104 protein-coding genes and 1 riboswitch (2 of these 105 only partly in view) are annotated in these 114678 nt (G+C 67.9%); of the genes, 46 read left to right on the forward strand and 58 right to left on the reverse strand.

Annotated features, from left to right (window positions below; translation table 11 throughout):
* Positions 1-1018, forward strand: the 3' portion of a protein-coding gene (locus WJ12_RS13415; protein WP_059560472.1) for a DEAD/DEAH box helicase. Its footprint begins 434 nt before the window's first position; 1018 of the gene's 1452 nt are visible here — the last part of the coding sequence; its start codon lies off the left edge, out of view; its stop codon occupies positions 1016-1018.
* Here the strand turns inward: WJ12_RS13415 and WJ12_RS13420 are convergent.
* The 3 genes from WJ12_RS13420 to WJ12_RS13430 form a co-directional block, all read right to left on the reverse strand.
* Entirely contained in the window at positions 1012-1518 is a 507-nt protein-coding gene (locus tag WJ12_RS13420) for a hypothetical protein (RefSeq protein ID WP_059560475.1), read from the reverse strand. The two genes, WJ12_RS13415 and WJ12_RS13420, sit on opposite strands and share 7 nt — an antisense overlap.
* 70 nt (positions 1519-1588) lie before the next feature.
* Entirely contained in the window at positions 1589-2416 is an 828-nt protein-coding gene (locus tag WJ12_RS13425; protein ID WP_034189104.1) for a ferritin-like domain-containing protein, read from the reverse strand.
* A gap of 314 nt (positions 2417-2730) precedes the next feature.
* The gene (locus tag WJ12_RS13430) at positions 2731-4371 is read right to left on the reverse strand and encodes a gamma-glutamyltransferase family protein (RefSeq protein ID WP_059560478.1); all 1641 of its coding nucleotides are present in this window, start codon (positions 4369-4371) and stop codon (positions 2731-2733) included.
* Positions 4372-4584: 213 nt separating this feature from the next.
* Between WJ12_RS13430 and WJ12_RS13435 the strand changes: the two genes are divergently transcribed.
* Both WJ12_RS13435 and WJ12_RS13440 read left to right on the forward strand, forming a co-directional pair.
* The gene (locus WJ12_RS13435) at positions 4585-5364 is read left to right on the forward strand and encodes a DeoR/GlpR family DNA-binding transcription regulator (protein WP_006493999.1); all 780 of its coding nucleotides are present in this window, start codon (positions 4585-4587) and stop codon (positions 5362-5364) included.
* Positions 5365-5666: 302 nt separating this feature from the next.
* A complete protein-coding gene (locus tag WJ12_RS13440) occupies positions 5667-5864 on the forward strand; it encodes a hypothetical protein (RefSeq protein WP_006477892.1) in 198 nt (65 codons plus the stop codon).
* A gap of 91 nt (positions 5865-5955) precedes the next feature.
* Here WJ12_RS13440 and WJ12_RS13445 read toward each other — a convergent pair whose 3' ends face one another.
* Positions 5956-6312 carry a hypothetical protein gene (locus tag WJ12_RS13445; protein ID WP_082744750.1) on the reverse strand — a complete coding sequence of 119 codons (357 nt, stop codon included), beginning with the start codon at positions 6310-6312 and terminating at the stop codon, positions 5956-5958.
* 175 nt (positions 6313-6487) lie between these two features.
* Here WJ12_RS13445 and glpD point away from each other — a divergent pair, with 175 nt between their 5' ends.
* The 3 genes from glpD (at position 6488) to WJ12_RS13460 (ending at position 10416) form a co-directional block, all read left to right on the forward strand.
* Positions 6488-8011: a glycerol-3-phosphate dehydrogenase gene (gene glpD / locus WJ12_RS13450; RefSeq protein ID WP_034189036.1), complete on the forward strand. Its 1524-nt coding sequence runs from the start codon at positions 6488-6490 to the stop codon at positions 8009-8011.
* A gap of 105 nt (positions 8012-8116) precedes the next feature.
* Positions 8117-9619, forward strand: coding sequence for a glycerol kinase GlpK (glpK, locus tag WJ12_RS13455; protein ID WP_059560484.1), 1503 nt, complete (start codon positions 8117-8119; stop codon positions 9617-9619).
* 80 nt (positions 9620-9699) lie between these two features.
* Positions 9700-10416: an MIP/aquaporin family protein gene (locus tag WJ12_RS13460; protein ID WP_027785355.1), complete on the forward strand. Its 717-nt coding sequence runs from the start codon at positions 9700-9702 to the stop codon at positions 10414-10416.
* A gap of 74 nt (positions 10417-10490) precedes the next feature.
* Here WJ12_RS13460 and WJ12_RS13465 read toward each other — a convergent pair whose 3' ends face one another.
* Positions 10491-10700, reverse strand: coding sequence for a hypothetical protein (locus WJ12_RS13465; protein WP_156444815.1), 210 nt, complete (start codon positions 10698-10700; stop codon positions 10491-10493).
* Positions 10701-10883: 183 nt separating this feature from the next.
* Here WJ12_RS13465 and WJ12_RS13470 point away from each other — a divergent pair, with 183 nt between their 5' ends.
* On the forward strand, positions 10884-11570 hold the full coding sequence (locus WJ12_RS13470) for an HAD family hydrolase (RefSeq protein WP_034189103.1): 687 nt from the start codon (positions 10884-10886) through the stop codon (positions 11568-11570).
* Positions 11571-11640: 70 nt separating this feature from the next.
* Here the strand turns inward: WJ12_RS13470 and ribB are convergent, their stop codons facing one another.
* From ribB to WJ12_RS13485, 3 genes are all read right to left on the reverse strand, one after another.
* Positions 11641-12351, reverse strand: a complete 711-nt coding sequence (gene ribB, locus WJ12_RS13475) for a 3,4-dihydroxy-2-butanone-4-phosphate synthase (protein WP_034189033.1) — start codon at positions 12349-12351, stop codon at positions 11641-11643.
* Positions 12352-12469: 118 nt separating this feature from the next.
* Positions 12470-12618, reverse strand: a riboswitch (FMN riboswitch).
* Between the two features lie 186 nt (positions 12619-12804).
* A complete protein-coding gene (locus tag WJ12_RS13480; protein WP_049031911.1) occupies positions 12805-13488 on the reverse strand; it encodes a helix-turn-helix domain-containing protein in 684 nt (227 codons plus the stop codon).
* A 215-nt stretch (positions 13489-13703) separates the two neighbouring features.
* Positions 13704-14879: an MFS transporter gene (locus WJ12_RS13485; RefSeq protein ID WP_059560535.1), complete on the reverse strand. Its 1176-nt coding sequence runs from the start codon at positions 14877-14879 to the stop codon at positions 13704-13706.
* Between the two features lie 146 nt (positions 14880-15025).
* On the opposite strand from WJ12_RS13485, the gene WJ12_RS13490 reads away from it, so the two are divergent.
* From WJ12_RS13490 to lnt, 8 genes are all read left to right on the forward strand, one after another.
* Positions 15026-15958, forward strand: coding sequence for a LysR family transcriptional regulator (locus WJ12_RS13490; RefSeq protein WP_034189031.1), 933 nt, complete (start codon positions 15026-15028; stop codon positions 15956-15958).
* A 213-nt stretch (positions 15959-16171) separates the two neighbouring features.
* Positions 16172-17545: a tRNA (N6-isopentenyl adenosine(37)-C2)-methylthiotransferase MiaB gene (miaB, locus tag WJ12_RS13495; RefSeq protein WP_034189030.1), complete on the forward strand. Its 1374-nt coding sequence runs from the start codon at positions 16172-16174 to the stop codon at positions 17543-17545.
* A gap of 29 nt (positions 17546-17574) precedes the next feature.
* Positions 17575-18621, forward strand: coding sequence for a PhoH family protein (locus WJ12_RS13500; protein ID WP_034189029.1), 1047 nt, complete (start codon positions 17575-17577; stop codon positions 18619-18621).
* Between the two features lie 134 nt (positions 18622-18755).
* Positions 18756-19532 (forward strand): rRNA maturation RNase YbeY, encoded by a 777-nt coding sequence (gene ybeY / locus WJ12_RS13505; protein ID WP_034189028.1) that lies wholly within the window; start codon positions 18756-18758, stop codon positions 19530-19532.
* Positions 19533-19544: 12 nt separating this feature from the next.
* Positions 19545-20177 (forward strand): gamma-glutamylcyclotransferase, encoded by a 633-nt coding sequence (locus WJ12_RS13510; RefSeq protein WP_034189027.1) that lies wholly within the window; start codon positions 19545-19547, stop codon positions 20175-20177.
* 43 nt (positions 20178-20220) lie between these two features.
* Positions 20221-20370, forward strand: coding sequence for a hypothetical protein (locus WJ12_RS36410; RefSeq protein WP_167361875.1), 150 nt, complete (start codon positions 20221-20223; stop codon positions 20368-20370).
* Positions 20371-20704: 334 nt separating this feature from the next.
* A complete protein-coding gene (locus WJ12_RS13515; RefSeq protein ID WP_034189026.1) occupies positions 20705-21592 on the forward strand; it encodes an HlyC/CorC family transporter in 888 nt (295 codons plus the stop codon).
* 52 nt (positions 21593-21644) lie between these two features.
* On the forward strand, positions 21645-23345 hold the full coding sequence (lnt, locus tag WJ12_RS13520; RefSeq protein WP_059560490.1) for an apolipoprotein N-acyltransferase: 1701 nt from the start codon (positions 21645-21647) through the stop codon (positions 23343-23345).
* Between the two features lie 34 nt (positions 23346-23379).
* On the opposite strand, the gene WJ12_RS13525 is transcribed toward lnt, so the two are convergent.
* Positions 23380-25035 carry a tetratricopeptide repeat protein gene (locus tag WJ12_RS13525; RefSeq protein ID WP_059560493.1) on the reverse strand — a complete coding sequence of 552 codons (1656 nt, stop codon included), beginning with the start codon at positions 25033-25035 and terminating at the stop codon, positions 23380-23382.
* A 321-nt stretch (positions 25036-25356) separates the two neighbouring features.
* Between WJ12_RS13525 and glyQ the strand changes: the two genes are divergently transcribed.
* Genes glyQ through WJ12_RS13550 form a run of 5 tightly spaced genes read left to right on the forward strand, consistent with a single transcriptional unit; the run spans position 25357 to position 30799 of the window.
* Positions 25357-26361 carry a glycine--tRNA ligase subunit alpha gene (gene glyQ, locus WJ12_RS13530; RefSeq protein WP_006477868.1) on the forward strand — a complete coding sequence of 335 codons (1005 nt, stop codon included), beginning with the start codon at positions 25357-25359 and terminating at the stop codon, positions 26359-26361.
* 22 nt (positions 26362-26383) lie between these two features.
* Entirely contained in the window at positions 26384-28483 is a 2100-nt protein-coding gene (gene glyS / locus WJ12_RS13535) for a glycine--tRNA ligase subunit beta (protein WP_034189023.1), read from the forward strand.
* A 10-nt stretch (positions 28484-28493) separates the two neighbouring features.
* The gene (gene gmhB, locus WJ12_RS13540; protein ID WP_034189022.1) at positions 28494-29057 is read left to right on the forward strand and encodes a D-glycero-beta-D-manno-heptose 1,7-bisphosphate 7-phosphatase; all 564 of its coding nucleotides are present in this window, start codon (positions 28494-28496) and stop codon (positions 29055-29057) included.
* A 43-nt stretch (positions 29058-29100) separates the two neighbouring features.
* Positions 29101-29865 (forward strand): lysophospholipid acyltransferase family protein, encoded by a 765-nt coding sequence (locus tag WJ12_RS13545; RefSeq protein ID WP_034189021.1) that lies wholly within the window; start codon positions 29101-29103, stop codon positions 29863-29865.
* Positions 29866-29911: 46 nt separating this feature from the next.
* On the forward strand, positions 29912-30799 hold the full coding sequence (locus tag WJ12_RS13550) for a M48 family metallopeptidase (RefSeq protein WP_059560496.1): 888 nt from the start codon (positions 29912-29914) through the stop codon (positions 30797-30799).
* Positions 30800-30907: 108 nt separating this feature from the next.
* On the opposite strand, the gene gloA is transcribed toward WJ12_RS13550, so the two are convergent.
* Complete coding sequence (gloA, locus tag WJ12_RS13555) at positions 30908-31291, reverse strand: lactoylglutathione lyase (RefSeq protein WP_034189019.1); 384 nt, start codon at positions 31289-31291, stop codon at positions 30908-30910.
* A gap of 348 nt (positions 31292-31639) precedes the next feature.
* Between gloA and WJ12_RS13560 the strand changes: the two genes are divergently transcribed.
* Positions 31640-32575, forward strand: a complete 936-nt coding sequence (locus WJ12_RS13560) for a DMT family transporter (protein ID WP_059560499.1) — start codon at positions 31640-31642, stop codon at positions 32573-32575.
* Between the two features lie 89 nt (positions 32576-32664).
* On the opposite strand, the gene rsmA is transcribed toward WJ12_RS13560, so the two are convergent.
* Genes rsmA through WJ12_RS13580 form a run of 4 tightly spaced genes read right to left on the reverse strand, consistent with a single transcriptional unit; the run spans position 32665 to position 38308 of the window.
* A complete protein-coding gene (gene rsmA / locus WJ12_RS13565; protein ID WP_034189018.1) occupies positions 32665-33492 on the reverse strand; it encodes a 16S rRNA (adenine(1518)-N(6)/adenine(1519)-N(6))-dimethyltransferase RsmA in 828 nt (275 codons plus the stop codon).
* A gap of 44 nt (positions 33493-33536) precedes the next feature.
* Entirely contained in the window at positions 33537-34526 is a 990-nt protein-coding gene (gene pdxA, locus WJ12_RS13570; RefSeq protein WP_034189017.1) for a 4-hydroxythreonine-4-phosphate dehydrogenase PdxA, read from the reverse strand.
* A gap of 11 nt (positions 34527-34537) precedes the next feature.
* A complete protein-coding gene (locus WJ12_RS13575; RefSeq protein ID WP_034189016.1) occupies positions 34538-35896 on the reverse strand; it encodes a peptidylprolyl isomerase in 1359 nt (452 codons plus the stop codon).
* Between the two features lie 51 nt (positions 35897-35947).
* Positions 35948-38308, reverse strand: coding sequence for an LPS-assembly protein LptD (locus tag WJ12_RS13580; RefSeq protein WP_034189015.1), 2361 nt, complete (start codon positions 38306-38308; stop codon positions 35948-35950).
* A gap of 223 nt (positions 38309-38531) precedes the next feature.
* Between WJ12_RS13580 and WJ12_RS13585 the strand changes: the two genes are divergently transcribed.
* The gene (locus WJ12_RS13585; protein WP_059560502.1) at positions 38532-39581 is read left to right on the forward strand and encodes an aminoglycoside phosphotransferase family protein; all 1050 of its coding nucleotides are present in this window, start codon (positions 38532-38534) and stop codon (positions 39579-39581) included.
* Between the two features lie 22 nt (positions 39582-39603).
* Positions 39604-40323 (forward strand): N-acetylmuramate alpha-1-phosphate uridylyltransferase MurU, encoded by a 720-nt coding sequence (murU, locus tag WJ12_RS13590; protein WP_034189013.1) that lies wholly within the window; start codon positions 39604-39606, stop codon positions 40321-40323.
* Between the two features lie 52 nt (positions 40324-40375).
* On the opposite strand, the gene WJ12_RS13595 is transcribed toward murU, so the two are convergent.
* Complete coding sequence (locus tag WJ12_RS13595) at positions 40376-42247, reverse strand: ABCB family ABC transporter ATP-binding protein/permease (protein WP_059560505.1); 1872 nt, start codon at positions 42245-42247, stop codon at positions 40376-40378.
* A 173-nt stretch (positions 42248-42420) separates the two neighbouring features.
* Between WJ12_RS13595 and WJ12_RS13600 the strand changes: the two genes are divergently transcribed.
* Complete coding sequence (locus WJ12_RS13600) at positions 42421-42816, forward strand: acyl-CoA thioesterase (protein ID WP_034189011.1); 396 nt, start codon at positions 42421-42423, stop codon at positions 42814-42816.
* A 36-nt stretch (positions 42817-42852) separates the two neighbouring features.
* Here the strand turns inward: WJ12_RS13600 and WJ12_RS13605 are convergent, their stop codons facing one another.
* The gene (locus WJ12_RS13605) at positions 42853-43335 is read right to left on the reverse strand and encodes a nitrate reductase associated protein (RefSeq protein WP_034189010.1); all 483 of its coding nucleotides are present in this window, start codon (positions 43333-43335) and stop codon (positions 42853-42855) included.
* A gap of 114 nt (positions 43336-43449) precedes the next feature.
* On the opposite strand from WJ12_RS13605, the gene fdhD reads away from it, so the two are divergent.
* Positions 43450-44304: a formate dehydrogenase accessory sulfurtransferase FdhD gene (gene fdhD, locus WJ12_RS13610; protein WP_059560508.1), complete on the forward strand. Its 855-nt coding sequence runs from the start codon at positions 43450-43452 to the stop codon at positions 44302-44304.
* Between the two features lie 51 nt (positions 44305-44355).
* On the opposite strand, the gene WJ12_RS13615 is transcribed toward fdhD, so the two are convergent.
* The 18 genes from WJ12_RS13615 to WJ12_RS13700 form a co-directional block, all read right to left on the reverse strand.
* On the reverse strand, positions 44356-45123 hold the full coding sequence (locus WJ12_RS13615; RefSeq protein ID WP_059560510.1) for an enoyl-CoA hydratase: 768 nt from the start codon (positions 45121-45123) through the stop codon (positions 44356-44358).
* 91 nt (positions 45124-45214) lie between these two features.
* On the reverse strand, positions 45215-46414 hold the full coding sequence (locus WJ12_RS13620) for an acetyl-CoA C-acyltransferase (RefSeq protein WP_034189008.1): 1200 nt from the start codon (positions 46412-46414) through the stop codon (positions 45215-45217).
* A 22-nt stretch (positions 46415-46436) separates the two neighbouring features.
* Positions 46437-48872, reverse strand: coding sequence for a 3-hydroxyacyl-CoA dehydrogenase/enoyl-CoA hydratase family protein (locus WJ12_RS13625; protein ID WP_059560513.1), 2436 nt, complete (start codon positions 48870-48872; stop codon positions 46437-46439).
* Between the two features lie 113 nt (positions 48873-48985).
* On the reverse strand, positions 48986-50773 hold the full coding sequence (locus tag WJ12_RS13630; RefSeq protein WP_034189006.1) for an acyl-CoA dehydrogenase C-terminal domain-containing protein: 1788 nt from the start codon (positions 50771-50773) through the stop codon (positions 48986-48988).
* Positions 50774-50831: 58 nt separating this feature from the next.
* Positions 50832-51431: a TetR/AcrR family transcriptional regulator gene (locus tag WJ12_RS13635; protein WP_006751498.1), complete on the reverse strand. Its 600-nt coding sequence runs from the start codon at positions 51429-51431 to the stop codon at positions 50832-50834.
* Between the two features lie 200 nt (positions 51432-51631).
* On the reverse strand, positions 51632-52906 hold the full coding sequence (clsB, locus tag WJ12_RS13640) for a cardiolipin synthase ClsB (protein WP_034189005.1): 1275 nt from the start codon (positions 52904-52906) through the stop codon (positions 51632-51634).
* On the reverse strand, positions 52903-53397 hold the full coding sequence (nudB, locus tag WJ12_RS13645; protein ID WP_059560515.1) for a dihydroneopterin triphosphate diphosphatase: 495 nt from the start codon (positions 53395-53397) through the stop codon (positions 52903-52905). Before nudB ends, clsB begins: the two co-directional genes overlap by 4 nt.
* 159 nt (positions 53398-53556) lie before the next feature.
* Positions 53557-55359 carry an aspartate--tRNA ligase gene (gene aspS / locus WJ12_RS13650; RefSeq protein ID WP_034189003.1) on the reverse strand — a complete coding sequence of 601 codons (1803 nt, stop codon included), beginning with the start codon at positions 55357-55359 and terminating at the stop codon, positions 53557-53559.
* Positions 55360-55426: 67 nt separating this feature from the next.
* Positions 55427-56077, reverse strand: a complete 651-nt coding sequence (locus tag WJ12_RS13655) for a DUF502 domain-containing protein (protein WP_034189002.1) — start codon at positions 56075-56077, stop codon at positions 55427-55429.
* A 61-nt stretch (positions 56078-56138) separates the two neighbouring features.
* Positions 56139-56486 carry an FmdB family zinc ribbon protein gene (locus WJ12_RS13660; protein ID WP_034189001.1) on the reverse strand — a complete coding sequence of 116 codons (348 nt, stop codon included), beginning with the start codon at positions 56484-56486 and terminating at the stop codon, positions 56139-56141.
* Positions 56487-56581: 95 nt separating this feature from the next.
* Positions 56582-57208 (reverse strand): class I SAM-dependent methyltransferase, encoded by a 627-nt coding sequence (locus WJ12_RS13665; RefSeq protein ID WP_059560518.1) that lies wholly within the window; start codon positions 57206-57208, stop codon positions 56582-56584.
* Positions 57209-57225: 17 nt separating this feature from the next.
* Positions 57226-58803 (reverse strand): ubiquinone biosynthesis regulatory protein kinase UbiB, encoded by a 1578-nt coding sequence (gene ubiB, locus WJ12_RS13670; protein ID WP_034188999.1) that lies wholly within the window; start codon positions 58801-58803, stop codon positions 57226-57228.
* Positions 58804-58815: 12 nt separating this feature from the next.
* Positions 58816-59442, reverse strand: a complete 627-nt coding sequence (locus tag WJ12_RS13675; RefSeq protein WP_059560521.1) for a ubiquinone biosynthesis accessory factor UbiJ — start codon at positions 59440-59442, stop codon at positions 58816-58818.
* A gap of 164 nt (positions 59443-59606) precedes the next feature.
* The gene (locus WJ12_RS13680) at positions 59607-60638 is read right to left on the reverse strand and encodes a Tim44 domain-containing protein (protein ID WP_059560523.1); all 1032 of its coding nucleotides are present in this window, start codon (positions 60636-60638) and stop codon (positions 59607-59609) included.
* Between the two features lie 41 nt (positions 60639-60679).
* Positions 60680-61411, reverse strand: coding sequence for a bifunctional demethylmenaquinone methyltransferase/2-methoxy-6-polyprenyl-1,4-benzoquinol methylase UbiE (gene ubiE / locus WJ12_RS13685; protein WP_059560525.1), 732 nt, complete (start codon positions 61409-61411; stop codon positions 60680-60682).
* 52 nt (positions 61412-61463) lie between these two features.
* Positions 61464-61877: a gamma-butyrobetaine hydroxylase family protein gene (locus tag WJ12_RS13690; RefSeq protein WP_034188995.1), complete on the reverse strand. Its 414-nt coding sequence runs from the start codon at positions 61875-61877 to the stop codon at positions 61464-61466.
* The gene (locus WJ12_RS13695; protein ID WP_049030829.1) at positions 61874-62317 is read right to left on the reverse strand and encodes an HIT family protein; all 444 of its coding nucleotides are present in this window, start codon (positions 62315-62317) and stop codon (positions 61874-61876) included. Before WJ12_RS13695 ends, WJ12_RS13690 begins: the two co-directional genes overlap by 4 nt.
* Positions 62318-62402: 85 nt before the next feature.
* The gene (locus WJ12_RS13700) at positions 62403-66428 is read right to left on the reverse strand and encodes a DUF3683 domain-containing protein (RefSeq protein ID WP_049030827.1); all 4026 of its coding nucleotides are present in this window, start codon (positions 66426-66428) and stop codon (positions 62403-62405) included.
* A gap of 574 nt (positions 66429-67002) precedes the next feature.
* Between WJ12_RS13700 and ilvA the strand changes: the two genes are divergently transcribed.
* On the forward strand, positions 67003-68526 hold the full coding sequence (gene ilvA, locus WJ12_RS13705) for a threonine ammonia-lyase, biosynthetic (RefSeq protein ID WP_069245700.1): 1524 nt from the start codon (positions 67003-67005) through the stop codon (positions 68524-68526).
* 12 nt (positions 68527-68538) lie between these two features.
* The gene (gene queF, locus WJ12_RS13710; RefSeq protein ID WP_034189576.1) at positions 68539-69363 is read left to right on the forward strand and encodes an NADPH-dependent 7-cyano-7-deazaguanine reductase QueF; all 825 of its coding nucleotides are present in this window, start codon (positions 68539-68541) and stop codon (positions 69361-69363) included.
* Positions 69364-69450: 87 nt separating this feature from the next.
* On the opposite strand, the gene WJ12_RS13715 is transcribed toward queF, so the two are convergent.
* From WJ12_RS13715 to WJ12_RS13725, 3 genes are all read right to left on the reverse strand, one after another.
* On the reverse strand, positions 69451-69837 hold the full coding sequence (locus tag WJ12_RS13715) for a RidA family protein (protein ID WP_006751946.1): 387 nt from the start codon (positions 69835-69837) through the stop codon (positions 69451-69453).
* Positions 69838-69915: 78 nt separating this feature from the next.
* A complete protein-coding gene (locus WJ12_RS13720; protein ID WP_059557116.1) occupies positions 69916-71397 on the reverse strand; it encodes an N-acyl-D-amino-acid deacylase family protein in 1482 nt (493 codons plus the stop codon).
* Between the two features lie 2 nt (positions 71398-71399).
* Positions 71400-72338, reverse strand: a complete 939-nt coding sequence (locus WJ12_RS13725) for a MurR/RpiR family transcriptional regulator (RefSeq protein ID WP_034189578.1) — start codon at positions 72336-72338, stop codon at positions 71400-71402.
* A 119-nt stretch (positions 72339-72457) separates the two neighbouring features.
* On the opposite strand from WJ12_RS13725, the gene WJ12_RS13730 reads away from it, so the two are divergent.
* On the forward strand, positions 72458-73738 hold the full coding sequence (locus WJ12_RS13730) for an amino acid deaminase (RefSeq protein ID WP_059557115.1): 1281 nt from the start codon (positions 72458-72460) through the stop codon (positions 73736-73738).
* Between the two features lie 154 nt (positions 73739-73892).
* Positions 73893-74474, forward strand: coding sequence for a DJ-1/PfpI family protein (locus WJ12_RS13735; protein ID WP_034189580.1), 582 nt, complete (start codon positions 73893-73895; stop codon positions 74472-74474).
* Between the two features lie 68 nt (positions 74475-74542).
* Here WJ12_RS13735 and WJ12_RS13740 read toward each other — a convergent pair whose 3' ends face one another.
* Together WJ12_RS13740 and WJ12_RS13745 are read right to left on the reverse strand one after the other, a co-directional pair.
* A complete protein-coding gene (locus WJ12_RS13740) occupies positions 74543-74989 on the reverse strand; it encodes a MarR family winged helix-turn-helix transcriptional regulator (RefSeq protein WP_059557114.1) in 447 nt (148 codons plus the stop codon).
* A 50-nt stretch (positions 74990-75039) separates the two neighbouring features.
* Complete coding sequence (locus WJ12_RS13745) at positions 75040-76635, reverse strand: MDR family MFS transporter (protein ID WP_059557113.1); 1596 nt, start codon at positions 76633-76635, stop codon at positions 75040-75042.
* 107 nt (positions 76636-76742) lie between these two features.
* Here WJ12_RS13745 and WJ12_RS13750 point away from each other — a divergent pair, with 107 nt between their 5' ends.
* Entirely contained in the window at positions 76743-77585 is an 843-nt protein-coding gene (locus tag WJ12_RS13750; protein WP_034189583.1) for an EcsC family protein, read from the forward strand.
* Here the strand turns inward: WJ12_RS13750 and WJ12_RS13755 are convergent.
* From WJ12_RS13755 to WJ12_RS13775, 5 genes are all read right to left on the reverse strand, one after another.
* A complete protein-coding gene (locus WJ12_RS13755) occupies positions 77555-78517 on the reverse strand; it encodes an alpha/beta hydrolase (RefSeq protein WP_034189584.1) in 963 nt (320 codons plus the stop codon). The two genes, WJ12_RS13750 and WJ12_RS13755, sit on opposite strands and share 31 nt — an antisense overlap.
* Before the next feature lie 89 nt (positions 78518-78606).
* Positions 78607-79041, reverse strand: a complete 435-nt coding sequence (locus WJ12_RS13760; RefSeq protein WP_034189585.1) for a CHRD domain-containing protein — start codon at positions 79039-79041, stop codon at positions 78607-78609.
* Between the two features lie 317 nt (positions 79042-79358).
* Positions 79359-80132 (reverse strand): class II aldolase/adducin family protein, encoded by a 774-nt coding sequence (locus WJ12_RS13765; protein ID WP_059557112.1) that lies wholly within the window; start codon positions 80130-80132, stop codon positions 79359-79361.
* 162 nt (positions 80133-80294) lie between these two features.
* On the reverse strand, positions 80295-81920 hold the full coding sequence (locus WJ12_RS13770) for a phospholipase D family protein (protein ID WP_059557111.1): 1626 nt from the start codon (positions 81918-81920) through the stop codon (positions 80295-80297).
* 214 nt (positions 81921-82134) lie between these two features.
* A complete protein-coding gene (locus WJ12_RS13775; RefSeq protein ID WP_059557110.1) occupies positions 82135-82851 on the reverse strand; it encodes a FadR/GntR family transcriptional regulator in 717 nt (238 codons plus the stop codon).
* 128 nt (positions 82852-82979) lie between these two features.
* Here WJ12_RS13775 and WJ12_RS13780 point away from each other — a divergent pair, with 128 nt between their 5' ends.
* The 4 genes from WJ12_RS13780 to WJ12_RS13795 are packed head-to-tail and all read left to right on the forward strand — an operon-like array spanning position 82980 to position 87701.
* Positions 82980-83780: a (Fe-S)-binding protein gene (locus WJ12_RS13780; RefSeq protein ID WP_059557109.1), complete on the forward strand. Its 801-nt coding sequence runs from the start codon at positions 82980-82982 to the stop codon at positions 83778-83780.
* Positions 83777-84502 carry a LutC/YkgG family protein gene (locus WJ12_RS13785; RefSeq protein ID WP_059557108.1) on the forward strand — a complete coding sequence of 242 codons (726 nt, stop codon included), beginning with the start codon at positions 83777-83779 and terminating at the stop codon, positions 84500-84502. The genes WJ12_RS13780 and WJ12_RS13785 overlap by 4 nt, the downstream gene beginning before the upstream one ends.
* A complete protein-coding gene (locus WJ12_RS13790) occupies positions 84499-85944 on the forward strand; it encodes a LutB/LldF family L-lactate oxidation iron-sulfur protein (protein WP_059557107.1) in 1446 nt (481 codons plus the stop codon). The genes WJ12_RS13785 and WJ12_RS13790 overlap by 4 nt, the downstream gene beginning before the upstream one ends.
* A 50-nt stretch (positions 85945-85994) precedes the next feature.
* On the forward strand, positions 85995-87701 hold the full coding sequence (locus tag WJ12_RS13795; RefSeq protein ID WP_059557106.1) for a lactate permease LctP family transporter: 1707 nt from the start codon (positions 85995-85997) through the stop codon (positions 87699-87701).
* 116 nt (positions 87702-87817) lie between these two features.
* Here the strand turns inward: WJ12_RS13795 and loiP are convergent, their stop codons facing one another.
* From loiP to WJ12_RS13820, 5 genes are all read right to left on the reverse strand, one after another.
* Positions 87818-88579: a metalloprotease LoiP gene (gene loiP, locus WJ12_RS13800; RefSeq protein ID WP_034189592.1), complete on the reverse strand. Its 762-nt coding sequence runs from the start codon at positions 88577-88579 to the stop codon at positions 87818-87820.
* A gap of 201 nt (positions 88580-88780) precedes the next feature.
* Positions 88781-89563 (reverse strand): glycosyltransferase family 2 protein, encoded by a 783-nt coding sequence (locus WJ12_RS13805; RefSeq protein WP_034189593.1) that lies wholly within the window; start codon positions 89561-89563, stop codon positions 88781-88783.
* Positions 89564-89691: 128 nt separating this feature from the next.
* Entirely contained in the window at positions 89692-90903 is a 1212-nt protein-coding gene (locus tag WJ12_RS13810; protein ID WP_059557105.1) for a chorismate transformation FkbO/Hyg5 family protein, read from the reverse strand.
* A gap of 86 nt (positions 90904-90989) precedes the next feature.
* The gene (gene fabG / locus WJ12_RS13815; RefSeq protein ID WP_034189595.1) at positions 90990-91706 is read right to left on the reverse strand and encodes a 3-oxoacyl-ACP reductase FabG; all 717 of its coding nucleotides are present in this window, start codon (positions 91704-91706) and stop codon (positions 90990-90992) included.
* Positions 91707-91801: 95 nt separating this feature from the next.
* Positions 91802-92086 (reverse strand): phosphopantetheine-binding protein, encoded by a 285-nt coding sequence (locus WJ12_RS13820; protein WP_080287884.1) that lies wholly within the window; start codon positions 92084-92086, stop codon positions 91802-91804.
* A 547-nt stretch (positions 92087-92633) separates the two neighbouring features.
* Here WJ12_RS13820 and WJ12_RS13825 point away from each other — a divergent pair.
* The 10 genes from WJ12_RS13825 to WJ12_RS13870 all read left to right on the forward strand — a co-directional run bounded on the left by WJ12_RS13825 (position 92634) and on the right by WJ12_RS13870 (position 102961).
* Entirely contained in the window at positions 92634-93287 is a 654-nt protein-coding gene (locus WJ12_RS13825; RefSeq protein ID WP_059557119.1) for a COG4648 family protein, read from the forward strand.
* A gap of 53 nt (positions 93288-93340) precedes the next feature.
* Complete coding sequence (locus WJ12_RS13830; RefSeq protein ID WP_059557104.1) at positions 93341-95080, forward strand: acyl-CoA synthetase family protein; 1740 nt, start codon at positions 93341-93343, stop codon at positions 95078-95080.
* Positions 95077-96054: an LpxL/LpxP family acyltransferase gene (locus tag WJ12_RS13835; protein WP_059557103.1), complete on the forward strand. Its 978-nt coding sequence runs from the start codon at positions 95077-95079 to the stop codon at positions 96052-96054. The genes WJ12_RS13830 and WJ12_RS13835 overlap by 4 nt, the downstream gene beginning before the upstream one ends.
* Complete coding sequence (locus WJ12_RS13840; RefSeq protein WP_034189598.1) at positions 96051-96686, forward strand: LolA-related protein; 636 nt, start codon at positions 96051-96053, stop codon at positions 96684-96686. Before WJ12_RS13835 ends, WJ12_RS13840 begins: the two co-directional genes overlap by 4 nt.
* Positions 96686-99151, forward strand: a complete 2466-nt coding sequence (locus WJ12_RS13845) for an MMPL family transporter (protein WP_059557102.1) — start codon at positions 96686-96688, stop codon at positions 99149-99151. The genes WJ12_RS13840 and WJ12_RS13845 overlap by 1 nt, the downstream gene beginning before the upstream one ends.
* On the forward strand, positions 99148-100032 hold the full coding sequence (locus tag WJ12_RS13850) for a polysaccharide deacetylase family protein (RefSeq protein WP_059557101.1): 885 nt from the start codon (positions 99148-99150) through the stop codon (positions 100030-100032). The genes WJ12_RS13845 and WJ12_RS13850 overlap by 4 nt, the downstream gene beginning before the upstream one ends.
* 63 nt (positions 100033-100095) lie before the next feature.
* The gene (locus WJ12_RS13855) at positions 100096-101307 is read left to right on the forward strand and encodes a beta-ketoacyl-[acyl-carrier-protein] synthase family protein (protein ID WP_059557118.1); all 1212 of its coding nucleotides are present in this window, start codon (positions 100096-100098) and stop codon (positions 101305-101307) included.
* An 8-nt stretch (positions 101308-101315) separates the two neighbouring features.
* Positions 101316-102131, forward strand: a complete 816-nt coding sequence (locus WJ12_RS13860; RefSeq protein WP_059557100.1) for a beta-ketoacyl synthase chain length factor — start codon at positions 101316-101318, stop codon at positions 102129-102131.
* A complete protein-coding gene (locus tag WJ12_RS13865; RefSeq protein ID WP_059557099.1) occupies positions 102131-102634 on the forward strand; it encodes a hotdog family protein in 504 nt (167 codons plus the stop codon). Before WJ12_RS13860 ends, WJ12_RS13865 begins: the two co-directional genes overlap by 1 nt.
* A gap of 27 nt (positions 102635-102661) precedes the next feature.
* Positions 102662-102961: a hypothetical protein gene (locus WJ12_RS13870; protein WP_059557098.1), complete on the forward strand. Its 300-nt coding sequence runs from the start codon at positions 102662-102664 to the stop codon at positions 102959-102961.
* A gap of 85 nt (positions 102962-103046) precedes the next feature.
* Here the strand turns inward: WJ12_RS13870 and WJ12_RS13875 are convergent, their stop codons facing one another.
* The 8 genes from WJ12_RS13875 to WJ12_RS35895 form a co-directional block, all read right to left on the reverse strand.
* A complete protein-coding gene (locus WJ12_RS13875) occupies positions 103047-103253 on the reverse strand; it encodes a hypothetical protein (protein WP_059557097.1) in 207 nt (68 codons plus the stop codon).
* Positions 103254-103362: 109 nt separating this feature from the next.
* Positions 103363-104106, reverse strand: a complete 744-nt coding sequence (phbB, locus tag WJ12_RS13880; protein ID WP_034189605.1) for an acetoacetyl-CoA reductase — start codon at positions 104104-104106, stop codon at positions 103363-103365.
* 216 nt (positions 104107-104322) lie between these two features.
* Complete coding sequence (locus WJ12_RS13885) at positions 104323-105504, reverse strand: acetyl-CoA C-acetyltransferase (RefSeq protein ID WP_069245701.1); 1182 nt, start codon at positions 105502-105504, stop codon at positions 104323-104325.
* Between the two features lie 270 nt (positions 105505-105774).
* Positions 105775-106356: a TIGR01841 family phasin gene (gene phaP / locus WJ12_RS13890; RefSeq protein WP_059558711.1), complete on the reverse strand. Its 582-nt coding sequence runs from the start codon at positions 106354-106356 to the stop codon at positions 105775-105777.
* Between the two features lie 499 nt (positions 106357-106855).
* Positions 106856-107620, reverse strand: coding sequence for a ParA family protein (locus WJ12_RS13895; protein ID WP_034189290.1), 765 nt, complete (start codon positions 107618-107620; stop codon positions 106856-106858).
* Between the two features lie 101 nt (positions 107621-107721).
* Positions 107722-108345 (reverse strand): DNA-3-methyladenine glycosylase, encoded by a 624-nt coding sequence (locus tag WJ12_RS13900; RefSeq protein ID WP_059558714.1) that lies wholly within the window; start codon positions 108343-108345, stop codon positions 107722-107724.
* Positions 108332-108862 (reverse strand): G/U mismatch-specific DNA glycosylase, encoded by a 531-nt coding sequence (mug, locus tag WJ12_RS13905; protein ID WP_059558716.1) that lies wholly within the window; start codon positions 108860-108862, stop codon positions 108332-108334. The genes WJ12_RS13900 and mug overlap by 14 nt, the downstream gene beginning before the upstream one ends.
* A gap of 526 nt (positions 108863-109388) precedes the next feature.
* Positions 109389-110171 carry a hypothetical protein gene (locus tag WJ12_RS35895; protein ID WP_156810495.1) on the reverse strand — a complete coding sequence of 261 codons (783 nt, stop codon included), beginning with the start codon at positions 110169-110171 and terminating at the stop codon, positions 109389-109391.
* A gap of 633 nt (positions 110172-110804) precedes the next feature.
* Between WJ12_RS35895 and WJ12_RS13910 the strand changes: the two genes are divergently transcribed.
* Complete coding sequence (locus tag WJ12_RS13910) at positions 110805-111959, forward strand: S8 family serine peptidase (protein WP_167361876.1); 1155 nt, start codon at positions 110805-110807, stop codon at positions 111957-111959.
* Positions 111959-113698: a hypothetical protein gene (locus WJ12_RS13915; protein ID WP_069245702.1), complete on the forward strand. Its 1740-nt coding sequence runs from the start codon at positions 111959-111961 to the stop codon at positions 113696-113698. The genes WJ12_RS13910 and WJ12_RS13915 overlap by 1 nt, the downstream gene beginning before the upstream one ends.
* 278 nt (positions 113699-113976) lie before the next feature.
* On the opposite strand, the gene WJ12_RS13920 is transcribed toward WJ12_RS13915, so the two are convergent.
* Positions 113977-114678, reverse strand: the 3' portion of a protein-coding gene (locus tag WJ12_RS13920; protein WP_069245703.1) for an RNA-directed DNA polymerase. It continues 3150 nt past the right edge of the window; the window shows 702 of its 3852 coding nt (coding positions 3151-3852); the start codon falls outside the window, past its right edge — the gene reads right to left on this strand; its stop codon occupies positions 113977-113979.

Here is a 114678-nt window from a genome sequence, read left to right on the forward strand (position 1 = left end):
CATCGACCTGTCGGATCTCGACATCCTCGTGCTCGACGAAGCCGACCGGATGCTCGACATGGGCTTCATCCACGACATCAAGCGCGTGCTCGCGAAGCTGCCGCCGGAGCGCCAGAACCTGCTGTTCTCCGCTACCTTCTCCGACGAAATCAAGGCGCTCGCGGACAACCTGCTCGATTCGCCCGCGCTGATCGAGGTCGCACGCCGCAACACGACGGCCGAAAGCGTCGCGCAGAAGATCCACCCGGTCGACCGCGATCGCAAGCGCGAGCTGCTCACGCACCTGATCCGCGAACACAACTGGTTCCAGGTACTCGTGTTCACGCGCACCAAGCACGGCGCGAACCGGCTCGCCGAGCAGTTGACGAAGGACGGCATCAGCGCGATGGCGATCCACGGCAACAAGAGCCAGTCGGCCCGCACGCGCGCGCTGGCCGAGTTCAAGAACAGCACGCTGCAGGTGCTCGTCGCGACCGATATCGCCGCGCGCGGGATCGACATCGACCAGTTGCCGCACGTCGTCAACTTCGACCTGCCGAACGTGCCCGAGGATTACGTGCACCGGATCGGCCGCACGGGCCGCGCGGGCGCGACCGGCGAAGCCGTGTCGCTCGTGTGCGTCGACGAGAAGCAGTTGCTGCGCGACATCGAGCGGCTGATCAAGCGCGAGATTCCGCAGGAAGTGATCGCGGGCTTCGAACCCGATCCGAACGCGAAGCCGGAGCCGATCCAGCAGCGTCGCGGGCAACAGCCGCGCGCTGGTGGTAATGGCGGCGGCGGTGGCGGCGGCAATCGCCAGCCGCGGGCGGGCGGCTCAGGCCAGCCGGCCGCGAAACGCGACGGCAACGCGCAACCGAAAGCCTCGCAGCAGAAGGCCGCGAAGCCGCGCACGCAAGGCGCCGCCGGCGGTACCGGCGGACGTCCGGCGGGCGGCGGCAACAGCGCCCGCCCGGCGAACGGCAACGCCGCGCACCCGAACCGCAATCGTTCGTCGCGCAGCGGCCAGCGCGGTCACTGAAGCCGCGCGGCTGCGCGCCGCAGGTGCTCGACCTGGCGTTGCCAGCGTGCGAGCACCGCGGCGCGCTCCCCTTCCAGCGTGAACGTGACACCCGTCGCGAGTCGCGCATAGCCGACCCGCTGCGCATCGCCCCGCGCGATCGTCGCGGCGAATCCGGCGAGGCCGCCGAAGTCTCCTTCGAGCGGCGTCATCTTCAATTGCGCCTGAAAGAACGCTCCGTCCGCGACGAGCGTCAACGCGGCCGTGCGCCGCTGCGCGATCGCGCGCGCGGCCCGCGACTGCGGCCAAAGCGCGATCAGCAGCGTACGCGCATCGTGCGCATAGATCTCGCCGACGCCGAGCAGCGTCGTGCGCAACTGGCCGTCGTCGGTCGCGACGATCAGCGACGCGGCGAGGTCGGCATGACGCTCGAGCGCGGTGCCGTCGAACAGCGCCACGATGGCGGACGGCCACGCATCGAACGTCCATTGTTCGAGTGCGTGGCGATGGGTATCGGTCATGATGGCGTGGCCCTGGAGCGGATCGGACGAGGAGGCGCCAGCGTACGCGCGACGGGCCGTACCGCGTCGATCAACGCAGGAAAACGTGCCGCGTGATCTTCGTGAGCGGATAGTGGACGCCCGGCTGGATCTTCGCGGGCAGGTCGAGCGGCTTGAGCAGCATCTTCACGCACATGTCGGCCGACAGGTTGCGACGCACGAGCGAATTGATGCGCGCGGCACGCTCGCGGTTGTACTGATTGTCGCCGACGCGATCGGGATAGCGGATCGCGAACACGTGGCGCAGCGCGATCTCGGAATCCTCGTTCTTGATTTCCATCACGCGGCGCGCCAGCGCGCCGAGCACGGCGAGCCGGCCGTTGCCCTCGACCTGGTTGTACTTCTTGAAGAACTTGAAAAAGTGCTTGTAGTGACGCACTTCGTCGGTGCGGATGTTGTCGGTGATTTCCTTCAGCACCGGCTCGTCCGAGCACTCGTTGATCGCGCGATACAGCGTGGCGGTACCCGTCTCGACGACGCAGCGCGCGACCATCTCGAGCGCGCGGGTCTTCTCGAACGCCTCGACCGAGCAGGTCTTCGAATACTCGGCGAAGAAATTCGCGAACGCGGTATCCCAGTCGAACTCGGGCCACACGTGCGCGATGTACGCCTTCAGCGCGCGGCCGTGCTGCAATTCTTCGTGCTCCCATGCATTGTTGAGCCATGCGGAGACTTCCGGATCGTCATTGAAGAAGGTGCTCAGATTGCTCGTGTAGAGATCCGAGCCGCTTTCGATGAACGACGACGCGCACAGCAGCAGCAGCAGATCCTCGTTCGCGGCGGCACGCTGACGATCGATCCGGTTCAGGTCGATGTCCTCGATACGCCACGGCATGACATGCGTCGTTTTCGTGTCCATGGTGGTGCGCTCCCAGTCGTCGCGCGGGGGCCGGCCCATGCCTTCGGCACAGGCGCCCGCCTTCCCGCAGGCGGCGTTTTACGTCGTTTATAGTGAATTGGTCCGGCCGAACCATGCTGGCATCTTAGCCGGACTTTGCGGTTCGTGCTCCAGAGCACTGACCATACCCGACAGGCGCAGTTCCGCGACGTCCGTTGCCGTTCGTTAGATGAGTCCTTCAAACCGCTTGCGCCCGGTCGACGGTACGGGGCCGCGCCAAACGAAACGGGCGGCCGTTCGGCCGCCCGTCGAGCACGCAAAACGGCGGCGATCCGTCAGAAACCGGCCGCCAGGCCGTCGCGCCGGCTGTCGCTCGCCGCCACGTAGCCGCGCTCGCGATCGTCGCGGTCGAGACGCCAGATGAACTGCCCCGAACCGAAATCCATGTAAGGATCGTCGATCGACTGGATCGTATGGCCGCGTGCGGCCAGGGCGTCGACGGTCGCGCGGTTCATCGTCGATTCGACGTCGAGCGTGAAGTCGCGGTTGACCTTCCAGCGCGGCGCATCGCACGCGGCCTGCGGCTGCTGCCCGTAGCCGAGCATCCGCACGACGGTCTGCAGATGGCCTTGCGGCTGCATGTCGCCGCCCATCACGCCGAAGCTCATCACGGCCTCGGTGCGGCCGTCGACTTCCTCCGTGACGAACGCCGGGATGATCGTGTGGAACGGCCGCTTGCCGCCCGCGACGACGTTCGGCGACGCCGGATCCATCGAGAAGCCGTGCCCGCGGTTCTGCAGCGCGATGCCGGTGCCCGGCACGACGAGCCCCGAACCGAAGCCCATGTAGTTCGACTGGATAAAGCTCACCATCATCCCGCGCTCGTCGGCGGCCGACAGGTAGATCGTGCCGCCCGAATGCGGCCGGCCGGCGCCGAAGTGCGTCGCGCGCGCGGGATCGATCAGCTTCGCGCGTTCGGCGAGATACGCCTCGTCGAGCATCTGCTCGGGCGTGACGTCCATCGCGCGCGGATCGGCGACGTAACGATAGACGTCCGCGAACGCGAGCTTCATCGCCTCGATCTGCAGATGCTGCGAGTCGACCGAATCGAGCGGCCATTCGGTCACGCCCGCCTGCTCGGCGATCCCGAGCGCGATCAGCGCGGCGATGCCCTGCCCGTTCGGCGGGATCTCGTGAATCGTGTGGCGGCCGAAGCGCTTGCCGATCGGCTCGACCCATTCCGGCCGGTACGCACGCAGGTCGGCTTCGGTCATCGCGCCGCCGCCTTCGCGCGCGAACGCGGCGATGCGCTCGGCGAGCGCGCCTTCGTAGAACGCCCGGGCGCCGTCCTTCGCCAGCGTGCGCAGCGTCTGCGCATGACCGGGCAGGCACACGCGTTCGCCGACGTGCGGCGCGCGGCCGTGCGGCATGAAAGTGTCCGCGAAGCCCGGCAGGCCCTGCAGTTCGGGCACGGCAGCGGCCCACTTGTGCGCGACGATCGGCGGCACCGCATAACCGCGCTCCGCGATCTCGATCGCCGGTTCGAGCAGGTCCGCGAACGGCAGCGAGCCGAATTTCGCGTGCAGCGCTTCCCAGCCCGCGATCACGCCCGGCACGGTCACGGTATCCCAGCCGCGCGTCGGCTTGTTCGCGAAGCCGTGCGCGTTCTCGCCGTGGCGCTTGCGGAAGTAGTCGACGTTCCATGCGGCCGGCGCGACGCCCGACGCATTCAGCCCGGACAGCCGCTCGCCGTCCCACACGAGCGCGAACGCGTCGCCGCCGAGGCCGCACGACACCGGTTCGACGACGGTGATCGCGGCCGCGGCGGCCAGCGCCGCGTCGACCGCATTGCCGCCCTTCCACAGCATCCGCAGGCCGGCCTGCGCGGCCAGCGGGTGCGACGTCGACACGACGTTGCGCGCGAATACCGGAATGCGGGTCGTCGGATACGGGTTGTGCCAGTTGAAGCCAGTCATCGATGCCACCTCGTCGAAAGCTGAGTGAACGCGCGCCCGCGTGCGCAGGCAATCCGCCATTGCAGCGCGATCAGCGCGATCGCACAAATTCATTTGTCACATGAATCCATGCTATTTCCGCATGAATTACGCGCCGCGACGCCCGCCGCGCCGGCCGAATGCCGTTGCCGCCCTTACAATACCCGCTCCGTCTCACGACACGACCATCGAGCCATGACCCGAGATCCCCGCCTCACCCTCAACGCGCGCCAGCAGGAATTGCTCGAATGGGTGCAGCGCGACGGCTTCGTGACCGTCGACGATCTCGCCGCGCACTTCGCCGTGACGCCGCAGACGATCCGCCGCGATGTGAACTGGCTCGCCGACCTGAACCTGCTGCGCCGCTACCACGGCGGCGCGAGCCTGCCGACCAGTTCGGAGAACGTGTCATACACCGCGCGCCAGCGGATGTTCCACGACGAGAAGCGGCGCATCGCGGCGCTCGCGGCGTCGCACATTCCCGACCAGGCGTCGTTGTTCATCAACCTCGGCACGACGACCGAGGAAGTCGCCCGCGCGCTGAATCGCCATCACGGGCTGCACGTGATCACGAACAACCTGAACGTCGCGTCGATGATGAGCGGCTATCCCGACTGCGAGGTACTGATCACGGGCGGCATCGTGCGGCCGTGGGACAAGGGCATCGTCGGCGAGCTCGCGATCGACTTCATCAGGCAGTTCAAGGTCGACTACGCGATCATCGGCACGTCGGCGATCGAGGCCGACGGCACGCTGCGCGACTTCGACACGCGCGAGGTGCGCGTGGCCGAGGCGATCATGCAGCATGCGCGCACGGTCTACCTCGTGACCGATCATTCGAAGGTCGGCCGCCCGGCGCTCGTGCGCCAGGGCCACCTGAGCCAGGTGCACGCGCTCTTCACCGACAAGCCGCTGCCGCCCGAGATGGCCGACACCGTGGCCGCGGCCGGCACCCAGGTGTACGTCGCGGAATGACGATCGCGATGCTGCACCGCACCTGAAACTTCAAGTGAAATCAAGAAGTTGGCGCCGCGCGCGAACCGCTTGCGGCCCCCGTTCCTGTCAAACGGAAAATTAACGGGGCACGATTTGTCGTTGCCCGCGCGCTCGACTAGACTCCAGTTCCCCGGCCCGTTCGCCTGATCCGCCTGTGCCAGGGCGGTGCGAACTGCAGGGCCGGCGAATGCAGCTTTTCCCCCCAAGCCATACCCCGCGGGGTATCGCGCGCCGGCGTTTGCGCCGGCTGCGCGGGCAGTCCGATTGCCATGGAGAGAACGATGCTGAGTCCGCATGAATTCGCCACGCTATTGCTTGTGAAGGACGCGCCTGATCAGCGCGATATGGATCGGGATGAACTGGACATCCTGCTCGAACAGCAGCTCGTTCGCCTGGAAGGGCTCGGCTCGGGACGCAAATACTGCGTGACCGAGACCGGCGACGCCGCGCTGCGATCCATCAAGTACCGCTATTCGTGACATTCCGCTGTTCCTGACCTGACCCGTCCGCGCGGCCGACTCCGGCCGCGCGGTCGTTTCCGCTTGCCCCGCCCGTTCGCCGCGGCCGGCTTCAACCGCCGCGCAGCGTCGGATCGACCGCCGCCCGCCAGCTGATGGCCTGCGCGCGCGCCCCGTTGAAATATGCGATCCAGCCGGCGCGCGCCGCCGCGTCAGGCGCCACATAGTGGGTCGAAAGTTCGTTTACGAACGCACAATAGTTCGCCTCGGTCAGCCCGCGATACCGCTTCGCCACATACGCGTCGTACAGCGTCGAGTAGACCGGCTGCGCGTCCGCGCCCCAGTCGCGCGCCGGACCGCCGCACGACGTCTGCAAGTCGACGAACGACGGCGCCCGCCAGTTGCCGGCGAGCGGCGGCGTGCCGGCGCTGCAGCCCGCCAGAAGGACGGCGCCCACGCCGGTCCACATCCCAATACGCATGATTCACCTCGCGAAACGGTCGATTCCGCCAGTATCGTCCGGGATCGCGCCACGCGCTACTGGCCCCGCTTTTTCGAACTTTACTTTTTCGATTTCGTTCGTTAAATTTCGAATTCGAACATTTTTGTGTTCGCTCTATTTCAACAGACGATAAGGACAGCAGGTGATCCAACCGAATCGCTACGATCTGCTCGTCGTCGGCGGCGGCATCAACGGCGCGGGCATCGCGCGCGATGCGGCCGGCCGCGGCCTGTCGGTCCTGCTCTGCGAGCAGGACGACCTCGCGTCGCACACGTCGTCGTCCAGCACGAAGCTGATTCACGGCGGCCTGCGTTACCTCGAATACAACGAGTTCGGGCTGGTGCGCAAGGCGCTGCAGGAGCGCGAAACGCTGCTGCGCGCGGCGCCGCACATCATGTGGCCGCTGCGCTTCGTGATGCCGCACATGCCGAACCTGCGCCCGGCCTGGCTGATCCGCATCGGCCTGTTCCTCTACGATCACCTCGCGAAACGCGAACTGCTGCCCGGCTCGCGCGGCATCGACATGCGCCGCCACGCGGCCGGCGCGCCGCTGATCGACTCGATCAAGCGCGGTTTCGTCTATTCCGACGGCTGGGTCGACGATGCGCGCCTCGTCGTGCTGAACGCGATGGATGCGAAGGAGCGCGGCGCCGAGATCCTGACGCGCACCCGGCTCGTCTCCGCCGAACGCCGCGGCGACGAATGGGAAGCGCGGCTGCAGCACGCCGACGGCTCGATCCAGGTCGTGCATGCGCGCGCGATCGCGAACGCGGCCGGCCCGTGGGTCGGCGAAGTGCTGCACGGCGCGCTCGGCCGCGGCGCGCATCACAGCGTGCGGCTCGTGAAGGGCAGCCACATCATCACGCGCCGCCTGTTCGATCACGATCACGCATACATCTTCCAGAACCCGGACAAGCGGATCATCTTCGCGATTCCGTACGAGCACGACTTCACGCTGATCGGCACGACCGACGTCGAGTACACGAACGATCCCGCGAAGGTCGCGATCGATCGCGACGAGACGCAGTACCTGTGCGATTCGATCAACCGCTACTTCAAGCGCAAGATCTCGCCGGCCGACGTGCACTGGACCTACTCGGGCGTGCGCCCGCTACTCGAGGACGAGAACGCGGCGAACGCGTCGGCCGTCACGCGCGACTATCGCCTCGAGCTGGACGACGGCGCGGGCGCCCCGCTGCTGTCGGTGTTCGGCGGCAAGATCACGACGTTCCGCAAGCTCGCGGAAGAAGCCGGCGACATGCTGTGCCGCGCGCTCGGCCGCGACGCGAAAACCTGGACCGCCGGCGTCGCGCTGCCGGGCGGCGACATCGCGGACGCGAAGTTCGACGTATTCGCCGACGCGTTCGCAAAACGCCATCCGTGGCTGCCCGCCGCGCTCGCCCGCCGCTATGCGCGTGCGTACGGCACGCGCGCCGAGCGCGTGATCGACGGCGCGAAGTCGCTCGCCGACCTCGGCGCCGAAATCGCCCCGGGCATCCACGAAGCCGAACTGCGCTACCTGCGCGACGCCGAATGGGCGACCTGCGCGCAGGACGTGCTGTGGCGCCGCTCGAAGCTCGGCCTGCACGTGACGCCGGGCACGCTCGACGCGGTGACGGCCGCGGTCGACGCATGGTTCGCCGCCGCGCACGCGCCGCACGCGTGATCCGGATGCTGTTGCAGTTGCCGTACCGACGTTGATTCACCGACGCGCCGCCCCACATGCGGCGCGCATCACAACTACGCCAATCCACGGATGGAGATGAGAGACATGCAGGACCAGTACATCCTCGCGCTTGACCAGGGCACCACGAGTTCCCGCGCGATGCTGTTCGATCGCCAGGGCAATATCGTTTCGATCGCCCAGAAGGAATTCGAACAGATCTACCCGCAACCCGGCTGGGTCGAGCACGACCCGCAGGAAATCTGGTCGACGCAAGCCGGCGTCGCCGCGGAAGCCGTCACGCGCACGGGCCTGAACGGCACGTCGATCGCCGCGATCGGCATCACCAACCAGCGCGAGACGACCATCGTCTGGGATCGCGAGACGGGCCAGCCCGTCTACAACGCGATCGTCTGGCAGGACCGCCGCACGGCCGACTTCTGCGACTCGCTGAAGAAGCAGGGGCTCGAGGCGAAGGTGCGCGCGAAGACCGGCCTGCCGATCGACTCGTACTTCTCCGCGACGAAGATCCGCTGGATCCTCGACAACGTGCCGGGCGCACGCGAGAAGGCGCGCCAGGGCAAGCTCGCGTTCGGCACCGTCGACAGCTGGCTCGTGTGGAACTTCACGAAGCACGAACTGCACGTGACCGACGTGACGAACGCATCGCGCACGATGCTGTTCAACATCCACACGCGCGAGTGGGACAGCGAGCTGCTCGAGCTGCTCGACATCCCGCGCAGCATGCTGCCGGAAGTGAAGGCGTCGTCGGAAATCTACGGCCACACGAAGACCACCGTGTTCGCGTCGAAGATCCCGCTCGCGGGCATCGCCGGCGACCAGCACGCGGCGCTGTTCGGCCAGATGTGCACGACGTCGGGCATGGTGAAGAACACCTACGGCACCGGCTGCTTCCTGATGATGAACACCGGCAACAAGCCGATCGAGTCGAAGAACAACCTCGTCACGACGATCGCGTGGCAGATCGGCGACGACGTGCAGTACGCGCTCGAAGGCAGCATCTTCATCGCGGGCGCGGTCGTGCAGTGGCTGCGCGACGGCGTCGGCATCATCAAGACGGCCGCGGAAATCGAAGCGCTCGCCGCGAGCGTGCCGCATACCGACGGCGTCTACCTCGTACCCGCGTTCGCCGGTCTCGGCGCGCCGCACTGGAACGCACGGGCGCGCGGTTCGGTATTCGGCGTCACGCGCGGCACGACCTCCGCGCATCTCGCGCGCGCGGCGCTCGACGCGATCGCGTACCAGTCGCTCGACGTGCTGGCCGCGATGGAAGCCGATTCGGGCATCAGCATCGGCGAGCTGCGCGTCGACGGCGGCGCAAGCGCGAACAACCTGCTGATGCAGTTCCAGGCCGACCTGCTCGGCGTCGATGCGGTGCGCCCGCAGATCACCGAGACGACCGCGCTCGGCGCGGCCTACCTCGCGGGCCTGGCGATCGGCTACTGGAAGAACCTCCACGAAGTGCGCGACCAGTGGCAGCTCGATCGCCGCTTCTCGCCGTCGATGCCGAAGGAGCAGGTCGATCGCTGCATGTCCGGCTGGCAACGCGCGGTGCGCGCCGCGAAGGCATGGGCCGACGACGCCCAGTAATCCTCCGGTATCCCAACGAAATACAACAACACCGGCGGACCGCGCCACGCGCGAGTCCGCCGCGACATACGAGAGACAACATGTCACCTTATATTGCAGAATTCATCGGCACGGCGATCCTCGTGCTGCTCGGCAACGGCGCGGTCGCAAACGTGCTGCTTGCAAAGACCAAGGGCAAGGGCGCGGACCTGATCGTGATCGTGATGGGCTGGGCGATGGCCGTGTTCGTCGCCGTGTACGTAACCGCGTCGTTCAGCGGTGCGCACCTGAACCCGATCGTCACGATCAGCCTCGCGCTCGCGGGCAAGTTCGCGTGGTCGAAAGTCGGCGGCTACGTCCTCGCGCAGATGCTCGGCGGGATGGCCGGCGCGCTGCTCGTGTGGCTCGCGTATCGCCAGCACTTCGCGAAGGAAGCCGATGCGGACCTGAAGCTCGCGGTGTTCTGCACCGCGCCGGCGATCCGCAGCGTCACGCACAACGTACTGACCGAAGCGATCTGCACGTTCGTGCTGATCCTCGGCGTGCTGTACCTCGCGTCGCCGCAGGTCGGCCTCGGCGCACTCGACGCGCTGCCCGTCGGCCTGCTCGTGCTGGGCATCGGCATCTCGCTCGGCGGCCCGACCGGCTATGCGATGAGCCCGGCGCGCGACCTGTCGCCGCGCATCATGCACGCGCTGCTGCCGATCCCCGGCAAGCGCGACAGCGACTGGCGCTATGCGTGGGTGCCCGTCGTCGGCCCGCTGCTCGGCGGCGCCGCGGCAGCCGGCCTGTATCTGCACCTGCACGCCACGATCTGATCGCGGCCTGAACGAAGCGCGTGGCGTTCGGCGCCGCGCGCTTCGTCCTTCTCTTGCCCCGCCCCCCCTTTTCGCTAGCGGTCGCTCGCGGCCGTCACCCGCGATTTCCGCTTCACGTTCGTCTCCACGACTACGACCGGCGTCACGTCGATCACGCGCTCGACCGGCATTCTCTCCAGCCGCATTTCCCAGACGAATCCCGATGCACGCCTGAAGGCGCTTGCGGCGGCGAACCGCGCAATGCGCATCGGATGGGAGTGGATTTCCGCGTCCTCGTCGAGCACGCGCCCACCCGTCGGCACGCCCTTCGACAACGGCGGCCGCGCGCCTGACAGGCGGGCCTCCGCACCGATCGGCACGACCCGGCCGCATCGGGCAAATTTGCCGAAACGTCACGCGGCGCGCGCATGAAAGCACGTATGATGGCGAATTGATCGGCGTCGCCGATTGTCCGCTTGTTCACCATCATGCTCGATCACCTCATCTGCGACTGCGACGGCGTGCTCGTCGACAGCGAAGTCATTGCCGACCGCGTGCTGCTCGACACGCTGTCCGCCACGTTCCCGAACCTCGATTTCGAAGCCGCCGCGAAGTCGGCATTCGGCCAGCAGACGTCGCGCTTCCTCACCGGGATCGAATCCCGCTTCGGCATCGAGATGCCCGCGAACTTCATCGAGACCATCGAACACAACATCGAGGTCGCGCTCGCGCAATCGCTCGCACCGATCTCCGGCGTGCGCGATGCGCTGCTGAAGGTCACGCTGCCGGCGGCGGTGGTCTCGAACAGCCGGCTCGTGCGGGTGCGCAATTCGCTGAAGCGCGCGTCGCTCACCGAGATCTTCGGCGAGCGCGTGTTCAGCTCGGAACAGGTGGCACGACCGAAACCCTACCCCGACGTCTACCTGCACGCGGCGCAGACGCTCGGCGTCGCGCCGGCGCGCTGCATCGTCGTCGAGGACAGCGTATCGGGGTTGAATGCCGCGCGGGCGGCCGGGATGAAGACGATCGCGTTCGTCGGTGCGAGCCACATCCCCGACAATTACGCGGACGCGCTGCGCGCGATGGGCATCACACGGATCATGCGCAAGATGGACGAACTGCCCTCGCTTGTCGAGGCCGGCATGCGCGGCGAATTCGGCGACGTGCAGTCCTGAGATTCATGCAGGCCGGATCAGGTCGATCCGGCCCGCCGCGGATGCGCGAACGCACCCGCTTTCCCGTCACTCAGGCCGGCTCGCAGCAGCGCTCGCGCGCGGCCGCCAGCGCCTCGCGGAACTCGACGAGTTCCGCGATCGTCAGCATCGGCAGCCCGTGCCGTTGCGCGAAACGCTCGACGTCGTCGCCGCGCGTCATCGTGCCGTCCGGATTCATCAGCTCGCACAGCACGCCGGCCGGCTTCAGGCCCGCGAGGATCGACAGGTCGACCGTGCCTTCGGTGTGACCGCGGCGCGCGAGCACGCCGCCCGGTTGCGCACGCAACGGAAACACGTGGCCGGGGCGCACGATGTCGTGCGGCTTCGCGCCTTCCGCGATCGCCGCGCGGATCGTCGTCACGCGGTCGGCCGCCGACACACCGGTATGCACGCCTTCGCGCGCTTCGATCGACACCGTGAACGCGGTGCCGTTGCGGCTCTCGTTGGTCTGCACCATCGGCGGCAGCTCGAGCGCGCGCACCGTGTCGTCGGTCAGGCACAGGCACACGATGCCGCTGCACTCGCGGATCAGCAGCGCCATCGTCTCGGGCGTGATGCGCTCGGCGGCGACGATCAGGTCGGCTTCGTTCTCGCGGTCGTGGTCGTCCTGCAGCACGACCGCGCGGCCGGCGCGCATCGCGTCGAGCGCAGCGGCGATGCGCGGCGGCACCGGTTCGGAATCCAGCAACGGGAGATCGGCAAAGGCGTCGGCCGGTGCCGACGAACGGGACATCAAGGACATGTGAAACGCTCCTCGCAAATACGATTTGGGCGAAAAACGTTCCAGGGCATTGCAAACAGACAGAACGACAACCCGCTTCGCACGCATCGCGAAGCGGCCCTGACGGACATGACTATCTGCACATCTTCTCTCATCCGGACTATGACCGTCGGCTCTGGCATTCGACCAGATCTGCTGACCCCGCGCGGATGCGCGGGCGCTCGCGGGCTCGCCGGCTTACGCCAGCCTACCGCCGGTGGGGATTTTCGCCCCGCCCTGAAGACGCACTGATTGCCGGACGGGGGTTCCCCGTCAACGGCGGGCCAAGCATACAACAGCTGCGCACGAAGCGCAGCGCACCACACCTAAAACCTTACTGACGACTCCGTCTAACGGCATCGTCCGAACGGCCGACTCTCCGGCCGCACGCCCGCGACACAGCGCGACAGCGGCCGTTGCGTCGCGCCCGCGCGGTCAGTGGGCCGCATGCGCCGCATCGGGCACGAGCCAGCGCGGCGGCACCTCGGGGCTCACCGTCACGCGAAACGCGCGCGCTTCGCTGTCGCCGGGGTTGCGCAGGCTGTACGGCTGGTCGGCATCGAACACGATCGCGTCGCCGGTCGCCAGCAACTGACGGCGGTCATGCACGCTGACTTCGAGCGTGCCTTCGCTGACGACGAGGTTGATCGTCGTGCCGGGGGCACGGCGCGCGCCGGGCTCCGTATGCAGCGGCGCGATCCGCAGTTCGTGGAATTCGGCCGCGGCCGGCTCGCCTTCCGGATACAGCGCGCGTGCCGAGAAACGCCCGTTCGAACTGACGACGCGCGACGCGCGCTCCGCCGCCAGGTGCTCGAAGCCGTTTACCGCGTGGCGGCGCAGGAACGCGGCGACCGACACCTTCAGCGCCGCGGCGATCTTGCAAAGCACCTTGATCGACGGCACGCTGCGCGCCGACTCGATCTGCGCGAGCATCGCGCGGGATACGCCGGACAGCCGCGCGAGCGCATCGAGCGACAATTGCCGCTCGGCGCGCAAACGCGCGAGGTTCACGCCGACGACCTGCTCGAGGGCGTCGAGCGACGCGGACGCGTGCAGGTCGGCCGCGTTGCCGGACTCGAAGGAAGACACGTCGCGCACGAGCGCCAGGGATGAAGACATAGCATTGCCTCCGGGCCGCCGTGCGGCCCTGCGTAGGGGGTAAGCCGGGATCGGAATCGGGTTGCGCCAGCCATGGCGCGTATCGAGACGCTATCACCCGGCCTGGCACGGGCAAACGAAGTTATCTTCACACCGTTATCACCATTGCGGAGGAATGCGTTTCTCGCGAACCTTTTCCTGCCGCTATCGCGTCGCCGCCCGGCCCCGTGACGCGCTCACTGCGCTGCCGGCGCCGCGCCGCGTGCCGGGCCGCGCGCGTCGAGCCGCATCGCGAGCCACGTAACGACCAGCGCCGCGAACGTGACCGCGACGGCGACCCACGGCAGCGCGTCGAGCGCGAGGCCGTGCTCCAGCGCGAGGCCGCCGAGCCACGCGCCGCCGGCGTTGCCGACGTTGAACGCGCCGATGTTCAGCGTCGACGCGAGATGCGGCGCGCTCGCGGCCTTCTCGACCACGCGCGCCTGCAGCGGCGGCACCGTCGCGAACGCGGCGATCCCCCACACGAATATGGTGACGGCGGCCGCGACCGGCAGGTGGCTCGTCTTCGCGAACACGGCCATCACGGCCATCAGCGCGACGAGGATCGCGATCAGCGACGGCATCAGCGCGCGGTCGGCGAGCTTGCCGCCGAGCGTGTTGCCGATCGTCAGCCCGGCGCCGAACAGCACGAGGATCAGCGCGACCGAACGCGGCGCGTAGCCCGACACGGTTTCAAGAATCGGCGCGATGTACGTGAACACGACGAACACGCCGCCGAAGCCGAGCACCGTCATCAGCAGCGCGAGCCATACCTGCGGCTCCTTCAGCACGCGCACTTCGTGGCCGAGGCCGACCGGCCCGCTGTCGTGACGGTTCGGCACCAGCGCGGCCACGCCGCCGAGCGACAGCACGCCGAGCGCGGCGACGATCCAGAACGACGCGCGCCAGCCGAGCAGCTGGCCGACGAAGGTGCCGAACGGCACGCCGAGCACGTTCGACAGCGTGAGCCCCGTGAACATCAGCGCGATCGCGCTCGCGCGCTTGTCGGCCGGCACGAGCGACGCGGCGACCACCGCGCCGATCCCGAAGAACGAGCCGTGCGCGAACGACGTGACGACGCGCGCGACCATCAGCATCGCGTAGCCGGATGCGGTCGCGCACAGCACGTTGCCGACGATGAAGATCGCCATCAGCAGTTGCAGCGCGGCCTTGCGCGGCATGCGGCTCGTGAGCACCGCGAGCAGCGGCGCGCCGACCGCCACGCCGAGCGCGTAGCCCGTGACGAGCAGGCCGGCCGACGGCAGCGACACGGCGAGGTCGTGCGCGACTTCGGGCAGCAGGCCCATGATGATGAATTCGGTGGTGCCGATGGCGAAGGCGCTGATCGCGAGCGCCAGTAACGGGATGGGCATGACGTTCTCCGGAAGGCGGCGGCCGCGGCGCCCGATCGGTGCCGCACCGCACAAGAAGCGGGATGTGCGCGCATTGTCCCGAAGACGCCTATATTTGATAATTGGCGTGGCATTTGAACCATTTTCAAAAATTTCTGGAAAATCGCATGGACCGACTGGGCGATATCCGGCTGTTCGTCGAAGCCGCGGAGCTAGGCAGCCTGTCGGCCGCCGGGCGCAAGCTGAACCTCACGCCGGCCGCCGCGAGCGCGCGCCTCGCGAAGCTCGAGGCGAAGATCGCGACGCGGCTGTTCGAACGCTCGACGCGGCAGTTGCGGCTCACCGACGAGGGCAGGCTGTACCTGAACTGCTGCCGCCAGGCGCTGCAGGCGCTCGACGACGCGGACGCCATGCTGCAGGAAGGCCGCAACGTCGTCGGCGGCAAGGTGCGGCTGTCGTCGACGTCCGATTTCGGCCGCAACCAGCTGCTCGACTGGCTCGACGAATTCACGACGCTGCACCCCGACGTCACGTTCGCGCTGACGGCATCCGATTCGTCGTCGAACCTGTGGCAGGACGAGATCGACCTCGCGATCCGCTTCGCCGCGCCGCCGGACGGCGCGCTGATCGCCCGCCGGCTCGCCACCAACCGGCGCGTGCTGTGCGCGGCGCCGTCGTTCGTCGAGCGTCACGGCTCGCCGGCCGATCCGCACGATCTGGCCCGTTTTCCATGCAACGTGATCACGATCGCGTCCGGGCCGATGAACACCTGGCATTTCACGCGCGGCGACGAGGTGCAGATCCATACGGTGCCCGTGTCGACCGCGTTCGAGACCAACGACGGGGGCCTCACGCGCGAATGGACGCTGCGCGGCCACGGCATTGCGCTGAAGTCGCTGTGGGACATCGCCGACGACGTCCGCGCGGGCCGCCTGCGCGTGCTGCTGCCCGACTGGCGGCACCAGGACGCGCCGCTGCACGCGATCTATCACAGCAAGCGCTACATGGCGCCGCGCGTGCGCGTGCTGCTCGACTTCCTCGCCGAACGCTTCGCGCGCGAGGAAACCGCGCTCGACGACCTGCTGAACGCGTGCCGCTGACGGCCGGTACCCGGCCTTTCAGGGGTCGGAACCTGACACCCGGCGTCGCGCGGCCGCAACCCGCCGCCCGTCCGGGGCGGCGCGAAAAGCTATAATGGAAGGCTTTTCCGACGGCCTTTCCTGCTCGCCGCGCGCATCCGCGTGCCGCGCACGGCCGTCCCGATTCACCCTTGACGACGCCCCCAGGTCAACCACTGCGAACGGCGAATCCCCATGACCAAGAAAGTTTACGTAAAGACCTTCGGCTGCCAGATGAACGAGTACGACTCGGACAAGATGGTGGACGTGCTCAACGCCGCCGAAGGCCTCGAGAAGACCGATACGCCCGAAGACGCGGACATCATCCTGTTCAACACCTGCTCGGTGCGTGAAAAGGCGCAGGAGAAGGTGTTCTCCGACCTCGGCCGCGTGCGCGAGCTGAAGGAAGCGAAGCCCGGCCTGCTGATCGGCGTCGGCGGCTGCGTCGCGAGCCAGGAAGGCGCGTCGATCGTGTCGCGCGCGCCGTACGTCGACCTCGTGTTCGGCCCGCAGACCCTGCACCGCCTGCCGCAGATGATCGACGCGCGCCGCGCGAGCGGCCGCGCGCAGGTCGACATCACGTTCCCGGAAATCGAGAAGTTCGACCACCTGCCGCCCGCGCGCGTCGAGGGGCCGAGCGCGTTCGTGTCGATCATGGAAGGGTGCTCGAAGTACTGCAGCTACTGCGTGGTGCCGTACACGCGCGGCGATGAAGTGTCGCGCCCGCTCGACGACGTGCTGACCGAAGTGGCCGGCCTCGCCGACCAGGGCGTGCGCGAAGTCACGCTGCTCGGCCAGAACGTGAACGCGTACCGCGGCGCGCTGGCGGCCGGCTCGTCCGACATCGCCGATTTCGCGACGCTGATCGAATACGTCGCCGACATCCCGGGCATCGAGCGGATCCGCTACACGACGTCGCACCCGAAGGAATTCACGCAACGCCTGATCGACACCTACGCGAAGGTGCCGAAGCTCGTGAGCCACCTGCACCTGCCGGTCCAGCACGGCTCCGACCGCATCCTGATGGCGATGAAGCGCGGCTACACGGTGCTCGAATACAAGTCGGTGATCCGCAAGCTGCGCGCGATCCGCCCCGACCTGTCGCTGTCGACCGACATGATCGTCGGTTTCCCCGGCGAGACCGAGGACGATTTCGACAAGATGATGGCCCTGGTGCACGAGATGAGCTACGACACGAGCTTCTCGTTCATCTACAGCCCGCGCCCCGGCACGCCGGCCGCGAACCTGCACGACGACACGCCGCGCGACGTGAAGCTCAAACGCCTGCAACATCTGCAGGCGACCATCGAGGAGAACGTCGCACGCATCAGCCAGTCGATGGTCGGGAAGGTCGAGCGGATCCTCGTCGAGGGCCCGTCGCGCAAGGACCCGAACGAACTCGCGGGCCGCACCGAGAACAACCGGGTCGTGAATTTCCCGGCGCCGCTCGCCGCGCACCCGCGCCTGATCGGCCAGATGATCGACGTGCGGATCAACCATGCGTACCCGCATTCGCTGCGCGGCGAGCTCGTGCTCGTCAGCGGCGATGCGAGCGCGGCCACCCACTGATTGACGCTCAACAGGAGCCCGACGCTACTTTGAAGACCGTCCAAGCACTGGAATTCACTGCCCCGCGCGACGACAACGCGCGCCTCGCCAACCTCTGCGGCCCGCTCGACGAGAACCTGCGGCAGATCGAACAGGCGCTCGACGTCACGCTCGCGCGGCGCGGCCACCGGATCACGATCCGCGGGCGCGGCGCGAAGCTCGCGCTCGCCGCGCTCGAGAACTTCTACAACCGCGCGCGCGATCCGCTGTCGGTCGACGACATCCAGCTCGCGCTGGTCGAGGTGCGCCACACGACCGGCAACGGCCGCCAGGACACGCTCGACGTGCGCTTCCGCGGCGACCCCGACCATCCGTTCGACGAGCCCGTCGTGCAGCTCGACGCCAGCGAGCCGGACGAGGAACCCGCGCCGAAGCTGTACACGCGGCGCGCCGACCTGCGCGGCCGCACGCCCGCGCAGCGCGAGTACCTGAAGCAGATCCTGTCGCACGACGTGACGTTCGGCATCGGGCCGGCCGGCACCGGCAAGACCTACCTCGCGGTCGCGTGCGCGGTCGACGCGCTCGAGCGCGACCAGGTCAAGCGGATCGTGCTGACGCGCCCGGCCGTCGAGGCCGGCGAGCGGCTCGGCTTCCTGCCGGGCGATCTCGCGCAGAAGGTCGACCCGTACCTGCGCCCGCTGTACGACGCGCTGTACGACCTGCTCGGCTTCGACAAGACCGCGAAGATGTTCGAGCGCCAGATGATCGAGATCGCACCGCTCGCCTACATGCGCGGCCGCACGCTGAACCACGCGTTCATCATCCTCGACGAGGCGCAGAACACGACGCCCGAGCAGATGAAGATGTTCCTCACGCGGATCGGCTTCGGCTCGAAGGCCGTCGTGACCGGCGACACGAGCCAGGTCGACCTGCCGCGCGGCCACAAGAGCGGCCTCGTCGAGGCGCAGCAGGTGCTCGGCGGCGTGCGCGGCATCGCGCTCACGCGCTTCACGAGCGCGGACGTCGTGCGTCATCCGCTCGTCGCCCGCATCGTCGAGGCGTACGACGAGTTCCACGCACAGCATCAGGACGGCTGAGCGGCAGCCTGCCCTGCCCCCACCCTGCCGGCCCGGCCCGCCACACGGCGCGCCGGGCTTTTTTTGCCCGGTCGAATTCGGGTGGGATCGGCCGTTTGGTGTATCCTCGACGCGTCCCAATCGCCGTACGCGTCATGAAATCTTCCCGTTCCCGCAAGTCCGGTCGCGCCCAGTCCGCCGCGCCCGAATCCCCCCGTCTTTCGCTGTTCGACGCGAAGGGCAAGGCCCGCACCGTCAACGCACAGGGCCTGCGGATCGACTTCCCGGACGGCCGCAGCCTGATGTTCGACCTGTCGGGCAGCTCCGGCGACGCGGCCGTCGCGATCGTCGCGCAGCACAACGATCCGGCGATGCGCGCGAAGCTCGCGCTGCAGCCGGAGCACTACGACAGCGTAACGCTGCACGTGGGGGCCGAGCTCGCGCCGCGCGAGGACGACCACGACGACGCACCGCGCGCGCTGGAACTCGACCTGTCCGTGCAGTATGGCGACGAAATCACGAGCGACGTGCGCAAGACGCTGCCCAAGCGCAAGCTGATCGCCGAATGGATCGAGCCGGCGCTGTTCGCGAGCGCGCAGCTCACCGTGCGCTTCGTCGGCGAAGGCGAAGGGCGCACGCTGAACGCCGGCTACCGCCACAAGGACTACCCGACCAACGTGCTGACCTTCGCGTACGACGCGGCGCCCGACGGCACCGTGATCGGCGACCTCGTGCTGTGCTGCCCGGTCGTCGAGAAGGAAGCGCACGAGCAGGGCAAGCCGCTCCTGGCCCACTACGCGCACCTGCTGGTGCACGGCGCGCTGCACGCGCAGGGCTACGACCACGAGACGAGCGACGAGGACGCGGCCGAAATGGAAGCGCTCGAAGTCGACATCCTCGCGAAGCTGGGCTTCCCGAACCCGTACCAGTAAGCCTTTCGCACGATGCGCAACGCCGCGATGCTCCCGCCCGCCTACCCGCCGTCGATCGGCGACGGGCGCCTGCTGACGGAAGACGAGCTCGCGGCCTCGCTCGCGCACACGATGCGCGACTGGGACGGCCGGCAGGATCTCTGGCTGTTCGGCTATGGCTCGCTGATCTGGAACCCCGGTCTCCCGACCGTCGCCGCCGTGCGCGGCAAGGTACACGGCTACCACCGCGGGCTCTACCTGTGGTCGCGCGTGAACCGCGGCACGCCCGAACGCCCGGGCCTCGTGCTCGCGCTCGATCGCGGCGGCTCGTGCTCGGGCATCGCGTTCCGGCTGTCGGGCCCGACCGCGCAGCCGCACCTCGAGACACTGTGGAAGCGCGAGATGCCGATGGGGTCGTACCGGCCCGCGTGGCTGCCCTGCACGCTCGAGAGCGGCGAACGCGTGAACGCGCTCGCGTTCGTGATGCGCCGCGACGTACCGACCTATACGGGCAAGCTGTCCGACACCGTCGTGAAGGAAGTGTTCAGCTGCGCGGCCGGCCGCTACGGCACGACGCTCGACTACGTGAGCCGCACGGTCGACGCGCTGCGCGCGAGCGGCATTCCCGATCGCGCGCTGGAAGGGTTGCTCGCACGATGCAAGTGACGCGATCCCGCACCGCCCGCGCATTCGAACGAGGCGCCCACCGATGAAACCGTCACGCTGGTCGCGCTGCAAGGTCGCCGCGCTGCTCGTCGCCGCGAGCGTCGCCTTGTCCGGCTGCGGGATCCTGGGCTGCGGCGGCGCCGCGACCAACGGAGCGGCCGCCGGCGGCTGCTCGGCCGGCATGCGCTTCTGAGCCCCCTTTCGCTGCCGAGCCCCCTTTCGCCCCCGTCTTCGACCGCGATCGCATGCGGCGGATTGCCGCCGATGCCAACCGGCCGGCCGGTCGTTTTCCCCGTTGCGCCGCCCCGTCCTGCCCGAACCTGTTTTTTGCGCTGCTGCGCCTTCGCCCTTTTCTGGGATAGGATGGACCCGAGGACGAGGTCGCGCCCGGCGCGGCCGTCCGCGAGCGGGGCCCGCGAGCCGCCCGCCCTGGCCGTGCGGCCGGGGTGACACGGTCGCGTCGTGCCCTTGGTGTATCCTTGCCTACTCCGTGACAGCGCGCCCCGGCATGACCCGGGCGCACCACCATGAACGATTCGTATCCCAGTCGTAAGCCAACCGACAAACCGCAAGAAAAGCGCTCGCTGCTCGAGCGCCTGACCGACTTCATCTCGCCCGAGCCCGAATCCCGCGGCGAGCTGCTGGAAATCCTCCAGGACGCCCACGAACGCAACCTGATCGACGCCGACTCGCTGTCGATGATCGAAGGCGTGTTCCAGGTCTCCGATCTGTGCGCCCGCGACATCATGGTGCCGCGCGCGCAGATGGACGCGATCAACATCGCCGACAAGCCCGAGGATTTCATCCCGTTCGTCCTCGAAAAGGCGCACTCGCGCTACCCCGTGTACGAGGAGAACCGCGACAACGTCATCGGCGTGCTGCTCGCGAAGGATCTGCTGCGCTTCTATGCCGAAGAAGAGTTCGACGTGCGCGGGATGCTGCGCCCGGCCGTGTTCATTCCGGAATCGAAGCGCCTGAACGTGCTGCTGCACGACTTCCGCGTGAACCGCAACCACCTCGCGATCGTCGTCGACGAATACGGCGGCGTGGCGGGCCTGATCACGATCGAGGACGTGCTCGAACAGATCGTCGGCGACATCGAGGACGAATACGACTTCGACGAGGAAGCCGGCAACATCATCTCGGGGCCGGACGGCCGCTTCCGCGTGCGTGCGCTCACCGAGATCGAACAGTTCAACGAGGCGTTCGGCACCGATTTCCCCGACGACGAAGTCGACACGATCGGCGGCCTGATCACCCATCATTTCGGACGCGTGCCGCATCGCGGCGAGAAGCTGCAGCTCGGCAACCTCGTGTTCGAGATCCAGCGCGGCGATGCACGCCAAGTGCACGTGCTGCTGGTGCGCCGCAACCCGCTCGCCAGCCGTCGCGCCGAAACCTCGCACGAAGACTGACCGTTCCGCGCCAGCCGCGTTTCCTTCAACCGCTCGCCCACTTCCGCTTCACATGGACGATCCGATCCCGTCCCGCCCGGCTGGCGGCCTCCTCGCGCCGGCGCCCGGCCGCGCGCTGCCGCGCTGGCACTACCCGGCCGCGCTGCTCGCGGGCGCGGCCAATACGCTCAGCTTCGCACCGACGCCGCACGGCGGCTGGCTGCAACTCGTCGTATTCGTCTGGTTTTTCGCGCAACTGACGCGCACGTCGAGCTGGCGCGGCGCCGCGCTCACCGGCGGCGCATTCGGCTTCGGCAACTTCATCAGCGGCATCTGGTGGCTCTACATCAGCATGCACGTGTACGGCGAGATGGCCGCGCCGCTTGCGGGCGGCGCGCTCGTGCTGTTCGCGCTGTACCTGTCGCTGTACCCGGCGTTCTCGGCCGGGCTGTGGTCGTTCTGCGCGGGCCATGCGTGGCATCGCCGTACCCCCGATCCACGTCCGTTCTCGCCGACCTGGCACGGCGCGTTCGCGTTCGCGAGCGCGTGGGCCTTCGGCGAATGGCTGCGCGGCACGCTGTTTACCGGCTTTCCGTGGCTCGCCAGCGGCTACCCGCAGGTCGACGGCCCGTTCGCGGGCTTCGCGCCGGTGGTCGGCGTATACGGGATCGCGTGGGTACTCGCGCTGTTCGCGGCGCTGGTCGTGCAGGCGCTCGTCGCCGCGCGCCCGGCGCCCGCGCGTGACAACGGCGCCGGGAGTGCCGGCGGCAACCCGCGCGTGCGCATCGCCGCGCCGGCCGGCGTGGCGGTCGCGCTCGTCGCGGCCGGCCTCGGGCTGTCGCAGGTCACGTGGACGGTGCCCGCGAATGCGCCGCTCACCGTGCGGCTGCTGCAGGGCAACGTGAAGCAGGACATCAAGTTCGAGCAGGAAGGCATCGACGCGGCGATCAAGATGTACCAGCGGATGATCATCGAGAAGCCGGCCGACCTGATCGTCACGCCGGAGACCGCGATCGCCGTGATGATCCAGGAACTGCCCGAGCCGTTCGCCGTCGCGATCCGCAAGTTCAGCGACACGACGGGCTCGGCCGTGCTGTTCGGCGCGGTCGGCGCGTCGGTGACCGAGGACGGCCACTACGTCGACTATACGAACAGCCTGTACGGCGTGACGCCGAACTCGCGCGATATCTATCACTACGACAAGCACCATCTCGTGCCCTTCGGCGAATTCATCCCGTGGGGCTTCCGGTGGTTCGTCGACCTGATGAAGATGCCGCTCGGCGATTTCGCGCGCGGCGCGCCGGTGCAGAAGCCGTTCCTCGTGCACAACCAGCCCGTGATGGCCGACATCTGCTACGAGGACTTGTTCGGCGAGGAAATCGCCGCGACGATCCGCGACAACCCGCAGCCGCCCGGCGTGCTCGTCAACGTGACGAACCTCGCGTGGTTCGGCGACACGATCGCGCTCGACCAGCACCTGCAGATCGCGCGGATGCGCTCGCTCGAAACGGGCCGGCCGATGCTGCGCTCGACCAACACGGGGATGACCGCCGCGATCGACGCGCACGGGCGCGTGCTCGGCCAATTGAAGCCGTTCACGATCGGCTCGCTCGACGTGCGGATCGAAGGCACGAGCGGCTTCACGCCTTACGTGACGAGCGGCAACAACATCGTGCTCGCGGTGTCGTTCGTGCTGCTCGCGTTCGGCTTCACGTTCGGGCCGGGGCTGCGCCGGCGCAATGGCCGCAACAACGGCGGCGATCAACCCAAATGACGCAAGCGGCGGCCGGTGACCGCTAGCCGGCCGTTCAGGCCTGCCGGGCCGGCTGACCCGGTCGATCCGGCTGCGCGACGAGGCTGCGCAGGTCGCGACTCACCGCCTCCATCACCGGCAGCCACGCGTCGAACGCCGGCTGCCGGTACAACGTCGCGCTCGGATACCACGGGCTGTCCGTGCGTTCGAGCATCCACGGCCAGTGCGGATTCACGTCGAGCAGCACCCACGTGCGCGCCCCGAGCGCGCCCGCCAGGTGCGCGACCGACGTGCACACGGTCATCACCAGATCCAGCGCGCCGATGAATGCGGCCGTATCGTCGAAGCTCGTCAGCTCCGCCGTGAAATCCTCGATCGCGAAACCGGCCGCGCGCGCCGCCGCGACATCCGCGTGCGCGCCCGGCTGCAGCGAATAAAACGCGACGCCGTCGATCCCGCGAAACGCGTCCGCATAGCGCTCGAGCCCGACGCGCCGAAACGGGTTGCGCTGGTGGCCCGCGCTGCCCGTCCACACGAGCCCGACCTTCAGCCGGCGCTCGCCCGCAAGCCGCGCGCGCCACGCATCGCGCGCGTGCGGATCGGCCCGCAGGTAAGGCACCGACGATCCGAGCGTCTCGTTCTCCATGCCGAGCATCAGCGGCAGGCCGATCAGCGGCACCTCGTAATCGAATGCCGGCAGCGCGTCGACGCCGCCGCCCGCACCGAATACGTCCACGTGCGCGCCAAGACTGCGCTGCATCAGCGTGCCGACCTGCGGGAACGTATTCCACGCGAGCCGGCCGCCTTCGCGATGCACGCGCTCGGCGAGCGGCGCGACGTAGCGGCAGAACTGCAGCACGTCGCCGAGCCCCTGTTCGCCCCACACCAGCAGCGTTTTTCCCGCCAGCGGCTCGCCCTGCCAGCGCGGACCCGGCAGCGCCGGCCGGCGGCCGCGCAGTTCGCCCGCGCCGTCCCAGCGCGCCTCGTGGCCGCGCCAGCCGGCCGCGTAGTTGCCGCGCACGAGCTGGATGATCGCGAGGTTGAAACGGAACGACGCGTCGTCGGGCGCCAGCTCGCATGCACGCGCCGCGTAACGCTCGGCATCGTCCCAGCGTTGCGCCTCCTTCATCGCCATCGCGACGTTGTTCATCGCGAGCGCGTTGCCGGGCGCGAGGTCGTCCAGCCGCGCGGCGCACGCGAGCGCGCCGTCGAGGTCGTGCGCCGCGATCCGCGCGACGACCAGATTGATCCACGCCTGCACGTCTTGCGGATCGTGCTTCACGGCCGCGTCGAGCAGCGCGATCTCCTCCGCGCGGTCGCCACCCGACAACCGCAGCGCGATCGCGAGGTTGTTGCGCAACGACGGCCGGCCCGCATCGATCGCCAGCGCCGCGCGGTACGGCGCGACGGCATCCGCGTGGCGGTCGGCCATCTGCAGCGCGTAACCGTGATTGAAGTACGCGGTCGCGCCCGGCCGCACGCGCGCCGCGCATTCGGCGAGCGCGAGTGCATCGGCCGTGCGCTGCCGCGCGACGAGCGTCGTCGTGAGCTGCGCGAGCGCATCGGCGTCGACCGCGTGCAGATGGGCGGCAGCGGCGAGCCACAGATCGTGCGCGGCGCGCTCGCCGCGCGCCTGCGCGTCGGCGGCCTGGCCGAGCAGCGCGAGCAGCGGCGGAAGCAGCGGAATGAGGAGGTCGGTCGGGTCGTCCATGCGATCGGCGTCGGCAAGCGGTGACGCGGCACGCGTGGCGCGCGCCGCAATATGCGCATCTTAACGCCCGCGCGAAGCGGCACGGCATGCGCGTCGCGACAACCCCGCGGGCGGCCGCACGGACCGCGCCGCCCGCTCGTGCGGCCCTTCCGGAAGCGCGCCGGCGGCGGCCTCGCCCGCGTTCCGGCCGCATCCGCTCGCCGATCCGGTAAAATTACGCGTTTCAGCACACTAACAAGCCGCGCCGCCGCGCGAGCCGACCCTCCGGGCCCCGCCCGGAGCGCCGCCCGCAACGGAGCGCCAGCGCCACGAAGGCTCTTCATGCTTACGTTTCAGCAAATCATCCTGACGCTGCAGTCCTACTGGGACAAGCAGGGTTGCGCCCTGCTCCAGCCCATCGACATGGAAGTCGGCGCGGGCACGTCGCACGTCCACACGTTCCTGCGCGCGGTCGGCCCCGAGCCGTGGCGCGCCGCGTACGTGCAGCCGTCGCGCCGCCCGAAGGACGGCCGCTACGGCGAGAACCCGAACCGCCTGCAGCACTACTACCAGTACCAGGTCGTGCTCAAGCCGGCGCCGGAAAACATCCTCGACCTGTACCTCGGCTCGCTCGAAGCGCTCGGCTTCGACCTGAAGCAGAACGACGTGCGCTTCGTCGAGGACGACTGGGAAAACCCGACGCTCGGCGCGTGGGGGCTCGGCTGGGAAGTGTGGCTGAACGGGATGGAAGTCACGCAGTTCACGTATTTCCAGGAAGTCGGCGGCCTCGAATGCAAGCCGGTGCTCGGCGAGATCACGTACGGCCTCGAACGCCTCGCGATGTACCTGCAGAAGGTCGAGAACGTGTACGACCTCGTGTGGACCGAGTGGGAAGAGCAGGGCCCGAACGGCCCCGAGCTGCGCCGCCTGTCGTATGGCGACGTGTACCACCAGAACGAGGTCGAGCAGTCGACCTACAACTTCGAGCACGCGAACGTCGACCTGCTGTTCACGTTCTTCAACAGCTACGAAGCGGAAGCGAAGAAGATGATCGACGCGCAGCTCGCGCTGCCCGCGTACGAGCTCGTGCTGAAGGCCGGCCACACGTTCAACCTGCTCGACGCCCGCGGCGCGATCTCGGTCACCGAGCGCGCGGCGTACATCGGCCGCATCCGCGCACTGTCGCGTCTCGTCGCGCAGGCTTACTACGACTCGCGCGAGAAGCTCGGCTTCCCGATGCTCGGCAACCCGCCGGGCGTGCCGGGCCTCACCACCGACGCCCAGGACGCCGCGCAGCCGGCATGGGCGCCGCCGCTCAAGGTCGAACGCAAGATCGATCAGGACTGACGAGACGAGAATCATTCCAACCATGACGCACAATCATCCCGCCCCCCTGCTCGTCGAACTGCTGACCGAAGAGCTGCCGCCGAAGGCCCTCGCGCGCCTCGGCGACGCATTCGCTGAAGGTCTCGCGCAACGCCTCGCGGCGCGCGACCTCGTCGAAGGCGAACTCGTGTTCGAACGCTACGCCACGCCGCGCCGCCTCGCCGTCGTCGTGCAGAACGTGCGCGCCGTCGCGCCTGACAAGCAGGTCCGCGAAAAAGTCCTGCCGGTGTCGGTCGCACTCGACGCCGACGGCAAGCCGACGGCCCCGCTCGCGAAGAAGCTCGCGGCGCTCGGCCACCCGAACCTGTCGATCGCCGATCTCGAGCGCGCGCAGGACGGCAAGGCCGAAGCGTTCTTCATCAACTACTCTGCGGCCGGCGCGACGCTCGCCGACGGCCTGCAGGCCGCGCTCGACGAAGCGCTCGCGAAGCTGCCGATCCCGAAGTTCATGACGTACCAGCGCCCGGACGGCTCCGACGTGAAGTTCGTGCGCCCGGTCCATCGCCTGACCGTGCTGCACGACGACCGCATCGTGCCCGTTACCGCGTTCGGCGTCGATGCCGGCGACACCACGCTCGGCCACCGCTTCCTGTCCGACGGCCTCGTCGCGATCCAGCATGCGCGCGCGTACGCCGACACGCTGCGCGACAAGGGCCGCGTGATCGCGCACTTCGCCGATCGCCGCGAAACGATCCGCACGCAACTGAACGAACACGCGAACGGCGATACCGTCGTGATGCCCGAATCGCTGCTCGACGAAGTGACGTCGCTGGTCGAATGGCCGGTCGTCTACCCGTGCCGCTTCGAGGACGAATTCCTGCAGGTTCCGCAGGAATGCCTGATCCTCACGATGCAGACGAACCAGAAGTATTTCGCGCTGACCGACGTCGCCGGCAAGCTGCGCTCGCGCTTCCTGATCGTGTCGAACATCGAGACGAAGACGCCGGGCGAGATCATCGAAGGCAACGAGCGCGTCGTGCGCCCGCGCCTCGCCGACGCGAAGTTCTTCTTCGAGCAGGACAAGAAGAAGCCGCTCGCCGACCGCGTGCCGCAACTCGCGAACGTCGTGTATCACAACAAGCTCGGCTCGGCGCTCGCGCGCGTCGAGCGCCTCGAGGCGCTGGCCGGCGAGATCGCGCCCGCGATCGGCGCCGACGCCGCGCACGCGAAGCGCGCCGCGCGCCTCGCGAAGGCCGACCTGCTGACCGACATGGTCGGCGAGTTCCCCGAACTGCAGGGCACGATGGGCACGTACTACGCGCGCCACGACGGCGAAGCCGACGACGTCGCGCTCGCGTGCGCCGAGCACTACCAGCCGCGCTTCTCCGGCGACGCGCTGCCGACCACGCCCGTGTCGACGGCCGTCGCGCTGGCCGACAAGCTCGAGACGATCGTCGGCATCTGGGGCATCGGCCTCGCGCCGACCGGCGAGAAGGACCCGTTCGCGCTGCGCCGCCACGCGCTCGGCGTGCTGCGCCTGCTGCTCGAGAAGCAGCTGCCGCTCGATCTCGTGTCGCTGCTGCGCACGGCCCACGCGCGCTTCGAAGGCGTGCCGGGCGTCGCCGAATCGACCGACGCGATCCTCGCGTTCTTCATGGATCGCCTGCGCGGCCTGCTGCGCGAGCGCGGTTATTCGGCCGGCGAAATCGACGCGGTGCTGAGCCTGAACCCGACGCGCGTCGACGATCTCGTCGCGCGCCTCGACGCGGTGCGCGAATTCACGCGCCTCGCGGAAGCCGAAGCGCTCGCGGCCGCGAACAAGCGGATCTCGAACATCCTGAAGAAGTCGGAAGGCGGCGCGAACGGCACGGTGCAGCCGGCGCTGCTCGTCGAGGCCGCCGAGAAGGCGCTGCACGAACAGCTCGCGGCCGTCACGCCGCACGTGCAGTCGCAACTCGAGGCGCGCGCGTACACGGGCGCGCTGTCGGCGCTCGCCGCGCTGCGCGCGCCGGTCGACACGTTCTTCAACGACGTGATGGTCAATGCGGAAGATCCGGCACTGCGAGCCAACCGTCTCGCGCTCCTGTCCGCGCTGCACCAGCAGATGAACTGCGTCGCCGACATCTCGAAGCTCGCCGCATAAGGGCCGCACGATGCCGATCAGCCCCAACCGAAAGCTCGTCGTCCTCGACCGCGACGGCGTGATCAACGTCGATTCGGATGCGTTCATCAAGACGCCCGACGAATGGATCGCGCTGCCCGGCAGCCTCGAGGCGATCGCCCGGCTCAACCACGCGGGGTATCGCGTGGTCGTCGCGACCAACCAGTCCGGCATCGGTCGCGGGCTGTTCGACATGGCCGCGCTCAACGAAATGCACCTGAAGATGCATCGCGCGGCGGCCGCGGTCGGCGCGCGCATCGACGCGGTGTTCTTCTGCCCGCACACGGCCGAGGATCACTGCGACTGCCGCAAGCCGAAACCCGGCATGATGCAGATGGTCGCCGAGCGCTTCGAGATCGATCCCGGTCACACGCCGGTGGTCGGCGATTCGCTGCGCGACCTGCAGGCCGGCGTCGCGGTCGGCTTCCAGCCGCACCTCGTGCTGACCGGCAAGGGCAAGAAGACGCTCGCCGCGGGCAACCTGCCGCCCGGCACGAAGGTCCATGACGACCTGCGCGCGTTCGCGCTCGACTTTCTTTCACACGAACACGAGTGATGCGGCAGCCGCGCGCATCCTCCCTCACACCAGACTCACGCCGATGCGCTTCGTCCGCTCCCTGCTGCTGCTGATCTACTTCATCCTGTACACGGTGCCGTACGCCACCGCGTGCTTCATCGCGTTCCCGTTCATGCGCCCCGACGCACGCTACTGGATGGCCGCCGGCTGGTGCAAGTCGACCCTGTGGGTCGTGCGCTGGCTGAACGGCATCCGCTACCGGATCGAGGGGATGGAAAACCTGCCCGACGGCCCGGCCGTGCTGCTGTCGAAGCATCAGTCGGCGTGGGAGACGCTCGCGTTTCCGGCGCTGATGCCGAAGCCGCTCTGCTACGTGTTCAAGCGCGAGCTGCTGTACGTACCGTTCTTCGGCTGGGCGCTCGGCATGTTGCACATGGTCAACATCAACCGCAAGGAAGGCAAGAACGCGTTCGCGTCGGTGATCCGCCAGGGCAAGAAGCGCCTGTCGGAAGGCGCCTGGATGATCATGTTCCCCGAAGGCACGCGCACGCCGGTCGGCAAGCAGGGCAAGTACAAGACGGGCGGCGCACGCTTCGCGATCGAAACCGGCACGCCGGTCGTGCCGATCGCGCACAATGCAGGTCGGGTCTGGCCGCGCAACTCGTTCACGAAATTTCCGGGTATCGTCACCGTGTCGATCGGCAAGCCGATCCCCAGCGACGGGTTGACGCCCGATGCATTGAACTCGCAGGTCGAAGCATGGATCGAAGCGGAAATGCGCCGCATCGATCCCGATTCCTATCGCCAGGCGGGCAATGCCGGCACGCGCGATGCCGCGCGTGCCTGAAGCCCCCGGATTGCAGCCGTTGCGTACGACAAAAAGAAGCGAACTGATGAAACAGCGTCCGCGGCCACGGCCTGCCGTCGTGGCCCTCGATCATCGCCAGATGGATCTGCCGCTCTTCGACGGGCCGGCCGCCGCACCGTCGGCGCCCGCCGCGCCGCCGGCGCCGCCTGAAGCCGCTCCCACCGCCCCGCCCGCTCCGGGCGCGGCACCCGACCGCTCGCGCGTGCGCACGTTCGCGCTCGACAGCCGCGTGCTCGAATACCGGCTGAAGCGGTCGGCACGCCGTACGATCGGCTTCACGATCGACGGCAGCGGGCTGTCGATCACCGCGCCGCGCTGGGTCACGCTCGCCGACATCGAAGCGGCGATCTCGGAGAAGCAGCGCTGGATCTTCGCGAAGCTCGCGGAGTGGAAGACGCGCACCGAACAGCGCGCGCTGCCGCAGATCGACTGGCGCGACGGCGCGCAGCTGCCGTATCTCGGCAAGACGGTGACGATCGCGCTCGGCGCGGGCGCCGTCGCATTCGACGCCGATGCGCTGCGGCTGTCGCTGCCGCTGCCCGTGCAGGCCGACATGCAGCAGATCAAGGATCGCGTGCAGGGCTGGCTGCAGGGCGAGGCGAAACGCATCTTCGGCGAACGCCTGCCGGTCTACGCGGAAAAACTCGGCGTCACGTATTCGATGTACGCGCTGTCGTCGGCCGCGACGCGCTGGGGCAGCTGCTCGAGCGACGGCAAGATCCGCCTGAACTGGCGGCTGATCCATTTCCCGATGTCGATCATCGACTACGTCGTCGCGCACGAGCTGTCGCACCTGCGCGAGATGAACCACAGCCCGGCCTTCTGGCAGACCGTCGAATCGATCTTCCCCGAGTTCCGCGAAGCGCGGCACACGCTCAAGCACCACCCGCCCGAGCTGCTGCCGTCGCTTTGACATGACGCGCGCGGCAGCGCCGTCGATGCAAAAGGGCGATGCGGGTCACCCCGCATCGCCCTTTTTGCCGCCATGCGCATCGCACGCGGCGGCCCGTTCGTCCGGCGCTTACTTCTTCTGGATGAACTCGATCTTGTAGCCGTCCGGATCCTCGACGAACGCGATCACGGTCGTGCCGTGCTTCATCGGGCCTGCTTCGCGCGTGACCTTGCCGCCTTGCGCCTTGATCTTCTCGCACGCGGCGTACGCATCCTCGACCGCCACGGCCAGGTGGCCGAAGCCGTTGCCGAGATCGTAGGACGGCGTATCCCAGTTGTGGGTCAGCTCGATCACGGTGCCGGTGCGCTCGTCTTCATAGCCGACGAACGCAAGCGTGAACTTGCCTTCCGGATAATCCTCGCGACGCAGCAGCTTCATGCCGAGCAATTCGGTGTAGAACTTGATCGAGCGGTCGAGATCGCCAACTCGCAGCATCGTATGCAGCAAACGCATGTCTTGTACTCCTGTGGGGACTTTCCAGAACCGGAAACTCTACCAGAGTCGGGTGAAACTCGCCGGGGGCGCCTAGCCGGGGGCGCCTAGACCGGGCGGCCGATACCGCGCATCGGGGCACGCGCGCAATGGCGGAAAACGGCACGGTCCGGCTCGCCCCGTCGATCGTGCCGATCGGGTAACATCCCTCCACTTCGCACCAAAAGCGGGCATGCCACGCACCACCCGAACGCGACCACCCACCCTTCCCTGACGCCACACTGCCGTGCGAAACCGCCAATTCGAGCGCGCCCGACGCGCCGCCCGCCCGGCCTCGCTGCCGCCGTCCCGATCGAGCGAGGCGCGCCGATGACCCCACTCGCCGCCGCCCCCGTGCGCCGCGCGCTCGACCTGCGCGCCGCCGGCCTGATGTTGCTGCTGTGCGCGATCTGGGGTTTCCAGCAGGTCGCGATCAAGTACACGAACGCCGCGATCGCGCCGATGTTCCAGGCCGGGCTGCGCTCGGTGATCGCCGCCGCGCTGCTGTGGGGCTGGGCCCGCGCGCGCGGCACACCGCTGTTCCGGGCCGACGGCACGTTCGGCGCGGGCCTCGCGGCCGGTGCGCTGTTCGCCGGCGAATTCATCTGCGTGTTCTTCGGGCTCACGCTGACGAGCGCATCGCACATGGCGATCTTCCTGTACACGGCGCCGTGCTTCACCGCGCTCGGCCTGCACCTGTTCGCACCGGGCGAGCGGCTGCAGCGCACGCAATGGGCCGGCGTCGGCCTCGCGTTCGCCGGCATCGCGCTCGCGTTCGCGGACGGCTTCCTGACGCCGCGCGCGCCCGGCGCTTCGGTGCTGGCCGGGCTGGCCGGCGACGCGCTCGGGATTCTCGGCGGCGCGATGTGGGCCGCGACGACGGTCGTCGTGCGCTCGACGGCGCTCGCGCGGGCGAGCGCGAGCAAGACGCTGTTCTACCAGCTCGCGGTGTCGGCGGTCGTGCTGGTCGCGCTCGCCGCGCTGTTCGGCCAGGTGTCGCTCCCGCACGTGACGCCGATCGCGGTGGCGAGCCTCGCGTACCAGTCGGTGATCGTCGCGTTCGTCAGCTACCTGTCGTGGTTCTGGCTGCTGACGCGCTACAGTGCGTCGCGGCTGTCCGTCTTCACGTTCCTGTCGCCGCTGTTCGGCGTCGCGTTCGGCGTGCTGCTGCTCCGCGAATCGGTCGGCTGGCGCTTCATGTCCGCGGCCGCGCTCGTGCTGGCCGGCATCGCGCTCGTCAACGCGCCGCCGCGCAGGCGGGCGTAGGCGACCGGCCACATACACGCGTGCAATGAAAAGGGCTGCCCGTCGGGCAGCCCTTTCGTCACCTGCGGTCCGGCTTCGTGCGCCGCGCGTCAGCCGGCCTTGCGCACTGCCGCGAGCGCCTGCGCGACGCCGACGTATTCGGCCACGCTCACGTCCTCGGCACGACGCGCGAGATCGAAACCGAGCGCATCGAAATCGATCGTCTGGCGATAGTCGCCGAGCGTGTTGCGCAGCATCTTGCGGCGCTGCGAGAACGCGGCGGTGACGATTTCGCCGAGCAGCACGGGATCGACGTCCGGCAGTTCGTGCGGCTCGTACGGAATCATCCGGACGATCGCCGAATCGACCTTCGGCGGCGGCTGGAACGATTCCGGCGGCACGTCGAGCATCTTTTCCATCACGTAGCGGTACTGCAGCATCACCGACAGGCGCGAGAACGCCTTCGTGCCGGGCTCCGCGACCATCCGTTCGACGACTTCGTTCTGCAGCATGAAATGCTGGTCGATGACCGCATCGGCGAACGTCATCAGGTGGAACAGCAGCGGGCTGGAAATGTTGTACGGCAGGTTGCCGACGATGCGCAGCGACGGCTGGTCGCCGGGCGCCGCCAGCGAACGGAAGTCGAACGCGAGCGCGTCGCCCGCATGCAGCTCGAGCAGCGCGCCGAAGCGCTGCTGCAGGCGGCCGATCAGGTCGCGGTCGAGCTCGACCGCGTGCAGCGGCGACTCGGGCGTCGCGAGGCGCTCGATCAGCGGCTCGGTCAGCGCGCCGAGCCCGGGGCCGATCTCGACCATGCGCTGGCCGCGCGCGGGGCCGATCGTCGCCACGATCGAATCGATCACGCCGTGATCGACGAGGAAGTTCTGCCCGAAGCGCTTGCGCGCGAAATGGCCTTGATGCTGTCTGCTGTTCGACATCGACTGAGTAAGACGAAAAATACGACGAAAGAGGTGAGGCCGCGTCAGGCCGCGCGGCGATGGCGCGCCATCGTGACGGCCGTATCGAGCGCGGCGATCATGCTGCCCGGATCGGCGCGACCCGTGCCGGCCAGATCGAGCGCGGTACCGTGATCGACCGACGTACGGATGATCGGCAGCCCGAGCGTCACGTTGATGCCCTCGCCGAAGGTCGCATACTTCAGCACGGGCAGGCCCTGGTCATGGAACATCGCGAGCACGCAATCGGCATCGGCCAGATGGCGCGGCTGGAACAGCGTGTCGGCCGGATACGGGCCGCGCGCGTCGATGCGCAGCGCGTTCGCACGGGCCAGCGCCGGCGCGATCACGTCGATCTCCTCGCGGCCGAGATAACCGTTCTCGCCCGCGTGCGGGTTCAGGCCCGTCACCAGGATGCGCGGCGCGGCGAGGCCGAAGTCGCGCCGCAGGTCGCGGTCGATGATCGCGAGCGTCTCGACGAGACCGTCGATCGTCAGCGCGGCGGACACATCCTTCAGCGGCAGGTGCGTCGTCGCGAGCGCGACGCGCAGCGGCTTGTCGCCGGTGCCCGCCAGCATCATCACGACGCGCGGCGTATGCGTGCGCTCCGCCAGGTATTCGGTATGGCCGGTAAACGGCACGCCCGCATCGTTGATCGTGCTCTTCTGCAGCGGCGCGGTCACGATCGCGTCGTACCGGCCGGCCAGCGCGCCGTCGATCGCCGCGTCGAGCAGCCCGAGCACGTACCGGCCGTTCGCCGCGTCCAGCGTACCTGCCCGCGCGGGAACGGCCAGCGCGTGGTGCGCGACCGATACCGGTGCGCCGCCGGCCAGCACGGTGCGCTCGGCGCCGACGGCCGCCGCACGCGCGTCGAGCAGCGCCGCATCGCCGAGCACGGTGAAATGCGCGTCGGGCCAGCGCTGCGCGGCGTCACGCAGCGCCTGCACGGTCAGCTCCGGGCCGACCCCCGCGGGTTCGCCGGTCGTGATCGCGATCTGCAGCGCGGGCGTGGTCATCCGAAGCTCGCTCAGTTCGCCGGGGCGACGCCGCCGATCTTGTACTGAACGTACGACGAATCGCGCAGTTCGCGCAGCCAGTCGGCGTAGGCCTGCTCGGCCTTGCGCTGGCCGATCGCCTGGCGGGCGATGTCCATCTGCTGCTGCACCGACCCTTCCGCTTCGCGGCGGTTCAGCACCTGGATCAGGTGGTAACCGTACTCGGTGCGGATCGGCTGGCTGACCTGGCCGTCCTGCAGGCTGTTCATCGCCCGCTCGAATTCCGGCACGGTCTCGCCCGGGCTGATCCAGCCGAGATCGCCGCCCTGCGACGCCGAACCGTCCTGCGAGTAGGTGCGCGCGAACTTCGCGAAATCGCCGCCGGCCTCGATCTGGTTGCGGATGTCGACCAGTTGCTGGCGCGCCTGGCCTTCCGATTTGCCTTCACCGACGCGCAGCAGGATGTGGCGCACGTGCGTCTGGACGATCTTCGGCGCGGCGGCGGTCGCACCCTGGCTCTGGCGGCGGTCGACGAGACGCACGATCTCGAAGCCGTCCGGCACGCGGATCAGCGTCGGGTTGACCTGGCCCGGGCGCAGCTTCGAGGCGGCGTCGACGACGTCGGCCGGCAGCGCGCTGGGCGCCTTGAAACCGAGGTCGCCGCCCTTCTTCGCGTCGTTCGCTTCCGAGTTGTTCTTCGCGAGGCGCTCGAAGTCGGCGCCGGACTTCGCCTGCTGCAGCAGCGCCTCGGCCTTCTTCTGCGCGGCCTCGATGTCGGCCTGCGGCGCGTTGGTCGGCGCCTTGATGAAGATGTGCTGGAAGCGCAGATCCTGCTGCTGCGACGCGTTCGGCCCGCGCTGGCTCGCGATGTAGTTCGCGACTTCGGCGTCCGACACGGTGATCTTGCCGTCGACCTCGCGCTCGCGCAGCTTCGACAGCATCAGCTCGGTGCGTGCATCGCTCGTGAAGATGCTCCAGGGCACGCCTTGCGCCTCGAGACGCGCACGGTACTGCTCGAGCGTCATCCCGTTCGCCTGCGCGAGACGCTGCAGCGTGGACTGCACGGTCGCGTCGTCGATGCGGATGCCGTCGTCCTTCGCCTTCTGCACCTGGATACGCTCGAGCACCATCTGGTTCAGCACCTGCGCGCGCAGCTGGTCGGTCGGCGGCACGGGCGCGTTCTGCTGCTGCAACCGGCGGGCGATCAGGCCGGCACGCTGGTCGAGTTCGCGGCCCGTGATCACGTCGTTGTTGACGACCGCGACGACTTCGTCGGCGAGCTGCGCACCTTGCGAACCGAGCGCCTGCGCCGCGGCCGGCGCGGCGGCGAGCAGCGCGGCGGACGCGGCGAGGCTGGACACGACTGCCGCGAAACGAAGGTTTTTCTTCATTGCCACTGAAACTCCATTGAAATCGTGCTGACCGGTGCAGACAAGCCGGCGTTACTCGTAGTTGCTGAAGCGGGACATCGGCGGCGGCGGCGGCGGCAGCGGCGTGTAGCCCGGTACCCCGGCGCGGAATGCCGACACGAGGCCGTTGTCGACGGTCGACAGGCCCTTGAGCGTCAGCTGCATCATGAATCGCGTCGACGAGTTCTGCTGTCCCGACGAATTGATGCCGTTCGCCGCCCGTTGCACCCCGACCCCGAGCGCCCAGCAATCCGCGTCGTATTGTAAGCCGACCAGACCGTCGACCACGCGATCGCCGGCCAGATCATAGTTGAAGCGGCCGATCGCATACAGGCGGCGCGTGAGCGGCCATTGCGCGGACACCAGGAACTGGTTGATCGGCTGGTTGTCGAGCGTGGTGTTCGTGCGCGTGTAGCGATAGCCGACGTTGATCACGCGGCGCTCGCCCGGGCTGTAGCCGAAACCGACGCTCGACTTCACGAGCTGGTTGTTGTTCTGGTTGTACTGGAACGCCGTCTCCGACATGAAGCCCGAGCCGAGCTTCAGCGCGGCGCCGACGATCAGGTCCGAATGGCGCGCCAGCACGGCGCTCTGCCCGGGGTTCAGCGTGACGCGCTGATCGGCGAAGTAGTACTGCTGCGCGATCACGAAACGCGCGCGCTCGTCGCCGGTGCGCGGATCGATGAAGCGCGACGTCAGGCCGGCCGTGATCCGGTTCGCGTCGGCGATCCGGTCGTTGCCGACGAACGTGTTCGGCTGGTAGATCTCCGCGAGGCCGAAATCCGATTCCGCGGTGTCGAACAGCGGCGCGTTCGACTGGTTGCGATACGGCGTGTACACGTAGTACAGGCGCGGCTCGAGGGTCTGGATGAAGTCCTGGCCGAACAGGCGCACCGAACGATCGAAGATCAGGCCCGAATCGAAGGTCACGGTCGGGATCGACTCGGTGAAGCGCTTCGGGTTGTTCGGCGTGGTCGACGACAGGTAGTTCAGGTCGTACGACGCGAAGTGATACTGGACCTTCGGCACGACGAAGTAGCCGGGGCCGTACACGCCGTACGCGATATACGGGTTGAAGACGATGCGGTCGCCTTCGGTCGCGTCGGCCGTCGTGATGCGGAACCGCGAATAATCGGCTTCCGCGCCGAAGTCGAAGCCGCCGACGTTGTACTTCGTGTACTTCACGTTCAACTGCGGCTCGCGGCTGTACGGCGCGATCGACGGCGGCAGCGTCTGCCAGTGCTGGTAGCGCGCGAGCACCGACCACGGACCGTTGTTGTACGTGAGGCCCGCCTCCTGCTGGTACAACGTCTGCGTCCCGTTGATGAACTGGTTCATCGAACCCAGTTGTTCGGGATACGTGTTGTCCGAGACCTTGTTGTAGTAGACGTAGCCGCCGAAACCGCCGCCGAAGTTCTGCTGGTGCTGCCAGTAGATCGCGTAGCGGTTGCGGTGCTCGAGCCGGTCGTCCGGCAGGTAGTTGGCCGTGAAGGTGCCCGAATACGACGGCGACAGGTAGCGGAACGTCGCCTCGGTCATCACGCCGCGCCGCGAGATGATGCGCGGCGTGAGCGTCAGGTCGCGGTTCGGCGCGATGTTGAAGTAGTACGGCAGCGTCAGCTCGAAGCCGTTACTCGAGTTCACCGAGAACGTCGGCGGCAGCAGGCCGCTGCGCCGCTCGCCCGACAGCGGGAACGTCATCCACGGGCTCGCGAAGATCGGCACGCCCTGGAAGAACAGCACGCCGTTGCGCGCGGTGCCTTCGTCGGCGCCCGTGTCGAAGTCGAAGCGGCTGCCCTTGATGTACCACGCGGGGTTCGTCGAGCACTGGCACGCGGTGTAGGTGCCGTTGACGAACACCGAGCGCTCGTTGTCGACCATGTCGACGCGCTCGGCGCTGCCCGAGCCGCCCGTCATGTTGAAGTGGTACTTCGGCGCCGTCATGAAGCCCTGGTTCGCCTCGATCTTCAGGTGCGCCTCGGGGCCCGCGAACGACGTACCGCCATTGATCACCTTGACCTGGCCGTACGCATCGGCCATGTCGGTATCCTGATCGTAGTGGAGCGCGTCGGCCTTCACGACGGCGTCGCCGCGCCGCAGCTCGGCGGAGCCCTTGGCGGCGAGGTCCTGCTCGGCGGTGCCGCTCGTGTGGTCGGCGATCACGAAGGCGGCCGGCTTCGCGCCGTCCTTCAGCGGATGATCCTCGAGCTGGGGCGCGAGGCGCAGATCCCACGGCGAGTCGAGCGGCTGCGGCTGCGCGGCCGCACCCGACAGCTGCGCGTACGACACGGCCGGCACGAGGCCGGGCACGGCCAGGAGCGCGAGCGCGAGCCGCCGTTTGCGCGGCGCCCCGTCACCGGGGAAAACATTCGGGAATAGCGGTTTGGGCGGCATCTATCGTTTGGCGAATCGCCCCTTGTCAACCGCGCCTTCACGGCACATGCGCGCACGGCGGGCCGCGCCGTCGCACCGCGACTGCGGCTGAGCGCAAACCGGGGAGGCGATCGGGCGGGCGGCGCGACAGGCAGCGGGCCTGCACGGCGGAAGCTGACGCGGGGCGCGTCAAAAAAGTCGTGGGGTATTATATGGCAAGACGTTCCCCCCTCCGCCGAGTTTCATGACGCCCCCATCCGCCGCATCCCAGCCCGACGCCCGCCTCGACGCCCTGACCGCGTGGCTGCAACCGCTCGCCGAGCGCTATGCCCTCGACCTGTCGACCCTCGCGCCCGCGTCGTCGGACGCCAGTTTCCGCCGTTATTTCCGTGTCGCCTCGGCCGCGAGCCCCGGCGGCACGCTGATCGCCGTCGACGCGCCGCCGCCCGAGAAGTGCCGGGAATTCGTCCAGGTCGCGCAGCTGCTCGCCGCGGCCGGCGACCACGTACCGGACGTGCTGGCCCACGATTTCGACGCGGGCTTCATGCTCGTGACGGACCTCGGCCGCACGTCGTACATCTCGGTGCTCGACCCGGCCGACCCGGTCGCCGCGCGGCCGCTGATGCGCGACGCGCTCGACGCGCTGATCCGCTTCCAGCTCACGTCGAAACCCGACGTGCTGCCGCCGTTCGACGAAGCGTTCCTGCGCCGCGAAATGGAGCTGCTGCCCGAATGGTTCGTCGGCCGTCATCTCGGCAAGCCCGTCACCGACGCGATGCGCGGCACGCTCGACCGCACGTTCGCGCTGCTGGTCGCGAGCGCCCATGCGCAGCCGCAGGGTTTCATGCTGCGCGATTTCATGCCGCGCAACCTGATGGTCTGCGAGCCGAATCCGGGGGTGCTCGACTTCCAGGACGCCGTCTACGGGCCGCTGACGTACGACGTCGTGTCGCTGCTGCGCGACGCGTTCGTCAGCTGGGACGAGGAGTTCGAGCTCGACTGCTTCGCGTACTACTGGGAAAAGGCGAAAAAGGCCGGCCTGCCGGTCGATCCCGATTTCGGCGAGTTCTACCGCCAGCTCGAATGGATGGGGCTGCAGCGCCACATCAAGGTGCTCGGCCTGTTCGCGCGCATCAACTACCGCGACGGCAAGCCGCACTACCTGAACGACCTGCCGCGCTTCCTGACCTATGCGCGCAAGGTCGCGCTGCGCTACCGCCCGCTCGTGCCGTTCGCGAAGCTGCTCGACGAGCTCGAGGGCAACGCGCCGGCCGACGTCGGCTATACGTTCTGACCGTCCTCACGCCCAGTCGAACATGAGCACTACCCTGACCACGGCGATGATCTTCGCCGCCGGGCGCGGCGAACGGATGCGCCCGCTGACCGACACCCGCCCGAAACCGCTGCTCGAAGCCGGCGGCAAGCCGCTGATCGTGTGGCAGATCGAGGCGCTCGCACGCGCGGGCATCGAGACGATCGTGATCAACCACGCGTGGCTCGGCGAGCAGATCGAAGCCGCGCTCGGCGACGGTTCGCGCTGGGGCGTGCGGCTCGCGTATTCCGCCGAGGGCGACGCGCTGGAAACGGCCGGCGGCATCGCGCAGGCGCTGCCGCTCATCGAGCGCGACGGGCAGCCGGCCGTGTTCGCGGCGGTCAGCGGCGACGTGTACTGCGCGTTCGACTACCGGACGCTCGCGCCGCACGCCGCGCGGATGGCCACGCTCGATACGCCCGCGATGCACCTCGTGATGGTGCCGAACCCGCCGTTCCACCCGGCCGGCGATTTCGCGCTCGGCGGCGATGGCCGCCTCGCGCTCGACGGCGCCGCGCGCGTCACATTCGGCAACATCGGCCTGTACGACACGCGGATGTTCCGCGATCTCGCGCCCGGCACGCGGCGCGCGCTGACGCCGTACTACCGCGCGGCGATCGAGGCCGGACTTGCGACCGGCGAATTGTACGAAGGTATCTGGGAGAACGTCGGCACGCCCGCGCAGCTCGGCGAGCTCGACGCGCGGCTGCGCGCCGCGGGCTGACCGGACGGCGGGCCGCCCCGCACGACAGCGCGTCGTGCAGCGCCGCCCGTTGTTACACGGCCTCGGCCTCCTCGCCGCCGGCCGCCGCGCGCTGCTGCTGCAGCGCCCACATCTGCGCATACAACCCGTCCGCGCGCACCAGTTCGTCGTGCGTGCCGCGCTCGACGATCCGGCCGTGATCCATCACGAGGATCTGCTGCGCGTGCACGACCGTCGACAGCCGGTGCGCGATCACGAGCGTCGTGCGATGCCGCGCGATCTGGTCGAGTTCGTGCTGGATCGCGCGCTCCGAGCGCGAATCGAGCGCCGACGTCGCCTCGTCGAACAGCAGCACCGGCGGATCCTTCAGCAGCGTGCGCGCGATCGCGACGCGCTGCTTCTCGCCGCCCGACAGCTTCAGCCCGCGCTCGCCAACCGGCGTGTCATAGCCCTTCGGCAGGCTTTCGATGAAATCGTGGATGTGCGCGGCGCGCGCCGCCGCGACCACCTCGTCGCGCGTCGCGGTCGGCCGGCCGTACGCGATGTTGTAGTAGATCGAGTCGTTGAACAGCACGGTGTCCTGCGGCACGATCCCGATCGACGCGCGCAGCGAATCCTGCGTGACGTCGCGGATGTCCTGGCCGTCGATCCGGATCGCGCCGCCCGCCTGGCGGTCGAGATCGTAGAAACGGAACAGCAGGCGCGACAGCGTCGACTTCCCCGAACCGCTGTGGCCGACCACCGCGGTCGTCGTGCCCGCATCGATCGTGAACGTCACGTCGTGCAGGATCGGCCGCGCCGGCTCGTACGCGAAGTTCACGTGCTCGAAGCGCACCTGCGCGCCGGCCACCGCGAGCGGCCGCGCATCGGGCCGGTCGGCCACTTCCTTCGCGGCCGACAACAGCCCGAACATCCGGTCCATGTCGGTGAGGCTCTGCTTCAGCTCGCGATACACGACCCCGAGGAAATTCAGCGGAATGTACAGCTGCAGCATGAACGTGTTGATCAGCACGAGATCGCCGAGCGTCAGCTTGCCCGCGAGCACGCCCTGCGTCGCGCGCCACAGGATGAACACCAGCCCGGTGCCGATGATCGCCTGCTGGCCGAAGTTCAGCACCGACAGCGAGTTCTGCGAGCGGATCGCGGCCTTGCGGTAGCGCTTGAGGTTCTCGTCGTAGCGCTGCGCCTCCCACTCCTCGTTGCCGAAGTACTTCACCGTCTCGTAGTTGATCAGCGAATCGATCGCCCGCGAGTTCGCGCGCGAATCGAGTTCGTTCATCGTGCGGCGGAAATGCGTGCGCCAGTTGGTGACCTTCACGGTAAACACGATGTACGTGACCAGCGCCGCGAACGTCACGTACGCGTAATAGGCCTCGTACTTGACCACGAAGAAGCCGAGTACGAGCCCGACCTCGACGAGCGTCGGGAGGATGCTGTACAGCGAATACGAAATGAGTTGCTGGATGCCGCGCGTGCCGCGTTCGATGTCGCGCGACATGCCGCCCGTCTGGCGTTCGAGATGGAACCGCAGCGACAGCCCGTGCAGGTGCCGGAACACCTGCAGCGCGAGCTGGCGCACCGCGCTTTCGGTGACCTTCGAAAACAGGATCTCGCGCAGCTCGGTGAACAGCGACGTCGACAGCCGCACGAGTGCATACGCGACGACCAGCAGCCCGACGCCGCCCGCGAGCACGATGCCGGCCGACTGCTCGGCGCGCCCGAGCGCGGTGATCTGCTGCACGTAGGACAGGTGGTCGACGATGCGCTTCATCACGATCGGCACGCCGAGGTTCGCGACCTTCGCGCCGATCAGGCAGCCGAGCGCGAGCGCGACGCGCCATTTGTAGGTGGCCAGGTACGGCAGCAGCGACCGGATGGTCTGCCAGTCGTTGCGAGGCCCGGTCGAAGCCGGCGCGGGCTCGCCGGAAGCAGGAAATCGGCGCATGGGGGAGTCTCTGTGGCGAGGCACGGCACGTGGTTCGACGGCCGGCTCGCGCGCTTTCTCGTACAATTTGCGAACGTTGTATTGTCGCAGAAGCCGCTTCGCGCCGCTGCCGGCGGCCTCGCCGGCCCGCCTGCGCGCGGCGGCCCATTTATTACAGGATGAAAGCCCCCGCCATGACCGATTCGACCCTCGAACTCCCGCAGAAGCAGCCCGCGCTGCGCGTCGTCCCGCAGCCGCACGACGCGAACGTCCACGGCGACGTGTTCGGCGGATGGATCATGTCGCAGGTCGACATCGCCGGCTCGATCCCCGCGAGCCAGCGCGCGAACGGTCGCGTCGCGACGGTCGCGGTCAACTCGTTCGTGTTCAAGCAGCCGGTGTTCGTCGGCGACCTGCTGAGCTTCTACGCCACCATCATGCGCACCGGCAACACGTCGATCACGGTCGACGTCGAGGTGTACGCGCAGCGCATGCGCCTGATGGGCGAAGTCGTGAAGGTTACCGAAGCGACGCTCACGTACGTCGCGACCGGCACGGACCGCAAGCCGCGGCAACTGCCGCCGCTCTGACCGGCGCGCGCCGCGGCCGCGCGGCGCACGGCCGCGTCAGTGCGTGGCCGTCAGCCCGAACTCCCGCATCGCGGGCAGGAAATCGTGATTCAGCTTCGGCTTGCGCGACAGCTTCACCAGCACGTAGCGCTGGAACGGCGCGAGCCGCTGCCACTGCGCGAGCGCGGGCGCGGTCAGCCCGGCCAGCGCGCTCTGCTGCACGAGCGATTCCGGCACCGCGTCGACGGTGCGCCAGGCCGGCTGCTCGTCCGGCTGGAACCATGACGGTTCCAGATCCGCATGCGTGCGCAGCATTTCGAACAGCGCATGATCGAAGTTGGGCTCGATCGCGGTGTCGTCGTCGGCCGGGAAGCGCGCGAGCAGCTTGCGGTCCTCGAGCGGCAACAATTGCCACTGTTCGAGCGAAATCCGCAGACCGAAGCGGTCGAGATTGAAACGCACGATCATCGGGATGTACGTGAAGTTTTCCGACGAATCGTGTTCGAAGTTGAAGAGCAACGGAGCGTCGCTGAGTCCCATGGTCGTTACCTGACGTGGCGGATGCCGGCGCGGCCGGCCTGCCTGGGGTATTTTAGAACCTCTGCGCGCGGGCGGCGGCACGATTGTCGCCGGCCGTGCCTCGAATCAACGGGAGTGCTCGTGAATCCGACCAAGATCGATCAACCGCGCGACGCGCTGCGCGACGAACCGCGCGGCGCGATCGAACTGCCCGTGCGCCGCACGCGCGGCGGCACCGTGGAAACCGCGCACGACCACGTGGGCCAGGAATGGCCGGTCGCGCTCGTGTTCAACGGTATTTCGCACGCGGTGATGATGTGTACGCCGTGCGACCTCGAGGCGTTCGCGGTCGGCTTCGCGATCTCGGAAGGGATCGTCGCGCGCGGCAGCGACATCAAGGACATCGAGGTGATCCTGCACGCCGATGCACCGCTGCCGCATGCGGAAGTGCATCTGGAGGTCGTCCAGCAGGCATTCGCCGCGCTGAAGGACCGGCGCCGCGCGCTCGCCGGGCGCACCGGCTGCGGCGTATGCGGGATCGAAAGCATCGACCTGCTCGACCTCGCGCCGGAGCGCGTGCCCGACACCGGCTTTCTGGCACGCCTCGCGCCCGACGCGCTCGCGCGCGCGGCGCACGGGCTGCCGTCGCACCAGGCACTCACGAAACTGACCGGCGGCCTGCACGCGGCCGCGTGGTGCGATGCAACAGGCGCGATCCGGATGGCATTCGAGGATGTCGGCCGCCACAACGCGCTCGACAAGCTGATCGGCTCGCTCGTGCTGTCGCGCGCCGACGCCACCGACGGTTTCGTGTTCCTGTCGAGCCGCGCGAGCTACGAGCTGGTGCGCAAGGCCGCGCGAGTAGGCATCCCGCTGGTCGCGACGATCTCCGCGCCGTCGTCGCTCGCGATCGAGATCGCGAAGGCGGCCGGCCTGCGGCTCGTCAGCTTCTGCCGCGAAACCGGCTACGTCGACTACGGCACGGCGTGACCGCAAGCGCGGGCGCGGGCCGGCGATCCGCCGCCGGCACGGCCTGCTCCGTCAGTCGAACTGACGAAAATCCGGCTTGCGCTTCTCGAAGAATGCCGTCATCGCCTCGCGCGCTTCCGGCGCGCGCAGCATCGCGGCGAAGTGGCCCGCTTCCTCGGCCATCCGCGCCGACGTCGCCACGCCGCCCGTCTCCTTCAGCAGCGCCTTCGTCACCCGCAGCGACGACGCCGGCAGCGCCGCGAGCTTGGCCGCCTGCTTCGCCGCGAACGCGTCGAGCTCGGCCGCCGGCAGCACGCGGTTGACGATGCCGATCCGGTGCGCTTCCAGCGCGTCGAACGCCTCGCCGAGCAGCAGCTTCTCGGCGGCGACCTGATGGCCGGCCAGGCGCGGCAGCAGCACGCTCGACGCGGCTTCCGGGCACAGCCCGAGCTGCGCGAACGGCAGCGAGAACGTCGCGGTGTCGGCCGCGTAGACCAGATCGCAGTGCAGCAGCATCGTCACGCCGACGCCGATCGCGAGGCCCGGCACCGCGGCCACGATCGGCTTGCTCGCGCTGCTGATCCGCGCGAGAAACTGGAACACCGATGCGGTGTCGTCCTTCGGCGGCGACTTCAGGAAATCCTCGAGATCGTTCCCCGCGCTGAAATTGCCGTCGCTGCCGCGCAGCAGGATCACGCGGATCGCCTTGTCTTCCTGCGCGTCGGCGAGCGCATCGGCCATCGTCTGGTACATCGCCGCCGTCAGCGCGTTCTTCTTCGCCGGGCGCGCGATCGTGATCGTCATCACGCCTTCGGCGCGTTCCACTTGAATTTCGGCCACAACCGTCTCCTTGACTTTCCTCTATCGGAATGAAAAAACGGTGCGCGAGCTCGTGGCCCGCGCACCGTCGTCGCCTTTCGTCGCGTCCCGCTTACAGGCGTTCGATGATGCCCGCGGCGCCCATGCCGGTGCCGACGCACATCGTGACCATCCCGTACTTCAGGTTGCGGCGGCGCAGGCCGTGCACGACGGTCGCCGCGCGGATCGCGCCGGTCGCGCCGAGCGGGTGGCCGAGCGCGATCGCGCCGCCCATCGGGTTGACCTTCGACGGGTCGAGACCGAGATCGCGCATCACCGCCAGCGACTGCGCGGCGAATGCCTCGTTCAGCTCGATCCAGTCGAGATCGTCCTGCTTCAGGCCGGCGGCCTTCAGCGCGGCCGGAATCGCTTCCTTCGGGCCGATCCCCATGATTTCCGGCGGCACGCCGCGCACCGCGAAGCTCACGAAGCGCGCGAGCGGCGTCAGGTTGAATTCCTTCAGCACCTTCTCCGACACGACGAGCAGCGCGCCCGCGCCGTCCGACGTCTGCGAGCTGTTGCCGGCCGTGACCGAGCCCTTGTTCGCGAACACCGTGCGCAGCTTCGCGAGGCCTTCGAGCGACGTGTCCGCGCGCGGACCTTCGTCGAGCTTGATCTCGCGCGTCTTCACGTCGACTTCGCCGGTCGCGAGGTTCGGGAAACGCTCGCTGATCGTGTACGCGGCGATCTCGTCGTTGAACTCGCCGGCCTGCTGCGCGGCCAGTGCCTTGCGGTGCGACTCGACCGAGAACGCGTCCTGGTCGTCGCGGCTCACCTTCCACTGCTCGGCGACGCGCTCGGCCGTCAGGCCCATCCCGTACGCGATGCCGAAGTCTTCGCTGCGATCGAAGATGTGCGGCGACATCGACGGCTTGTTGCCCATCATCGGCACCATGCTCATCGATTCGCAGCCGCCCGCGAGCAGCGCGTCCGATTCGCCGACGCGGATGCGGTCGGCCGCCATCGCGAGCGCGGTGATGCCCGACGCGCAGAAGCGGTTGACCGTCACGCCGCCGACCGTCTGCGGCAGGCCCGCGAGCAGCGCGCCCATGCGCGCGACGTTCAGGCCCTGCTCGGCTTCGGGAATCGCGCAGCCGATGATCGCGTCCTCGATCACCTTCGTGTCGAGACCCGGCACCTGCGCGACCGCCGACCTGATCGCGTGAACCAGCAGCTCGTCGGGGCGCGTGTTCTTGAAGACACCGCGCGGAGCCTTGCCGATCGGGGTGCGGCTGGCGGCGACGATGTATGCGTCTTGCAGTTGTTTGCTCATTTCAGACTCCTTGTCTGCTCGCTCAGTTACGCACCGGCTTGCCGGTCTGCAACATGCCCATGATCCGTTCCTGCGTCTTCTGCGTGCCGAGCAGCTCGACGAACGCGCGGCGCTCCAGCGCGAGCAGCCACTGCTCGTCGACGAGGCTGCCGGCTTCGACGTCGCCGCCGCACACGGCTTCGGCGATGCGGCTCGCGATCAGGTAGTCGTGGTCGCTGATGAAGCGGCCGTCACGCATGTTGACGAGCGATGCCTTGATCGTCGCGATCGCCGAGCGGCCCGCCACCGGCACGTCCTTCGCGCGCAGCGGTGCGCGGTAGCCGGTGGCGGCCAGCGCGCGCGCTTCCTTCTTCGCGGTGTCGAGCAGTTCGAACACGTTGAAGACGATCGTGTCGGACGGCTTCACGTAGCCCATCGCGCGTGCGTCGTGCGCGGACGCCGAGACCTTCGCCATCGCCGCGTTCTCGAACGACTTCGTGACGAACTTCAGGATGTCGGTGGTCGCGTTGGCGGCCGTCGCGGCATCCGCCGCGCGCAGCGCCGCTTCCTTCAGGCCGCCGCCCGCCGGCACCAGGCCGACGCCCACTTCGACGAGACCGATGTAGCTCTCGACGTGCACGACGCGCTTCGCGCTGTGCAGCATCAGCTCGCACCCGCCGCCGAGCGCGATGCCCGATACGGCCGCGACGACCGGCACGTTCGCGTACTTCACGCGCAGCATGCCTTCCTGGAACTTCTTCACGAACGGCTCGATACCCTTCGCGCCGCCCATCATGAACGCCGGCATCGCCTCCTCGAGGTTCGCGCCGGCCGAGAACGGGCCGCCCGGCGTGCCGAGCTTCAGCGACGTCGGCTGCCAGATCACCACGCCCTTGTAGTCCTTCTCCGCGAGCTCGATCGCCTGCACGAGGCCGTCGATCACGCTCGGTCCGATCGTGTTCATCTTCGACTTGAACGACACGATCACGACGTCGTCCTCACCCGCACGGTCGTCGACCCATGCGCGCACGGCATCGGTCTCGAACAGGGTCTTGCCGTAGGTCTTCGGATCGGCGCCGGCTTCGCCGATGAGCGGCGCGCGGAACACCTGCTTGTCATAGACCGCGAGATCCGAACGCGGCACGAAGCGCTTCGCGGCGGGCGCCCACGAGCCTTCGGCCGTGTGCACGCCGCCCTTCTCGGCGACCGGGCCTTCGAGCACCCACGACGGCAGCGGCACGTTTGCCAGCGCCTTGCCGGCCGCGATGTCTTCCTGCACCCACTCGGCGACCTGCTTCCAGCCGGCGGCCTGCCAGCCTTCGAACGGGCCTTCGTTCCAGCCGAAGCCCCAGCGGATCGCGAGGTCGACGTCGCGCGCGTTGTCGGCGATCGATTCGAGATGCACGCCGATGTAGTGGAACACGTCGCGGAAGATCGACCACAGGAACTGCGCATGCGGATGATCCGTTTCGCGCAGCAGCTTCAGGCGTTCCGCCGGCGGACGCTTCAGGATGCGGCCGACGGTTTCGTCCGCCTTCGCGCCCGAGTCGACGTAGGTGCCAGTCTTCGCGTCGAGCACCTTGATCGCCTTGCCTTCCTTCTTGTAGAAGCCGCCGCCCGTCTTCTGGCCGAGCGCGCCCTGCTTCACCAGTTCGGCGAGCACGGCGGGCGTCCGGTAGACCGGGAAGAACGGATCGTCGGCGAGGTTGTCCTGCATCGTCTTGATCACGTGCGCCATCGTGTCGAGGCCGACCACGTCCGCGGTGCGGAACGTCGCCGACTTCGCGCGGCCGAGGCGGCTGCCCGTCAGGTCGTCGACTTCGTCGAAGCGCAGGCCGAACTTCGCGGCCTCGGTGATCACCGCGAGGATCGAGAAGATGCCGACGCGGTTCGCGATGAAGTTCGGCGTGTCCTTCGCGCGCACGACGCCCTTGCCGACGACGCTCGTCAGGAACGTCTCGAGCTGGTCGAGGATCTCCGGGCGCGTGTGCGCGGTCGGGATCAGTTCGACGAGGTGCATGTAGCGCGGCGGGTTGAAGAAGTGCACGCCGCAGAAGCGCGACTTCAGCTCGTCCGAGAACCCTTCGGACAGCTTCGTGATCGACAGGCCCGACGTGTTGGTCGCGAAGATCGCGTTCGGCGCGATGTGCGGCGCGACCTTCTTGTACAGGTCGTGCTTCCAGTCCATCCGCTCGGCGATCGCCTCGATCACGACGTCGCATTCGGCCAGCTTCGCGATGTCGTCCTCGTAGTTCGCCGCTTCGAGGTATTTCGCGTCGTCCTTCACGCCGAACGGCGCGGGCGACAGCTTCTTCAGGTTCTCGATCGCCTTCAGCGCGATCGCGTTTTTCGGGCCTTCCTTGGCCGGCAGGTCGAACAGCAGCACCGGCACGCGCGCGTTGACGAGGTGCGCGGCGATCTGCGCGCCCATCACGCCGGCGCCCAGCACGGCGACCTTGCGAATCAGGAAATTGCTCACGGGATGTCTCCGGATAGTGTCGTGCAGCGCGGGATGTGAGGGCTGCACGACGAAGTGAGTACCAGGAACCGTTGCGTTCGGGCGGCGCGCGGCGCGCCCCGCCCGGACTCGCGTCAGAACAGCGATTCGTCGACTTCCATCAGCGTCTTCGAGCCGGCGCGCGCCGCGCGGATCGTCGACGCCGTCTCGGGCAGCAGGCGCGCGAAGTAGAAGCGGGCCGTCGCGAGCTTCGACTTGTAGAACGGGTCGCCCGACGCTTCGTTGTCGAGCGCGAGGCGTGCCATGCGCGCCCAGAAGTACGAGAACACCAGGTGGCCGACGGTACGCAGGTACGGCACGGCGGCGGCACCGACTTCGTCGGGGTTCTGCATCGCCTTCATGCCGATTTCCATCGTCAGCTTCTGCACCTTGTCGCCGATGTCGGCGAGCGGGTTGATGAACTCGGCCATTTCCGGCTTCACGCCTTCGGCTTCCGCGAATTCCGTCACGAGCTTGCCGAACTTCTTCAGCTTCGCGCCCATGTCGCCGAGCACCTTGCGGCCCAGCAGGTCGAGCGACTGGATCGAGTTCGTGCCTTCGTAGATCATGTTGATCCGCGCGTCGCGCACGTACTGCTCCATGCCCCACTCGGAGATGAAGCCGTGGCCGCCGTAGATCTGCATCGCGTGGTTGGTCGACTCGAACGCGTTGTCGGTCAGGAACGCCTTGATGATCGGCGTGAGCAGCGCGACGAGGTCGGCCGCTTCCTTGCGCACCGCTTCGTCGGCGTGCGACAGTTCCTTGTCGATCTGCAGCGCGGACCAGTACGTGAACGCGCGCGCGCCTTCCGCGTAGGCTTTCTGCGTGAGCAGCATGCGGCGCACGTCCGGGTGCACGATGATCGGGTCGGCCGGCTTGTCCGGTGCCTTCGGGCCCGTCAGCGAACGCATCTGCAGGCGTTCCTTCGCGTACGTGAGCGAGTTCTGGTACGCGACTTCCGTAAGGCCGAGGCCCTGCATGCCGACGCCGAGGCGCGCGGCATTCATCATCACGAACATCGCGTTCAAGCCCTTGTTCGGCTCGCCGACCATCCAGCCCTTCGCGCCGTCGAGGTTCATCACGCACGTCGAGTTGCCGTGGATGCCCATCTTGTGCTCGATCGAGCCGCACTTGATGCCGTTGCGCTCGCCCGGCTCGCCCGCCGCGTCGGGGATGAACTTCGGCACGATGAACAGCGAGATCCCCTTCGTGCCTTGCGGCGCGTCCGGCAGGCGCGCGAGCACGAGGTGGACGATGTTCTTCGACATGTCGTGCTCGCCGCTCGAGATGAAGATCTTCGTGCCACTGATCGAGTACGAGCCGTCGCCGTTCGGTTCGGCCTTGGTGCGCAGGATGCCGAGGTCGGTGCCGCAGTGCGGCTCGGTCAGGCACATCGTGCCCGTCCATTCGCCCGACACGAGCTTCGGCAGGTATTGCTTCTGGAGTTCCGGCGCGCCGTGCGCGTGCAGGCATTCGTACGCGCCGTGCGACAGGCCCGGATACATCGTCCATGCCTGGTTCGCCGAGTTCAGCATTTCGTAGAGCGCGTTGTTCACGAACGCGGGCAGGCCCTGGCCGCCGTAGTCCGGATCGCAGCCGAGCGCCGGCCAGCCGGCCTCGACGTATTGCTGGTAGGCCTCCTTGAAGCCGGTCGGCGTCTTCACGACGCCGTCGCCTTCATACGTGCAGCCTTCGCGGTCGCCGACCTGGTTCAGCGGGAACAGTACCTCGGAGCAGAACTTGCCCGCTTCCTCGAGGACCTGGTTGATCGTGTCGGCGTCGAGGTCCGCATGCTTGGGCATTTGCTTGACTTCGGCTTCGACGTTCAGAAGCTCGTGCAACACGAATTGCATGTCGCGCAGCGGCGCGGCGTACTGTCCCATGACTCTCTCCAAAGGTGGGCAAAACGGCTCGAGCTCCTGGCGGGCGGGTCACGCGCCGCTAACGGCTCTCGCTCTGATACGAAACAATCGTCTTTTCCAGCGCGGCCCACGTGAGGCGCACGGCGTCCGGCGAATGCAGGAAGCGCGCGTCGTGATGCAGGCCGAGCGTGAAGCTGTACAACTCGAAGAGCATCAGGTCCGGATCGGTATCCGCACGCAGATGGCCTTCTTCCTTCGCCTGCGAAATGGCACGCAGCATCGCGGCACGCCAGGCCGTCACGCTCGCGATCAACTGCTCGCGCACGGGGCTGTCAGGCCGGTCGTCGTACTCGACGGCACCGCTGATGTAGATGCATCCCGTCGTCACCTCCTGGATGCGCTTCTCCGTCCAGCGGGCCAGCATCGCCCGAAGGCGCGGCAAGCCTCGCGGCTCGCGCAGGCTCGGAAAGAACACCTCGTTTTCGAAACGATGGTGATACTCGCGGACGACCTCGACCTGCAGGTCCTCGCGCGATCCGAAGTGCGCGAACACACCGCTCTTGCTCATCTGCATGCGCTCGGCCAGCAGGCCGATCGTCAGCCCCTCCAGCCCGTCACGGCTGGCGAGGTCCAAAGCAGCTTCAAGTATCGCGGCACGCGTCTGTTCGCCTTTTCGCATAGCTATTTCTGTAACCGTTCGGGGGTTCGAATAAAATCGAACGGCCGTACTATTATTGAGTGCGGCCGCTCGCGAAACAAGGAAATTATTAGAAACCGGTGTCTAACCGAGCCGCTATTTTGCGCGATTCCGGCGGGACCGGAGCGGCTTTTCCGCACGAACGTGCGGACAGATATTTTGAAGCGAATGCTTAGTCTGCGTCAGTCGTAACCGCCGACCGTCAGCGCCTTCATCACGAGACGATACGCGGTGTACGCGAGCCAGTTCAGCAGACGCTCGAGGCGCGGGCGCGCCGCGAAACGCGCGGCGTCGATTTCCCGGCCATCGGCGAACGCGGCGGCGATCGCGTCGCGCAATTCGTTCGTGACTGCATCGTAGCGCACCAGCACGACGTTCGCTTCATTGTTCAGCATCAGGCTCAGCGCGTCCAGGTTCGACGAGCCGACCGTCGCCCAGTTGTCGTCGATCACGGCGACCTTGCCGTGCAGCATCGTCTTGTCGTATTCGGCCACCCGCACGCCCGCGCGCAGCAGCGCGTGATAGAGGAACGGCACGGCCGTGTCGAGCGCCGCGAACTCCTTGCGGCCGATCAGGATCCGCACGTCGACGCCACGCCGCGCCGCGCCCGTCAGCGCGCGGCGCAGCTTGCGGCCCGGCATGAAGTACGGATTCGCGAGCAGGATCCGCTGGCGCGCCTGGCCGATCGCCGCGAGATACGCCTTTTCGATCGCGCGGCGGTTCACGACGTTGTCGCGCGCGACGAACGCGACGCTCGGCTCCGTCACGACCCTGAGCGCGCCGGCCTTGATCCACCGGTGGCTGCGCATCCAGCGCCGGAACATGTCGGGAAACGCCTCGCCGCCGTGCAGGCCGGCCGCGTACTGCGCATACGGCTTGTGGCCGAACTGGATCCGGTGCCACTGCAGCTCGAACGCGGCGCGCACGTCGGACACCGCCGGCCCGGCCATCTCGACCGCGAAATCCCAGCGCGGAAACGGCAGCGTCGCGCTGCCCTGCGTGTAGTCGTCGACGATGTTGATGCCGCCGCAGAACGCGGCCGCATGATCGATCACCGCGAGCTTGCGGTGCGTGCGCGAGAAGCCGAAACGGCCGAACAGGAAGCGGTTGTAGATGCAGTGCTCGACACCGGCCTCGGCCCACGTGTCGAACAGCGGCAGGCGCGCGGTGCCGACGCCGTCGGTGATCACGCGCACACGTACGCCTCGCTGCGCCGCGCGGATCAGCGCGTCCGACACCGGCCGGCCGGCCGCGTCGTCGCAGAAGATGTAGGTTTCGAGCATCACCTGCTCGCGCGCCGCATCGATCCGCTCGATCAGCGCGTGGAAGAATTCGCCGCCGGTTTCGCACAGCCGCACGGTATTGCCGGTCGTGAACGCGAGCCGCGATGCGGAGCCGCGTTCCTGCAGGAACATCTGCCGCAATTGCGCGAAGCGCTTGCGGGCCTCCGCCGTCATGCGGACGAGCCGTGCGGCGCGCGCGACAGGGCCACGCGCGCGGGCAGCTGCAGGATCGCCTCGGCGTTCGACGGCGAGAAACAGCGCGCGGCCGCCTCGCGGAACGGCAACCACGCATGGTCGACATGCTCGCGCGGCGACAGCGTGACGTCGATGCGCCCCGGCACGCACAGGCCGAACCAGTGCTCGACGTTGCGCGTGACGCCCGGTGCATAGCGGTGCAGGTATTGCGGATAGATCGCGTATTCGATCCGGTGACGCCAGTCGACGAGCGCGGCGGCCGGCACGTCGGGCGTGCCGACGGCGATGCCGGTTTCCTCGGCCACTTCGCGCGCGGCCGTCACCGCGAGCGGTTCGTCGAGTGCGTCCTTCGAGCCGGTGACCGATTGCCAGAAATCGGGCTGGTCGGCACGCTTGATCACGAGCACATCGAGGTCGGGCGTGTAGATCACGACAAGAACGGATTCGGGGATTTTCGGCGGCTTCGTCATCGTTGTTTCATGCGGCACGGGGCCGTGCGACGGCCATGTGCTCCGAACGTACGGCAAGTGCTGCGACTGTACCGCAAAAAACGAAAAAGGCGCATCGCTGCGCCTTTTTCATCTGCGTCGTGTGTGCATGACCGCACACGCGACCGGGTGCCGAATGCGTTATGCCTTCGGCTGCTCCGGCTGGCGCAGGCGGATATGCAGTTCGCGCAGCTGACGCTCGTCGACCGGGCTCGGCGCTTGCGTGAGCAGATCCTGCGCACGCTGCGTCTTCGGGAACGCGATCACGTCGCGGATCGAATCGGCGCCGGCCATCATCGTGACGATGCGGTCGAGACCGAACGCGATACCGCCGTGCGGCGGCGCGCCGTACTGCAGCGCGTCGAGCAGGAAGCCGAACTTCAGTTGCGCTTCTTCCGCGCCGATCTTCAGCGCGCGGAACACCTTGCTCTGCACTTCCTCCTGGTAGATACGCACCGAGCCGCCACCGATTTCCCAGCCGTTCAGCACCATGTCGTACGCCTTCGCGAGGCAGCGGCCCGGGTCGGTCTCGAGGTACTCGAGGTGCTCGTCCTTCGGGCTGGTGAACGGGTGATGCGCGGCGACGTAGCGGGCGTCTTCGTCGTCGTATTCGAACATCGGGAAGTCGACGACCCACAGCGGCTTCCAGCCGGCCTGGACGAGGCCGTTCGCCTTGCCGAACTCCGAGTGGCCGATCTTCAGGCGCAGCGCGCCGAGGCTGTCGTTGACGACCTTCGCGCGGTCGGCCGCGAAGAAGATGATGTCGCCGTCTTCAGCGCCGGTGCGCTCGAGGATCGCCGCGATCGATGCGTCATGCAGGTTCTTGACGATCGGGCTTTGCAGGCCGTCGCGGCCCTTCGCCTTCTCGTTGACCTTGATCCAGGCGAGGCCCTTCGCGCCGTAGATGCGCACGAATTCCGTGTAGCCGTCGATGTCGCCGCGCGACAGCTCGCCGCCCTTCGGCACGCGCAGCGCCGCGACACGGCCGTCCTTCGCGTTGGCCGGCGTGCTGAACACCTTGAAATCGACGTCCTTCATCGCGTCGGTCAGCTCGGTGAACTCGAGCTGCACGCGCAGGTCCGGCTTGTCCGAACCGAAACGCGCCATCGCTTCCGAATACGGCATCACCGGGAATTTCGCGTCGAGCTCGACGTCGATCGTCGTCTTGAAGATATGACGGATCATGTCTTCGAACAGGTCGCGGATTTCCTGCTCGCCGAGGAACGACGTTTCGCAGTCGATCTGCGTGAATTCCGGCTGACGGTCGGCGCGGAGGTCTTCGTCGCGGAAGCACTTGGTGATCTGGTAGTAACGGTCGAAGTTCGCGACCATCAGCAGCTGCTTGAACAGCTGCGGCGACTGCGGCAGCGCGAAGAACTGGCCCGCGTTCACGCGCGACGGCACGAGGTAGTCGCGTGCGCCTTCCGGCGTGCTCTTCGTCAGCATCGGCGTTTCGATGTCGATGAAGCCCTGCTCGTCGAGGTACTTGCGCGCCTCGATCGCGACGCGGTAGCGCAGGCGCAGGTTGTGCTGCATCTGCGGACGGCGCAGGTCGAGCACGCGGTGCGTGAGGCGGGTCGTTTCCGACAGGTTGTCGTCGTCGAGCTGGAACGGCGGCGTGACCGACGCGTTCAGCACGTTCAGTTCGTGGCACAGCACTTCGATCTTGCCGCTCTTCAGGCCGGCGTTGACCGTGCCTTCCGGACGATTGCGCACGAGGCCCTTGATCTGCACGCAGAACTCGTTGCGCACGCCTTCGGCGGTCGCGAACATCTCGGCGCGATCCGGGTCGCACACCACCTGCACGAGGCCTTCACGATCGCGCAGGTCGATGAAGATCACACCGCCGTGATCGCGGCGGCGCTGCACCCAGCCGCACAGCGACACGGTTTGGCCCAGCAGGTGTTCGGTCACGAGACCGCAGTATTCAGTACGCATCGACATGATGTTTGCTTTCGTTCGGTTTGATCAACGGGCGCCGCAACGCGCGGCCCGGGCGATGATTCTTTACTTACAGCGGCGGCTCGACGGGGCGGCGGGCGGGCGCCGGTACCGGCGCCGGAGGCGCCACGACGCCCATCGAGACGATGTACTTGAGCGCGGCATCGACCGACATGTCGAGTTCGACGACTTCGCTCTTCGGCAGCATCAGGAAGAAGCCGGACGTCGGGTTCGGCGTCGTGGGCACGTACACGCTCACGTACTCTTCCGTCAGATGGTTGACCACGTCGCCGCCGGGTGTACCGGTCAGAAACGCGATCGTATACGAGCCGCGGCGCGGGTATTCGATCAGCAGCGCCTTGCGGAACGCGTTGCCGCTGCTCGACAGCAGCGTGTCCGACACCTGCTTGACGCTCGTGTAGATCGGCCCGACGACCGGGATGTGACGCACGACCGCGTTCCACCACGTGACGAGCTTCTGGCCGATGAAATTCTGCGTGGCCAGCCCGACGACGAAGATGAACGCGATCGTCAGCACCGCGCCGATTCCCGGCAGATGGAAGCCGAGCATCCGCTCGGGCTGCCACGATTCGGGCAGCAGGAGCAGCGTCTGGTCCATCGTGCCGATGATGAGGCCGAGCACCCACAGCGTGATCGCGAGCGGGACGAGGACCAGCAGGCCGGTCAGAAACACCGTTTTCAGGGTCGTCTTTTTCATCATCTGCCGTCAATGAACCGCGCCAGCGGCGCGGGTTGGTCGCGACCCGGCCGGGCCGCGACGGTCAACTGCTGGCGGCGGGCGCTGCAGCCGGTGCCGGCGCCGCGCTCGTCGTCGTACTGGCGGAAGGGCTTGCCGCAGCCGGTGCGGCGGCGGCCGGCGCGGCTTCCGCCGGTGCTGCCGGCGCCGCGTCGCCCGACGCCGTCGCCGGTGCGCTGGTGCCGCCCGAGCCGCCGCGGAAATCGGTGACATACCACCCCGAGCCCTTCAGCTGGAACCCGGCGGCGGTCACCTGCTTGCGAAAAGCATCCTTCCCGCATTCAGGGCATTGCGACAGCGGCGCGTCGCTCATCTTCTGGAGCACGTCCTTCGCGAAACCGCACGCTTCGCATCGATAGGCGTAGATCGGCATGATATTTTTCCCGCAGAAACTGGAAACGGCTTGCAAAACCTTGAATTATAGCTGAAACCCCGGCGCGCTCCGGCAATCGCAGCGACGCCCGCGCATTAGCGGCGGCGCCACGTGAGCCAGCGCTCGTGTCCTTCGAACACGGCCAGCGAATCGGTCACGGGCAAATCCTCGATCAGCCCGAAGTACGGTGTGAGCAACGCGTCGAGTTCCGCGCGCTCGATCCCGAACGGCGGCCCCTTCGGCTTCGCCGTCACGAAGAAATAGCCGGCCAGCAAGCCGTCCGCGGGCAGCAGCTCGGCCATGCGTACCGCATAGTCGGCGCGCATGGCCGGCGGCAACGCGCACAGGAACGCGCGCTCGTACACCCACTGCACGTCGAACGGCGGCCGGTACGTAAAGAAATCGGCCTGCTCGACGACGTCCGCATGCGCGCCGAGCTGCGCCTTCGCGGCGGCCACCGCCTGCGCGGCGAAATCGATCGCGCGCACCGGCCAGCCGGCCTGCGCGAGCCACCCCGCCTCCTGCGCGCTGCCGCAGCCGGGAATCAGCACCGTGCACGGCTCGAGCCGGTGCGCGAACGCGCGAAAGCCGCCGGGCACGCCGCCGAATTCCCACGGCGTCACGCCGCGCTCGAAGCGCTCGTCCCAGAACGACGCGTGGCCGGGGTCGCGCGTCGCGAACTCGGCGGCGGTCGGGACAGGCGGTTGCTTCGGATCGGACATCGCGGTGCTCCTTTCGGTCAGGCGCCGTATGCGAGCGCGAACAACACCCGCGCGACCAGCGCCCCGACACCGACCGACAGGCCGAAGATCAGCAGCGCCTGCAGCAGCCGGTTGGTCCGTTTCTGCTCGACGAGGATCTGGCGCATCAGTTCCTCGCTGGCGGCGCGGGGTGCGTCGTGACGCGCCGCCATCGCGTGATGGATCAGCCGCGGCAGTTGCGGCAGCGTCTTGCTCCACTGCGGCGCCTCGACCTTGAAACGCTCATACCAGCCGCGCAGGCCGATCTGCTCGGTCATCCAGCGCTCGAGGTACGGTTTCGCGGTCTTCCACAGGTCGAGTTCCGGGTCGAGCGAGCGGCCGAGCCCTTCGACGTTCAGCATCGTCTTCTGCAGCAGCACGAGCTGAGGCTGGATCTCGACGTTGAAGCGGCGCGACGTCGAGAACAGGCGCATCAGCACCTGGCCGAGCGAGATGTCCTTCAGCGCCCGGTCGAAATACGGCTCGCACACCGCGCGGATCGCGCTTTCGAGCTCCTCGACACGCGTCTCGGGCGGCACCCAGCCCGATTCGAGGTGCAGCGTCGCGACGCGGTGGTAGTCGCGCTTGAAGAACGCGAGGAAGTTCTGCGCGAGGTAGTTCTTGTCGAAATCGGACAGCGCGCCGACGATCCCGAAATCGAGCGCGATATAGCGGCCGAACGTGTTCGGGTCGAGGCTCACCTGGATGTTGCCGGGGTGCATGTCCGCATGGAAGAAGCCGTCGCGGAACACCTGCGTGAAGAAGATCTCGACGCCTTCGCGCGCGAGCTTCTTGATGTCGACGCCGGCCGAGCGCAGCGTCTCGACCTGGCTGATCGGCACGCCGGTCATGCGCTCCATCACGAGCACCTGCGACGTCGAGAAATCCCAGAACATCTCGGGCACGAGCAGCAGGTCGAGGCCCGCGAAGTTGCGGCGCAGCTGGCTGCCGTTCGCGGCCTCGCGCATCAGGTCGAGCTCGTCGTGCAGGTACTTGTCGAATTCGGCGACGACCTCGCGCGGCTTCAGGCGGCGGCCGTCGGCCCACATGCGCTCGGTCCATGTCGCGATGTCGCGCATCAGCGCGAGGTCGGAATCGATCACCGGCAGCATGTTCGGGCGCAGCACCTTCACCGCGACGGCCTTGCCCGCGTGCACGCCCTGCTTCAGTTTCGCGAAATGCACCTGCGCGATCGACGCGCTCGCGATCGGCTCACGCTCGAATTCGTCGAACAGCTCGTCGACCGGCGCCCCGAGCGACTTCTCGATGATCGCGATCGCGACGGCCGAATCGAACGGCGGTACCTGGTCCTGCAGCTTCGCGAGTTCGTTCGCGAAATCGACCGACAGCAGGTCGCGGCGCGTCGACAGCACCTGGCCGAACTTCACGAAGATCGGGCCGAGGCTCTCGAGCGCGTGACGCAGCCGCACGGCGGGCGGATCGGAATAGCGGCGGCCGATCGTCGTGATCCGCAGCAGCAGCTTCACGCGCCGGTCGTCGATCCGGGACAGCATCACTTCGTCGAGGCCAAAGCGGATGACGGTGTAGACAATCTTGATGAAACGGAAAATGCGCATGCCCTGCGGCCCTCAGTGCGCGCCGCGCGGGCCTGGGCCCGTGCGCGCGCCGATTTTTTGTTCGAGTCGCTCGACCCGCTTTTCGACCCGCGCGAGCGCATCGCGTGCGCGCGCCAGATCGGCGTCGAAGCCGCCGAGCGACGCGCGCCGGACGACTTGCGGGTTTTCGTCGAGCCAGTATTCGGCGACGGATTCGAGCACGTTGCGGCCGGTGCGTCGCGCGCGGGCGCCGGCATCGCGCACGACCGTCGCGATCCGGTATGCCGCCGCGTCGCCGACCAGCTTCGCGAGATCTTCTTCAGGTTCCCAGCGCAGGTGCTCGGCCAGCTTCGCGATCTGCGTCGCGAACTCCGCGTCGCCCTCGATCTTCACGTGCTTCATCACGGCCGCCTGGCCGCCCTGCAGGAACGCGGCGACGGTGTCGCCCGCGAGCGCGATCGACACGTCGACCTGTTGCGCATCGTGCGCGTCGACGGCCGACAGATAACCGTCGGGCTGCACCAGCAGCGTGAGCGTGACGGGAGGCACGTCGATCCGGGCAGTCTTGCCCGCATAGGGAATCAGGCGATCGCGCGCCCATGATTCGCGCGCGAGCAGGTGATTGACGGCAGCAGCAAAAGGCTTGGCGGCAAAGGTCATCGGGCTGGGAAAGAAAAAACCCGCGCAGGCCGGGCGCCCACGCGGGTTTCTATTGTAACGTCGGATCGTCGGCAGACCGTGCCCGACCGTACACCCGGGCGGCAAGCGGTCGCAGTGCGGCGGCCGTCGCCCGGGTGCCCGGCGGCGCGGGCCGCCGGGCACGCTCAGTGCGTGTTGATCTGCTGGATACCCGCGAGCAGCCAGCCCTGGCTGCCCGACTTCGACAGGTTCCACACCTCGTCGAACGGGGCGGCCGACGCGCTCGCCGATTCGCGGATCAGGCCGTGGAAGCGCACGCTCGCCGACTGCTCGATGCCGCGATCCTCGATCGCGACCAGCTCCGCGTCGAGCTGCACGACGTCGGTCTGGTTCGCCTCGTTACCGCGCGAATCGAGGTCGATCTTGATCTCCGCGAACATTTCGGGCGTCGTGAACTCGCGGATGTCGGCCAGGTTGCCCTGGTCCCACGCCGCCTGCAGGCGCACGAAGTAGACCTTCGCGCTGCGCAGGAACGCTTCGGTATCGAAACCGGCCGGCACCTGGAGCGGCGCCGCCGCAGCCGCTGCCGCGCCGGCGGCCGCCGCGCCGCCGCCGAACACGCCCTGCGCTTCGTTCGCATAGCTGCTGCCGCTGCCCGCGTAGCTGCCGCCGGCATTGCCCTGCTGGAACGACGGGCTTTGCGAGTAGCCGCCCGACGCCGACGCCGAACCGCCGACCGAGTACGCCGGCTCCTGCGGGCGACGGCGGTTCATGAACTTGCGGATCAGCCAGATGCCGATCGCCGCGAGCAGCGCGATCACGATGACGTTCGCCATCATGCTCGCGAACGCGCCGCCGAGGCCGAAGTGCGACAGCAGCGCCGCGATGCCGAGACCGGCCGCGAGGCCGGCGATCGGCCCGAGCCAGCGCGAGCGGTTGGGCTGCGCGGCCGGCGTGGGCGCCGCCGGGTTCGCACGCTGCGCCTGCGACGGCGCGGCCTGCTGCATCGGCTGCTGCGCGGGCGGCGTGGCCTGGCGCTGCGTGACGGTGGAGTTCTGGCGGCCGATGCTGCGCCCGCCGCCCATGCGCTTGGCTTCAGCGTCGAGCGATGCGAACGTGCCGGCCGTGAGCAGGCCGACCATCAGCAGCGTGCCGACCCGTCGAGCCCACGGCTTCGACGGCTTGCTACGGTTGAACAACGGACGCGTTTCGGACATCAGCTTCTCCAGATGTAAGGCGAATGTATGGAAAGAACCCCTTAGTACTTGGTTCCTAGGTGTAAAGCTACCACGCCACCTGACAAATTGTAATATTTGACGGCATCGAGGCCCGCTTGTTCCATCATCGTCTTCAGCGTGTCCTGATCGGGGTGCATCCGGATAGATTCAGCAAGATACCGATAACTTTCAGCATCTTTCGCGAACTTGTCGCCAAGCCACGGTAATACTTTGAAAGAATACAGATCGTACACTTTTTTCAGCGGATCCCAGACTTTCGAGAATTCCAGCACCATCACGCGGCCGCCGGGCTTCGTCACGCGACGCATCTCGGCCAGCGCGACGTCCTTGTGCGTCATGTTGCGCAGCCCGAATGCAACCGTGACCACATCGAAGTAGTTGTCCGGAAAGGGGATTTTCTCCGCGTCGCACAGCAGCGACGGCGTCACGATCCCCTTGTCGAGCAGCCGGTCGCGGCCGACGCGCAGCATCGATTCGTTGATGTCCGTATGCCACACCTCGCCCGTCGGGCCGGCCGCCTTCTTGAACGACTTCGTCAGGTCGCCGGTGCCGGCCGCGATGTCGAGCACCTTGAAACCGGGGCGCACGTTCGCCTGCGCGATCGTGAACGCCTTCCACGCGCGGTGCATGCCCGCCGACATCAGGTCGTTCATCAGATCGTAGTTGCTCGCGACCGAATGGAACACGCCCGCCACTTTCTTCGCTTTTTCGTTTTCCTCGACGCTTTCGAAGCCGAAGTGGGTTTTGCTCATCGCGTTGATCCTCAGTAAATGGCAGGACGGCGCCGAGCGGGCGCCGTCGATTTCAGTGGCAGTGGCCGTGCGACGCGGAGGCCGCCTGCATCGGGGCGTCGCGCTCGACGCCTGCCGCCTTCAGTTTGTCGAAATAGTCGCGCCACAGCGCGTCCTGCTGCGTCGCCAGCTCGTACAGCAGGTCCCACGAGTAGATGCCGGTCGAATGGCCGTCGGAGAACGTCGGCTGCAGCGCGTAGTTGCCGACGCCCTCGAGCGCCGTGATCGTCACCTCGCGCTTGCCGGTCTGCAGCGTCTCCTGGCCGGGCCCGTGGCCGCGCACCTCGGCCGACGGCGAATAGACGCGCATCAGCTCGAACGGAATCCGGTAGCTGTCGCCGTTCGGGTACTGCAATTCGAGCACGCGCGATACCGCGTGCACGACGACGCCGGACGGAATCGGCGTCGTGGAAGTCAAACCGCTCATGGCTGCCTCGAATCGGTCATGCGTTGAATTTCCTCGCGCACCGCATTGTGCAGCAGCGAGGCCTGCGCGGCGCGCGTGCGCAACAGCGCCTCGGACACGCTGCGCTGGCGCGGCGCCCAGACGGGCTGCGGGAAATGGGCGTCGTTGGAAAAGCGCGGGATCACGTGCCAGTGCACGTGCGGCACCATGTTGCCGAGGCTCGCGAGATTCACCTTGTTCGGCTGCATCACGCGGCGCACGGCCCGTTCGACCGCGTAGACCACGCGCATCAGGTGTGCCCGCTCGGGCTCGCCGAGATCGGAGAACTCGGCCACGTGCGTGCCCCAGATCACCCGGCAGAAGCCCGGATAGTCGTGCTCGCCCGTCGCGAGGACGACGCGCAGCACGTCGTCCTGCCAGAGCACCTCGCCGCCGTCTTCACGGCAAAACACGCATTCCATCGTCGCTCCCATGTGGACGGGCGCCGGCATGACTGCGCCGGCGCCCGCTCATTTCCGGCCCGGTCGGGCGGTCGTCATGCCCGCATTAGACCAGCACGCGCTCGATCCCGCCATTGTTCGCACGTGCGACATAATCGGCCATCCAGTTCTCGCCGAGCACCTGGCGCGCGATTTCGACCACGATGTAGTCGGCCTCGAGATTCGCGTCCTCGCTGTAGCGCGACAGGCCCTGCAGGCACGACGGGCAGCTCGTCAGGATCTTCACGTCCGGCCCGTTCGCGGCCGCGGCGGCAGGCGCCGGCGCAGCGCCGGCCACCACGGGAATCGCACGCAGCTTCGCGGCGCCCTTGCGGATCTCCTCTTCCTTGCGGAAGCGCACCTGCGTCGACACGTCCGGGCGCGTGACCGCGAGCGTGCCCGATTCGCCGCAGCAACGGTCGTTCTTCTCGATCCTGTAGCCGTCCTTCTCCGAGCCCATCAGCTCGTTGACGAGCTTCACCGGGTCCATCGTCTTGATCGGCGTGTGGCACGGGTCGTGATACATGTAGCGCGTACCCGACACGCCGTCGAGCTTCATCCCCTTCTCGAGCAGGAACTCGTGGATGTCGATGATCCGGCAGCCCGGGAAGATCTTGTCGAATTCATACCCGGCAAGCTGGTCGTAGCAGGTGCCGCACGACACGACGACCGTCTTGATGTCGAGGTAGTTCAGCGTGTTCGCGACCCGGTGGAACAGCACGCGGTTGTCGGTGACGATCTTCTCGGCCTTGTCGTACTGGCCCGAGCCGCGCTGCGGATAACCGCAGCACAGGTAGCCCGGCGGCAGCACCGTCTGCACGCCCGCTTCCCACAGCATCGCCTGCGTCGCGAGGCCGACCTGCGAGAACAGGCGCTCGGAGCCGCAGCCCGGGAAGTAGAACACCGCTTCCGAATCGACGGTCGTCGACTTCGGGTTGCGGATGATCGGCACGATCTTGTTGTCCTCGATGTCGAGCAGCGCGCGCGCCGTCTTCTTCGGCAGGTTGCCCGGCATCTTCTTGTTGACGAAGTGGATCACCTGCTCGACGACGGGCGGCTTGCCGGTCGTCGCGGGCGGGTGCTGCGTCTGCTTCGTCACGACCTTCTTCAGCATGTCGTTCGCGAAGCGCTGCACCTTGTAGCCGACGCCCATCATCACGGTGCGCGCGGCGTTGATCGTCTGCGGATTGGTCGCGTTCAGGAAGAACATGCCCGCCGCGTTGCCGGCGTTGAACTTCTTCTTGCCCATCTTGCGCAACAGGTTGCGCATGTTCATCGTGACGTCGCCGAAGTCGATCTTCACCGGGCACGGCGTCGCGCACTTGTGGCACACCGTGCAGTGGTCGGCCACGTCGTTGAACTCGTCCCAGTGCTTGATCGACACGCCGCGGCGCGTCTGCTCCTCGTACAGGAATGCCTCCACCAGCAGCGACGTCGCGAGGATCTTGTTGCGCGGGCTGTACAGCAGGTTCGCGCGCGGCACGTGGGTCGCGCACACCGGCTTGCACTTGCCGCAGCGCAGGCAGTCCTTCACCGAATCGGCGATCGCGCCGATGTCGGACTGCTGCATGATCAGCGATTCGTAGCCCATCAGCCCGAAGCTGGGCGTGTACGCGTTGCGCAGGTCGGCGCCGTCGAGCAGCTTGCCCTTGTTGAAGCGGCCGTTCGGGTCGACGCGCTGCTTGTATGCGCGGAATTCGGCGATCTCGTCGTCGGTCAGGAACTCGAGCTTCGTGATGCCGATCCCGTGCTCGCCGGAGATCACGCCGTCGAGCGAGCGCGCGAGCTTCATGATGCGCGCGACCGCCGCGTGCGCGTCCTGCAGCATCTCGTAGTTGTCGGAGTTGACCGGGAGGTTCGTGTGGACGTTGCCGTCGCCCGCGTGCATGTGCAGCGCGACGAACACGCGGCCGCGCAGCACGCGCTTGTGGATCGCCTGCGCCTCGTCGAGGATCTGCTTGAACGCGCCGCCGTTGAAGATCGCGCGCAGTTCCGCGCGGATCTCCTGCTTCCACGAGATGCGGACCGTGCGGTCCTGCGTGACGTGGAACACGGTCGCGCCCGGCTGTTCGTCCGCGCGATCCGCGAACTTCTCGGCAAGCGCCTCGTAGCCGAGCTGCACGAGGTAGTGCTGCGCCTCGCGCAGCGGCTGGTCGAGCCGGTCGCGCACGAATTCCCAGCGCGCGCGCACGCGCTTGAGCAGCTCCAGCGCCTGCTGCACGCGGTCTTCCAGCAGCTCCGCGCTCGGGATCTCGTTCGCGTCGTCGGTCTTGCCGAGCGGCAGGTTGCCGCCGCGGAAGAACGTCTCGAGCGCGTCGACGAGCTGCAGCTTGTTCTTCAGCGACAGCTCGATGTTGATCCGCTCGATGCCGTCGGTGTACTCGCCCATCCGGTTCAGCGGGATCACGACGTCTTCGTTGATCTTGAACGCGTTGGTGTGCTTCGCGATCGCGGCCGTGCGGCTGCGGTCGAGCCAGAAGCGCTTGCGCGCCTCCGCGCTGATCGCGACGAAGCCTTCGCCGCTCTTGCCGTTCGCCATCCGGATCACTTCGGACGTCGCGTGCGCCACGGCGTCGGCGTCATCGCCGACGATGTCGCCGATCAGCACCATCTTCGGGAATGCGTTGCGCTTGCTCTTGGTCGCGTAGCCGACCGCGCGCAGGTAGCGCTCGTCGAGGTGCTCGAGGCCCGCGAGGATCGCACCGCCCTGCTTCGACGTTTCGAACAGGTAGTCCTTGATCTCGACGATGCTCGGGATCGCCTCGCGCGCCTGGCCGAAGAACTCGAGGCAGACGGTGCGCGTGTGCGCGGGCATCTTGTGCAGCACCCAGCGCGCGGACGTGATGAGCCCGTCGCAGCCTTCCTTCTGCACGCCCGGCAGGCCGGCGAGGAACTTGTCGGTCACGTCCTTGCCGAGCCCTTCCTTGCGGAACCGGCGGCCCTCGATCTCGAGCATTTCGGTCTTGAGCAGCTTCTCGCCCGGCGCGTACGCGCCGTCGAACCACTTCAGCTCGAAGCGCGCGACCGCGATGTCGTGGATCTTGCCCTGGTTGTGCTCGTGGCGCGTGACTTCGAGCCAGTTGCCGTCCGGGTCGACCATCCGCCACCAGGCCAGGTTGTCGAGCGCGGTGCCCCACAGCACGGCTTTCTTGCCGCCCGCGTTCATCGCGACGTTGCCGCCGATGCACGACGCATCGAGCGACGTCGGATCGACCGCGAACACGTAGCCGGCCGCCTCGGCCGCCTCGGTCACGCGGCGCGTGACGACGCCCGCGCCGGAGAAGATCGTCGGCACCTTGTGCGCGACGCCCGGCAGTTCGGTCAGCTCGACCGCGCCGAGCTGTTCGAGCTTTTCGGTATTGATGACGGCCGAGAACGGCGTGAGCGGCACCGCGCCGCCCGTGTAGCCGGTGCCGCCGCCGCGCGGGATCACGGTCAGGCCGAGCTCGAAGCAGGCCTTGATCAGTGCCGCGATCTCGGCCTCGGTATCGGGCGTCAGCACGACGAACGGGTATTCGACGCGCCAGTCGGTCGCATCGGTCACGTGCGACACGCGCGACAGCCCATCGAAGCGGATATTGTCCTTCTCCGTGCAGCGGCCGAGCGCCTTGGTCGCGCGGCGGCGCAGGTCGGCCATCTTCTCGAATTCGTCGGCGAACTCGTTGACCGCCCGCTGCGCGGCGGTTTCGAGCATCTCGACGCGCGATGCGCGCTCGCGGCCCGCCTCGTCGCGGTGCTCGGTGAGATCCGCGCTGCGGCGCTTGCCGATCTCGGTCAGGCGGTGGTTCAGCGCCTCGATCAGCAGCGCGCGGCGCTTCGGATTGTCGAGCAGGTCGTCCTGCAGGTACGGGTTGCGGCGCACGACCCAGATGTCGCCGAGCACTTCGTACAGCATCCGTGCCGAGCGGCCCGTGCGGCGCTCGGCACGCAGTTCGTCGAGCACCGACCACGCCTCTTCGCCGAGTAGGCGGATCACGATCTCGCGATCCGAGAAGGACGTGTAGTTATAGGGAATCTCGCGCAAGCGGGGCGCGGGGTCGGCGGCGACGGCGGCGGCCGCGCCATGCGGATCGAAAACTTGTGGTGCGTTCATGTTCGGACGACTCGGAGGGCCGATACACCGTGCACGGGCGTCGGCAAGCGCGTGGGCGCAATCTTGGGGAAATCTGTTCTGTTACCAGGCGCGCGGCTGTCCTTCATGGGGCCGGAGCGGGCGGTTCGCCCCTCCTGGCCGGCGACAGGGCCTGGCGGCACTCGGAACGATCAGCACGATCGCGCGCGGCGCGCATGCCGTTCGGCCGCGGGGCTGGCTGCGCGCGGCGTCGGCTTCAACGGTGCGATCCGAGGGTGCCTCTGCATCTTCCGATCCTTGATTCAAAACGGAATTCTAACCCATGATCGGCCCGTCCGTGGCACGCCGGACAGGTCGTGGGGCTATCGCCGCGAGCCGCACCGGACGGGGCTCGGCACGGTTTGGCTCGATCATTCGCCGTCCGTCCGGTCGGTAACCGTGCGGTTAAGCCGGCAGAAAAGGCGCGCCCGGCGCCGCGAACGCCCGGCCCGCCCCCTTCGCGGCCGCCCGCCCGGCATGCCGCTTGCATGCGGGCGGACCCTTGGCGCTATCATTGATCCTTTACCGTCTGCATCCGCACTGCACGCGAGCGTCCATGGCATCCCACGATTACCTGAAGAAAATCCTCACCGCGCGCGTCTACGACGTCGCGATCGAGACGGAACTCGAACCCGCCCGCAACCTGTCGGCCCGGCTGCGCAATGCCGTTTACCTGAAGCGCGAGGACAACCAGCCGGTGTTCTCGTTCAAGCTGCGCGGCGCGTACAACAAGATGGCGCACATTCCGGCGGACGCGCTCGCGCGCGGCGTGATTACGGCGTCGGCCGGCAACCACGCGCAGGGCGTCGCGTTCTCGGCGGCCCGGATGGGCATCAAGGCCGTGATCGTCGTGCCGGTCACGACCCCGCAGGTGAAGGTCGATGCCGTGCGCGCGCACGGCGGCCCGAGCGTCGAGGTGATCCAGGCGGGCGAATCGTACAGCGATGCCTATGCGCACGCGGTCAAGGTGCAGCAGGAACGCGATCTCACGTTCGTCCACCCGTTCGACGATCCGTACGTGATCGCCGGCCAGGGCACCATCGCGATGGAGATCCTGCGCCAGCACCAGGGCCCGATCCACGCGATCTTCGTGCCGATCGGCGGCGGCGGGCTCGCGTCCGGCGTCGCCGCGTACGTGAAGGCCGTGCGCCCGGAGATCAAGGTCATCGGCGTGCAGGCCGAGGATTCGTGCGCGATGGCGCAGTCGCTGGACGCCGGCGAGCGCATCGAGCTCAGCGAGGTCGGCCTGTTCGCCGACGGCACCGCGGTGAAGCTCGTCGGCGAGGAAACCTTCCGGCTGTGCCGCGCATTCCTCGACGGCGTCGTGACGGTCAACACCGACGCGCTGTGCGCGGCGATCAAGGACGTGTTCCAGGACACGCGCAGCGTGCTCGAACCGTCCGGCGCGCTCGCGGTGGCCGGCGCGAAGCTGTACGCGGAACGCGAAGGCGTCGAGAACCAGACGCTCGTCGCGGTCACCTCCGGCGCGAACATGAACTTCGACCGGATGCGCTTCGTCGCCGAGCGCGCGGAGGTCGGCGAGGCGCGCGAAGCGGTGTTCGCGGTCACGATCCCCGAGGAGCGCGGCAGCTTCAAGCGCTTCTGTTCGCTCGTCGGCGACCGCAACGTCACCGAGTTCAACTACCGGATCGCCGATGCGCAATCCGCGCACATCTTCGTCGGCGTGCAGATCAAGCGCCGCGGCGAATCGGCGGAGATCGCCTCGAACTTCGAGTCGCACGGCTTCAAGAGCGTCGACCTGACGCACGACGAACTGTCGAAGGAACACATCCGCTACATGGTCGGCGGCCGCTCGCCGCTCGCGCTCGACGAACGCCTGTTCCGCTTCGAATTCCCCGAGCGGCCGGGCGCGCTGATGAAGTTCCTGTCGTCGATGGCGCCGGACTGGAACATCAGCCTGTTCCACTACCGCAACCAGGGCGCGGACTACAGCTCGATCCTCGTCGGGCTGCAGGTGCCGCAGGCCGATCGCGCCGAATTCGAACGCTTCCTCGCGGCACTCGGCTATCCGTATGTCGAAGAGAGCGCCAACCCGGCTTACCGCCTCTTCCTGTCGTAAAGGCGTCACACGATGAACCCCGAACATTCCCCGCTCGGCAAGGCCACCGTCTACGCGGCGCAATACGACGCGTCGCTGCTGTTCCCGATCCCGCGCGCCGGCGCGCGCGAGCAGCTCGGCATCACGTCGGCGCTGCCGTTCTTCGGCACCGACATCTGGAACGCGTACGAGCTGTCGTGGCTCAACGCGCGCGGCAAGCCGCAGGTCGCGGTCGCGACGTTCTACGTGCCGGCGGAATCGCCGAACATCGTCGAATCGAAGTCGTTCAAGCTGTATCTCGGCTCGTTCGCGCAGTCGAAATTCGACTCGATCGAAGCGGTGCGCGACGTGCTGAAGCGCGACGTATCGGCCGCGTGCGGCGCGACCGTGTCGGTGCAGCTGGTGTCGGCGCACGATTTCGGCAAGCTCGAGATGGACGAGCTCGACGGGCTGTCGCTCGACCGCCTCGACCTCGACACCGACATCTACGAACCCGATCCGTCGCTGCTGTCGGCCGCCGAGGACGAAGCGCCGGTCGAGGAGACGCTCGTGTCCGACCTGCTGCGCTCGAACTGCCCGGTCACGGGCCAGCCCGACTGGGGCAGCGTGCAGATCCACTACGTCGGGCCGCAGATCGACCACGCGGGCCTGCTGCGCTACATCATCTCGTTCCGCAATCACACGGGCTTTCACGAGCAGTGCGTCGAGCGGATCTTCCTCGACATCATGCACGCGTGCAAACCGGTGAAGCTCGCGGTGTACGCGCGCTATACGCGGCGCGGCGGGCTCGACATCAACCCGTTCCGCACCAACTACAACCAGCCGATGCCGGACAACGCGCGCACGGCGCGGCAGTAAGGACGGCCCGCGGCGGGCGCCAGACGAGACAGCCCGGTCGGCTTCCACCGACCGGGCTGTTTACCGTGCGCGGAAAGCGCAGCCGCGTTACTTCGCCGGCGCCTTGTACGCGATGCAGTCGACCTCGACCTTGCAGTCGATGACCATGCTCGACTGCACGCACGCGCGTGCCGGCGGATGCTCGCCGAAGTACGACACGAACACCTTGTTGAACGACGCGAAATCGCGCGCGTCGTCGAGCCACACGCCGCAGCGCACGACGTGCTCGAGGCCGTAGCCGGCTTCCTTCAGGATCGCGATCACGTTCTCGATCGTCTGCTTCGACTGCGTGACGATGCCGCCCTCGACGACCTCGCCGTTCACCATCGGCGTCTGGCCGGACACATACAGCCAGCCGTCGGCCTCGACCGCACGCGCGAACGGCATCACCTGGCCGCCGGTCCCCTTCGCTTCGCCCACGCCATATCGCTTCATCGTTTCACTCCTCACATCTCGGTTGCGGATGCGCGCGCCGGCTGCGGCACGCGCGGAAGATCGGAACGGCCGCCGCGCTCAGAACGCGGCGTCGGCACTCGCCGCCACGCGCTCGCCGCGCGCGACGAACCCGCCGGCGCGCTCGCCGGTCGGCTGGCCGTTTTCGTAAGTCAGCACGCCGTTCACCCACACGGCATCGATCCCGTGCGCGGGCTGCTGCGGCTTCTCGAACGTCGCGGCGTCGATCACGCGCGCCGGGTCGAACAGCACGAGATCGGCGTGGTAGCCGACATGCGCCTCGCCGCGCTTCGCGATCCCGTAGCGGCGCGCGGACAGCGACGTCATCTTGCGGATCGCCTCCTCGAGCGGCAGCAGGTTCGTGTCGCGCACGTAATGGCCGAGCACGCGCGGGAACGCGCCCCACAGCCGCGGATGCGGCAGCGGATCGTTCGGCAGCCCGTCCGAGCCGACCATCGTCGCGGGGTGCGACAGGATCCGGCGCACGTCGTCCTCGGACATGTTGTGGTACACGGCGCCGGCCGGGCGGATGCGCTGCGCGGCTTCCTGCTCGGTCACGCCCCAGTCGGCCGCGATCGCCTTGAGCAGCTTGCCTGCGACTTCCGGGTGCGGCTCCGACCACGTGATCGTGATGTCGATATCGCCCGTCACCTGCTTCAGGTCGAGCGTCGACGAGCTGCGGCTGTACGGATAGCAGTCGCAGCCGACCGGCTGGTAGCGGCGCGCGCCCTCGAGCGATGCGAGCACTTCGGTGCTGCGCCCCCAGTTCGACGGGCCCGCGCACTTCAGGTGCGAGATTACGACCGGCACCTGCGCATGGCGGCCGACGCGATACGCCTCGTCCATCGCGTCGAGGATCGCGTCGAATTCGGTGCGCATGTGCGTCGTATACAGCGCGCCGGCCTTCGCGAGCGGCTCGGCGAGCGCCATCACTTCCTCGGCCGGCGCCGCGAACGCGGAACCGTACGCGAGGCCCGACGACAGGCCGAGCGCGCCGTTCGCGAGCGCCTCCTCGAGTTGCTCGCGCATCCCGGCGATCTCGCCGTCGGTCGCCGCGCGGTCGAGACGGTCCATCTGGTTGTTGCGCAGCGCCGTATGACCGACGAGCGCCGCGACGTTCACGGCCGGGCGCGCCTCGTTCACGGCCGCGACGTAGTCGGCGAAGGTCGGGTACCGGAACGCGCCGCGCTCGCCGAGCAGGTTCATCGGGTCGGGCGGATCGCCCGCGAGCGTCACGGGCGACGCGCTGATCCCGCAGTTGCCGACGATCACGGTCGTCACGCCCTGCGAGATCTTCGGGATCATCTCCGGCGCGCGGATCACGTGCGTGTCGTCGTGCGTGTGCACGTCGACGAAGCCCGGCGCGAGCGCGCGGCCGTTCGCCTCCACGACGTTCTCGGCCAGCCAGTTCGACAGGTTGCCGATCGCGGCGATCAGGCCGTTGCGGATCGCGACGTCGCGCGTGACGGGCGGCGCGCCGGTGCCGTCGTACAGTTGCGCGCCGACGATCAGCGTATCGGCGGCTTCGGGATGCGAATGCATGGTCAGTCTCCTACCGGTTGACGGTCTCCGCCGCCGCGGTGCGCATCGAGCGCGTGCTTGATGCGGCGCAGCGATTCCCGGCCCGCATCGCCGAGCCGCAATGCGACTCCGGTAACGAGCACGTCGATCGCCATCATCATCGCGTAGCGCGACGTCGAAGGCTTGTAGATGAAATCGGTTTCGAATGCGACGACCGGGATCAGGTGGTCGGCGAGCTTCGCGAGCGGCGACGCCGGCGCGGTGATCGCGATCAGCTTCGCGCCGTAGCGCTTCGCGAGCCGGCAGCTCTCGAGCAGCTCGGGCACGCGCCCGCTCACCGACAGCGCGACGACCACGGTGTCGCGCGACAGCGTCGCGGCCACCATTCGCTGCAGCACGCTGTCCTGGTAGCTCGCGACCGGCCGGCCGAAGCGCACGAGCCGGAAGCGCAGCTCGTCGGCAAGCGCGGTCGAGCCGCCGCCCTGCCCGTACACGTAGGTCATCTTCGCGCCGGCGAGCAGGTCGGCCGCCGCATCGAACGACGTGTTGCGCAGCAGCTGGTGGTTGTGCGCGAGCGCCACGCGAATCTCGTCGTAGACCATCGACGCGGGGCTCGTGTCGTCGGCCGGCGCGTCGCCGGACGGCACCAGGAAGCGCTGGCCGACGGCCGCCGCCTGTGCGACGAGCACCTTCAGTTCGCGCACGTCGCGGCAGCCGACGGCCTTCGCGAAACGCGTGACCGTCGCGACGCTGACCTCCGCGTCGCGCGCGAGCGCGCCGATGCTCGCATGCGCGGCGCGCGCCAGATCGGCGAGGATGAACGCGGCGACCTTGCGCTCGGCTTCGCGCAGCTCGGGCGCGCATTCGGCGATCCGCGCGACGATGTCGAGGACCGGCGGGGCGGCCGGAGCCGGATGAAGCTCGGCCGCGAGCGGAGCGGACGGGGAGGCGGGCGTATTCATCTGCGGATAAGGGTGCGAAGCTCGATGTTACTAAATAACATCACCGCGCAGATGCTACTTTCTGTACCATCTGCGTGTCAACTTCAGTGCAATGCATAGTGATGATGGAGCGGGATGACATGAAAGTTACAAACTATCAAGAACCGACAATCAATCCGTTGGGCAAGGGTCTCGGCAACGTGCCGAGCGCGAGCGTGCCGCTCGACGACGCAGGCCGCCTCGAGTGGAACCTGCTCGCGGAAGACGTCAGCCTGCCGGCCGCCGTGCTTTACGAGGATCGCGTCGAACACAACCTGAACTGGATGCAGGCGTTCGTCCGGAAATACGGCGTCAAGTTCGCGCCGCACGGCAAGACGACGATGGCGCCGCAACTGTTCCGCCGCCAGCTCGACGCCGGCGCGTGGGGCATCACGCTCGCGACCGCGCACCAGACCCAGGCCGCGTATCACGGCGGCGTGCGGCGCGTGCTGCTCGCGAACCAGTTGGTCGGCCGCCAGAACATGACGATCATCGCCGGGCTGCTGTCGGATCCCGATTTCGAATTCTTCTGTCTCGTCGATTCCGCGGAAAGCGTCGACCAGCTCGGCCGCTTCTTCGGCGACGCGAAGAAACCGCTGAACGTGCTGATCGAGCTCGGCGTGCCGGGCGGCCGCGCGGGCGTGCGCGATGCCGCGCAGCGCGAGGCCGTGCTGGCCGCGATCGCGCGCTATCCGGACACGCTGAAGCTGGCCGGCATCGAACTCTATGAAGGCGTGCTGAAAGAGGAAGGCGAGATCCGCACGTTCCTGCAGGAAGCCGTCGCGCTCACGCGCGTGCTCGCCGAGGCAGGCCGCTTCGCGCGTACGCCGGCGATCCTGTCCGGCGCCGGCTCGGCGTGGTACGACGTGGTCGCGGAAGAATTCAGGAAGGCGTCGGATGCGGGCTTCGCGGAAGTCGTGCTGCGACCGGGCTGCTACCTGACGCACGACGTCGGCATCTACAAGAAGGCGCAGACCGACGTGTTCGCGCGCAACCCGATCGCGCGCTCGATGGGCGAGGGGCTGCTGCCGGCATTGCAGCTGTGGGCGTACGTGCAGTCGGTGCCGGAGGCCGATCGGGCGATCGTCGCGCTCGGCAAGCGCGACGCGGCGTTCGACGCGGGCCTGCCCGAGCCGGCGCGCCACTTCCGTCCGGGACGCGACACCGCGCCGCGCGACGTCGCGGCGACCGAAGGCTGGGCCGTGACCGGGATGATGGACCAGCACGCGTACCTGCAGATCCCGCCGGGCGCGGACGTGAAAGTCGGCGACATGATCGCGTTCGACATCTCGCACCCGTGCCTGACGTTCGACAAGTGGCGCCAGGTGCTCGTGCTCGATCCGCAGTTCCGCGTGACGGAAGTCGTCGAAACGTTCTTCTGACGTCCATTGCGCGCACCGCCCCGCCGCTCGCGCGGGGCGGCCGTCACGCGCGCTTCAATCCGCCGGAGTACACTGCGCTTTCGTCCTCGGGGCCCTTCGCGACCGTCGCGCACGGCGCGAACGGGCCTTCAACGCTGCTTTACGGGAGAAAGCCATGGCCGCGAAGAAGATCCTGTTCCTGACCGGCGATTTCGCCGAAGACTACGAAACGATGGTGCCGTTCCAGGCACTGCAGGCCGTCGGCCACCATGTCGATGCCGTGTGTCCGGGCAAGCGCGCGGGCGACAAGATCAAGACCGCGATCCACGACTTCGAAGGCGACCAGACCTACACCGAGAAGCCCGGCCACCAGTTCACGCTGAATGCCGCGTTCGACGACGTCGATGCGGCGCGCTACGACGCGCTCGCGATCGCGGGCGGCCGCGCGCCCGAATACCTGCGACTCGATCCGAAGGTGATTGCGCTCGTGCGCGCGTTCGCCGAAGCCGGCAAGCCGATCGCCGCGATCTGCCATGCGGCACAGTTGCTGGCGGCCGCCGACGTGATCCGCGGCAAACGCATTTCGGCGTACCCGGCCTGCGCCCCCGAGGTGAAGCTCGCGGGCGGCGAATACGCGGATATTCCGGTCGACGCGGCCGTGACCGACGCGCCGTTCGTCACCGCGCCTGCGTGGCCCGCGCATCCGGCCTGGCTCGCGCAATTCCTCGCGCTGCTCGGCACGCGCATCGAGCTGTAAGCCCGAAGCGGATCGGGATGACATGAAGCGGCGGCCGGCGGCGCCGGCGTGCCGCCCTGCCCCGCGCGTCAGCGCGCGGCCGGCGTCGAGCCGACGTCCGCGATCCGCGCTTCCAGCATCGCGAGCGCACCCGACAGCGCATTGAGCACGTCGTCCGGCAACTGCGCCATCGTCTGTTCGATGAACGCCTTGCGGCGCGGCAGGCACGCGTCGAACGCCGCGCGGCCTTCGTCCGTCAGCGTCACGTTGGTCACGCGGTTGTCGCGCGCATCGGATTCGCGCTCGATCCAGCCGAGCGCATCGAGCGACTTCAACTGGCGCGTGAGCGCGCCCGGATCGATGCGCAGCACTTCGACGAGCTTCTTCTGCGACGAATGCCCGCCCATCGTGTGCAGCGCGACCATGATGCGCCAGCGCGGCATCGGCTGCCCGACGTGCGCTTCGAACGCGATCATGAACGCGCGATACGTGCGTCCGAATTGCTGCAAGATCGCGACGCGGTCCTGTTCTTCCATGCGCTGATGTCGTTCCGGTAAATCGTTGAATCGTTGAATCGCCCGATCGGTCAATCGGCCGCGACGTGCGGCTCGATCTTGCGCCGCAACGCGATCGGCGGCACGCGGCGGCACTGCCACACCGACACCACGGCCACGACGGCCGCCATCGCGACGCCCAGGTGGATCGCGCCGACCAGCGATTCGCGGGCCGCTTCCAGCAGCAGCGCGCCATTATGCCCGGCGCGCGTGAGCGCCGCGACGAGACCGCCCTGTGCCGCGCGATCGATCAGGATCTGCGGATCGGCGAGCTGTGCATGCCACTGCATCGCGTGATCGGCCGACAGCGCGTCGCGCACGCCGCTCGAATACATCTGGTTGACGAGCGTGCCCGTCAGCGCGGTGCCGAGCATCCCGCCGACCATCCGCAGCGATTGCAGCAGCGCCGTCGCGATCCCGAGGTGCTCGCGTCCGGCTGCCTGCTGCGCGAATACGGTGAGGTTCGGCAGCACGAAACCGAGCCCGATGCCGCCCGCGACCATCAGCGCCATCAGCATCCAGGCCGGCGTCGTGTGCGTCGAGACGACGATGCCCGCGCACGCGATCGCGAACAGCACGAAGCCGACGTGCAGCATCGCGTTCGGATGGCGGATGCGCGTGACGACGCGTCCGTTCATGATGCTGCCGATCGTGATGAACACGACGAGCGGCGTGATCACGAGCCCGGCTTCCTTCGGCGACATCCCGAAGCCGCCCTGGAACAGCAGCGGCGCGTAGAACAGCAGCGAGAACATCGAGAACCCGGCGAGGATCGCGAGCACGAACAGCGCGGACAGCGCGCGGTTGCCGAACATGTCGAACGGCAAAATGGGCTGTGTGCAGCGCTTCTCCCAGTGCCACAGGCCGACGCCGGCCGCGACCGCGACGACGAGCAGCAGCGACGCCCAGCTCGCGACGCCGTACTTCGGCAGCCATTCGACGAACAGCTGCAGCGCGCCGAGCGACAGCGCGATCAGCAGCGCGCCCGGCCAGTCGAGCCGCATCTTGCGATCGTGCACGACGTGGCGCAGGTGCGGCAGGTAGCGCCACACGAAGAACAGCGACAGCAGGCCGACCGGCAGGTTCACGTAGAACACCGAGCGCCAGCCGAACGACTGGGTCAGCACGCCGCCGAGCGACGGGCCGACCGCGTTCGCGATGCCGAACGCGGAGCTCATCAGCACCTGCCAGCGCAGCCGCACGACGGAATCGGGGAACAGGTCGGGGATGCACGCGAACGCGGTACCGACCAGCATCCCGCCGCCGATTCCCTGCAGGCCGCGCGCGAGCACGAGGTACAGCATGTCGTTGGCCATCCCGCACAGCACCGATGCGCCGGTGAACACGACGATCGACACGATCACGAACGGCTTGCGGCCGTAATAGTCGCCGAGCCGGCCGAAGATCGGCACGGTGATCACGGAACTGAGGAGATACGAGGTCGCGACCCACGCGTACAGGTCGAAGCCCCTGAGTTCGGCGACGATGGTCGGCAGCGCGGTGCCGACGACCGTCTGGTCGAGCGCGACCAGCATGGTGACGAACGAGATGCCGATCATCGCCAGCAGCGATTCGCGGAACGGCAGGACTTGCCCGCTCGAATGGTGGGCGGCAGTATGGACAGCCATTTTTTTGTTGATGCAACTTTTGACGAGTCAAACAATCTCAAAATTCTAGCATGCCGGAGTAATCTAGGCTGGCGACGGTTTGGGGCCTGTTCACGCCAAGGAGAGAAATGGAACCGATTTCAATCAACCCCGCGACGACGCTGTCCCCGGAGGATCGGGACGCGCTGGGGCGCGCGAAGCAGGTACTGGAAAGTCCGTCGCTGACGATGAAGCTGACCGGGATGCTCGGCGCGCCGGTCGAGAAAATGATCGCGCGGCTGCCGGATTTCGCGACCGGCAAGATCAACGACGCGACGCAGCTCGCGCTGCGCAAGTGCCTGAACATCGCGCTGCGCACGCTCGGCAAGCCGCCGGCGCCGGACGCCGAGCCCGACAAGCCGAGCAACCTGCTGCACAAGCTCGCGGTCGCGACGACCGGCGCGGCGGGCGGCGCGTTCGGCTTTCTCGCGCTGCCGGTCGAGCTGCCGGTGACGACCACGCTGATCTTCCGCTCGGTATGCGACATCGCGCGCAGCGAAGGCGAGGACCTGACGTCGGTCGATACGCAGCTGCAATGCCTGGCCGTGCTCGGCATGGGCGGCAACCCGGACAAGCAGGAAGAGGACGCCGATCTCGGTTATTTCGTGCTGCGCGGCGCGCTTGCGCAAGCGATCTCGAAGGCGTCGTCGGACATCACGACGAAAGGCATCGCCGCGCACAGCTCGGCGGCCGTGTTCAAGCTCGTGCAGACGGTCGCGTCGCGCTTCTCGGTGCAGGTGACCGAGCAGATGGCCGCGAAGTCGATCCCGGCGATCGGCGCCGTGCTGGGGGCGACCGTCAATACGCTGTTCATCGACCACTTCCAGCAGATGGCGCACGGCCATTTCACCGTGCGCCGGCTCGAGCGCAAGTACGGCGCGGCGGCCGTCAAGGCCGCCTATCAGGCGATCGACGCCTCGCCGACGCGCTGAACCGCGCGTTCGACCGCGACGCGGCGCAGGAACGCGGCCGCGCGGTCGAGCGCGTCGCGCGCTTCCGGCATCATCGGCGCGTACAACTGCCACACGTGCGGCATGTCGGGCCACACCTCGATCTCCACCGCCACGCCGGCCGCCTTCGCCTGCTCGGCAACGCGGCGCGAATCGTCGAGCAGCACCTCGGTGCTGCCGACCTGGATATACAGCGGCGGCAGGCCCGTGAAATCCGCGTAGAGCGGCGATGCGTACGGATGCGTTGCCGGCGTGTCGCCGAGGTACAGCTTCGCGGCCTTTGGCAGCGCCGAGCCGGCAAACATCGGATCGGCGCCGTCGTTGGTGCGCAGCGTCGCGCCGGTGGCCGCGAGATCGGTCCACGGCGAGAACAGGATCGCGCCGGCCGGCAACGGTTCGCCGCGATCGCGCAGCGCGACGAGCGTCGCGAGCGCGAGGCCGCCGCCCGCCGAATCGCCGCCGAGCACGATCGACTCGGGCGGCGTGCCGAGCGCCAGCAGTTGCCGGTAGGCCGCGAGCGCATCGTCGAGCGCGGCCGGGAAACGGTTTTCGGGCGCGAGCCGGTAGTCGAGCGAGAACGAGCGCACACCCGCACGCTTCGTCAGGCCGAACACCAGCGGCCGGTGCGTTCTCGTCGAACAGAAGTAATAACCGCCGCCGTGGAAGTACAGCAGCGTGCGGCCGGGCCCGCGCCCCGCGCTCGCGTCGGTGCGCTCGAGCCACTCGCCGCGCAGCGGCGCATCGCCCGCGCCATGGCACTGGCGCAGCCGGTAGCCCGACGGCGCGCGGCGCGGCACGATCATTCGCAGATCGGTAAAGCGCCGCGCACGCGCGGGGTCGAGCACCTCGCGCGTGGTCTCGGGACGAAACTGCCAGCGCAGCAGCCAGCAGGCGAGCTTGCTTTGCCAACTCATCGAATGCACTCCGTCATCGCAGTGTGACGATGGTACGTGCGAACGTTCCCGCCCCGCTCGACAGGTGCCTCTATATCAAACGCCGGCGCTCAGTTCGCCGGCATCACCTGGCCGCGGATCTCGCCGGCCGGGTGCTCCTTCGTATGAACGTTGAAGTACCACTTGCCGCCCATCAGGTCGGTAACCTGCGCGTCGGTGAGTTCCTTCGAACCCTTGATCGGGCTCGCCAGCTCGTCCTTCGGAATCGGCACCTGCACGCCCGCGTTCTGGCCGACCGGCGCGGGCCCGTGGAAATGCGCGGCGGTGGCCGGCCCCGTGAGGTGTTCGTAAGTGACCGTCCACTGCAGCGTATGGGTGGCCGTGTCGTACGTGGCGTCGACCTTGCCCGAACCCTTGGTCGCCGTGGGCGGGACTTCGCTCGACGGCTGGAGACTGGCGGACAGGCGCACCGTTTCGGCAGCGGCGCTGCCGGCGGCCAGCACGCCCGCGAGTAACGCGACCTGGAGCAAACGCAGCTTGAGCATGGACTCTCCTTGTACGACGTTGTACGCCGCCCGGACGGGGGCGCCAGATAGGATGGTAGTCGATCGCCGCCGTTGCGGGAGTCCGCCGAACGGCCAGGCAGCGAATCGTCACCGCGCCGCGACCGGCAGCGTTGCGTCAGTCTGCGTCAACCTGGAACGGACCTTTGCAACCCGACGGCTGAATCCGCGCGCGGGCTTTCGCTACACTTCGTCTCACAGTTGCTTGTTTCCTTCGTCCGAAGGAGTCTGCGAGTATTCACGCGGCCACCCGGCCGCGTTTTTTTTGCATGCGCCGCCGGCAGCCGCGCCAGGTCGAGTCACGCGCGATAGCCGGGATCGATCCGATCGACGATACGCTGCAGCGCGTCGAACGCATCCTGCCCCGCGCCGTGCTTCGGATCGAAATTCAGCGAATCGCGCACGCACCCCTCGAGCACGGGCGGCGCGATCGGCAGCGCGCCGCCGATCGCATGTGTCGCGACCTGCACCTCGCACGCGCGGTTGAGCAGCCACATCAGCGAGAACGTCTGCGCGAGCGTCGCGCCGATCGTCACCGGTCCGTGGTTGCGCAGCAGCAGCACGGGCCGCCCGCCCGCGCTCTCGACGATGCGCCGGCCCTCCTCCAGATGCACGGTGATGCCCTCGAAGTCGTGATACGCGATCTTCCCGTACAGCTGCGCCGAATAGAAATTGGAAAACGACAGCCCGTCGCGCGAGCAGCACACGGCCATCGTCGGCGTCGTGTGCACGTGCATCACGCAATGCGCATCGGGCAGCGCCGCATGGATCGCGCTGTGGAACGTGAAGCCGGCCGGATTGATCGGCCAGTCGGAATGCCCGATCACGTTGCCGTCGATGTCGATCTTCACGAGGTTCGATGCGCACACCTCGCGGTAATGGAGCCCGAACGGATTGATCAGGAAATGCCCGTCCTCGCCCGGCACGCGCAGCGAGATATGGTTGTAGATCAGCTCGGTCCAGCCGAGGTGGTCGAAGATGCGGTAGGCGGCCGCGAGCTGCACGCGCGCCTGCCATTCGGCTTCGGAGAAGCGGGCGGGACGCGTGAACGGCTGGTTCGGTACACGTTGCATGGGGGAACTCCGGTTGCGGGTGCGCGCGGCGCGCACGGCACGGGCCGTCCGCGGCATCGTCACGCACGCCCATATAGTTGCGCACACAACCATATCACCTTCCCCGCGCCCCGGTAACGCGGGTTTAGCCGGAGCGCTTCCGCCCCCTGTTTGCCGGGGCGCTCAAAGCTGATCGTCGACCGGCAGCAGGGTGAAGATGCCCGTCATCAGGTTGCGCATCAGCCCCGCGTGCGGATCGACGCGATAGGTCGCCGGCTGGCCGTCGTCGACGCCCGTCCATTCGAGTTCGGGCGACCCGCCGCCCGCCGGCGCGGCGAGGCTCACGCGGTAGCTTTCGTCCGGCTGCGTCACGCGCGCGAAGATCGTCGCGACCTGCTCGGCAAGCGCCGGGCTGTGGATCACCAGCGCCAGTTCGGTATTCAGGTGCGCGGAACGCGGGTCGAGGTTCATCGAGCCGATCACGAGGATCTTCCGGTCGATCACGTACGCCTTCGCGTGCAGGCTCGCGCGCGAGCGCGACCCGAACAGGCGCGGGCGCTGGCGGCCCGGCTGCGCCTTGAACTCGTACAGCTCGACGCCGTGCCGCAGCAGCGGCACGCGGTACGGCGCGTAGCCGGCCTGCACGGCGACCGCGTCGGTCGCGGCGAGCGAATTCGTCAGGATCGCGACGCGCACGCCGCGCGCGGTCGTGTCGCCGAGAATTTTCACGCCCGCGTCGTGCGGCACGAAATAGGGCGAAAACGCGAGGAATTCCTGCTGCGCGCCGCGCGTCAGTTCGACGAGGCGCTGCATCGGCGGGCTGACGTACGCGTCGGTCGGCCGAGCGACCTTGTCGGGCGCATCGACCTTGAACTCGGCCGGCGCCCACACGAGCCCGAGCTCGTCGCGCGCGATCTGCTGCGCGAGCGGCGTCGCGTTCAGCGGCTTCGCGTTGTACGGCTCGGCGTTCTCGCGCCAGTGGCTGCGCAGCCCGTCGCGCATCGCGTCGAGTTCCTTCGGATCGAACGACTGGTGATTCAGCACGCGCAGCGGATAGCTGCTCGCGCTCGACCAGTACGTGTCGAAGCTCGCCGAAACGTCGTTCGTCACCGGGCCGGCGGCGAGCACGTCGAGATCGCGGAACTGCAGCGTCGGGCTCGCGCTGAAGTATTCGTCGCCGAGATTGCGGCCGCCGACGATCGCGAGCTGGTTGTCCGCGATCATCGCCTTGTTGTGCATCCGGCGCGTGAAGCTGTCGATGCGCGTGAAGAAGTTGGTCGTGCGCTCGACCATCCTCTGCCGCGACGCGCCGAACGGGTTGAACACGCGGATCTCGATGTTCGGGTGCGTGTTCAGCGCGGCCATCACGCGGTCGATGTCGCGGAAATTCAGGTCGTCGACCAGCATCCGCACGCGCACGCCGCGATCGGCCGCGTACAGCGCCGCGGCGAGCAGCAGCTTGCCCGTCGTGTCCTCGGTCGCGATGTAGTACTGCATGTCGAGCGTCTTCGTCGCCGCGCGGGCGAGCGCGATGCGCATCTGCAGCGCCTGCGCGCCATCGGCCAGCAGCCGGAAGCCCGACTGGCCGGGATGCGCGGCCTCGGGTGCCGCCAGCGCGTCGCGCAGCGGCGTCGCGGTGTCGGGCGGCAACGCATGCGAAACCGGGCGATCGAGGGTGGTGGCGGGTGGATGCGTCGCGCACGCGGCGACGAGCGACAGCAGTGCGCAGACGGCCAGCGCACGGGCCGGGCGGCATGCGGCACGCCATGACGGCGCGGCCGGCGCGCGCCGGATGAAGGACGTGAGCACGGGAGCTTCCTCGACTGGCGGAACGACGGTCCGCATTCGCCGCGGCGCGCGGCTGGCGCGCCGCTCCGGCCGATTCTAGTGGGCGGCCGACGACCCGGTCAATCGCGCGGGCGGCGCACGGCGGCCCGCGCGCCGCCGGCTGCCGGCGGGCGACGCCCGGGCATGCCCGAGCCGCCGGCTGGACGCGCCTCTAGCGGTTGTGGTCCGACCAATCTCACCGCGCGTCGCCGCTGCGCTCGAAATGGCTGCGCACGTAGTCGATATGCGTCTGCATCGCGGTGCGCGCCTCTTCGGGCCGCTGCGCGCAGATCGCGTCGCACACGACGCGGTGCTGTTGCAACAGCAGCTCGGACGCCTGCTCGTCCTCCATCGTCATGCCCGCCACGTTGATCGAGATGTGCTCGCGCAGCATCCCGATCACGCTCGTATGCAGGTGCAGGAACATCGTGTTGTGCGACGCGCGCGCGATCGCCTCATGCAGCTTCGCGTCGGTCGCGGCCTCGACGGCCGCGTCGTCGTTCGCGTGCGCGGTTTCGAGTTCGCGCAGCAGCGCGCGGATCCGGCGCCGGTCGTTCGCATCGGCCCGCAGCGCGGCGAAATAAGCGGTCGCGCCTTCGAGCACGCGGCGGAATTCGAGGATGTCGTCGCGCAGCGCCGGATGATCGGCGACCAGCTGGCCCCACGGCGACGCGATGCCCGCGCGCAACTGGTCGGTCACGTAGACCCCCGCGCCGCGCCGGCTCTGCAGCAGCCCGCGCGCGACGAGCCGCTGGGTCGCCTCGCGCACGGTATTACGCGCGACGCCGTACTGCTGCGCGAGCACGCGCTCGGCCGGCAGCCGCGCACCGGCCGGCCAGGTGCCGTCGAGCAGCGCCGTCTCGATCTTGCGCATCACCACTTCGGTCCGGCCCCGTGCCGTCATCGCTGCCATCGCCGCCTCTCCCCGCTCAATGCCTGTCACGCCGATTGGCCCAACCAATTTGAGCCGCGGCGCCGTCGCGGGAATTATGCAGCGAAATCGTCGACCCGCATGCCGGGCCGTCGCCCCTGGAGCGAGACATGAACGAAAGGCAGTACCCCGCCGCCGTCCCCGCGCACGTCTATCTGTTCGCGACCTGCCTGGTCGACCTGTTCGTCCCCGAAGCGGGGCTCGACGCGGTCCGCCTGCTGGAGCGCGAAGGTCTGACCGTCCACTATCCGCGCCGCCAGAGCTGCTGCGGGCAGCCGGCCTACAGCAGCGGCAATCCCGACGAAGCGCGCCGCGTCGCGGCCGCGCAGCTCGACCTGTTCGCCGAGCCGTGGCCCGTGATCGTGCCGTCCGGCTCGTGCGCAGGCATGATCCGGCACCATTGGCCAGCGCTGTTCGCGGACGATCCCGTCAACGGCCCGAAGGCCCGCGCGATCGCGGAACGGACCTACGAACTCGCGGAATTCCTCGTCCACGTACTCGACGTACGGCTCGACGCGGCCACGGCCGGCGCCGGGCCCGACGAGCGCGTCGTGCTGCACACGTCGTGCGCGGCCCGCCGCGAGATGGGCACGCGCGTCCATGGCGTCGCGCTCGTCGACGCGCTGCCCGGCGTGACCCGGATCGAGCACGAACGCGAATCCGAGTGCTGCGGCTTCGGCGGCACGTTCTCGCTGAAGCATCCGGACATCTCCGGCGCGATGGTGCGCGACAAGGTCGCGTCGGCCTGCGCGACGGGCTGCGACCGGCTCGTGTCCGCGGACTGCGGCTGCCTGCTGAACATCGGCCACGCCGCGGCCAAGGCCGGCGCGCCGCTGCCGGTCGAGCATCTCGCGAGCTTCCTGTGGCGCCGTACGTCCGGCGCCGCCTCGTTGCGCGGAGACAAGCGATGAGCGCGCGCGCCGCGATTCTCGCGCGCCTGCGCGCCGCCTCGCCGGGCGTCGCCGCAACGGCCGCCCCCGCGCTGGACGCGCGCATCGACACGCATTACGACAGGCGCCGCACCTCGACCGGACGCGACCCGCAGGCACTCGCACAGGCGATGCAGGCCGCGCTTGCCGCATCGCACGCGGACGTCTGGTGCGCGAGCGCCGACGCATGGCCCGCGCAGCTTTCCGCGCGCCTCGCCGACGCCGGCGTGCGCCGTCTGCTGCTCGACCCGGCGCGCGCCGAATCCGCGGCGCTCGCCCGTGCACTGCCCGACGCAGTCGCCCCGGTGCCGTTCGACCGGCCGATCGACGCATGGAAGGCCGAGCTGTTCGACACGATCGATGCGGGCTTCACCGTCGCGCGCTCCGGTATCGCGGCCACCGGCACCGTCGTGCTCGCGCCCGATGCCGGCACGCCGCGCACGGTATCGCTGGTGCCGCCGCTGCATGTCGCGCTCGTCCACGCGAACACGCTGCATGCCGACCTGCACGCGGCCGTCCGGGCGGAACGCTGGCACGCCGGCATGCCGACCAACCTCGTGCTGGTGTCGGGCCCGTCCAAGACCTCCGACATCCAGCAGACGCTCGCCTACGGCGCACACGGCCCGCGCCGCCTGTGGGTCGTGATCGTCACCGATTCGGCCGCCTCGTCGGCCGCACCCGCTTGCGAGGAGCCGCCGCGATGAGCGACCACACGCTGCAATTCGTCGCCCCCGGCGACTTCAAGAGCCGCGCGCGCGCCGCGCTCGACGATCCCGCGTTGCGCCGGAGCTTTCGCGGCGCGATGGACTTCCTGCAGGGCAAGCGTGCGACGCAATTCCCCGACGACGACGAACTGCAGCAGTTGCGCGATCTCGGCGAAGCCGTGCGGCAGCACGCGCTCGCGCAACTGCCCGCGCTGCTCGAACGGCTGGAGACGAAGCTCACCGAGGCCGGCGTGCACGTGCACTGGGCCGAGACGGCCGCCGACGCGAACGCGATCGTGCTCGGCATCGCGCAGGCGAGGAAGGCGCGCCGCGTGATCAAGGGCAAGTCGATGGCGAGCGAGGAAATCGAGCTGAACCATTACCTCGCGGAGCACGGCGTCGACTGCATCGAATCCGACATGGGCGAATTCATCGTGCAGCTCGCGGGCGAGAAGCCGTCGCACATCGTGATGCCGGCGATCCACAAGACGCGCGGCGACATCGCCGAGCTGTTCGAGGCACACATCCCCGGCACGCGCTACACGGAGGACGTCGACGAGCTGATCCAGACCGGCCGTCGCGCGCTGCGCCGCGCATTCGCCGAAGCCGACATCGGCCTGTCCGGCGTGAACTTCGCGGCGGCCGACACGGGCACGCTGTGGCTCGTCGAGAACGAAGGCAACGGCCGCCTGTCGACGACGGTGCCCGACACGCACATCGCGATCATGGGGATCGAGAAGGTCGTCGAGAAGCTCGAGCACATCGTGCCGCTGTCGAGCCTGCTCACGCGCTCGGCCACCGGCCAGGCGATCACGACCTACTTCAACCTGATCTCGGGCCCGCGGCGCGACGGCGAACGCGACGGCCCGCGCGAGCTGCATCTCGTGCTGCTCGACAACGGCCGCACGCAGGCATACGCGGACGACCAGCTGCGCGCGACGCTGCAATGCATCCGCTGCGGCGCGTGCATGAACCACTGCCCCGTCTACACGCGCATCGGCGGCCACGCGTACGGCACGACCTACCCGGGCCCGATCGGCAAGATCATTTCGCCGCACCTGCTCGGCCTCGACGCGACGGCCGACCTGCCGACCGCGTCGACGCTGTGCGGCGCATGCGGCGAGGTGTGCCCGGTGCGGATCCCCATCCCGCAACTGCTCGTGCGGCTGCGCACCGAGGCGAACCGCAAGCCCGACGAACCCGTCGCGCATCCGCTGCGCGGCCAGGGCGCGAACTACAACCGCGCGGAAGACCTCGTGTGGCGCTTCTGGTCGGGCGCGTTCGCGCATCCGCGCGCGTACCGCGCGTTCCGTTGGGCCGCGACGCGCCTGCATGCGCTGACGCCCGCGAAACAGATGGGCTGGACGCAGCACCGCACGCCGCTCGAACCGGCGCCGCGCAGCCTGTCCGACCTGCTGCGCGCCCGCGGCCAGCCCGAATAGCGCCCCCGCTTTCAAACCCGTACCCCGATAAATCCATGGAGGAGACACCCATGCAGGTTTGGCATCAGATCTACACGCCGCTCGGCAGCCTCGGGCTGTCGGCGTTCGTCGCCGCGATTCCGATCATCTTCTTTTTCGTCGCGCTGGCCGCACTGCGGATGAAAGGCCATGTCGCCGCCGCGATCACGCTGCTGCTGTCGCTCGGCGTCGCGATCCTCGCGTACGGGATGCCCGTGCCGCAGGCGCTCGCGGCCGCCGGCTTCGGCTTCGCCTACGGCCTGTGGCCGATCGCATGGATCATCGTCGCGGCCGTGTTCCTGTACAAGATCGTCGTGAAGACCGGCCAGTTCGACATCATCCGCGCGTCCGTGCTGTCGATCACCGACGACCAGCGCCTGCAGATGCTGCTGATCGGCTTCTCGTTCGGCGCATTCCTCGAAGGCGCCGCCGGCTTCGGCGCACCCGTCGCGATCACGGCCGCGCTGCTCGTCGGTCTCGGCTTCAAGCCGCTGCATGCGGCAGGACTGTGTCTGATTGCAAATACCGCGCCGGTCGCGTTCGGCGCGATGGGCATCCCGATCATCGTCGCCGGGCAGGTGACGGGCATCGATCCGTTCCACATCGGCGCGATGGCCGGCCGCCAGCTACCGCTGCTGTCGCTCGCGGTGCCGTTCTGGCTCGTGTTCATGATGGACGGACTGCGCGGCGTGCGGCAGACCTGGCCGGCCGCGCTCGTCGCGGGCGGCAGCTTCGCGGTCACGCAGTACTTCACGTCGAACCACATCGGGCCCGAGCTGCCGGACATCACGTCGTCGCTCGTCAGCCTCGTCGCGCTCGCGGCGTTCCTGAAGGCGTGGCAGCCGCGCACCGCGCGGCAGCCGGCCGGCGGCCTCGTCGCGTCCGGCGGCGGCGCGGCGCTGGCCGGGTTCGGCGCGAGCGGCACCGGCTTCGGCACCGGCACGAGCCGCCGGGCGTCGCCGTACACGCTCGCGCAGACGGTGCGCGCGTGGTCGCCGTTCCTGATTCTCACGGCCGTCGTCACCGTCTGGAGCCTCGCGCCGTTCAAGGCGCTGTTCGCCGCACACGGCGCGCTCGCGTCGACCGTGCTGAAGTTCCACGTGGCCGGGCTCGATCGGCTCGTCGTGAAGACCGCCCCGATCGCCGCGACGCCGAAGGCGCTCGACGCGGTGCTGAAGATCGATCTGGTGTCGGCGGTCGGCAGCGCGATCCTCGTGACCGCGCTGATCTCGATGGCGCTGTTGAAGATGAAGCCGCGCGACGCGCTCGTCACGTTCGGCGAGACGCTGAAGGAGCTGACGCGCCCGATCCTGTCGATCGGCCTCGTGCTCGCGTTCGCGTTCGTCGCGAACTACTCGGGGATGTCGTCGACGCTCGCGCTGATGCTGGCCGCGACCGGCGCCGCGTTCCCGTTCTTCTCGCCGTTCCTCGGCTGGCTCGGCGTGTTCCTGACGGGCTCCGATACCTCGTCGAACGCCCTGTTCTGCTCGCTGCAGCAGGCCACCGCGCACCAGCTCGGCGTGCCCGAGACACTCGCGGTCGCCGCGAACACGACGGGCGGCGTGACCGCGAAGATGATCTCGCCGCAGTCGATCGCGGTCGCATGCGCGGCGACGGGCCTCGTCGGCAAGGAGTCCGAGCTGTTCCGCTTCACGGTGCGGCACAGCCTGCTGTTCGCGGTGATCGTCGGGCTGATCACGCTCGTACAGGCGTACGTGCTGCCGGGAATGGTGCCGTAAGCGGCGCACCGGCGGCCCCACAAGACAAAAACCCCACGCCCGAACGGGCGTGGGGTTTTTCGTTTCGCGTGCCGATCGCCGGCGCGGGCCGGCGATTCGTCATGCGCGTCGCGCGATCAGCTGCCCTTCGCGATGCGATCCTGGATGTGCTGCGCGCGGCTCGCCGACGACGGGTGCGAGCTCATCATCGAGCTCTGGCCGCCGTCCAGCTGCGCGAGCTTCTGGAAGCCGGTGACGAGGCCCTTCTGGCTCATGCCCTTCTGCTTCATCAGGTCGAACGAGTAGTCGTCCGCCGCGCTTTCCTGCGATTGCGAGAACTGCGCGTTGATGAACTTCTCGGTGATGTCGCCGAGCTGCGAGCTCGACAGCGCCGCGACGCCCGGCGATGCCGCGCCGGCCGCGCTGCGCGCCGCGCTCACCGCGTACGCCGTCTGCATCGCCTTCTTCGAGTGGCCCAGTGCGACGTGGCCCATTTCATGGCCGATCACGCCGCGCAGCTCGTCGTCGTTCATCATGTCCATCAGGCCGCTGTACACGCGCACGCAGCCGTTGCCCATCGCCCACGCGTTGACGTCCTTGGTCATGTAGACCTTGTAGTTGATCTTCTGGCCGTTCAGCGTCATGTCGCCGAAGCCCTTCATCACCTTCGTCAGGCGCTTCGCGTATGCGCTGTTCGCCGGCGCGATCTTCGACTCGGCGTCGCTGGACTTGCACGATTCGTTCGACAGTGCCGCGATGTCGCTGTCCGACAGCGTCGCCGCCTTGTACAGGTTCGTCCCCGCCGACGTCAGGCTGTTCGCGTCCAGGCTCTGTACCCCGCCGCATGCGCTCAACAGGAACGCCACGCCACACGCCGCCACCGCTTTCTTGAGTTGCATCCCGGAATCCCTCGATAGTTGTATTTGGGAGCGGCGATTTTGCATAATCCGGCAGAAAATTACCAGATGTTTACATCGGATGACACCTTCATTACTCTATGAATTGAAATGAAGACGCGATTCGTCACCGAATTGACGACAAAAACGGAGCAATCGTCGCCCCCGGGCGACGTTCGGGACGGAAACCGGGCCGGCCGCCGCTCAGGCGGTCTGGTTGCTGCGCCGCGTCAACCGCCGCGCGACCAGCATCGGCAGGCGCACCGCGAAACCGGCGAACAGGCGCAGGTGCATCCACGCGAGCAGCGCGTTGTCGCGGCCATAGTGGAAGTGCGAGACGCCGCCCTCGTGCCGGCCGAAATAGCGCACCGGCGCGTCGATGCGGATCGGGCGCACGCCGGCCCAGCACAGCCGCACGGCCGCTTCGGGATCGAAGTCGAAACCGCGCATCCACGGCTGGCGCCGCATGATCGCCGCGAGCGGCGCGACCGGATACACGCGAAACCCGTACAGCGAATCGCCGATACCGGCCCACAGCGTCTCGAGGTCGGCCCAGGCGTTCGACAGCCGGCGGCCCTGCACGCGCAGCTGCGGCGCGCTCGCGTCGAACTTCGGCACGCCGAGCACCATCGCGTCGGGCTCGGCCTGCGACGCGGCCATGAAGGCGGGAATCAGGTCGGCCGGATGCTGGCCGTCGGAATCCATCGTCAGCACGTGCGTGAAGCCGCTCGCGGCCGCCGCGTCGAGCCCCGCGAGCACCGCGGCGCCCTTGCCGCGATTCTCCGGCAGCACGATCACGCGCAATCCGGGATCGCGCTTCGCCATCGCCTGCAGCCGTTCGGCGCTCCCGTCGGTGCTGCCGTCGACGACGACCCACACCGGGTTCCACCGCGCGCGCGCCTGGCGCACGGTCGTGTCGACCTTGACACCCGGGTTGTAGCTCGGGATCAGCACGAGATGGGTGGACGAGGCGTGCAGCTTGGACATGGAAACAGCCGATTGCGAAGACGGGGATCCTGACAAAATTTTATGACTTGCCGGCGAACGTCGGCAGGCTTCGTCGAGGACATCGTCGACGCCATTCGCCGGTTGCCGGATCGTGAGGTTCTCGCGCTTCATGACAGCCACTCCATTGCATGTCCCGCACTGGCCTCGATCTCGACCAGCAGGTCGTCGCGGCACACGTCCGCGTGCACGAACAGCGGCCGCACGCGTGGCCCGGCCGCGTCGCGCAGCACGCGCCCGATCGCGGCGAGCGCCGCGGCATCGCCGGCGTCGCGCACGTAGACGCGATAGCTCAGGTCGGCGAGCGAGAACGGGCCATGCCCCTGCCGCGCGGCCTGCTCGAGCACGGCCGCGAGATTCGCGACCGTCTCGCGCGTCTGCGCGACGACGTCGCCGTGATGCACGGTGCGATGCCCGACGATGCTCGCGGTACCCGATACGAACAGCACCGGCGCCGCGGCCCCAGCGGCCCACGCGGCGGCGCGCGCGAACGTCGGCGCACGCGGGCCGTACTGCGCCGGGTAGTGGTACGCGCTCACCTGGCGCGGATTCTCGACCGGATCGGCCGGCGTGCGGCTCGCGAGAAAATGAACCGCGAGCGGCGCGGCCGGCGGGGCATCGCCCGCGACCGGCACGACCGAGCCGAGCGCACACGCGGCCGGCACGCCGCCCGTCAGCGCGCGACGGCACGCGTCGAACGCTTGCTGGCGGCCGATATTGAACTGACGATAGCGCTCGATCCCGAACTGCACCGCGTTGATCGCCGGCACCGTGTTCCAGATGCGCAGCGGATGCGGCATGTCGAGCGCATCGAGCAGGTCGAACAGCATGCGGTATGCATCGAACGTCGCGCGCTCGAGCGGCGTACCGCCGTCATACGCATTGTGCGTGACATGCGTCTCCTGCACGACGAGGCTGCCGAACACGAGCCCGGCCGTTTCGCTGTAGCGGTAGTGCAGCGCGCCGCGCCGTTCGCTGCGCAGGTCGCGCGCATCGCATTGCCAGATTTCGCAGACGGCGTCGTGCGGCGCGGCATCGGCGCCGAGCAGCGCCATCCGCACCGGTGCGACCGGCAGGTCGGGCGCGGTATCGGCAAGGATCCGTTGCGCGGCATCGGCATGCGAGCCGGCCGCGCCGATGCACACCGCGCCCAGCGCGCCCGGCACGACGTGGTCGAGCCGCGCGGCATGCAGCAACGCGACGAGCCGCGCATGGCTCATCTGGACGAGCCGCAGCGCGCGGTCGCCGCCATGCGCGAACGGCGCGGTGGCGGACGGCGGCGAACACGAGCGCCGTTCGGCGTCGACGGGATGCACGGACACTTCGATTTCCTCACTATGCGGCGCGGGCCGCGCGGCAACACGGCCCTGCGCCGCGTTGCGTTACGCGACGGACGCGGCGCGCGTCGTCACGCGAGACCGCCGTTGACGGACAGCACCTGCCCCGTCACATAAGCCGCGGCGTCGGACACCAGATACGCGACCATCGCCGCGACTTCGTCGGGCCGGCCCGCGCGTTGCGCGGGCACGAGCTGCTTGATGCGTTCGGCGGGAAACGCCTGTTCGGCCATCGGCGATTCGATGATGCCGGGCGCCACCGCGTTGACGGTGATGCCGCGCGACGCGAGCTCCAGCGACAGCGACTTCGTCGCGCCGATCAGCCCCGCCTTCGCGGCCGCGTAGTTGACCTGCCCGCGATTGCCGGTCACGCCGGCCACCGACGCGATGTTGACGATCCGCCCGCGGCGCGTGCGGATCATCGGCAGCAGCAACGGCTGCGTGACGTTGAAAAAGCCGTTGAGCGTCACGTCGATCACGCTGTGCCATTGCCGTTGCGACATGCCGGCCATCGGCGCGTCGTCGTGAATGCCTGCGTTGTTGACGAGGATCTGCACCGGCGACGTGTCGATGAAAGGCTTCAGCGCGGCGAGCGTCGCTTCGGCGTCGGTCACGTCGAATGCGATCGCATGCGCGCTGCCGCCGGCCGCGACGATCTGCTGCGCGACCGCCTCCGCCTGCGCGAGATGGCGGTTCGCATGCACCCATACTTCATGGCCGGCCTGCGCGAGCGCCGTGCAGATCGCCTGCCCGAGTGCGCCGCTGCCGCCCGTCACGAGCGCCCGCATCGAATTGCTCCGTTCATCGCGTTTCACCTCGATCGACGCGACGGCGAACCGTACGCCGATCGCCGCCGCATCCCGTCATGCACTGCGCGCCACCGTTACTTCGTGCGATGCGCGGCGACGTACGCGGCCAGCGCGCCGAGCGTCGCGAAGATCGTCTGGTTGTCCGGATTGTCCGAGCGCAGTTCGAAGCCGAATTTCTTCGAGATCAGCAGCGCGATTTCCAGGATGTCGATGGAGTCGAGCCCGAAACCTTCGCCATACAGCGGAGTGTCGGCCGTCACTGTGTCGAGCGGGACGTCTTCGAGATTCAGTTCGCCGATGATCAGCGTGGCGAGCTCTTGTTCCAGTGCGTTCATCATGCGTGCGGGCAGGCGGCCCATGGCAGCGGAAGGCGCCCGGAAAAGGCAACCGTCGTGCACGCCCGGCGCGTGCCAATCTCCGTCCCTCCGGCGTCTGCCGGCTTCCCCGCCTGCGTTGTCTGGGGATGGTTTGTAAAAGTTACGCGGATTCTAGACGAAGGGTATCGGGGCGTATACCGTGAATGGTTACAGACTGGCGAGCCGGCGCCGCGGCCCGTTTCGCGACGCGAATGCACGAGACGCTTGAGCCGCTTTGGATGGAAATGGACCGACCCCGCGAAACCGTTCGTCCGGTGCCATACAATCGGTTACAAAACCCGGTCGCACCGGCCCCGAACGCGCGGCGCCGCGGCCCTAAAATGAGCGTGCCCGACCACCGGCCCGGACCCGCGTCCGGGCCGCCATTCATATGATGTTTGACGACCCGACCACCGTGTCCGGCCACGATCCGCCCGATGTCTCCAGTCATGCCGCGTCCGCCCTTCCGCTCCGTTCCGGTTCGCCTGTCCGTCCGCCGCCGTGCCGCGGCCGCGGCCCGGTGCCCGCGCCGTGCGCACGGAGGCGGCCGATGAGCCGGCTGCTGTCGGTCCTGCGCGGCGCGGCAGCGGTCGGTGCCGTGGCGGCCTACCAGGCCGGCGCGCACTACGCGAGCGCGACGCCGGGCGCGCACGGCTTCGGGCTCGCGATGGCGCTCGTGCCGCCGCTGCTGCTCGCGCTCGGCGCGGCGCTGCGTTCGCCGCGGCGCGCATGGCTCGTGCCGGCGTGGCTGCTGGCCGCCGCCGCGCTGTGGGGGGCTCGCGCGCCGCTCGCGCGGCACTTCGAATGGGGCCTGTATCTGGAACACGCGAGCTTCAACCTCGCGATGGCGCTGCTGTTCGGCCGCACGCTCGCGGCCGGCCAGGTGCCGCTGTGCACGCGCTTCGCGGCGATGATCCACGGCACGGTCACGCCGGCCGTCGCGCGTTACACGCGGCGGATCACGCTCGCGTGGACGCTGTTCTTCGTCGCGACCGCCGCCGTGTCGACGCTGCTGTTCGCGACCGCGCCGATCGTCACGTGGTCGACGTTCGCGAACTACCTGTCGCTGCCGCTCGTCGCCGTGATGTTCGCCGCCGAGCATGCGTGCCGGCGCTTCGCGCTGCCGCACGAACCGCGGCCCCGGATGGCCGACGCGGTGCGCGCGTACCGCGCGACGGCACACGCGTCGCAGGCGTCACGATGAATTCATGACCGGCGCGCCGCCGCGCCGGCCTTCGCCCCCGTTTTGACCGATTTATGCCGACTCACCCGCTGGTATTCCATTCCTCGCCGGACCAGACGATCGCCTGGCGCGACGGTACGCCCGTCACCGTGCGCGCGTTCGTCGCCGACGTCGCGCGCGTGGCCGCCGCGCTGCCCGCCGGCGGCCACGTGTTCAACGTGTGCCGCGACCGCTACCGTTTCGCGGTCAGCCTGTGCGCGGCGCTCGTCGCCGGCAAGATCAGCCTGCTGCCGTCGACGCACACGCCGGAAATGGTCCGCCAGCTCGCCTCGTTCGCACCCGACGCGTTCTGCCTGCACGACGCGCCCGACTGCACGATCGACCTGCCGCGCTTCGCCTATCCCGATGCCGCGCCCGGCGCGCTTGCGGACGACGCGCCGTTCGCCGTGCCGCGGATCGACGCGGCGCGAATCATGGCCTACGTGTTCACGTCCGGCTCGACCGGCACGCCAGTGCCGCACCGCAAGACCTGGGGTTTCCTGGTCGGCTGCGTGCGCGCGGCGGCCGACCGCCTCGGGCTGCTCGACGGGCGCGCGGCCACGCTGATCGGCACGGTGCCCGCGCAGCACATGTACGGCTTCGAGTCGACGGTGCTGCTCGCGCTGATCGGCGGCCTCGCGTTCAGCAACCGCCAGCCGTTCTACCCGGTCGACATCCGCGACGAGCTCGACGCGATCCCGCAGCCGCGCGTGCTCGTCACGTCGCCGATCCACCTGCGGGCGCTGCTGTCCGCCGGCCATGCGCTGCCGCCGGCGGCCCTCGTGCTGTCGGCCACCGCGCCACTGTCGGAAAAACTCGCGTGCGAAGCCGAAGCCGCGCTCGACGCGCCGCTCGTCGAGATTTACGGCAGCACGGAAACCGGCCAGATCGCGACGCGCCGCACGTCGCGGGGCGCGGCGTGGGAACTGTTCCCGGACATCCGCCTCGACGCGCGCGCCGAACCGGACGGCGACGACAGCGGGCCGACCGTGTGGGTATCGGGCGGGCACGTCGAGGCGCCCGTGCCGATGGGCGATGCGCTCGAACTGCTCGGCGACGGCCGGTTCCTGCTGCACGGCCGCAAGGCCGACCTTGTGAACATCGCCGGCAAGCGTACGTCGCTCGCCTACCTGAATCATCAGCTCAACGCGATTGCGCAGGTAGTCGACGGCGTGTTCTTCATGCCCGACGAAGCCGCGCCCGCGCACGGCGATACCGGCCTCGAACCGGTCACGCGCCTCGTCGCGCTCGTCGTCGCGCCGACGCTCACGGCCGCCGATCTGCAGCGCGCGCTGCGCGAGCGGATCGATCCTGCATTCATGCCGCGCCCGCTCGTGTTCGTCGACGCGCTGCCGCGCAACGAAACGGGCAAGCTGCCGCGCGACGTGCTCGCCGCGCTCGTCGCGCAACATGCGCGCGCGACGGCCGCGCCGGCGCCCGAACGCGCCGCGGCCGCCTCCGCACTCGCGTTCACGATTCCCGCCGATCATCCGGCGCTGCCCGGCCACTTCCCCGGCCATCCGGTCGTGCCGGGCGTCGTGCTGCTCGATCACGCGATCCGCGCGATCGGCACGGCGCTGAACCGCCCGCTGCACGCATGGCGGCTCGGTTCCGCGAAATTCCTGAGCCCGGTCGCCCCGGGCGAACCGCTCGATCTCGCATACGACACCGCGGCCGGCGGCGCGATCCGCTTCACGCTGCGCGTCGGGTCGCGCGAAGTCGCGACCGGCGTGCTGTCCGCGCCGCCGGCCGCGCGGGATGGCGCGCAGCCATGAAGCGCACCGCGTGGGCCGAACGCCAGGAACGCAGCAACGCCGGTTTGCTGCGCACGATGACGTGGATCTCGCTGCGCTTCGGCCGGCAGCGCGCGCGCCTCGTGCTGCACCTGATCGCGACGTACTTCGTGCTGTTCTCGCCGGCCGCGTGCGCCGCGTCGCGCGATTACCTGCGCCGCGTGCTCGGCCGCCCCGCGCGCTGGCGCGACGTGTACCGGCACGTGTTCACGTTCGCGGCGACGATTCACGACCGCATCTACCTGATGAACGGACGCTTCGACCTGTTCGACATCCGGCTGCACGGCGAGACGCTCGTCGACGATGCGCTCGCGGGCGGCCGCGGCGCGTTCCTGATGGGCGCGCACCTCGGCAGCTTCGAGGTCGTGCGCGCGATCGGCCGCACGCATCCGGACCTGCGCGTCGTCGTCACGATGTACGAGACGAATGCGCGCAAGATCAACGCGACACTCGCCGCGGTGAACCCGGCCGCGAAGCCCGAAGTGATTCCGCTCGGGCAGGTCGACTCGATGCTGAAGGTGCGCGAGCGCCTCGACGCGAACTGCATGGTCGGCATGCTCGCCGACCGCACGCTGCTCGACGACGCGGCCGCGTCGCTGCGGCGGCTGCCGCTGCTCGGCACGCCGGCCGCGTTCCCGCGCGGGCCGCTGTACATGGCCGCGATGCTCAAGCGCCCGGTGATCTTCATGACGGGCCTCTATCGCGACGGCAACCGCTACGACGTGCACTTCGAGACGCTCGCCGATTTCTCCGACGTGCGGCGCGACACGCGCGCGGCGGCCGTCGACACGGCACTCGCGCGCTACGTCGCGCTACTCGACAAGTACTGCCGCGCGGCGCCGTACAACTGGTTCAACTTTTTCGATTTCTGGCAAGACGGCGACGCCGCGGCCGCGCGCCGCGACACCGCGCACGCCGGTGCCGACCTGCCCGCCACGAGGGATTCCGACGCATGACCGCCGTTCGCCGCTTTCCGCTTCCGTTCGCGGCGCGCCGCGCCGCGCGCCTGCTCGCCACCGCGGCCGCCGCGCTCGCGCTGGCCGTGCCCGCGCGCGCGGCCGACACGACGCCTGCGTGGAACCTCGACCGGCTGATGTCGACGCTCGCGCGGCACAAGTCGGGACGCGCGACGTTCACCGAGACGAAGTACCTGTCGATCGCCACGCAGCCGGTCGAATCGTCCGGCGAGCTCGTGTTCGTCGCCCCCGATCATCTGGAAAAGCACACCCTGAGCCCGAAGCCCGAACATCTCGTGGTCGACGGCGACATGCTCACGGTCGAGCGCAACAACCGCACGTTCACGCTCGCGCTCGCGCGCTATCCGGAACTCGGCGCGTTCATCGACAGCATCCGCGCGACGCTCGCCGGCAACCGCTTCGCGCTCGAACAGGTGTACAAGGTCGCCCTTTCCGGGCGCGGCGACGACTGGACGCTGACGCTCACGCCGCTCGACGCGCGGATGCTGAAGGTCGTCAGCACGATCACGCTCGACGGCACGCGCGACGAATTGCGCGGCGTCGCGATCCGGCAGGCCGACGGCGACCGGTCGGTGATGCGCCTGCAACCCGTTGCGGCGACCGCGAACTGATGGACGAACGCACGCGCCCCTCCCCCGTCGCGCGCCGCCTGCACGTGTGGCGGCAGCGCGCGGTGCTCGTGTGGCTGCTCGCGCTCGCCGCATGCGGCGTCGCGATCGGGCGTGCGCACTTCACGGCCGACCTGTCCGCGTTCCTGCCGAGTTCGCCGAGCGCCGGACAGCGCGTGCTCGTCGACCAGTTGCGCGACGGCATCGTGTCGCGGCTGATCCTCGTCGCGATCGACGGCGGCGATGCGGCCACGCGTGCCGCACTGTCGCGGCGCGTCGCCGGCGCGCTGCGCGCCGATCCGCAATTCGCGGCCGTGCACAACGGCGAAGCCGCGAACGACGCGCGCGATCGGCAGTTCGTCTTCGATCACCGCTACCTGCTGAGCCCGGCCGTCACGCCGCGGCGCTTCAGCGCCGACGGCCTGCACCGCGCGCTCGGCGACAGCCTCGACCTGCTGAGCTCGTCGGCCGGCCTCGTCGCCAAGGCGATGCTGCCGCGCGACCCGACCGGCGAAGTCACCGCGCTCGTCGACCAGCTCGACAGTGCGGCCGAACCGGCGAGCCGCGACGGCGTGTGGGCATCGCGCGACGGCACGCGCGCGGTGCTCGTCGTGCAGACGGCCGCCGCCGGCGCCGATACCGACGCGCAGGCACGCGCGATCGACACGGTGCGCCGCGCGTTCGCCGCCGCGCAACAGGCCGTCCCGAATGCAGCGGCGAACACGCTGGCGATGACGGGCCCCGGCGTGTTCTCGGTCGACACGCGCGACACGATCCGGCATGACGTCGAGCGCCTGTCGACGGCGAGCGTCGTGCTGATCGTCGCGCTGCTGCTCACGCTGTACCGTTCGCCGCGCACGCTCGCGCTCGGGCTGCTGCCGGTGCTGACCGGCGTCGCGGCCGGGATCGCGGCGGTCAGCGTCGCGTTCGGCACGGTCCACGGGCTCACGCTCGGTTTCGGCACGACGCTGATCGGCGAAGCCGTCGACTACTCGATCTACCTGTTCGTGCAATCGGCGCAGGCCGGCACGCGCGGCGCCGCGCGCCCGGGCGACGCGACACGCGCATGGGTCGCCGCGTACTGGCCGACGATCCGGCTCGGCGTGCTGACGTCCGTGTGCGGATTCGCGTCGATGCTGTTCTCCGGATTCCCGGGCCTCGTGCAGCTCGGGCTGTATTCGATCGTCGGGCTGACGGCCGCCGCGCTCGTCACGCGCTTCGTGCTGCCGCACCTGCGCGGCGAGCACGTCGCGATCCGCGACGTATCGCGCATCGGCGCGGCGCTCGCACGGGCGGCCGATGCCGCGCCGCGGCTGCGCTGGCCGCTCGCCGCGCTAGTGGTCGCCGCGACCGCGACGCTCGTGCTGCATCGCGACGGCCTGTGGAGCCGCGAACTCGCCGCGCTCAGCCCCGTGCCTGCGGCGGCGCAGGCACTCGACGCGCGACTGCGCGCCGACGTCGGCGCGCCCGACGTGCGCTACCTCGTCGTGATCGCCGCGCCGACCGAACAGGCCGCGCTCGAAGGCGCGGAGAAAGTCGCCGCGCAATTGCAGCCGCTCGTCGACCAGGGCGCGCTCGCCGGTTTCGAAAGCCCCGCGCGCTACCTGCCGAGCGATGCCGCGCAGCGCGCGCGCCTCGCGAGCCTGCCGGATGCGGACGTGCTCGCCGCCCGGATGCGCGACGCCGTCGCGAACCAGCCGATCGCCGTGAAGCCCGAGCTGTTCGCACCGTTCATCGCCGACGTCGACGCCGCACGCCACGCGCCGCTGCTGACGCGCGCGGACCTGCGCGGCACGTCGATGGCGCTGGCCGTCGATGCGCTGCTGACCGAACGTGACGGCCGCTGGAACGCGATGTTGCCGCTGCGCGCGCCGGACGCCGCACGCGCCGCGCAGCCGACGGCCGGCCTCGACGCGACGCCGATTCGCGCGGCCGTCGCGCGCGCGGGCGTGCCCGACGCGCTGTTCGTCGACATGAAGGCCGAAGCCGATCGCCTCTACGTGAGCTACGTGCGCGAGGACATCCGGCTGTCGCTCGCGGGTTTCGCCGCGATCGCCGTGCTGATGCTGATCGCGCTGCGCTCGCCGCGCGTTGCCGCGCGCGCGCTCGCACCGCTCGTCGCGGCCGTGCTGGTCGTGACGGCCGGCTTCGCGCTGGCCGGCGTGCAGTTGACGATCCTGCATCTCGTCGGAATGCTGCTGATCGTCGCGGTCGGCTCGAACTACGCGCTGTTCTTCTGCAAGCGCGACGACGCGCAGCCCGTGACGCCGTACACGCTCGTGTCGCTGCTGATCGCGAACCTCGCGACGGTCGCCGGCTTCGGGTTGCTCGCGCTGTCGCGCGTGCCGCTGCTCGAAACCTTCGGGCTGACCGTCGGCCCCGGCGCGATGCTCGCGCTCGCCTTCGCGGCGATTCTCGCGCCGCGCGCCGCGGCGGCCGGCGATCGTCGTCAACGGAGTCCGGCATGAACGCGCCGCCGTCCGTTCCATCGCATCGGGCCGGCGATGCGCGCCGCTGGAAACCGACGCCGCTGATCGCCGGCGCGGCCGCGTTGCACGCGGGTGCGGCGGCCGCCGTCATCGCGCAGCCGGCCGCGTGGCCGTGGGCCGTCGGTGGCGTGGTCGCGTCGCATCTCGCGCTGACGGCCGCCGGCCTGTGGCCGCGCAGCGCGCTGCTCGGCCCGAACTGGACGCGTCTGCCGACGGGTGCCGGCCGCCGGATCGCGCTGACGATCGACGACGGCCCGGACCCGGACGTCACGCCGCGCGTGCTCGACCTGCTCGACCGTTACGACGCGCGCGCGACATTCTTCTGCATCGGCGATCTCGCGCGCCGTCATCCGCGGTGGATCGAGGCGATCGTCGCGCGCGGCCATGCGGTCGAGAACCATAGCCAGCGGCACCGGCATACGTTCTCGCTGTCGGGGCCCGCCGCACTGCGGCGCGAGATCTCGGCCGCGCAACGGACGCTGACCGAGATCGCCGGCACGCGCCCGCTGTTCTTCCGCGCGCCGGCCGGCCTGCGCAATCCGTTTCTCGAACCGGTGCTGTGCGAACTCGGCCTGCAGCTCGCCAGCTGGACGCGACGCGGTTTCGACACGCGCACCCGCGATGCCGCGATCGTCACACAGCGCCTGCTGCACGGGCTCGATGCGCGCGACATCCTGCTGGTGCACGACGGTCACGCGGCACGCGATGCGCGCGGCGAACCGGTCGTGCTCGACGTGCTGCAGGCGGTACTGCACGCCGCCGCCGATGCGCAGTTGCACTGGACCACGCTGCGCGCGGCGCTCGCGCCCGAACCGTCCGGCCAGCCGGGCATTCCGGCCCCCCCGTTTGATAAAATCTGACCTCGAACGGCGCGCCTGCCAGCCGTGCTGCGGCGCCCGTTCCGGCCACCGGATGCGACCCTCGTGAAACCTCTCCTGCTCTCGCACTTCACCGCCACCAGCTGCATCGGCCGCGGCCTCGACGCGACCCTCGATGCGCTGCGCCACGCTCGTGGCGGGCTCACGCCGTGCGACTTCGAGCGCGCGAACCTCGACACATGGATCGGCGCGGTGGACGGGGTCGATGCACACCCCGTGCGCGCGGATCTCGCCGACTTCGAATGCCGCAACAACCGCCTCGCGCAGCTCGGCCTCATGCAGGACGGCTTCGACGCAAGCGTTGCGGCGGCCGTCGCGCGCTACGGTGCGGCGCGCGTCGGCGTGTTCGTCGGCACGAGCACGGCCGGCATCCTCGAGACCGAACACGCATACCGGCACCGCGACCCGGCGAACGGCGCACTGCCGGCCGGCTTCCGCTATGCGCAAACGCACAACCCGTATTCGCCGGCGGCATTCGTGCGCGCGTATTTCGCGCTGCGCGGGCCGGCGATGGCGATCTCGTCCGCGTGCTCGTCCGGCGCGAAGGTGTTCGGCTCCGCGCGCCGCATGATCGAGGCCGGGCTGATCGACGCGGCCGTCGTCGGTGGCGTCGATTCGCTGTGCCTGACGACGCTGTACGGCTTCAATTCGCTCGAGCTGCTGTCGCGCCGGCCGTGCCGGCCGTTCGACGTCGCGCGCGACGGCATCTCGATCGGCGAGGCCGCCGCGTTCGCGCTCGTCGAGCGCGTGCCCGGCCCGCCCGCCGCGCTCGACGACGACGCGATCCTGCTGCTCGGCATCGGCGAATCGAGCGATGCGCATCACATGTCGTCGCCGCATCCGGAAGGGCTCGGCGCGCGCACCGCGATCGAGCAGGCGCTCGCGTCCGCCGGCCTCGGCGCACGCGATATCGACTACGTGAACCTGCACGGCACCGCGACGCCGAGCAACGATGCAGCCGAAAGCCGCGCGGTCGGCGCGCTGTTCGCCAGCACGCCGTCCAGTTCGACGAAGGGCGCGACCGGCCACACGCTCGGCGCGGCCGGCGCGCTTGAAGCCGTCGTCGCCGCGCTCGCGCTGCGCGAGCAGTTCGTGCCGGCCGGCATCAACACGACGCAACCCGACCCGGCGCTCGCGGCCGACTACGTGCTCGCGAGCCGCGACACGCGTGTGCGCGCCGTCCTGTCCAATTCATTCGGCTTCGGCGGCACCAATTGCAGCCTGATCCTCGGCCGCGCCGATCACGCACGCCGTTGAGGCCCGCCATGACACTCACCGCCTTCATCGAAAGCATCGGCCTCGTCGGGCCCGGATTGAACGACTGGCCACACGCGGCCGACGTGCTCGCGGGCCGCGCACCCTATGCGCCCGCGCGCACCGCGCTGCCGCCGCCGGCCGGGCTGCCGTCGGCCGAGCGGCGCCGCACGGGCCCCGTCGTGCGCACGGCGCTCGCGGTCGGCCACGAAGCCGTGGCCGCGAGCGACCGCGATGCCGCGACGCTCGCGACCGTCTTCAGCGCATCCGGCGGCGACGGCCAGAATTGCCACGCGATCTGCGAGACGCTGGCCGGCGACGATCGCCAGCTGTCGCCGACGCGCTTTCACAACTCCGTACACAACGCGCCGGCCGGTTACTGGAGCATCGCGACCCGTGCGATGGCGACGTCGAACGTGCTGTGCGCGCACGACGGCAGCTTTGCTGCCGGCCTGCTCGAGAGCCTGTGCCAGGTCGTGGTCGATCGCACGCCGACGCTGCTGATCGCGTACGACACCGACTATCCGGAACCGCTGCGCGCGGTGCGGCCGATCGACGACGCGTTCGGCGTCGCACTCGTGCTCGCACCCGATGAGCGTGAACGCGCGCTCGCCCGTATTGACGTGCGGCTCACCGACGCGCCCGCGACGACACTCGCGCATGCCCAACTCGATGCGTTGCGCGCCGGCAATCCGGCCGCGCGCGCGCTGCCGTTGCTCGACGCACTGGCCACGCGGCGGTCGACGCGTGTCGTGCTCGATTATCTCGACGATACGCGCGTGCAGATCGACATCGCGATCCCCGAGCGCTTCGCGGAGCGGGCGTGATGACCGCCGCGCGTCCGCTTGCGCCGCCGCTCGATCGCGCCTGGATCGCCGCGCACATTCCGCACGCCGGCGCGATGTGCATGCTCGATACGGTCGATGCATGGGACGCCGAACGGATCCGCTGCACGGCGACGAGCCATCGCGATCCGCACAACCCGCTGCGCTCGCACGGCCGGCTCGCGTCGGTCTGCGGCATCGAATACGCGGCGCAGGCGATGGCCGTGCACGGCGCGCTGCTCGGGGCGCACGAAGCCCGCCCGCGCGTCGGTTATCTCGCGAGCGTGCGCAACGTCGACGCGTTCGTCGACCGGCTGGACACGTTCGATCAGCCGCTCGTCGTCGAGGCGGAACGCGTGAGCGGCGACGACCGCTCGGTGCTGTACGGCTTCGCGCTGCGCTGCGGCGACCGCGTGCTGCTGTCCGGCCGCGCCGCGGTGATGCTCGACGCGTCGGCCGCGGGCACGTTTCGACCGGCACCTGCCGGCACCCCGAATCCTCGCTGAAGAAACCAACCCCAAGGAAACCAGGTCGTGAAAGTTCGTCAGTTCATAGGTACCGCGCTCGTTCTGGCGCTGATCAGCCCGATCGCGCACGCGGACATGTCGGAAGTGAAGCAGGACATCAAGCGCGATTCGAAGGAAGCCGCGCACAAGACCGGCGAGGCGGCGCGCAGCTTCGGCCACGCGACCGCGAGCGCCGCGAAGGCGGTCGGGCACGGCGTCGCACACGCGTCGCGCGAAGGCTGGGATGCCACCAAGCGCACGACGAAGCGGATCTTCCACAAGAGCGACTCGGGCGAGTCGTCCGGAAAGAGCGGCACGAACGATTGATCACGCGCGTCGTGCGCGGACGGACCGCGATCAACGAATGACCATTCATCGATCGCAACGCGTCACGGCCGCGAGGCTGCCGCCGTCAACGCGTCCCGCGCATGCGGCGTGCCTGTCGTACCGGCCTGCGCGCAAAGCACCTGCCGTACGCGACGAGCCCGCCGTCGCGATGATCGAAGTTCCGCAGCTGCCGCGCGCGGCGCCGCTCGAGCCAGTAGAGCGAGACCGCCACTGTCAGCGCGACGGCGAGCGCCGTGCCGCCGATCGCGATTCCGATCCAGGTGTCGCCCATGCGTTCTCCGGAATGCGAGGCCGAAGCGGCGCGCCTGCCGCCGCTCCGGCACTGGATAGTGCAGAACGCGGCCCGTCACGTGCGCGACTGCCGTGCGGGCCGCCGCGCGTCAGTGCATGTGCTGGCCGCCGTTGATCGCGATGTTGGAGCCCGTCACGAAGCCGGCCTCCTCCGAGCACAGATAAGCGACCAGCGCCGCGACTTCCTCGGGCTTGCCGAGCCGGCCCGCCGGAATCTGCGGGAGGATCTTCGAGTCGAGGATGTCCTGCGGGATCGCCGTCACCATCTTCGTCGCGAGGTAGCCCGGCGACACGGTGTTCACCGTCACGCCCTTGCGCGCGATCTCCAGCGCGAGCGATTTCGTGAAGCCGTGCATGCCGGCCTTCGCGGCCGCATAGTTGGTCTGGCCGACCGAACCCTTCGAGCCGTTCACCGACGAGATGTTGACGATGCGCCCCCAGCCGCGCTCGACCATGCCTTCGCAGACGGGCTTCGTCATGTTGAACACGGAGTCGAGGTTGGTGCGGATCACGGCATCCCAGTTGACCTTGTCGAGCTTGCGCAACGTCATGTCGCGCGTGATGCCCGCGTTGTTCACGAGAATGTCGACCGGGCCGACCTCCCGCACGATCTTCTCGATGCATTGCTGGCACGAATCGTGATCGGCCACGTCCACCGGGTACGCATGGAACGCCCGACCGGCCGCATGCATCTCGGTCAGCCAGCGGTCCGCGCCGGCGTTGTTCGGCGAATACGTGACGACTACCCGGTGGCCCGCGTCGTTCAACCTGATGCTGACCGCTTCGCCAAGACCGCCCATTCCACCAGTCACAACTGCAATTCGCTTAGTCATCCTATAAATTACCGACAAAAAAGTAATCGATGAATGCGGGGCGGCGGCATCGTACCTGCTGCCGCCCCACCGCTTCGATACGCCACCGCCCGCGTCGCGGGTGCGGTACGCACCGGAACCTTCGCGCGTATTATTGGCTGCTTGTCATGCGCGAAACCCGTCTGGTTCGCTGCGGCGCCAGCCGGCGCCGCGGCGAACCGTGTCGCCAAGCCCTGCTCAGACGCGCTCGACCGCGAGCGCGACACCCATCCCGCCGCCGATGCACAGCGACGCCAGCCCGCGCTTCGCGTCACGCTTGGCCATCTCGTGCAGCAGCGTCACCAGGATCCGGCAGCCCGACGCGCCGATCGGATGGCCGATCGCGATCGCCCCGCCGTTCACGTTCACCTTCGACGTGTCCCAGCCCATCTGCTTGTGCACCGCCAGCGCCTGCGCCGCGAACGCCTCGTTGATTTCCATCAGGTCCAGGTCGCCCGGCGTCCAGCCCGCGCGCTCCAGGCACCGGCGCGACGCCGGCACCGGGCCCATGCCCATCACGCTCGGATCCACGCCCGCGTTCGCGTACGCCTTGATCCGCGCCAGCGGCGTCAGGCCGAGCGCCACCGCCTTCTGCGCCGACATCACCAGCACCGCCGCCGCCCCGTCGTTCAGCCCCGACGCGTTCGCCGCCGTCACCGAGCCGTCCTTCGAGAACGCCGGCTTCAGACCGGCCAGCGATTCCGCCGTCACGCCGTGACGCACGAATTCGTCGGTGGCGAACTGCAGCGGCTCGCCCTTGCGTTGCGGAATCGACACCGGCACGATTTCATCGTCGAAACGGCCGGCCTTCTGCGCGGCTTCCGCCTTGTTCTGCGACAGCGCCGCGAACGCGTCCTGCTCCTCGCGCGTGATCCCGTATTCCTTCGCGACGTTCTCCGCGGTGATGCCCATGTGGTACTGGTTGTACACGTCCCACAGGCCGTCGACGATCATCGTGTCGACCAGCTTCGCGTCGCCCATCCGGAACCCGTCGCGCGAGCCCGGCAGCACGTGCGGCGACGCGCTCATGTTCTCCTGGCCGCCCGCGATCACGATGTCCGCGTCGCCCGCGACGATCGCGTTCGCCGCCAGCATCACGGCCTTCAGGCCCGAGCCGCACACCTTGTTGATCGTCATCCCCGGCACCGCGTTCGGCAGCCCGGCCTTGATCAGCGACTGCCGCGCCGGGTTCTGCCCCGATCCGGCCGTCAGCACCTGGCCCATGATCACTTCGCTGACCTGATCGGGCTTCACGCCCGCACGTTCCAGCACCGCGCGGATCACCGTCGCGCCCAGCTCCGGCGCTGCAATCTTCGCAAGCGAGCCGCCGAATTTGCCGACCGCGGTTCGCGCGGCCGATACGATCACTACGTCCGTCATGTTCAATTCCTGCATCGAAATCAGTTCGTCGTTCCGACACCGGCACGCGCCGGCTGCAACGGGCGATGGCACCCGTCGCGCCATCCGGCGCGATCACGATCGCACGCCGCCATGGGGGCGGACGGCGCTCGCGCACACCGGCGGCACACCGGTACGGGCGCCTTGCGGCGAACCGGACGACGGCCGGACCCCGCATGGCACACGCGGCGCCCGACGCCGTCCGGCGCCGATCGAGCGTGTCGCGCTTTCACGCGGCACGCCGTCGTGCGGTTACGCAGCCGATTCGCGCGCGGCAGCGTCCTTGCGCGCGGCGGCAGCCGTCTGCTTGGCGCCGCGCGTGGCCGTTTCGCTGACCGCGTCGAAACCGCTCTGTGCGGCCTCGATCGCCTGCCCCGTCGCCGCGCGCACCGAGTCGGCCGCGGCCGTCGCCGCCGACAGCGCCGAATTCAGCGCAGCCACCACCGGTGCCGAACCCGCCGGCGCGTGCTTCGACAGCTCGCCGAGCACGTCCTTCAGGCGCTTGTCGTTCTGTTCGTACTGCGCCTGCGCGACCTTCGCCCATTCGGACTGCGTCGACACCGCGATGTCGAACAGATGGCGGCCGTACGACACGACCTTGCCGGCCGCTTCTTGCGGTGCGGCAATCTGCTGCGCGAAGCCGGCGGCCGGATTGTTGCCGTTGAAGGCGTTTTTCAGCTTGTCCTCGTACTCTTCCAGCGCCGTCCGGGCCGCTTGCAGGTTGAGTTCGACGACAGCCTCGAAGCCGTGAATCGCCGGACGGGCAATCGCAAACCACGCGGCAATACCGGACTGATAATCGGCGGTGAGTCTTTCGGGGGCAAATACGGACATCGGGCACGCTCCTGTTAGCAATGCGAGAGACGACGTAAAAATGGAAGCTCGATCTCAAACGGCCTCCTTATTGACAACCCGCCACTTATTTGAGTACGGGAAGTTGAAGGAGGTCATTCTAGATCGATTAATTGTCAATTAAATGGCATTAATGGTAGGTGTAAACCCTTATTATCATTTCAGGCAGCTGCTGGAACCCACCACACGCCGGTATCACGGAGAAGATTCCACCGGGGCGCGGGTCCCGCAATGCCTTTTTACCTTTCTGCAGGATAGCGCGCCGTGACATCGCGCAACATTTACCAATCCATTATTCCGTTTATTAGAAAACCGACGCCGATTGAAAATGGAGCGGTCACTGATGTAATCGTTTTTTCTGGATTATTATGAAATCGTTTTCTGAATTACTATTGAATAAATCAATGATCTGATGAATTGAGAGTCGAAATGAAAATACGGCCGCATGAAGCGGCCGCGGTCGACACGGGTGAATGCGGAATCAGCCGGCCAGCTCGCGATGCAGCGCGCGGAATTCCTGCGCGAGCTTGTGCCCCGGCTCGAGATGGATCACCGGCTTCGACTGCTGATGCGACTCGCGAATCTTCACCGATGCCGACAGCCTCGACGCGAGCACCGGCAGCCCTTCGTCGACGAGCTCGTCGACCAGCCGTTGCGGCAGGCTCGCGCGCGGCTGGAACTGATTGATGACGATCCCTTCGACCTCGAGCGCCGCGTTGTGGTCCTGCTGGATTTCCTTCACGTTCTCGAGCAGCGTGTACAGCGCGCGGCGCGAGAAATCGTCGCAGTCGAACGGGATCAGGCAGCGCTCGACCGCGATCAGCGCCGAGCGCGTATAGAAATTCAGCGCGGGCGGCGTGTCGATGTACACGGCGTCGTAGGCGTCGAGTTCGTTCAGCGCGTCGCGCAGCTTGTAGATCTTGTAGCGCGATTCGAGCTTGCCGTGCAGCGTGTCGAGATCCGGATGCGCGGGCATCACGTCGAGCCCTTCGAACGGGGTCGGATGGATGAACGATGCGACGTCGATCGGCCGGAAGTTGAAGGTCAGCGCGGTTTCGAAGAACCCGGCAACGCCCGGTTGCGCGTCGGCGGCCGCATCGCCGAGCAGGTAGCGCGTGGAGTTCGCCTGTGCGTCGAGGTCGATGACGAGCGTGCGCAATCCTTCGCTCGCGCTGATCGCCGCCAGGTTGCAGACGATCGTCGACTTGCCTACGCCGCCCTTCTGGTTGAACACGACCCGCCGCATGGTGCCCCCTCGATCAAACGTCGAAAAGAGCAGCTTAGCCGGTCAATAATGGCGACCGCATGACGCAGGTCGAATGGCGTGCGGCTTGTGTCCGGCACGCATCAGGTGCGCGGCGGCGTCCCCGACACGTAGCGGTTGCCGGGCACGCACCACCGCCACGGGAAGTCCATGCCGACGCGAATGCCGATGCGCGGCCCGCCCGCCAGGTTCGCGGGCGGCGTCGTGCCGTCGTCGACGATCGCGAACCCTTCGCGCGCAGCGACGAGATCGGCGCCATCCTGCGCGCCATCGATGCCCATCGCCTGCGTCAGCCGCGCCGGCCCGCGGCACAGGTCGCGATCGCGCGTCTGCGGCGGCCGGGCCGCACGCATGCGCTCGATTCCGTGCAGCGGTTCCAGCGCGCGGATCAGCACGCCCGTTTCCGCACCGTCAGGACCGCACACGCAGTTGCAGCACCAGTGCATGCCGTACGTGAAATAGACGTACAGATGCCCCGGCGGCCCGAACATCGTCGCATTGCGCGGCGTCCTGCCGCGATAGGTGTGCGCCGCCGGGTCGATCGCGCCGGCATACGCCTCCACTTCGACGATGCGGCCGGCGCGGCCGTCGGCGGCCGCGAGGATCTTGTTGAGCAGGAGCGGTGCGACGTCGGTGGCCGCGCGATCGAAGAACGCCCGCGGCAACACGGTGCCCGGCCAGACGAAAGCGGTCTTATCGCGCCGCATGTCGTGTCGCCGTCGTCGCGGCCAGATAAAGCGGACGGTACGCGTCGACCAGGTCGCCGAGACCGAACGCGAGATTTCTCCCGCTCGGATTGGGGAGCACCCAGACGTTCGCGCCCTGCATGCGGACCGGTTGCAGCCCCCACGCGACTTCGCGTTGCCCCGACAGCGCCGCATACGCGGCCTTGCCGAGAAAGGCGACGAAGCACGGCCCGTAACGCACGACCTTCTGCTCGAACGCCGCCGCCGCGGCGATGAATTCGGCACGCGACAGTTGCTCGGCACTCGCCGTCGGCCGCTTCACGACCGCCGTCAGGCCGCAGCCGTACCGGAGCAGCATGTGATCGTCCTGCGGTGAAAATTCCGTCGGCGTGAAGCCCGCGAGATGGATCACGCGCCAGAAGCGGTTGTTTCTTCCCGCGAAGTGATGCCCGGTCGCGGCCGCGGTCAGGCCCGGATTGATCCCGCAGAACAGCACGTCGAGATGTTCGGCGATGAGGTCGGGAAGTTCGTCAGCCACGTTTTACCCGGAGCACGACATACGGAAAAAGTGCAGGAACGACGTCAAACGAAGAAAGGCCCGAAGACCCGGGCCAAGCAAGCGGCTTGACTCGGACATTCGGGCCCGTCGTGATGCGGGATGACGACTTGGCGATCAGAACGGTTCTGTTCCACAATTATGTAAACATTCCTAGGCGACGAGTATTGGACTGACCTCTATGATGTTAGCGGGCCTGAAACCGTAAAGATTGATGCTGGACATGCTCGCGCCTACTGGGCAACAAGTCGATGCGCGGTACGCGCTGAATTGAGACTAGTCTAGACTCTTGCCGCCTCTCCCGTGCTACGAATCACCGACATTTCGGGGTAGCTTTCTATCGGCGCTCGCCTCCCTAGGTACTGCAGGCGCTTATCCATCCAAGGCCACTACTTGCTGCCGAGCGGCAGCAGCCAACCCGAGGCACAAGTAGCCAACTCTGAAGTGCACACTTTGAACTTCCCAATTGCCCGAAGCTAGTTGGCGATCCGTCGGCATTCGTCGAGCTCTAGTTAAGCTTTCTTCGAATAGCGATGGCCAATTGCTCATCTGCCTGCTCAAGCACTTTTGCAACTGCCCACCAACTCTTCGCTCGAATGTACTTCGAGTGCACGTAGGCAGATTGAATACCCACAACTCGCGTGACTGCTTCGGGTGACCATACGCTCGATGTGCTGGACACCAGCTCCCATATAGAAGCACCACTAACTCCTGGTAGCTCCGGCGTTTGCACAGTCTCGCCAGTGATCGATGTGCCTTCGTCGCTGTAGTCAAAGAAGAGATCCAAATCCGGTATCACCGGCAACCTAGCCTCTGGTGGAACATCGTGGAAGCGTTGCGTGTATGCCGTAACGAACTTGCCCTTTGTCCACCCCTGAACGTTTTGAGTGAGTGACTCTGGATACCCTGATACGAAGCAACTTCCGTCACTTGTGGTCATGGACGCTGAGGCGACGTTTGCTAGCCCGAGAAACTTCCAGTTTGCGTTCAATCGTTGAACGGTTTCCGGACTCAGGAGTTCAATGGCAGCAACGTCAATATGCTCCTCTGTAGGCTTGAGGATGTTTATGGAGCCGAATGTATAGAGCCCTCCCCGTAGCGGGTTCTCCGGATATGCGAGCTTGCTGGCATCTTGCACGTCATCGAAGATGTGTCGTGCCGTAATGAGGAATGCACGCTCGTCAATCTTGAATAGCGTACCTGTAGCTAGCAGGCCGCCCCAATCGCCCATCTCGAGGAAAATTGGCACAGTGACGCTAAGCGCAAACTTTTCGATAGCGGCGGATTCCATTTGGTCTCGTGGCATTTCAATTCGCTAGAGAAGAAATTTCAGGTTATTAGGAACGGGATGTCGACCGTTAAAGAGATCGCTAGTCTGGCCAAGAATTGTCGACGGCCCCAGTTTCGTGTCGAACGGCAGGAACTTGCCGAACTCCGCCGACGTCGACCCAGCATAGCGCTCCGCAATTAATCGGTCCACATAGTGTGAAAGTCGGCCCTGCTCAGTCATTTAAGCGGCGGACGCTAACGTCTGCAATACAGCAGAAGCAGAAGTCGAGTCTTCTGCGGCGGATGTCTGGTCGTGCAGCCTATAGCAGCCATCGGGCGAAATCCAGCGTCCGTGGAAATTCAGTGACTGCGTGAAGCTCCTGCTTGTTAGCTAGGGCTAAGCGCATTTGCCTCATGATCGCCGCTGCGCCCCCCTGCGTGCAAGGGTCCTGCAGAGAGCTAGTTTGAGCGCCCAGATGGTAAGGAAGCTAAAACTTCGGATTGGGACGAGAGCTTGAGAGAATGCGTTCACCGCTTATGGCACTGCGGCCACGCATAGCTTAGGATAGCAGTCCTAGTCCAAGGAGTTATGGTGCAGAAATATATTGTGATGCGACGCGATTCGAGCGCACGAGAACGCGCTACCAGCTCTGCGATGACATTGGCTATCAAGGGCAAGTCAGGAAAAGCAGACACGATCTCTATCAGCACACCAGAGTTGAGCGATGCCGATGCCGCGCAGTTGGCTCTCCAGCCGGACACCGCAATCGCGCCCACAATCCCGCTGCGCTTGATCCGTCCGATGGCCAGCGCGGCCCCGTCGGACGCGTTCGCACCCGGAGGGATAGCTTGGGGGATCTCCGCAATCGGGGCGGACCTTTCTCCATTCGATGGTAGCGGCGTTAGTATCGGTGTCATCGACACCGGAATAGACGACTCGCACGAGTGCTTCGCAGGCGTGAAAATCAAGATGGTGGACTACACCGGAGAAGGTTTGAACGACACTGATGGGCACGGCACGCATTGCGCCGCGACGATCTTCGGCAGGGACGTGGCCGGCACTCGCGTAGGCGTGGCACGTGGAGTAAACGACGTATTTGTGGGCAAGGCGATCGGAACAAGCGGTGGCGACAGCGGCATGCTGGTGCAGGCGATCACCGACGCGGTCGCCCATGGTTGCAACGTCATCTCAATGTCGCTGGGATTCGACTATCCATCGCTTGCGAAACAGCTCCATGAGATTGACGGCTTGCCGATCGATTTGGCAACCGCCATCGCACTCCACAAGTATCGCTCAAACGTGCGCCTCTTTGACCGACTCGGAGCGATGCTGGCGGCACGCCCGCAGACCGGTCAGCATGAAGTATTGCTCATCGCCGCCTCCGGCAACGAGTCGCGGCGCAACCTCAACCCGGTCTACGAAATGCCGGCTGCACCGCCTGGCGAGGCGGACGAGTTCGTCTCGGTCGGTGCAGTACAGCGCAGCAACACAGGCCAGCTGTCGATCGCGCCTTTCTCGAACATCAATTGCGCGCTTTGTGCGCCCGGCGTCGACGTCCTTTCGGCTGAGGCGGGCACGAAGACCGGCCTAGTGGCGATGAGCGGCACGAGTATGGCCACTCCTCATGTCGCAGGCGTCGCAGCCCTACGCTTCCAAGCGGCTCGAAGCGGCGGCTCAGCGTCGATTAACCTCTTTCACACGACGCCGCTCGCCAAGGCCCGGCTGCTAGCTGGCACTTCGCTCGCGAACTTCGCACCGGGATTCGACGAACGCCAAGTCGGCCTCGGGCTCGTCCTCGCGCCTCGGTAATGACGGCGCCCCCCACTCCGTTCCAACCCTTCGAGGTGGAGCTCAGTAATACGCTTGGCTGGAGCGACGGTTCGAGCCTCAACGTAGTCGAGCACGCTACCAACGACGGCATGGTGTTTCACCATGAACGCATCCACGGCGCACTTATCAACGCCACGATCGATGGAAACCTCTTGCGGTTGCTTCGAATCGCGGGGCCACGACTGGCGGATTCGCAACTCGCCGACGAGCTTGCCCGCGCCAGCCAGTACTTGCTCGAAGGCTCTCGCTTCGCTCATGAATGCGCCGCGACCTATCTCGGGGTCATATATCTAGAGACCGAACAGGATCGCGCCGCAGCGCTGTCTCGCCTGCCCGAGCAATACCGGGCTTACTATGATTTCATGAGTGCCATCGTTGACGCCCATTGCAAGTCGTCCTTCCTGCGTTACCTAATCGCTCAATCGATCGCGCACTTTTGGTTCTCATCACGCGCACTCATCGAACTTGCTCGCACCGATTACCGCGGGACGGCGATCATGTGTGAGGAGTTCTGCCCCGATTGGCGTGCTCACACCAGTGCCCCGTGGCTCACGCGGACCGGCGTTGGCGATGCGATTGCCGCATCAGTCAGCATCATCCTCTCACACGAATCGTTGTGCCAGTCCATCCAATTCTCCGATGCGCGAGATGTTACTCAAGCTTGGAATGACGACTCATGGTGGATGCGTCAGCCTCGGTCGACAGCTGGATTCATCGAAGAACTCATCAGCGCGACGACCTTCGACTACTTCCTTGAGCACTCTGACCTACGCAGCGCTGCTGCGGAATTGATCAGAAACACGGACCTAAGCGAGACGCTCGTCAAGCCGCTCTACGAACGTGCGGGAGTGGAACTGATAAGCGTTAACGAGGATCGGCGCAAGTCGCCGCATGCGAATGCCAGCCTAGCGTCAGCGCTGCGCGAATTCGTGATCGTGGCCCGCACGGTTTCGCACATCCGGCCGCGCTTGGTTGGGTCGTCTCCCGACTCCAACAAGGTGTTGGGAATGGGCGATTTGGATGCATTCGTTGAGCGCACAAGCGTCGTCGACGTCATATTTCCCGAAGCAGAGGCGCCCGACGCCGCGTATTTCAATGAGTTCGTCGCGCAGGCCCGCGAGGACGGCAGTCCAGCAGGGTGGATGTTTTCCAGTTATCGCCGTTGCCGCCCTCAATTGGCGTCCGAGGTCCTGCGCCGTATCATGCGGCGACAGGCGTCGGGGGAGTCGGGGATGCAAGTCGATTGCATCGTCGTCCCTGGGTATTTCGAGGATAAATTTTCCGGCTACAACTCGCTGCTCCGCTTTTTGAACGAACCAAGTGGCTCGGTGAGAGCAGCCTCCTCGCACCGATCACCGGTCGCCGAATTTGCCAGATTGATTGGGCGGGAGTTTTTGTATGTGTATGTGCGCGACGACTGGGCGCGGATCGTCGGAACAACCGAGCACAAGCGACCCGTGACTCATGTGGGAACCATCCCGGTAAATATAGAAGGGCGGGAGCCGTTCTTGCTTAACGTCGCACGCATCGCCGGTTTCGCCAGCACCTTGCTGAAAGCATACCCCATGCACGCAATGCCCGTTATCGACGATTACTACCACAGCTGCTTCGAGCGAGGCTTGCTGCACAAGCTCGAAGCTCAACCGAATGGGTCAGCGCTTTTGGAGCAGTCTCGACGTGCACTTGTCGCAATCACTGCGGTATGGCGCCAGATCTAGAGTCTCGCGCTAAGTTAGCCGACGCTCGCCCCTCCCCAATTGCGCATTTAGCACGTTAGCCGCAATCGCGCGGTATCCGCCGACACGCGAAGATGGTATCGGGAGAGGGGCAACTCATCGACCCAGCACTCAGGTGAACGTCGTGCGCCTGAACCAGATTTCACTGCGGTGGTGGCAAGCTCGCGCTGACCACGGTCAGTTGGAAGAGGCAGCTAAAGTCGCCATACAAGACTACCATCGCCGGCCCAATCGAAAACAACTCCGTTAGGGGCAGCCTGCTATGGCCGACGAGCGAGTCCCGCTGGTGGAGTCTTGCCCAGTCGTTTCTTAACCGTCTTCGGTACTTCCTGTGACAACGCCAAGAGCTTGGGACCGAAATGGTCCATCGGCACTTCGAAAACCGCCACCGAGATTTGGTTCGCCCCATGCGCGTGGGAAATCGTGCGCCGGTGTTCTTCGTCATACGGCGCCTGTGCCGACGAGCCGCCGAACTCACCGATGTTGCAGATGACCACATGTTGGTACATGTGGTACCTCAGCGCAGCAATCATGCTATCAAACGTTTTGATGTCTTGGTTATGTGCTGGCACCACGAACATGTGCGACTCGTTCTTCATGTCAGCGGCAAGCGCAAGGTCTGTGGCGTCATAGCAGATGGCTCCCACTATTCGATATGACGTGACTTGGTCCATCTGCAGCTCTATCACAATACGATACGGGCACCACCTCTCGACCCCCATATCCAGCTCAGCTCCAGTGAGATGCAGTTTTCCCTGGTCCACTTCAATCCAGGATCTCCGGCTGTTGGTTCGAACTGGAATCAGCCAGCGTGAAGCATTCGTATACTTTCCGGTCGTCGGATGCACCGCTCCCAACAAGCCATAGTGAAGCATTGCACCGGTATCATCGGAGAACGCTCGAAGGAGATCCTGATCGTCAACATGAATTGAATACTCTGGGAAGACGACGAGGTCAACGAT

This window comes from Burkholderia seminalis (genome assembly GCF_001718535.1).
GTDB classification, from domain to species: domain Bacteria; phylum Pseudomonadota; class Gammaproteobacteria; order Burkholderiales; family Burkholderiaceae; genus Burkholderia; species Burkholderia seminalis.

Bases quoted from the DNA above. Each gene is read 5' to 3' on its own strand.
- WJ12_RS13420 (WP_059560475.1), bottom strand. From the start codon at position 1,518: ATGACCGATACCCATCGCCACGCACTCGAACAATGGACGTTCGATGCG.
- WJ12_RS13425 (WP_034189104.1), bottom strand. From the start codon at position 2,416: ATGGACACGAAAACGACGCATGTCATGCCGTGGCGTATCGAGGACATC.
- WJ12_RS13430 (WP_059560478.1), bottom strand. From the start codon at position 4,371: ATGACTGGCTTCAACTGGCACAACCCGTATCCGACGACCCGCATTCCG.
- WJ12_RS13435 (WP_006493999.1), top strand. From the start codon at position 4,585: ATGACCCGAGATCCCCGCCTCACCCTCAACGCGCGCCAGCAGGAATTG.
- WJ12_RS13440 (WP_006477892.1), top strand. From the start codon at position 5,667: ATGCTGAGTCCGCATGAATTCGCCACGCTATTGCTTGTGAAGGACGCG.
- WJ12_RS13445 (WP_082744750.1), bottom strand. From the start codon at position 6,312: ATGTGGACCGGCGTGGGCGCCGTCCTTCTGGCGGGCTGCAGCGCCGGC.
- glpK (WP_059560484.1), top strand. From the start codon at position 8,117: ATGCAGGACCAGTACATCCTCGCGCTTGACCAGGGCACCACGAGTTCC.
- WJ12_RS13460 (WP_027785355.1), top strand. From the start codon at position 9,700: ATGTCACCTTATATTGCAGAATTCATCGGCACGGCGATCCTCGTGCTG.
- WJ12_RS13470 (WP_034189103.1), top strand. From the start codon at position 10,884: ATGCTCGATCACCTCATCTGCGACTGCGACGGCGTGCTCGTCGACAGC.
- ribB (WP_034189033.1), bottom strand. From the start codon at position 12,351: ATGTCCTTGATGTCCCGTTCGTCGGCACCGGCCGACGCCTTTGCCGAT.
- WJ12_RS13480 (WP_049031911.1), bottom strand. From the start codon at position 13,488: ATGTCTTCATCCCTGGCGCTCGTGCGCGACGTGTCTTCCTTCGAGTCC.
- WJ12_RS13485 (WP_059560535.1), bottom strand. From the start codon at position 14,879: ATGCCCATCCCGTTACTGGCGCTCGCGATCAGCGCCTTCGCCATCGGC.
- WJ12_RS13490 (WP_034189031.1), top strand. From the start codon at position 15,026: ATGGACCGACTGGGCGATATCCGGCTGTTCGTCGAAGCCGCGGAGCTA.
- miaB (WP_034189030.1), top strand. From the start codon at position 16,172: ATGACCAAGAAAGTTTACGTAAAGACCTTCGGCTGCCAGATGAACGAG.
- ybeY (WP_034189028.1), top strand. From the start codon at position 18,756: ATGAAATCTTCCCGTTCCCGCAAGTCCGGTCGCGCCCAGTCCGCCGCG.
- WJ12_RS13510 (WP_034189027.1), top strand. From the start codon at position 19,545: ATGCGCAACGCCGCGATGCTCCCGCCCGCCTACCCGCCGTCGATCGGC.
- WJ12_RS36410 (WP_167361875.1), top strand. From the start codon at position 20,221: ATGAAACCGTCACGCTGGTCGCGCTGCAAGGTCGCCGCGCTGCTCGTC.
- WJ12_RS13515 (WP_034189026.1), top strand. From the start codon at position 20,705: ATGAACGATTCGTATCCCAGTCGTAAGCCAACCGACAAACCGCAAGAA.
- lnt (WP_059560490.1), top strand. From the start codon at position 21,645: ATGGACGATCCGATCCCGTCCCGCCCGGCTGGCGGCCTCCTCGCGCCG.
- WJ12_RS13525 (WP_059560493.1), bottom strand. From the start codon at position 25,035: ATGGACGACCCGACCGACCTCCTCATTCCGCTGCTTCCGCCGCTGCTC.
- glyQ (WP_006477868.1), top strand. From the start codon at position 25,357: ATGCTTACGTTTCAGCAAATCATCCTGACGCTGCAGTCCTACTGGGAC.
- glyS (WP_034189023.1), top strand. From the start codon at position 26,384: ATGACGCACAATCATCCCGCCCCCCTGCTCGTCGAACTGCTGACCGAA.
- gmhB (WP_034189022.1), top strand. From the start codon at position 28,494: ATGCCGATCAGCCCCAACCGAAAGCTCGTCGTCCTCGACCGCGACGGC.
- WJ12_RS13545 (WP_034189021.1), top strand. From the start codon at position 29,101: ATGCGCTTCGTCCGCTCCCTGCTGCTGCTGATCTACTTCATCCTGTAC.
- WJ12_RS13550 (WP_059560496.1), top strand. From the start codon at position 29,912: ATGAAACAGCGTCCGCGGCCACGGCCTGCCGTCGTGGCCCTCGATCAT.
- gloA (WP_034189019.1), bottom strand. From the start codon at position 31,291: ATGCGTTTGCTGCATACGATGCTGCGAGTTGGCGATCTCGACCGCTCG.
- WJ12_RS13560 (WP_059560499.1), top strand. From the start codon at position 31,640: ATGACCCCACTCGCCGCCGCCCCCGTGCGCCGCGCGCTCGACCTGCGC.
- rsmA (WP_034189018.1), bottom strand. From the start codon at position 33,492: ATGTCGAACAGCAGACAGCATCAAGGCCATTTCGCGCGCAAGCGCTTC.
- pdxA (WP_034189017.1), bottom strand. From the start codon at position 34,526: ATGACCACGCCCGCGCTGCAGATCGCGATCACGACCGGCGAACCCGCG.
- WJ12_RS13575 (WP_034189016.1), bottom strand. From the start codon at position 35,896: ATGAAGAAAAACCTTCGTTTCGCGGCAGTCGTGTCCAGCCTCGCCGCG.
- WJ12_RS13580 (WP_034189015.1), bottom strand. From the start codon at position 38,308: ATGCCGCCCAAACCGCTATTCCCGAATGTTTTCCCCGGTGACGGGGCG.
- WJ12_RS13585 (WP_059560502.1), top strand. From the start codon at position 38,532: ATGACGCCCCCATCCGCCGCATCCCAGCCCGACGCCCGCCTCGACGCC.
- murU (WP_034189013.1), top strand. From the start codon at position 39,604: ATGAGCACTACCCTGACCACGGCGATGATCTTCGCCGCCGGGCGCGGC.
- WJ12_RS13595 (WP_059560505.1), bottom strand. From the start codon at position 42,247: ATGCGCCGATTTCCTGCTTCCGGCGAGCCCGCGCCGGCTTCGACCGGG.
- WJ12_RS13600 (WP_034189011.1), top strand. From the start codon at position 42,421: ATGACCGATTCGACCCTCGAACTCCCGCAGAAGCAGCCCGCGCTGCGC.
- WJ12_RS13605 (WP_034189010.1), bottom strand. From the start codon at position 43,335: ATGGGACTCAGCGACGCTCCGTTGCTCTTCAACTTCGAACACGATTCG.
- WJ12_RS13620 (WP_034189008.1), bottom strand. From the start codon at position 46,414: ATGAGCAAACAACTGCAAGACGCATACATCGTCGCCGCCAGCCGCACC.
- WJ12_RS13630 (WP_034189006.1), bottom strand. From the start codon at position 50,773: ATGGGACAGTACGCCGCGCCGCTGCGCGACATGCAATTCGTGTTGCAC.
- WJ12_RS13635 (WP_006751498.1), bottom strand. From the start codon at position 51,431: ATGCGAAAAGGCGAACAGACGCGTGCCGCGATACTTGAAGCTGCTTTG.
- clsB (WP_034189005.1), bottom strand. From the start codon at position 52,906: ATGACGGCGGAGGCCCGCAAGCGCTTCGCGCAATTGCGGCAGATGTTC.
- nudB (WP_059560515.1), bottom strand. From the start codon at position 53,397: ATGACGAAGCCGCCGAAAATCCCCGAATCCGTTCTTGTCGTGATCTAC.
- aspS (WP_034189003.1), bottom strand. From the start codon at position 55,359: ATGTCGATGCGTACTGAATACTGCGGTCTCGTGACCGAACACCTGCTG.
- WJ12_RS13655 (WP_034189002.1), bottom strand. From the start codon at position 56,077: ATGATGAAAAAGACGACCCTGAAAACGGTGTTTCTGACCGGCCTGCTG.
- WJ12_RS13660 (WP_034189001.1), bottom strand. From the start codon at position 56,486: ATGCCGATCTACGCCTATCGATGCGAAGCGTGCGGTTTCGCGAAGGAC.
- WJ12_RS13665 (WP_059560518.1), bottom strand. From the start codon at position 57,208: ATGTCCGATCCGAAGCAACCGCCTGTCCCGACCGCCGCCGAGTTCGCG.
- ubiB (WP_034188999.1), bottom strand. From the start codon at position 58,803: ATGCGCATTTTCCGTTTCATCAAGATTGTCTACACCGTCATCCGCTTT.
- WJ12_RS13675 (WP_059560521.1), bottom strand. From the start codon at position 59,442: ATGACCTTTGCCGCCAAGCCTTTTGCTGCTGCCGTCAATCACCTGCTC.
- WJ12_RS13680 (WP_059560523.1), bottom strand. From the start codon at position 60,638: ATGTCCGAAACGCGTCCGTTGTTCAACCGTAGCAAGCCGTCGAAGCCG.
- ubiE (WP_059560525.1), bottom strand. From the start codon at position 61,411: ATGAGCAAAACCCACTTCGGCTTCGAAAGCGTCGAGGAAAACGAAAAA.
- WJ12_RS13690 (WP_034188995.1), bottom strand. From the start codon at position 61,877: ATGAGCGGTTTGACTTCCACGACGCCGATTCCGTCCGGCGTCGTCGTG.
- WJ12_RS13695 (WP_049030829.1), bottom strand. From the start codon at position 62,317: ATGGAATGCGTGTTTTGCCGTGAAGACGGCGGCGAGGTGCTCTGGCAG.
- WJ12_RS13700 (WP_049030827.1), bottom strand. From the start codon at position 66,428: ATGAACGCACCACAAGTTTTCGATCCGCATGGCGCGGCCGCCGCCGTC.
- ilvA (WP_069245700.1), top strand. From the start codon at position 67,003: ATGGCATCCCACGATTACCTGAAGAAAATCCTCACCGCGCGCGTCTAC.
- queF (WP_034189576.1), top strand. From the start codon at position 68,539: ATGAACCCCGAACATTCCCCGCTCGGCAAGGCCACCGTCTACGCGGCG.
- WJ12_RS13715 (WP_006751946.1), bottom strand. From the start codon at position 69,837: ATGAAGCGATATGGCGTGGGCGAAGCGAAGGGGACCGGCGGCCAGGTG.
- WJ12_RS13720 (WP_059557116.1), bottom strand. From the start codon at position 71,397: ATGCATTCGCATCCCGAAGCCGCCGATACGCTGATCGTCGGCGCGCAA.
- WJ12_RS13725 (WP_034189578.1), bottom strand. From the start codon at position 72,338: ATGAATACGCCCGCCTCCCCGTCCGCTCCGCTCGCGGCCGAGCTTCAT.
- WJ12_RS13730 (WP_059557115.1), top strand. From the start codon at position 72,458: ATGAAAGTTACAAACTATCAAGAACCGACAATCAATCCGTTGGGCAAG.
- WJ12_RS13735 (WP_034189580.1), top strand. From the start codon at position 73,893: ATGGCCGCGAAGAAGATCCTGTTCCTGACCGGCGATTTCGCCGAAGAC.
- WJ12_RS13740 (WP_059557114.1), bottom strand. From the start codon at position 74,989: ATGGAAGAACAGGACCGCGTCGCGATCTTGCAGCAATTCGGACGCACG.
- WJ12_RS13745 (WP_059557113.1), bottom strand. From the start codon at position 76,635: ATGGCTGTCCATACTGCCGCCCACCATTCGAGCGGGCAAGTCCTGCCG.
- WJ12_RS13750 (WP_034189583.1), top strand. From the start codon at position 76,743: ATGGAACCGATTTCAATCAACCCCGCGACGACGCTGTCCCCGGAGGAT.
- WJ12_RS13755 (WP_034189584.1), bottom strand. From the start codon at position 78,517: ATGAGTTGGCAAAGCAAGCTCGCCTGCTGGCTGCTGCGCTGGCAGTTT.
- WJ12_RS13760 (WP_034189585.1), bottom strand. From the start codon at position 79,041: ATGCTCAAGCTGCGTTTGCTCCAGGTCGCGTTACTCGCGGGCGTGCTG.
- WJ12_RS13765 (WP_059557112.1), bottom strand. From the start codon at position 80,132: ATGCAACGTGTACCGAACCAGCCGTTCACGCGTCCCGCCCGCTTCTCC.
- WJ12_RS13775 (WP_059557110.1), bottom strand. From the start codon at position 82,851: ATGGCAGCGATGACGGCACGGGGCCGGACCGAAGTGGTGATGCGCAAG.
- WJ12_RS13780 (WP_059557109.1), top strand. From the start codon at position 82,980: ATGAACGAAAGGCAGTACCCCGCCGCCGTCCCCGCGCACGTCTATCTG.
- WJ12_RS13785 (WP_059557108.1), top strand. From the start codon at position 83,777: ATGAGCGCGCGCGCCGCGATTCTCGCGCGCCTGCGCGCCGCCTCGCCG.
- WJ12_RS13790 (WP_059557107.1), top strand. From the start codon at position 84,499: ATGAGCGACCACACGCTGCAATTCGTCGCCCCCGGCGACTTCAAGAGC.
- WJ12_RS13795 (WP_059557106.1), top strand. From the start codon at position 85,995: ATGCAGGTTTGGCATCAGATCTACACGCCGCTCGGCAGCCTCGGGCTG.
- loiP (WP_034189592.1), bottom strand. From the start codon at position 88,579: ATGCAACTCAAGAAAGCGGTGGCGGCGTGTGGCGTGGCGTTCCTGTTG.
- WJ12_RS13805 (WP_034189593.1), bottom strand. From the start codon at position 89,563: ATGTCCAAGCTGCACGCCTCGTCCACCCATCTCGTGCTGATCCCGAGC.
- fabG (WP_034189595.1), bottom strand. From the start codon at position 91,706: ATGCGGGCGCTCGTGACGGGCGGCAGCGGCGCACTCGGGCAGGCGATC.
- WJ12_RS13820 (WP_080287884.1), bottom strand. From the start codon at position 92,086: ATGGGCCGCCTGCCCGCACGCATGATGAACGCACTGGAACAAGAGCTC.
- WJ12_RS13825 (WP_059557119.1), top strand. From the start codon at position 92,634: ATGAGCCGGCTGCTGTCGGTCCTGCGCGGCGCGGCAGCGGTCGGTGCC.
- WJ12_RS13830 (WP_059557104.1), top strand. From the start codon at position 93,341: ATGCCGACTCACCCGCTGGTATTCCATTCCTCGCCGGACCAGACGATC.
- WJ12_RS13835 (WP_059557103.1), top strand. From the start codon at position 95,077: ATGAAGCGCACCGCGTGGGCCGAACGCCAGGAACGCAGCAACGCCGGT.
- WJ12_RS13840 (WP_034189598.1), top strand. From the start codon at position 96,051: ATGACCGCCGTTCGCCGCTTTCCGCTTCCGTTCGCGGCGCGCCGCGCC.
- WJ12_RS13845 (WP_059557102.1), top strand. From the start codon at position 96,686: ATGGACGAACGCACGCGCCCCTCCCCCGTCGCGCGCCGCCTGCACGTG.
- WJ12_RS13850 (WP_059557101.1), top strand. From the start codon at position 99,148: ATGAACGCGCCGCCGTCCGTTCCATCGCATCGGGCCGGCGATGCGCGC.
- WJ12_RS13860 (WP_059557100.1), top strand. From the start codon at position 101,316: ATGACACTCACCGCCTTCATCGAAAGCATCGGCCTCGTCGGGCCCGGA.
- WJ12_RS13865 (WP_059557099.1), top strand. From the start codon at position 102,131: ATGACCGCCGCGCGTCCGCTTGCGCCGCCGCTCGATCGCGCCTGGATC.
- WJ12_RS13875 (WP_059557097.1), bottom strand. From the start codon at position 103,253: ATGGGCGACACCTGGATCGGAATCGCGATCGGCGGCACGGCGCTCGCC.
- phbB (WP_034189605.1), bottom strand. From the start codon at position 104,106: ATGACTAAGCGAATTGCAGTTGTGACTGGTGGAATGGGCGGTCTTGGC.
- WJ12_RS13885 (WP_069245701.1), bottom strand. From the start codon at position 105,504: ATGACGGACGTAGTGATCGTATCGGCCGCGCGAACCGCGGTCGGCAAA.
- phaP (WP_059558711.1), bottom strand. From the start codon at position 106,356: ATGTCCGTATTTGCCCCCGAAAGACTCACCGCCGATTATCAGTCCGGT.
- WJ12_RS13895 (WP_034189290.1), bottom strand. From the start codon at position 107,620: ATGCGGCGGGTCGTGTTCAACCAGAAGGGCGGCGTAGGCAAGTCGACG.
- WJ12_RS13900 (WP_059558714.1), bottom strand. From the start codon at position 108,345: ATGCGGCGCGATAAGACCGCTTTCGTCTGGCCGGGCACCGTGTTGCCG.
- WJ12_RS35895 (WP_156810495.1), bottom strand. From the start codon at position 110,171: ATGGAATCCGCCGCTATCGAAAAGTTTGCGCTTAGCGTCACTGTGCCA.
- WJ12_RS13910 (WP_167361876.1), top strand. From the start codon at position 110,805: ATGACATTGGCTATCAAGGGCAAGTCAGGAAAAGCAGACACGATCTCT.
- WJ12_RS13915 (WP_069245702.1), top strand. From the start codon at position 111,959: ATGACGGCGCCCCCCACTCCGTTCCAACCCTTCGAGGTGGAGCTCAGT.